83 protein-coding genes, 2 tRNA genes and 2 pseudogenes (1 of these 87 running past the window's edge) are annotated in these 94,731 nt (G+C 71.6%); 43 read left to right on the top strand and 44 right to left on the bottom strand.

The window, feature by feature from the left end:
- Positions 1-418: 418 nt before the first annotated feature.
- The 4 genes from FPV26_RS12595 to FPV26_RS02420 form a co-directional block, all read right to left on the bottom strand.
- Positions 419-568 carry a hypothetical protein gene (locus tag FPV26_RS12595; RefSeq protein ID WP_181952537.1) on the bottom strand — a complete coding sequence of 50 codons (150 nt, stop codon included), beginning with the start codon at positions 566-568 and terminating at the stop codon, positions 419-421.
- Between the two features lie 26 nt (positions 569-594).
- Complete coding sequence (locus FPV26_RS02430) at positions 595-873, bottom strand: hypothetical protein (RefSeq protein ID WP_147652120.1); 279 nt, start codon at positions 871-873, stop codon at positions 595-597.
- A gap of 137 nt (positions 874-1,010) precedes the next feature.
- The gene (locus FPV26_RS02425; protein ID WP_147652119.1) at positions 1,011-2,591 is read right to left on the bottom strand and encodes an ORC-CDC6 family AAA ATPase; all 1,581 of its coding nucleotides are present in this window, start codon (positions 2,589-2,591) and stop codon (positions 1,011-1,013) included.
- A 61-nt stretch (positions 2,592-2,652) separates the two neighbouring features.
- Complete coding sequence (locus tag FPV26_RS02420; RefSeq protein ID WP_147652118.1) at positions 2,653-6,135, bottom strand: methylmalonyl-CoA mutase family protein; 3,483 nt, start codon at positions 6,133-6,135, stop codon at positions 2,653-2,655.
- Positions 6,136-6,372: 237 nt separating this feature from the next.
- On the opposite strand from FPV26_RS02420, the gene FPV26_RS02415 reads away from it, so the two are divergent.
- From FPV26_RS02415 to FPV26_RS02380, 8 genes are all read left to right on the top strand, one after another.
- Positions 6,373-7,476: a Glu/Leu/Phe/Val dehydrogenase dimerization domain-containing protein gene (locus FPV26_RS02415; RefSeq protein ID WP_147652117.1), complete on the top strand. Its 1,104-nt coding sequence runs from the start codon at positions 6,373-6,375 to the stop codon at positions 7,474-7,476.
- A 160-nt stretch (positions 7,477-7,636) separates the two neighbouring features.
- Positions 7,637-8,794: an isovaleryl-CoA dehydrogenase gene (locus tag FPV26_RS02410; RefSeq protein WP_147652116.1), complete on the top strand. Its 1,158-nt coding sequence runs from the start codon at positions 7,637-7,639 to the stop codon at positions 8,792-8,794.
- A 291-nt stretch (positions 8,795-9,085) separates the two neighbouring features.
- A complete protein-coding gene (locus FPV26_RS02405; RefSeq protein ID WP_147652115.1) occupies positions 9,086-10,261 on the top strand; it encodes a thiolase family protein in 1,176 nt (391 codons plus the stop codon).
- A 134-nt stretch (positions 10,262-10,395) separates the two neighbouring features.
- A complete protein-coding gene (locus tag FPV26_RS02400; RefSeq protein ID WP_147652114.1) occupies positions 10,396-10,737 on the top strand; it encodes a hypothetical protein in 342 nt (113 codons plus the stop codon).
- 214 nt (positions 10,738-10,951) lie between these two features.
- Entirely contained in the window at positions 10,952-11,227 is a 276-nt protein-coding gene (locus tag FPV26_RS02395) for a hypothetical protein (protein WP_147652113.1), read from the top strand.
- Between the two features lie 149 nt (positions 11,228-11,376).
- Positions 11,377-12,984 (top strand): carboxyl transferase domain-containing protein, encoded by a 1,608-nt coding sequence (locus FPV26_RS02390; protein WP_147652112.1) that lies wholly within the window; start codon positions 11,377-11,379, stop codon positions 12,982-12,984.
- 109 nt (positions 12,985-13,093) lie between these two features.
- Positions 13,094-13,579: a bactofilin family protein gene (locus FPV26_RS02385; protein ID WP_147652111.1), complete on the top strand. Its 486-nt coding sequence runs from the start codon at positions 13,094-13,096 to the stop codon at positions 13,577-13,579.
- Positions 13,576-13,932, top strand: a complete 357-nt coding sequence (locus FPV26_RS02380; protein WP_147652110.1) for a hypothetical protein — start codon at positions 13,576-13,578, stop codon at positions 13,930-13,932. The genes FPV26_RS02385 and FPV26_RS02380 overlap by 4 nt, the downstream gene beginning before the upstream one ends.
- A 3-nt stretch (positions 13,933-13,935) precedes the next feature.
- Here FPV26_RS02380 and FPV26_RS02375 read toward each other — a convergent pair whose 3' ends face one another.
- The 3 genes from FPV26_RS02375 to FPV26_RS02365 are packed head-to-tail and all read right to left on the bottom strand — an operon-like array spanning position 13,936 to position 16,297.
- On the bottom strand, positions 13,936-14,172 hold the full coding sequence (locus tag FPV26_RS02375) for a DUF6587 family protein (RefSeq protein WP_147652109.1): 237 nt from the start codon (positions 14,170-14,172) through the stop codon (positions 13,936-13,938).
- Entirely contained in the window at positions 14,172-16,043 is a 1,872-nt protein-coding gene (gene feoB / locus FPV26_RS02370) for a ferrous iron transport protein B (RefSeq protein ID WP_147652108.1), read from the bottom strand. The genes FPV26_RS02375 and feoB overlap by 1 nt, the downstream gene beginning before the upstream one ends.
- The gene (locus FPV26_RS02365) at positions 16,040-16,297 is read right to left on the bottom strand and encodes a FeoA family protein (protein ID WP_147652107.1); all 258 of its coding nucleotides are present in this window, start codon (positions 16,295-16,297) and stop codon (positions 16,040-16,042) included. Before FPV26_RS02365 ends, feoB begins: the two co-directional genes overlap by 4 nt.
- 149 nt (positions 16,298-16,446) lie before the next feature.
- Between FPV26_RS02365 and FPV26_RS02360 the strand changes: the two genes are divergently transcribed.
- The 7 genes from FPV26_RS02360 (at position 16,447) to efpL (ending at position 24,646) form a co-directional block, all read left to right on the top strand.
- Positions 16,447-17,229 carry an enoyl-CoA hydratase-related protein gene (locus tag FPV26_RS02360; protein ID WP_147652106.1) on the top strand — a complete coding sequence of 261 codons (783 nt, stop codon included), beginning with the start codon at positions 16,447-16,449 and terminating at the stop codon, positions 17,227-17,229.
- Positions 17,230-17,246: 17 nt separating this feature from the next.
- Positions 17,247-17,630 (top strand): GxxExxY protein, encoded by a 384-nt coding sequence (locus FPV26_RS02355; RefSeq protein WP_147652105.1) that lies wholly within the window; start codon positions 17,247-17,249, stop codon positions 17,628-17,630.
- 45 nt (positions 17,631-17,675) lie between these two features.
- Positions 17,676-19,670: an acetyl/propionyl/methylcrotonyl-CoA carboxylase subunit alpha gene (locus tag FPV26_RS02350; RefSeq protein ID WP_147652104.1), complete on the top strand. Its 1,995-nt coding sequence runs from the start codon at positions 17,676-17,678 to the stop codon at positions 19,668-19,670.
- Between the two features lies 1 nt (position 19,671).
- On the top strand, positions 19,672-20,571 hold the full coding sequence (locus FPV26_RS02345) for a hydroxymethylglutaryl-CoA lyase (RefSeq protein ID WP_220429063.1): 900 nt from the start codon (positions 19,672-19,674) through the stop codon (positions 20,569-20,571).
- A complete protein-coding gene (locus FPV26_RS02340; protein WP_147652103.1) occupies positions 20,568-23,117 on the top strand; it encodes a sensor domain-containing protein in 2,550 nt (849 codons plus the stop codon). Before FPV26_RS02345 ends, FPV26_RS02340 begins: the two co-directional genes overlap by 4 nt.
- A gap of 82 nt (positions 23,118-23,199) precedes the next feature.
- Complete coding sequence (locus tag FPV26_RS02335; RefSeq protein WP_147652101.1) at positions 23,200-23,970, top strand: SDR family NAD(P)-dependent oxidoreductase; 771 nt, start codon at positions 23,200-23,202, stop codon at positions 23,968-23,970.
- A 109-nt stretch (positions 23,971-24,079) separates the two neighbouring features.
- Positions 24,080-24,646 carry an elongation factor P-like protein EfpL gene (gene efpL / locus FPV26_RS02330; protein ID WP_147652099.1) on the top strand — a complete coding sequence of 189 codons (567 nt, stop codon included), beginning with the start codon at positions 24,080-24,082 and terminating at the stop codon, positions 24,644-24,646.
- On the opposite strand, the gene FPV26_RS02325 is transcribed toward efpL, so the two are convergent.
- Positions 24,606-25,202, bottom strand: a complete 597-nt coding sequence (locus tag FPV26_RS02325; RefSeq protein WP_147652097.1) for an NUDIX hydrolase — start codon at positions 25,200-25,202, stop codon at positions 24,606-24,608. The two genes, efpL and FPV26_RS02325, sit on opposite strands and share 41 nt — an antisense overlap.
- 192 nt (positions 25,203-25,394) lie before the next feature.
- On the opposite strand from FPV26_RS02325, the gene FPV26_RS02320 reads away from it, so the two are divergent.
- The 5 genes from FPV26_RS02320 (at position 25,395) to mtnC (ending at position 30,368) form a co-directional block, all read left to right on the top strand.
- On the top strand, positions 25,395-26,879 hold the full coding sequence (locus FPV26_RS02320) for an amino acid permease (protein WP_147652095.1): 1,485 nt from the start codon (positions 25,395-25,397) through the stop codon (positions 26,877-26,879).
- A 112-nt stretch (positions 26,880-26,991) separates the two neighbouring features.
- Entirely contained in the window at positions 26,992-28,413 is a 1,422-nt protein-coding gene (locus FPV26_RS02315; protein WP_147652093.1) for an amino acid permease, read from the top strand.
- Positions 28,414-28,477: 64 nt separating this feature from the next.
- On the top strand, positions 28,478-29,113 hold the full coding sequence (locus tag FPV26_RS02310) for a methylthioribulose 1-phosphate dehydratase (RefSeq protein ID WP_147652090.1): 636 nt from the start codon (positions 28,478-28,480) through the stop codon (positions 29,111-29,113).
- A complete protein-coding gene (locus FPV26_RS02305) occupies positions 29,110-29,670 on the top strand; it encodes a 1,2-dihydroxy-3-keto-5-methylthiopentene dioxygenase (protein WP_147652088.1) in 561 nt (186 codons plus the stop codon). Before FPV26_RS02310 ends, FPV26_RS02305 begins: the two co-directional genes overlap by 4 nt.
- Positions 29,667-30,368 carry an acireductone synthase gene (gene mtnC / locus FPV26_RS02300; protein ID WP_147652086.1) on the top strand — a complete coding sequence of 234 codons (702 nt, stop codon included), beginning with the start codon at positions 29,667-29,669 and terminating at the stop codon, positions 30,366-30,368. Before FPV26_RS02305 ends, mtnC begins: the two co-directional genes overlap by 4 nt.
- Positions 30,369-30,396: 28 nt before the next feature.
- Here mtnC and FPV26_RS02295 read toward each other — a convergent pair whose 3' ends face one another.
- A complete protein-coding gene (locus FPV26_RS02295; RefSeq protein WP_147652084.1) occupies positions 30,397-32,028 on the bottom strand; it encodes a calcineurin-like phosphoesterase C-terminal domain-containing protein in 1,632 nt (543 codons plus the stop codon).
- 100 nt (positions 32,029-32,128) lie between these two features.
- On the opposite strand from FPV26_RS02295, the gene FPV26_RS02290 reads away from it, so the two are divergent.
- Positions 32,129-33,952, top strand: coding sequence for a sensor domain-containing diguanylate cyclase (locus FPV26_RS02290; RefSeq protein ID WP_181952536.1), 1,824 nt, complete (start codon positions 32,129-32,131; stop codon positions 33,950-33,952).
- Positions 33,953-34,449: 497 nt separating this feature from the next.
- Here FPV26_RS02290 and hisIE read toward each other — a convergent pair whose 3' ends face one another.
- The 12 genes and pseudogenes from hisIE to hisS form a co-directional block, all read right to left on the bottom strand.
- Positions 34,450-35,097, bottom strand: coding sequence for a bifunctional phosphoribosyl-AMP cyclohydrolase/phosphoribosyl-ATP diphosphatase HisIE (gene hisIE, locus FPV26_RS02285; RefSeq protein WP_147652125.1), 648 nt, complete (start codon positions 35,095-35,097; stop codon positions 34,450-34,452).
- 5 nt (positions 35,098-35,102) lie between these two features.
- A complete protein-coding gene (gene hisF / locus FPV26_RS02280) occupies positions 35,103-35,873 on the bottom strand; it encodes an imidazole glycerol phosphate synthase subunit HisF (RefSeq protein ID WP_147652079.1) in 771 nt (256 codons plus the stop codon).
- Positions 35,867-36,610 (bottom strand): 1-(5-phosphoribosyl)-5-[(5-phosphoribosylamino)methylideneamino]imidazole-4-carboxamide isomerase, encoded by a 744-nt coding sequence (hisA, locus tag FPV26_RS02275; protein WP_147652077.1) that lies wholly within the window; start codon positions 36,608-36,610, stop codon positions 35,867-35,869. The genes hisF and hisA overlap by 7 nt, the downstream gene beginning before the upstream one ends.
- On the bottom strand, positions 36,607-37,209 hold the full coding sequence (gene hisH, locus FPV26_RS02270; RefSeq protein WP_147652075.1) for an imidazole glycerol phosphate synthase subunit HisH: 603 nt from the start codon (positions 37,207-37,209) through the stop codon (positions 36,607-36,609). The genes hisA and hisH overlap by 4 nt, the downstream gene beginning before the upstream one ends.
- Positions 37,206-37,511, bottom strand: a pseudogene (locus FPV26_RS12950) (bifunctional histidinol-phosphatase/imidazoleglycerol-phosphate dehydratase); the annotation flags it as partial. The pseudogene FPV26_RS12950 and the gene hisH, both read right to left, overlap by 4 nt.
- 156 nt (positions 37,512-37,667) lie before the next feature.
- Positions 37,668-38,444: pseudogene (hisB, locus tag FPV26_RS12945) on the bottom strand (histidinol-phosphatase); the annotation flags it as partial.
- On the bottom strand, positions 38,441-39,526 hold the full coding sequence (gene hisC, locus FPV26_RS02260) for a histidinol-phosphate transaminase (protein ID WP_147652071.1): 1,086 nt from the start codon (positions 39,524-39,526) through the stop codon (positions 38,441-38,443). The pseudogene hisB and the gene hisC, both read right to left, overlap by 4 nt.
- Entirely contained in the window at positions 39,523-40,821 is a 1,299-nt protein-coding gene (hisD, locus tag FPV26_RS02255; protein ID WP_147652070.1) for a histidinol dehydrogenase, read from the bottom strand. The genes hisC and hisD overlap by 4 nt, the downstream gene beginning before the upstream one ends.
- Complete coding sequence (gene hisG, locus FPV26_RS02250) at positions 40,818-41,732, bottom strand: ATP phosphoribosyltransferase (protein WP_147652069.1); 915 nt, start codon at positions 41,730-41,732, stop codon at positions 40,818-40,820. The genes hisD and hisG overlap by 4 nt, the downstream gene beginning before the upstream one ends.
- Positions 41,733-41,743: 11 nt before the next feature.
- The gene (locus tag FPV26_RS02245) at positions 41,744-42,064 is read right to left on the bottom strand and encodes a YerC/YecD family TrpR-related protein (RefSeq protein WP_147652068.1); all 321 of its coding nucleotides are present in this window, start codon (positions 42,062-42,064) and stop codon (positions 41,744-41,746) included.
- A 167-nt stretch (positions 42,065-42,231) separates the two neighbouring features.
- The gene (locus FPV26_RS02240; RefSeq protein ID WP_147652067.1) at positions 42,232-44,130 is read right to left on the bottom strand and encodes an HAL/PAL/TAL family ammonia-lyase; all 1,899 of its coding nucleotides are present in this window, start codon (positions 44,128-44,130) and stop codon (positions 42,232-42,234) included.
- Entirely contained in the window at positions 44,127-45,527 is a 1,401-nt protein-coding gene (gene hisS / locus FPV26_RS02235) for a histidine--tRNA ligase (protein ID WP_147652065.1), read from the bottom strand. Before hisS ends, FPV26_RS02240 begins: the two co-directional genes overlap by 4 nt.
- A 124-nt stretch (positions 45,528-45,651) precedes the next feature.
- Between hisS and FPV26_RS02230 the strand changes: the two genes are divergently transcribed.
- The 4 genes from FPV26_RS02230 (at position 45,652) to FPV26_RS02215 (ending at position 49,496) form a co-directional block, all read left to right on the top strand.
- Positions 45,652-45,728, top strand: a tRNA-Pro gene (locus tag FPV26_RS02230).
- Between the two features lie 315 nt (positions 45,729-46,043).
- Positions 46,044-46,826 carry a hypothetical protein gene (locus FPV26_RS02225; protein WP_147652063.1) on the top strand — a complete coding sequence of 261 codons (783 nt, stop codon included), beginning with the start codon at positions 46,044-46,046 and terminating at the stop codon, positions 46,824-46,826.
- A complete protein-coding gene (locus tag FPV26_RS02220; protein WP_147652061.1) occupies positions 46,810-48,039 on the top strand; it encodes a HEAT repeat domain-containing protein in 1,230 nt (409 codons plus the stop codon). Before FPV26_RS02225 ends, FPV26_RS02220 begins: the two co-directional genes overlap by 17 nt.
- On the top strand, positions 48,039-49,496 hold the full coding sequence (locus FPV26_RS02215) for a glycosyltransferase family 2 protein (protein WP_147652059.1): 1,458 nt from the start codon (positions 48,039-48,041) through the stop codon (positions 49,494-49,496). The genes FPV26_RS02220 and FPV26_RS02215 overlap by 1 nt, the downstream gene beginning before the upstream one ends.
- Before the next feature lie 22 nt (positions 49,497-49,518).
- Here the strand turns inward: FPV26_RS02215 and argH are convergent, their stop codons facing one another.
- The 7 genes from argH to FPV26_RS02180 form a co-directional block, all read right to left on the bottom strand.
- Positions 49,519-50,808 carry an argininosuccinate lyase gene (gene argH, locus FPV26_RS02210; protein ID WP_147652057.1) on the bottom strand — a complete coding sequence of 430 codons (1,290 nt, stop codon included), beginning with the start codon at positions 50,806-50,808 and terminating at the stop codon, positions 49,519-49,521.
- A 124-nt stretch (positions 50,809-50,932) separates the two neighbouring features.
- Positions 50,933-51,907: an N-acetyl-gamma-glutamyl-phosphate reductase gene (argC, locus tag FPV26_RS02205; protein ID WP_147652055.1), complete on the bottom strand. Its 975-nt coding sequence runs from the start codon at positions 51,905-51,907 to the stop codon at positions 50,933-50,935.
- On the bottom strand, positions 51,904-53,226 hold the full coding sequence (locus FPV26_RS02200; RefSeq protein WP_147652053.1) for an acetylglutamate kinase: 1,323 nt from the start codon (positions 53,224-53,226) through the stop codon (positions 51,904-51,906). The genes argC and FPV26_RS02200 overlap by 4 nt, the downstream gene beginning before the upstream one ends.
- Before the next feature lie 142 nt (positions 53,227-53,368).
- Positions 53,369-54,451, bottom strand: coding sequence for an acetylornithine deacetylase (locus FPV26_RS02195; protein ID WP_147652051.1), 1,083 nt, complete (start codon positions 54,449-54,451; stop codon positions 53,369-53,371).
- 1 nt (position 54,452) lies between these two features.
- Complete coding sequence (locus FPV26_RS02190; protein ID WP_147652049.1) at positions 54,453-55,664, bottom strand: argininosuccinate synthase; 1,212 nt, start codon at positions 55,662-55,664, stop codon at positions 54,453-54,455.
- 32 nt (positions 55,665-55,696) lie between these two features.
- Positions 55,697-56,701: an N-acetylornithine carbamoyltransferase gene (locus FPV26_RS02185; RefSeq protein WP_147652047.1), complete on the bottom strand. Its 1,005-nt coding sequence runs from the start codon at positions 56,699-56,701 to the stop codon at positions 55,697-55,699.
- A 246-nt stretch (positions 56,702-56,947) separates the two neighbouring features.
- Positions 56,948-57,427, bottom strand: coding sequence for a hypothetical protein (locus tag FPV26_RS02180; protein WP_147652045.1), 480 nt, complete (start codon positions 57,425-57,427; stop codon positions 56,948-56,950).
- Positions 57,428-57,517: 90 nt separating this feature from the next.
- On the opposite strand from FPV26_RS02180, the gene cysS reads away from it, so the two are divergent.
- The 3 genes from cysS to FPV26_RS02165 are packed head-to-tail and all read left to right on the top strand — an operon-like array spanning position 57,518 to position 60,625.
- Positions 57,518-58,885 (top strand): cysteine--tRNA ligase, encoded by a 1,368-nt coding sequence (gene cysS / locus FPV26_RS02175; protein WP_147652043.1) that lies wholly within the window; start codon positions 57,518-57,520, stop codon positions 58,883-58,885.
- 37 nt (positions 58,886-58,922) lie between these two features.
- Complete coding sequence (locus tag FPV26_RS02170) at positions 58,923-59,378, top strand: SufE family protein (protein ID WP_147652041.1); 456 nt, start codon at positions 58,923-58,925, stop codon at positions 59,376-59,378.
- Positions 59,375-60,625, top strand: coding sequence for an MFS transporter (locus FPV26_RS02165; protein WP_147652039.1), 1,251 nt, complete (start codon positions 59,375-59,377; stop codon positions 60,623-60,625). The genes FPV26_RS02170 and FPV26_RS02165 overlap by 4 nt, the downstream gene beginning before the upstream one ends.
- A 66-nt stretch (positions 60,626-60,691) precedes the next feature.
- On the opposite strand, the gene dksA is transcribed toward FPV26_RS02165, so the two are convergent.
- Complete coding sequence (dksA, locus tag FPV26_RS02160; protein ID WP_246109181.1) at positions 60,692-61,612, bottom strand: RNA polymerase-binding protein DksA; 921 nt, start codon at positions 61,610-61,612, stop codon at positions 60,692-60,694.
- A 99-nt stretch (positions 61,613-61,711) separates the two neighbouring features.
- On the opposite strand from dksA, the gene yidD reads away from it, so the two are divergent.
- The 3 genes from yidD to FPV26_RS02145 are packed head-to-tail and all read left to right on the top strand — an operon-like array spanning position 61,712 to position 64,130.
- Positions 61,712-61,948: a membrane protein insertion efficiency factor YidD gene (yidD, locus tag FPV26_RS02155; RefSeq protein ID WP_220429062.1), complete on the top strand. Its 237-nt coding sequence runs from the start codon at positions 61,712-61,714 to the stop codon at positions 61,946-61,948.
- A complete protein-coding gene (locus FPV26_RS02150; protein WP_147652033.1) occupies positions 61,945-63,294 on the top strand; it encodes a dihydroorotase in 1,350 nt (449 codons plus the stop codon). Before yidD ends, FPV26_RS02150 begins: the two co-directional genes overlap by 4 nt.
- Positions 63,291-64,130, top strand: a complete 840-nt coding sequence (locus FPV26_RS02145; RefSeq protein ID WP_147652031.1) for a M23 family metallopeptidase — start codon at positions 63,291-63,293, stop codon at positions 64,128-64,130. Before FPV26_RS02150 ends, FPV26_RS02145 begins: the two co-directional genes overlap by 4 nt.
- Before the next feature lie 201 nt (positions 64,131-64,331).
- On the opposite strand, the gene folE2 is transcribed toward FPV26_RS02145, so the two are convergent.
- The 7 genes from folE2 to efp all read right to left on the bottom strand — a co-directional run bounded on the left by folE2 (position 64,332) and on the right by efp (position 69,648).
- A complete protein-coding gene (gene folE2 / locus FPV26_RS02140) occupies positions 64,332-65,252 on the bottom strand; it encodes a GTP cyclohydrolase FolE2 (RefSeq protein WP_246109180.1) in 921 nt (306 codons plus the stop codon).
- Between the two features lie 97 nt (positions 65,253-65,349).
- On the bottom strand, positions 65,350-66,066 hold the full coding sequence (locus FPV26_RS02135) for a squalene/phytoene synthase family protein (RefSeq protein WP_147652027.1): 717 nt from the start codon (positions 66,064-66,066) through the stop codon (positions 65,350-65,352).
- On the bottom strand, positions 66,063-66,761 hold the full coding sequence (locus FPV26_RS02130) for a phosphoglycolate phosphatase (RefSeq protein WP_147652025.1): 699 nt from the start codon (positions 66,759-66,761) through the stop codon (positions 66,063-66,065). Before FPV26_RS02130 ends, FPV26_RS02135 begins: the two co-directional genes overlap by 4 nt.
- Positions 66,758-67,471, bottom strand: coding sequence for a bifunctional 2-polyprenyl-6-hydroxyphenol methylase/3-demethylubiquinol 3-O-methyltransferase UbiG (gene ubiG / locus FPV26_RS02125; protein ID WP_147652023.1), 714 nt, complete (start codon positions 67,469-67,471; stop codon positions 66,758-66,760). The genes FPV26_RS02130 and ubiG overlap by 4 nt, the downstream gene beginning before the upstream one ends.
- Positions 67,468-68,802, bottom strand: a complete 1,335-nt coding sequence (locus FPV26_RS02120) for a TRZ/ATZ family hydrolase (protein WP_147652021.1) — start codon at positions 68,800-68,802, stop codon at positions 67,468-67,470. Before FPV26_RS02120 ends, ubiG begins: the two co-directional genes overlap by 4 nt.
- On the bottom strand, positions 68,802-69,041 hold the full coding sequence (locus tag FPV26_RS02115; protein ID WP_147652019.1) for a hypothetical protein: 240 nt from the start codon (positions 69,039-69,041) through the stop codon (positions 68,802-68,804). The genes FPV26_RS02120 and FPV26_RS02115 overlap by 1 nt, the downstream gene beginning before the upstream one ends.
- 40 nt (positions 69,042-69,081) lie before the next feature.
- Positions 69,082-69,648, bottom strand: a complete 567-nt coding sequence (gene efp / locus FPV26_RS02110) for an elongation factor P (RefSeq protein WP_147652017.1) — start codon at positions 69,646-69,648, stop codon at positions 69,082-69,084.
- A 95-nt stretch (positions 69,649-69,743) separates the two neighbouring features.
- Between efp and epmB the strand changes: the two genes are divergently transcribed.
- The gene (gene epmB / locus FPV26_RS02105) at positions 69,744-70,748 is read left to right on the top strand and encodes an EF-P beta-lysylation protein EpmB (RefSeq protein WP_147652015.1); all 1,005 of its coding nucleotides are present in this window, start codon (positions 69,744-69,746) and stop codon (positions 70,746-70,748) included.
- A gap of 61 nt (positions 70,749-70,809) precedes the next feature.
- On the top strand, positions 70,810-72,888 hold the full coding sequence (locus FPV26_RS02100) for a GGDEF/EAL domain-containing response regulator (RefSeq protein ID WP_147652013.1): 2,079 nt from the start codon (positions 70,810-70,812) through the stop codon (positions 72,886-72,888).
- A gap of 107 nt (positions 72,889-72,995) precedes the next feature.
- Here the strand turns inward: FPV26_RS02100 and htpX are convergent, their stop codons facing one another.
- Positions 72,996-73,898 (bottom strand): protease HtpX, encoded by a 903-nt coding sequence (gene htpX / locus FPV26_RS02095; protein ID WP_147652011.1) that lies wholly within the window; start codon positions 73,896-73,898, stop codon positions 72,996-72,998.
- 75 nt (positions 73,899-73,973) lie between these two features.
- Here htpX and gluQRS point away from each other — a divergent pair, with 75 nt between their 5' ends.
- From gluQRS to phbB (FPV26_RS02075), 4 genes are all read left to right on the top strand, one after another.
- The gene (gene gluQRS / locus FPV26_RS02090) at positions 73,974-74,888 is read left to right on the top strand and encodes a tRNA glutamyl-Q(34) synthetase GluQRS (RefSeq protein ID WP_147652009.1); all 915 of its coding nucleotides are present in this window, start codon (positions 73,974-73,976) and stop codon (positions 74,886-74,888) included.
- A gap of 34 nt (positions 74,889-74,922) precedes the next feature.
- The gene (gene phbB, locus FPV26_RS02085; protein ID WP_147652007.1) at positions 74,923-75,663 is read left to right on the top strand and encodes an acetoacetyl-CoA reductase; all 741 of its coding nucleotides are present in this window, start codon (positions 74,923-74,925) and stop codon (positions 75,661-75,663) included.
- Positions 75,664-75,798: 135 nt separating this feature from the next.
- Positions 75,799-76,320, top strand: coding sequence for a polyhydroxyalkanoate synthesis repressor PhaR (gene phaR / locus FPV26_RS02080; protein WP_147652005.1), 522 nt, complete (start codon positions 75,799-75,801; stop codon positions 76,318-76,320).
- Positions 76,321-76,434: 114 nt separating this feature from the next.
- Positions 76,435-77,175, top strand: a complete 741-nt coding sequence (phbB, locus tag FPV26_RS02075) for an acetoacetyl-CoA reductase (RefSeq protein WP_147652003.1) — start codon at positions 76,435-76,437, stop codon at positions 77,173-77,175.
- A 17-nt stretch (positions 77,176-77,192) separates the two neighbouring features.
- Here the strand turns inward: phbB (FPV26_RS02075) and FPV26_RS02070 are convergent, their stop codons facing one another.
- Both FPV26_RS02070 and FPV26_RS02065 read right to left on the bottom strand, forming a co-directional pair.
- The gene (locus tag FPV26_RS02070) at positions 77,193-78,104 is read right to left on the bottom strand and encodes a M48 family metallopeptidase (RefSeq protein WP_147652001.1); all 912 of its coding nucleotides are present in this window, start codon (positions 78,102-78,104) and stop codon (positions 77,193-77,195) included.
- Between the two features lie 25 nt (positions 78,105-78,129).
- Positions 78,130-79,956 carry a formylglycine-generating enzyme family protein gene (locus tag FPV26_RS02065; RefSeq protein WP_147651999.1) on the bottom strand — a complete coding sequence of 609 codons (1,827 nt, stop codon included), beginning with the start codon at positions 79,954-79,956 and terminating at the stop codon, positions 78,130-78,132.
- 150 nt (positions 79,957-80,106) lie between these two features.
- Between FPV26_RS02065 and rnd the strand changes: the two genes are divergently transcribed.
- The 5 genes from rnd to FPV26_RS02040 all read left to right on the top strand — a co-directional run bounded on the left by rnd (position 80,107) and on the right by FPV26_RS02040 (position 86,030).
- Positions 80,107-81,192 carry a ribonuclease D gene (gene rnd, locus FPV26_RS02060; RefSeq protein ID WP_147651997.1) on the top strand — a complete coding sequence of 362 codons (1,086 nt, stop codon included), beginning with the start codon at positions 80,107-80,109 and terminating at the stop codon, positions 81,190-81,192.
- A 39-nt stretch (positions 81,193-81,231) separates the two neighbouring features.
- Positions 81,232-81,307 (top strand) — tRNA-Ala (locus tag FPV26_RS02055).
- A gap of 123 nt (positions 81,308-81,430) precedes the next feature.
- The gene (gene hemN / locus FPV26_RS02050; protein WP_147651995.1) at positions 81,431-82,831 is read left to right on the top strand and encodes an oxygen-independent coproporphyrinogen III oxidase; all 1,401 of its coding nucleotides are present in this window, start codon (positions 81,431-81,433) and stop codon (positions 82,829-82,831) included.
- Between the two features lie 19 nt (positions 82,832-82,850).
- Positions 82,851-83,603 carry a helix-turn-helix domain-containing protein gene (locus FPV26_RS02045; protein ID WP_246109179.1) on the top strand — a complete coding sequence of 251 codons (753 nt, stop codon included), beginning with the start codon at positions 82,851-82,853 and terminating at the stop codon, positions 83,601-83,603.
- Between the two features lie 99 nt (positions 83,604-83,702).
- Positions 83,703-86,030, top strand: coding sequence for a nitric-oxide reductase large subunit (locus tag FPV26_RS02040; RefSeq protein WP_147651991.1), 2,328 nt, complete (start codon positions 83,703-83,705; stop codon positions 86,028-86,030).
- Between the two features lie 49 nt (positions 86,031-86,079).
- On the opposite strand, the gene FPV26_RS02035 is transcribed toward FPV26_RS02040, so the two are convergent.
- From FPV26_RS02035 to FPV26_RS02015, 5 genes are all read right to left on the bottom strand, one after another.
- Positions 86,080-88,722 carry an EAL domain-containing protein gene (locus tag FPV26_RS02035; protein ID WP_147651989.1) on the bottom strand — a complete coding sequence of 881 codons (2,643 nt, stop codon included), beginning with the start codon at positions 88,720-88,722 and terminating at the stop codon, positions 86,080-86,082.
- Positions 88,719-89,183: a response regulator gene (locus FPV26_RS02030; protein WP_147651986.1), complete on the bottom strand. Its 465-nt coding sequence runs from the start codon at positions 89,181-89,183 to the stop codon at positions 88,719-88,721. The genes FPV26_RS02035 and FPV26_RS02030 overlap by 4 nt, the downstream gene beginning before the upstream one ends.
- A gap of 10 nt (positions 89,184-89,193) precedes the next feature.
- The gene (locus tag FPV26_RS02025; RefSeq protein WP_181952535.1) at positions 89,194-90,843 is read right to left on the bottom strand and encodes a sensor histidine kinase; all 1,650 of its coding nucleotides are present in this window, start codon (positions 90,841-90,843) and stop codon (positions 89,194-89,196) included.
- 157 nt (positions 90,844-91,000) lie between these two features.
- Positions 91,001-91,639 (bottom strand): response regulator transcription factor, encoded by a 639-nt coding sequence (locus FPV26_RS02020; RefSeq protein WP_147651982.1) that lies wholly within the window; start codon positions 91,637-91,639, stop codon positions 91,001-91,003.
- The gene (locus FPV26_RS02015) at positions 91,636-94,113 is read right to left on the bottom strand and encodes a PAS domain S-box protein (RefSeq protein WP_181952534.1); all 2,478 of its coding nucleotides are present in this window, start codon (positions 94,111-94,113) and stop codon (positions 91,636-91,638) included. Before FPV26_RS02015 ends, FPV26_RS02020 begins: the two co-directional genes overlap by 4 nt.
- 130 nt (positions 94,114-94,243) lie before the next feature.
- Between FPV26_RS02015 and FPV26_RS02010 the strand changes: the two genes are divergently transcribed.
- Positions 94,244-94,731: the 5' end (the start) of an NnrS family protein gene (locus FPV26_RS02010; protein ID WP_147651978.1), read on the top strand. 745 nt of this gene lie beyond the right edge of the window; the window shows 488 of its 1,233 coding nt (coding positions 1-488); it begins with the start codon at positions 94,244-94,246; its stop codon lies beyond the right edge, outside the window.

Raw genomic sequence — 94,731 nt, 5'->3', positions numbered from 1 at the left:
GGCCGCAATCCGCTCCGCCCACTGCTCCCGCTTGCCCTGCATCGTCATCGTCGCCCTCCCGGCTGGAAAGCGCATGACCCTGCAACAGACCAGGGACTGAGGGTAGGTGGGGGCAGCGGACGCTTACGGTCCGGTCCCCGAGCTGTTCGGAGAAACCTTCCACTACAACCCCGCCGTACAAGCCTGGGTGTTGCACGTCTGGCTCTGGCGAGGCAACCCCGATGGTCTGTTCGCGGACTGGAACCCGACCGTCAGCTGCGACTGAAACGCATCCGAGGGCTGCAGACCATTCCGATACGGCCGATGCGCCAGCCGAATCACGGCGCATCGGCCCCACCAGGCGTGGCGCGGCCACGCCGCCGGACAGGCCCCAGGCTCGATGCCCCAGCGCAGGTTCTCCCGGGCTGCCGGGAACCCTTCAGGCAAGGCGAAGCAGCAACGCGCTGCACTGACCGGCGGTGCCGGGGCCGACGATGGCGTCCATGGCGCCGAGCACGCCGCCGCGCGCGGAGATGATCTCGAACGCCTTGTACACGGCCTTCTCCACCAGATCGGTGAGACGGTCCACGATGAAGCTGTCCCTTTTCTCCCGCGTCAATCGCGCCTGAGATTGCGCGCAGCAGCGGCCGCGGCCTGCAGGACGCGGATGTACGCCGCACGAGTGCGCGGTGCCTGGCGTACAGCGGTCTCCAGACCCTCGACATACGCCGCCACCAATGCGGACGCGTTGTACTGTTCGCCCAGCTCGCCCATGGTCTTGGACACCGCCTCGCGCAGGTGCCAGTCCACATTCACGCCCTTCTCGGCTTCGTTGGCGAGGTCGACCACGCGCAGCAGATGCGGCGTCACGATACCGACGACGGTGGCTTTCATCCGTTTAATCCTGCTTCCGAGAGGCCAATAGGCTAGCGCGGATGCGAGGCGGCGGGTCGAAGACCCGCCCTACTCGGTCGTTGCAAGAAGAGCCCCGGGTGCGCTTCGCTTACCCGGGCTACGCTGGCTATTTCCGCTCACTGCAAGATGGATTCGTCGAGAATGATCCGACGAATACTACGCTTGTCATCGAAGGGAACAACCGCTTCCGCAGGCGTATCATCCCCTGTTACTTCCGCCATTCCCATATCCGGCTGCTTGGCAGTTCCCAGAAGGTCAACGTACGTTCCGTAGTCGACGGAGTAAATGTTGTACCGAACGCCTGGATTGTCCTTGTCTGCATATCCGCGCTGCATGTGGTGCAGAACGCGCGCGTCAAAAAGTCGCTGAATCACAGGATGCCTTTCAAGATCGCGCGGCAGCATGAACGACCTCGAACGGCGCGCACCAATCACCTCATGGACAATCCGAGAAAGGACCTCCTGCAATTGGTCATCTAGATGCTGCGATTTGTCCTGTTCGAACCACTGCTGCGCCGCCTCTAGCACAGCTCGCTTGTCGATACTCTCGCGACCGCGTCGGTGAGCGTTGAAGTAGGCCTTCGTGAAAATGTTGATCAGATCGCGAATCACACCCTCCGACGCACGAGCCAACTCCGCAAACACGCCCCGCTCTGTGAAGACCCTCGATGCGAACTGCTTCGCGTCGCTCACTCTATGCGTGTCTCGCATGTAGCCTTCCGGCAACTCGGAACTCAAGTGCCTAAGCAACATGTCAGCGTAGATGTGCGCCAGATGTTCCGGGTTGCGATCGTAAACGTAGTAGTCGTCCAAATCGGGCGCCGTAGCAATATCGGCGCCGAGTTCGAACCCTAGGACGCCGTTATCGCTTGCAGCGGTAAATCGGCATCGATACTCAAGCGCCGAAATCTTCACGGTCACCCTGTCCAAGGGCAGAAGTCCGCGCTTTATGAACTCTGACAAGTACGGCTGGATATCAAGTGGAAGGGACGACCACTCATCAATTAAGAGGAATAGCTCGGAGTCGGCCAGTTCGAGAACTGCCTGCAGGGTGCGATTGAGGTCGGGGAAGATAATTTTGTCCTCCTGCTGGACCACACCCTTTGTCGCCGCGCTAGCAGCACTCCCCTCCTTGTAGCCCGCGTTGACTCCAAATGTTCCGCTCACTGCGTCGAGTGAGGCCGTCATGCTCGAAGCAATCGACGCTGAATTTTCGCTATTGACGCTATGTTGCTCGCTGTACTCCTGCTCCACGTACTTCTTGACGGGCTCAGCGATGACTTCCCCGAGCGCTGCCAAGGCCTCAAGCGCCTGATCGGCCCTAGCACTTGGAGCCTCAGCGATGTGCTCCAAAAGCGCATCTGACGTCATCAGAAGAATGTCTTTGAACAACGCCAGACAGCGACGCCCCATCGGCAGTTCCGCGTCGGAAAACTGGCTAGAACTGCCGAGCGTGCGGCAGTCGATATAGACCACGGTCCTCCGGGCATCTTCCGCCAAAGTGCTTTCCAGCACTTTCATCACGTGGGTCTTGCCAGTACCACGTCGACCGTAGAAGACCTGGTGGTTACGGTTGTCGAGCTGTGGCAGCAAGCCAACATCCACATACGTTTCGATGAGCTTGTTTAGATCGTCTTGCCGCTCGGAACGCTGGTTAATGCGTGACACTGCACGCATCAGCTGGGGATCGCCAAGCACTGCCGCCTCCTGTCATTACCGCTGGTATTCAGAACCTGGGCGCGGGGTCGCCTCAGCGCGTTTACATATTCCGCCTGTACTCCCCACCCACCTCATACAACGCATGGCTGATCTGCCCCAGCGAATGCGTCTTCACCGCCTCCATCAGCGCCTCGAACACATTGCGGCGGTCGCGGGCGGTTTTCTGGAGGAAGGTTAACCCCTCCCCGGCCCTCCCCTGCGCGCAGGGGAGGGAGAGGGGGTTGCGGAGCTGCTGGAAGGCACGGACGTTGGCGATCTGCTGGCGCTTCTCGGCGTCGGTGGAGCGGATCAGCTCGATCTCGGTGGTGATGTCGCCGGCGTGCTCCTTCGGCAGGAAGGTGTTGACGCCGATGATGGGCAGGGAGCCGTCGTGCTTCTTCTGCTCGTAGTACAGGCTCTCTTCCTGGATCTTGCCGCGCTGGTACATGGTGTCCATGGCGCCGAGCACGCCGCCGCGCTCGGAGATGGCTTCGAACTCCCTGTACACGGCCTCCTCCACCAGGTCGGTGAGGCGATCCACGATGAAGCTGCCCTGCCAGGGGTTCTCGCAGAAGTTCAGCCCCAGCTCCTTGTTGATGATCATCTGGATGGCCACCGCGCGGCGCACCGATTCCTCGGTGGGGGTGGTGATGGCCTCGTCGTAGGCGTTGGTGTGCAGGCTGTTGCAGTTGTCGAACAGCGCGTAGAGAGCCTGCAGCGTGGTGCGGATGTCGTTGAACTGGATCTCCTGCGCGTGCAGGGAGCGGCCGGAGGTCTGGATGTGGTACTTGAGCATCTGGCTGCGCTCGTTGGCGCCGTAGCGCTCGCGCATGGCGCGCGCCCAGATGCGGCGGGCGACACGGCCGATCACCGTGTACTCCGGGTCCATGCCGTTGCTGAAGAAGAACGACAGGTTGGGCGCGAAGTCGTCGATCTTCATCCCGCGCGCCAGGTAGTACTCGACGATGGTGAAGCCGTTGCTCAGGGTGAAGGCGAGCTGGCTGATCGGGTTCGCGCCGGCCTCGGCGATGTGGTAGCCGGAGATCGAGACCGAGTAGAAGTTGCGGACCTTGCGGTCAATGAAGGACTGCTGGATGTCGCCCATCATCCGCAGCGCGAACTCGGTGCTGAAGATGCAGGTGTTCTGCGCCTGGTCCTCCTTGAGGATGTCGGCCTGCACCGTGCCGCGCACCACCTTCAGGGTCTCGGCCTTGATCTTCTCGTACACCTCCGGCTCGACCAGCTGGTCGCCGGTGACGCCGAGCAGGGCCAGGCCCAGGCCGTCGTTGCCTTCCGGCAGCATGCCGCTGTACTGCGGGCGCTGCCGGCCCTCGAACAGGCGCTCGATCGCGGCGTGCGCGGCCTCCCAGCGGGCGCCGTCGGCGCGCAGGTACTTCTCCACCTGCTGGTCCACGGCGGTGTTCATGAACATCGCCAGGATGATCGGCGCCGGGCCGTTGATGGTCATCGAGACCGAGGTGGTGGGCGCGCACAGGTCGAAGCCGGAGTACAGCTTCTTCATGTCGTCCAGCGTGGCGATGGACACGCCGGAGTTGCCGATCTTGCCGTAGATGTCCGGGCGCTCGGCCGGATCCTCGCCGTAGAGGGTGACGCTGTCGAAGGCGGTGGACAGGCGCGCGGCCGGCTGGCCCAGGCTGAGGTAGTGGAAGCGGCGGTTGGTGCGCTCGGGCGTGCCCTCGCCGGCGAACATGCGGATCGGGTCCTCGCCGGTGCGGCGGTACGGGTACACGCCGCCGGTGTACGGGTAGTGGCCCGGCAGGTTCTCCTTCTGCAGGAAGGTCAGCAGCTCGCCCCAGCTCCGGCAGGTCGGCGCGGCGATCTTGGGGATCTTCTGGTGGCTGAGCGATTCGCGGTAGTTCTCGACGCGGATGGTCTTGTCGCGGACCTGGTATTCGTTGAACTCGTCGGTGATGGACTTCAGCCGCTGCGGCCATTCGCGCAGCAGGCGCAGGGCTTCGGCGTCGAGGGACTGGAGCGCGTCGTTGTAGCGCTGGCGCAGGGTGAGCAGGGTGCGGTCGGCGGCCTCGGTGAGGTCGCCCGCGTCGTAGAGTTCGAGCGCCCTGGGCAGCCTGGCGTCACCCAGCGCCTGCAGCGCCTGCCAGTACGACTGCGCGCGCGCGGCGATCTCGGCCTGGGTCTCGATGCGGCGGTTGATCGCCCTGCCCTGCTCGGCGATCTCGGCCAGGTAGCGGATCCGGTTGCCCGGGATCAGCACCGTCGCGCGCGGCTCCTTCAGCGAGGTGTCGAGCTGCGGGGCGAAGTCGCAATGCGGCGTGGCCACGCCCAGCTTCTCGCGCAGCAGGCGGCACAGGTTCACGAACATCCAGCTGATGCCGGGATCGTTGAACTGGCTGGCGATGGTGGGATAGACCGGGATCTCCTCGTCCTTGAGCTGGAACGCGGTGCGGTTGCGCTTCCACTGCTTGCGCACGTCGCGCAGGGCGTCCTCGGCGCCGCGCCGGTCGTACTTGTTCAGCACTACCAGCTCGGCGTAGTCGAGCATGTCGATCTTCTCGAGCTGGCTCGGCGCGCCGAAGTCCGAGGTCATCACGTACATCGGGAAGTCCACCAGGTCCACGATCTCGGAGTCGGACTGGCCGATGCCGGCGGTCTCCACGATCACCAGGTCGCAGCCCAGCGACTTCAGGAACGCGATGCAGTCCTTGAGCACCGCGTTGGTGGCCAGGTGCTGGCGGCGGGTAGCCATCGAGCGCATGAACACGCGCCTGGAGCGCAGCGAGTTCATGCGGATGCGGTCGCCGAGCAGCGCGCCGCCGGTGCGGCGGCGGGTCGGATCCACGGAGATCACGGCGATGCGCATCTCCGGGAAGCAGGACAGGAAGCGGTTGAGCAGCTCGTCGGTCACCGAGGACTTGCCGGCGCCGCCGGTGCCGGTGATGCCGACCACCGGAGTCTTGCCCCCGGCGAGCTGCCACTGCTTGCGCAGGTGGGCCAGCTCGGACTCGGCGAGGGCGCCGTCCTCGATCGCCGAGAGCACCCGGCCGACGGCGATCTCGTCGTCGAGCGCAGGGGGCGCGGCGGCGATGGCGCCCGCCGGCCGCGTGGCGCGCGCGGCCTCGGCGCGGCGGACCACGTCCTCGATCATCGCCACCAGCCCCATGTGCATGCCGTCGTTGGGATGGTAGATGCGCTCCACGCCGTAGGCCTGCAGCTCGCGGATCTCCTCCGGCGTGATCGTGCCGCCGCCGCCGCCGAACACGCGGATGTGGGACGCGCCGCGCTCGCGCAGCATGTCCACCATGTACTTGAAGTACTCCATGTGCCCTCCCTGGTAGGACGACACCGCGATGGCGTCGGCGTCCTCCTGCAGCGCGGCGCGCACCACGTCCTCCACCGAGCGGTTGTGGCCGAGGTGGATCACCTCCGCGCCCTGGGCCTGGATCAGCCGGCGCATGATGTTGATCGCCGCGTCATGGCCGTCGAACAGGCTGGCGGCGGTGACGAAGCGCAGCGGGCTGGCCTCGGGCTGCGGTGCGGGGAACTGGGCGGCGGGGGTGCTCATGGGCGCGGACATTCGGGCGATGCGGGCCAACACGGGATTGTACGGAACCGGCCAGCGGCTCCGCCCCGGGGCTCCAACCCCTCCCGCCGGCCCGCTGCATTCGATTGCATTAAACTAATGCGCCTGCGGCGCCGGCTCCCACTGTTCTCCGCGCCGCAGTTTCCCAGCCATTCAACGACTTACATCACCTTGTTGGCGTCGTTTGCGATGCGCAAACCGGCCCGACCGGAGCTTCCGATGATTTTCGAAACCCTCGACACCTACGGCCACGAGCAGGTCGTGTACTGCCACAACAAGGACGCGGGCCTGAAGGCCATCATCGCGATCCACAACACTGTGCTCGGCCCCGCCCTCGGCGGCACCCGCATGTGGCCGTACAAGACCGAGCAGGAGGCCCTCGACGACGTGCTGCGCCTGTCGCGCGGCATGACCTACAAGAACGCGGTCGCGGGCCTGAACATCGGCGGCGGCAAGGCGGTCATCATCGGCGACCCGGCCAGGGACAAGTCCGAGGCCCTGTTCCGCGCCTTCGGCAAGTGCGTGGACTCCCTCGGCGGCCGTTACATCACCGCCGAGGACGTGGGCATCGACGTCAACGACATGGAGTACGTGTACCGCGAGACCGAGTACGTGACCGGCGTGCACCAGGTCCACGGCGGCTCCGGAGACCCCTCCCCGTTCACCGCCTACGGCACCCTGCAGGGCCTGATGGCCGCGCTGAACAGGAAGTTCGGCAACGAGGAGGTCGGCAAGTACGCCTACGCCGTGCAGGGCCTGGGCCATGTCGGCATGGAGTTCGTGAAGCTGCTCAAGGAGCGCGGCGCCAAGATCTTCGTCACCGACATCAACAAGGCGCTGGTGGACAAGGCCGTGGCCGAGTACGGCGCCGAGGCCGTGGGCGTGGACGAGATCTACGACGTGCCGGCCGACGTGTACTCGCCGTGCGCGCTCGGCGGCACGGTCAACGAGAAGACCCTGCCCCGGCTCAAGGCCAAGGTCATCTGCGGCGCCGCCAACAACCAGCTCGCCAACAACGCGATCGGCGAGGAGGTGGAGAAGCGTGGCATCCTGTACGCGCCGGACTACGCGGTGAACGCGGGCGGCGTGATGAACGTGTCGCTCGAGATCGACGGCTACAACCGCGAGCGCGCGATGCGCATGATGCGCACCATCTACCACAATGTCGGCCGCATCTTCGAGATCGCCGAGCGCGACCGGATCCCGACCTACCTCGCCGCCGACCGCATGGCCGAGGAGCGGATCAACGCGATCGGCAAGCTCAAGCTGCCGATGGGCCGCACCGCTCCGCGCTTCCTGGGCCGGATGCGCGGCGGCCACTGATTCATCAGGCGATGCCCGATGAATCCCCAAAGTTCCGCGCAGCGGAACTTTGGGCCGCGGGTCATGGCTTCCGCATCCCCCGCCGCTTCGCGGCGCCCCCCTTGACTCGGGGGGGGGCTCCCCCGGGCATATCACGGTCACCTGCAAGAGGAACATCCACATGCGTCCGTTCCCGCTCGGCGAGGAGATTGACGCCCTGCGCGATGCCGTGCGCCGCTTCGCCGAGGCCGAAATCGCGCCGCGCGCGGGGCAGATAGACCACGACAACGCCTTCCCGCAGGATCTGTGGCCCAAGCTCGGCGAGATGGGCCTGCTCGGCATGACCGTGCCGGGCGAGTACGGCGGCAGCGACATGGGCTACCTCGCGCACCTGGTGGCGATGGAGGAGATCTCCCGTGCCTCGGGTTCGGTGGGCCTGAGCTACGGTGCGCACTCCAACCTGTGCGTGAGCAACCTGTACGCCAACGGCACCGAGGCGCAGCGGCAGAAGTACCTGCCCAGGCTGTGCAGCGGCGAGTGGAAGGGCGCGCTGGCGATGAGCGAGCCCGGCGCCGGCTCCGATGTGGTCGGCTCGATGAGCTGCCGCGCCGAGAAGCGCGGCGGCGTGTGGGTGGCCAACGGCAACAAGATGTGGATCACCAACGGCCCCGAGGCCGACGTGCTGATCGTCTACATGCGCACCGCGGGCAAGGAGGCCGGCAGCCGCTGCATCACCGCCTTCATCGTCGAGCGCGGCATGAAGGGCTTTTCCACCGCGCAGAAGCTGGACAAGCTCGGCATGCGCGGCTCCAACACCTGCGAACTGGTGTTCGAGGATTGCGAGATCCCCGAGGAGAACGTGCTCGGCGAGGTCAACCAGGGCGTGAAGGTGCTGATGCGCGGCCTGAACACCGAGCGCCTGGTGCTCACCGGCGGCCCGCTGGGGCTGATGCAGGCGGCGATGGACGTGGTCCTGCCGTACGTGCGCGAGCGGCGCCAGTTCGACGCGCCGATCGGCACGTTCGGGATCATGCAGGCCAAGATCGCCGACATGTACACCGCGCTGCAGTCCAGCCGCGCGTTCGCCTACCAGGTGGCACGCGACTACGACGCCGGCCACGCCTCGCGGGTGGACGCCGCCGCCTGCCTGCTGCACGCCTCCGAGGCTGCCGTGCAGGTGGCGCTGGAGGCGATCCAGGCGCTGGGCGGCAACGGCTACATCAACGAATACCCGACCGGACGCATCCTGCGCGACGCCAAGCTGTACGCGATCGGCGCCGGCACCAACGAGATCCGGCGCATGCTGATCGGGCGCGAGTTGTTCGAGGGCCGCGCCTGAGCCACGAGGGCGGCCCTGCCCGGCCACAAGGGTGCCTGCGGGCTGGTTGCCGCCCCGGCGAACGCCGGGCCGGGGCCCGCGTCCGAACCGGCGTGCCGGCGCTGTTCGAGCCGCGCGGCTTCCGCCCGGCGGTGAGGCCCGAGCGCGGCCGCGCTCGGTACGTCCTGCCCCGCCGCGGCTGACCGCGCAACGGCGCGTGCTCATGCCGCACCGCAGCATTCCGTCCCGATCCGCGCCATAATCCGGTTGTTCCGGCCGCCGCGCCGGCCCCTTCCGCCTCTGGAGCCCAGCATGTCCGACATCGTCATCGTCGGCGCCAAGCGCACCGCGATCGGTTCTTTCCTTGGCCAGTTCACCGGCGTCCCCACCCCCACCCTCGGCGCAGCGGCGATCCGCGGCGCGCTGCAGCAGGCCGGCCTGGCACCCGACCAGGTGGACGAGGTCATCATGGGCTGCGTGCTCCCCGCCGGCCTGGGCCAGGCGCCCGCTCGCCAGGCCGCGATCGCCGCCGGGATCCCCACCTCGGCCGGCTGCACCACCCTCAACAAGGTCTGCGGTTCGGGCATGAAGGCGGTGATGGTCGGCCATGACGCGATCAAGGCCGGCTCGGCCTCGGTCGTCATCGCCGGCGGCATGGAGTCCATGACCAACGCCCCGCACCTGCTCAACAACGCGCGCACCGGCATCCGCTACGGCAGCGCCGAGATGCTCGACCACATGGCCTGGGACGGCCTGACCAACCCCTACGACAAGCAGGCCATGGGCGTGTTCGGCGAGATGTGCGTGGAGAAGCTGGGCTTCACCCGCGAGGAGCTGGATGCGTTCGCGGCCGAGTCGGTGCGCCGCGCCGTCGCCGCGCAGCAGAGCGGCGCGTTCAAGGCCGAGATCGTTCCGGTCACGGTCGCCGGCCGCAAGGGCGAGGTCGTCGTGGACACCGACGAGGAGCCCGCGCGCTGCGACCTGGCCAAGATCCCAGGCCTGCGCCCGGCGTTCAAGAAGGACGGCACCATCACCGCCGCGTCCTCGTCCAAGATCTCCGACGGCGCCGCCGCGCTGGTGCTGATGTCCGCCGAGGAAGCCGGCCGCCGCGGCCTGGCGCCGCTGGCGCGCATCGTCGCCCACGCCACCCACTCGCAGGCCCCGGAGTGGTTCACCACCGCCCCCGTCACGGCGATCGCCAATGTGCTGAAGAAGGCCGGCTGGCAGGCGGGCGACGTGGACCTGTTCGAGGTCAACGAGGCCTTCGCCTGCGTGGCGATGGCTCCGATCAAGGAGCTCGGCATCCCGCACGCGAAGATCAACGTCAACGGCGGCGCCTGCGCCCTCGGCCATCCGATCGGCGCCAGCGGCGCCCGCCTGCTGGTCACGCTGCTGCACGCCCTGCGCGCCCGCGGCGGCAAGCGGGGCGTGGCCTCGCTGTGCATCGGCGGCGGCGAGGCCACGGCGGTCGCGATCGAACTGGCCTGACCCCTGTGACGGCGTTTTAACGCAGCCGGGGGAACAATCCGGCCACCCGTCTTGACACGCGACAACGGCTTGTCATGATGGTACGGACGCGCGCGCTGCGCGTTGCCAAACTCAACGACGAGGAAACGACGACCATGTCCCTGAACAAGGCTCTGCTCGCCCTGGCCCTGGGCTTCGCCCTGGCCGCGTGCACCAACCAGCAGCAGGCTGCCGACTCGGCCGCCGAGGCTGCCGAGGCCGCCGGCGAAGCCCAGCAGGCTGCCGACGCCGCGGGTGAGGCCACCGCCGACGCCGCCCAGGCCGCTGCCGACACCGCCGCCGCTGCTGCCGACGCCGCCGCCACCGCGGCCGACGCCGCTGCCGCCGCCGGCGACGCCGGTACCGCCGACGCCGCCGCCGATGCCGCCGAGCAGGCCGCCGACGCGGCCGAGCAGGCGCAGCAGGCCGCCGAAGAGGCCGCCCCGGCCAAGAACTGATTCGGTTAAGGGCCCCTTCACCCTGCTGAATTAGTTGTTACAATGAAAAAGCCGCCGGTTCGTTTGGCGGCTTTTTCATGTAGTCCGCAGTACCCCTGGTAGTGAACTGCAGTAGTCAGTGAACGAATGACGCCGGCCCCAAAAGCCGGACTGCCGCGAGCACTGGCGTTGCCTGACTTTCCGCGTTTTTTCAGACAACTCCTCAGGAGAGAACATGAACACGAAGCTTTACGTCCTCCTCGCCGCCGGCGTCCTTGCTCTGGCGGCCTGCAAGAAGGAAGAAGCCGCCGCTCCGGCCGAAGAGGCCGCTCCGGCCGCCGAGGCTGCTCCGGCCGAGGCTGCTCCGGCCGAGGCTGCTCCGGCCGAGGCCGCTCCGGCCGAGGCTGCTCCGGCCGAGGCCGCCCCGGCTGAGGGCGCTGCTCCTGCCGAAGGCGAGGCCGCTCCGGCCGAGGAAGCCGCTGCTCCGGCCGAAGAGCAGCCGCAGCAGTAATTCCAGCCTTTCCAGGCTGTCCGGAAAGACCCGCTTCGGCGGGTCTTTCCTTTTCCGGCTCCCCGTTTCGAGGCTCCCCGCTCACGCGCGGCGCTCCGGGCGCCGCGACGCAGCGGTTATCCTGTCGCATTCATCCCGTCGCGCCTGCCATGCCCGTCCTGTCCACGCACATCGACCCGCGTTCCGCCGAATTCCTGGACAACGCCGCCTACCACCGCGGCCTGGTCGAGGAGCTGGATGTCCGCCTGGCGCGCGCGGCGGAAGGCGGCGGGGCCAAGGCGCGGGCCAGGCACACCGAGCGCGGCAAGCTGCTGGTGCGCGACCGCATCGCCGCCCTGCTCGACCCGGGCTCGCCGTTCCTGGAGCTCTCGCCGCTGGCCGCCGAGGGCATGTACGACGGCGCCGCGCCCGGCGCCGGCATCGTCACCGGCATCGGCCGCGTGCACGGCCAGGAGGTGGTGGTCGTGGCCAACGACGCCACGGTCAAGGGCGGCACCTATTTCCCGATGACGGTGAAGAAGCACCTGCGCGCGCAGGAGATTGCGCGCGAGAACCGCCTGCCGTGCGTGTACCTGGTGGATTCCGGCGGCGCGTTCCTGCCGCTGCAGGACGAGGTGTTCCCGGACAAGGAGCACTTCGGCCGCATCTTCTACAACCAGGCGCGGCTGAGCGCGGAGAACATCCCGCAGATCGCGGTGGTGATGGGCAGTTGCACCGCCGGCGGTGCCTACGTGCCGGCGATGTGCGACGAGAGCGTCATCGTCAAGGAACAGGGCACGATCTTCCTCGGCGGCCCGCCGCTGGTGAAGGCGGCCACCGGCGAGGTGGTGGACGCCGAGGCGCTGGGCGGCGCCGAGGTCCACACCACGGTGTCCGGCGTGGCCGACCACTTCGCCGAGGACGACCGCCACGCGCTGCAGATCGCCCGCGACATCGTCGCCCACCTCAACCGGCGCAAGGCCCTGCCGGTGGCGGTGCAGCCGCCGCGCGAGCCGCTCTACCCCGCCAGCGAGCTGTACGGGATCGTGCCGCAGGACACCCGCCGTCCGTTCGACATCCGCGAGGTGATCGCGCGGATCGTGGACGGCAGCGAGTTCCAGGAGTTCAAGGCGCGCTACGGCAAGACCCTGGTCACCGGCTTTGCCCACATCCACGGCTACCCGGTCGGGATCGTGGCCAACAACGGCATCCTGTTCTCGGAGAGCGCGCTCAAGGGCGCGCACTTCATCGAGCTGTGCAACCAGCGCGACGTGCCGCTGGTGTTCCTGCAGAACATCACCGGCTTCATGGTCGGCAGGAAGTACGAGAACGCCGGCATCGCCAAGGACGGGGCGAAGATGGTGACCGCGGTGGCGTGCTCGCACGTGCCCAAGTTCACCGTGGTGATCGGCGGCAGCTTCGGTGCCGGCAATTACGCGATGTGCGGCCGCGCCTACGGCGCGCGCTTCCTGTGGATGTGGCCGAACGCGCGCATCAGCGTGATGGGCGGCGAGCAGGCGGCGAGCGTGCTGGCCACGGTCAAGCGCGACGGCATCGAGGCCGCCGGCGGCCACTGGAGCGCGGAGGAGGAGGAAGCCTTCAAGGCCCCGATCCGCGAGCAGTACGAGACCCAGGGCAGCCCCTGGTACGCCACCGCCCGGCTGTGGGACGACGGCATCATCGACCCGGCCGACACCCGGCGCGTGCTGGGGCTGGGATTGTCGGCGGCGCTGAACGCCCCGATCGAGCGCGGGCGCTTCGGCGTGTTCCGGATGTGACCGGCGGCACGGATGAACGGGGCCTGGCTGTCCGCCGGCTGAAGGGGACTGTCGAGGCGGCGTGAAGCGGTGCTAGCCTCGGAGGCCCCCCGTTCGCCGGAGCCCGCCCATGGCCATCTGGAAAGATCAGACCCCTGCCGCCAAGCCCGCCAGCCCCGAACCGGCCCGCTTCGACGCCCCGCCGATCCAGGAGATCGCCACCCCGCCCGCCGCCCCCGCGTCGAGCCGCGCGGCCGAGCCGCAGGGCAAGGAATCGCTGATCGCCGCCGACCTCACCATCGAGGGCAAGATCGAAGGCGCGGGCCACGTGCGCATCGCCGGCAAGTTCAAGGGCGACATCAGTGTGCAGGGCAACCTCACCATCGAGCAGGGCGCCAAGGTCACCGGCGGCGTGCGCGCGCAGAAGATCATCATCGCCGGCGAACTCGAGGGCAACGTCGAGTCGGCGCAGCAGGTGGAGCTGCAGCAGAGCGGCACGCTGACCGGCGACCTCAAGGCCGGCACCGTCAGCATCGCCCCGGGTTCGCGCATGCGCGGTACGGTCGAGTTCGGCTGGGACGGCAAGTCCAAGGCGGAGGCCGGCGGCGGCACATGAGCGCCGCGCGCCCGGGCACCGCGGGCGCCACCCGCACCTGCCCGCACTGCAAGGCCACCATCCTGGAAAGCGCGGCGGTCTGTCCGGCGTGCCGTGGCCACCTGCGCTATGAAGCCCCGGCCGAGACTGCGGCGGCGAAGTTCTCGCCGCTCCAGGTCGAGGGCACGATCCAGGCGCCCGAGGAGCACGCCTTCGAGTACACGATGGTGGTCGCGATCCGCAACGAACGCGGCGAGGAGATCGGCCGCCACGTGGTCGGGGTGGGCGCGCTGTTCCCCGGCGAATCGCGCAGCTTCAGCGTGACCGTCGAGGCGAAGCCGGTGCCGGCCGGCAAGCGCCGCACGCGGCACTGACCCTCAGCCGCACTTGTTGCAGCCGCCGCAGGTGCCCTCGCCCGCAAGCTTCGGCGCCGGCGCGATCCGGCGCCCGAGCGCGCGCAGCCACGGCGCGCGCCGCTCGCGCACCAGCGGCGCGGCGCAGGCCAGGCGCAAGGCGCGCACCGCGTTCGGGAACTGGCGCCGGACGACGTAGAGGGCACTGGCTGCGACCGCCAGCCCGATCACGACGTACTGCAGGAGCAGCAGTCCGTCCATCAGCCGCCTCCCAGCGCCACGGCGAGCTGGTAGGTGAGCAGGGACATCAGGTAGGCCAGGCCGAACAGGTAGCCGGCGGCGATGCCCACCTGCTTCCACGAGCCGGTCTCGCGCTTGATCGTGGCCAGGGTGGAGATGCACTGCGGTGCGTAGATGAACCACACCAGCAGCGCCAGCGCGGTGGCCAGCGACCAGTCGGCGGCGATCACCGGCGCCAGCGCCTGCGCCGCGGCCTCGTCGTCGGGCGCCGAGAGCGCGTACACCGTGGCCAGCGACGCCACCGCGACTTCACGCGCGGCCATGCCCGGGATCAGCGCGATGCAGATCTGCCAGTTGAAGCCCAGCGGCGCGAACACCACCGCCAGCGCCCGGCCGATGCGGCCGGCGAAACTGTAGTCGATCGCCGGCCCGACCGCGTCCGGCGGCGGCGCCGGGAACGAGAGCAGGAACCACAGCAGGATCGTCAGCGCGAGGATGATCCCGCCCACGCGCTTGAGGAAGATCATCGCCCGCTCCCACAGCCCGATCGCCAGGTCGCGCGGATGCGGCAGGCGGTAGGACGGCAGCTCCAGCAGCAGCGCGTGCTCGCCCTTGTCGCGGCGCCAACGCTTCATCACCCAGGCCACCGCCAGCGCGCTGAGGATGCCGGCCGTGTACAGCGCGAACAGCACCAGCCCCTGCAGGTTGAACCAGCCCACCGGTTGCGCGGGAATGAACGCGCCGATCAGCAGCGCGTACACCGGCAGCCGCGCCGAGCAGGTCATCAGCGGCGCGACCAGGATCGTGGCCAGGCGGTCGCGCGGATCCTGGATCGAGCGCGTGGCCATGATCCCGGGCACGGCGCAGGCGAAGCTCGACAGCAGCGGGATGAACGAACGCCCGGACAGGCCGGCGCGGAACATCAGCCGGTCGAGCAGGAACGCCGCGCGCGGCAGGTAGCCGGACTCCTCCAGCGCGAGGATGAAGGCGAACAGGATCAGGATCTGCGGCAGGAACACCACCACGCTGCCGACGCCGGCGATGATGCCGTCGGCGATCAGGCTGGCCAGCGGCCCTTCCGGCAGCGCGCCACGCGCGGCCTCGGCGAGGGCGGCGGCGCCGGCGTCGATCAGGTCCATCAGCGGCGTGGCCCAGGCGTACACGGCCTGGAAGATCAGGAACATCACCACCGCCAGGATCGCCAGGCCGAACACCGGGTGCAGCAGCACGCGGTCGAGCGCGTCGTCCACCTCGGCGGTGCGCCGCGGCATGCGCACGGCCAGCGCCAGCAGGCGCCGGGTCTCGGCATGCAGCGTGTCCACGTCGAGCGCGCCGTCGCCGCCGGAAAAGTGCCGGCGCGGTTCGTGCGGGCGTTCCACGACCCGCTCCAGCATCGCCACCAGCTCGCGCGCGCCGTGCTTGCGCACCGCCACCGTCGGCACCACCGGCACCCCGAGCTCGCGCTCCAGGGCGGGCAGGTCGATCTCGATCCCGCGCCGCCGCGCCGTATCCATCATGTTCACCGCCACCACCATCGGCTTGCCCAGCTCGCGCACTTCCAGCGCGAAGCGCAGGTGCAGGCGCAGGTTGGTGGCGTCCACCACGCACACGATCACGTCCGGCACCGGCTCGCCCGGATAGAAGCCGCGGCACAGGTCGCGGGTGATGGCCTCGTCCAGGCTGGCGGCGTGCAGGCTGTAGGCGCCCGGCAGGTCGAGCACGGCGTAGCTGCGGCCGGAGGGCGCGACCAGGCGCCCTTCCTTGCGCTCGACGGTGACGCCGGCGTAATTGGCGACCTTCTGCCGGCTGCCGGTGAGCTGGTTGAACAGCGCGGTCTTGCCGCAGTTGGGGTTGCCGACCAGGGCGATGCGCGGCAGCGCGGCGGTGCTCATGCGGCGGCCTCCGCGGTCGCCACCGGCCGGATCCGCACCCGCTCGGCCTCCGCGCGGCGCAGCGCGAAGCGGGTGTAGCCGACCTGCACCAGCAGCGGCTCGGCGCCGAACGGGCCGGCCGCCATCACCTCCACCGCCTCTCCGGCGACGAAGCCGAGTTCGCGCAGGCGCCGGGCGATGCCGTCGTTGGGCGCGCGTTCCTCGACGCCCTCGACGATCGCGCTGGTGCGTCGCGGCAGTTCGGTCAGCCTCACGGGCGGAAATCCAAATGGGAACGATTCTCGATTCTAGCAGGGCCGGGCCCCGGCGACCGCTGCCGCCCGTCCCCGCCGGCGCCGTCGCGGACGCCGTCCGTCTCCCCCGCCCCGCTATCATTCCGCGACTTTCCCCTCGGATTTCCGCGATGACCGCACCGCTGCTGCTGGAACGCGAGGGCGCGGTGGCGCGCCTGCGCCTGAACCGGCCGGAACTGCACAACGCCTTCGACGCCGCGCTGATCGCGGCGCTGACCGAGGCGCTCGAGGCGCTCGCCGCCGACCCCGCGGTGCGGGTGGTGGTCCTGGAAGGCGCCGGGCCCTCGTTCTCCGCCGGCGCGGATCTCCACTGGATGCGCGGCATGGCCGCCGCCGGCGAGGCCGAGAACCGCGCCGACGCGCTCGCCCTGGCCCGGCTGATGCGGACCCTGGACGAGCTGCCCAAGCCCACCATCGCCCGCGTGCACGGCGCGGCCTTCGGCGGCGGCGTGGGCCTGGTGGCGTGCTGCGACATCGCCATCGGCGCGCAGGAGGCCAGGTTCGGCCTGACCGAGAGCCGCCTGGGCCTGCTGCCGGCGGTGATCTCCCCCTACGTGATCGCCGCGATCGGCCCGCGCCAGGCGCGACGCTGGTTCGCCACCGCCGAAACCTTCGACGCCGCCGAGGCCTGCCGCATCGGCCTGCTCCACGCCGTGGTCAACGCCACCGCGCTCGACTCGGCGGTGCAGCGCCAGGTGGAGCTGCTGCTCAAGGCCGGCCCGCTCGCCGCTGCCGGCGCCAAGGCACTGGTGCGCCGCGTCGCCGCCGGGACCGACCGCGACCGCCTCGACGCCGACAACGCCGCCCTGATCGCCCGGCTGCGCGTCTCCCCCGAAGGCCAGGAAGGCATCGGTGCCTTCCTCGACAAGCGCAAGCCGCACTGGACCGCGTAAGGCATCTTCAGCCACGGATGAACACGGATAAGGCAAGACTGCTTCATCAAGATCTGACGGAACAGGTCATCGGCGCGTTCTACGCTGTCTACAACGAACTGGGAGCGGGGTTCCTGGAAAATGTCTATGAAAACGCCATGGCCATCGCAATTTCCCAATGCGGGCTGGCCGTCGAGCGGCAAAGCCCGATTCGAGTCCATTTCCGCGGCGCAGTGGTCGGCGAATATCGGGCCGACCTGCTCATTGAAAAAGCGCTGGTCGTCGAGGTGAAGGCCGCGGCCACGCTGAATCAGGCACACATGGCGCAATTGCTGAATTACTTGAAAGCCACTGGCAAGAGCGTCGGATTGCTGCTCAATTTCGGCCCACGCCCGCAATTCAAGCGCCTCATCTTCGGATAGCCTGATCCGTGCCCATCCGTGCAAATCCGTGGCCATAAAACAGACATGTTCGACAAGATCCTGATCGCCAACCGCGGCGAGATCGCCTGCCGCGTGATCCGCACCTGCCGCCGGCTCGGCATCCGCACCGTCGCGGTGTATTCGGAGGCCGACGCCGACGCGCAGCACGTGCGCCAGGCCGACGAGGCGTACTGCATCGGCGGCCCGCGGCCGCAGGAGTCGTACCTGCGCGGCGAGGCGATCATCGAGGTCGCCAGGCAGACCGGGGCGCGGGCCATCCATCCCGGCTACGGGTTCCTGAGCGAGAACGCCGATTTCGCCGACGCGGTCGAGGCCGCGGGCCTGGTGTTCATCGGGCCGAAGGCGGCCTCGATGCGCAAGATGGGCAGCAAGGCCGGGGCCAAGGAGCTGATGCAGGCCGCCGGGGTGCCGGTGGTGCCGGGCTACAACGGCACCGATCAGTCGCCGGAGACGCTGGCGCGGGAGGCGGCGCGGATCGGCTTCCCGCTGATGATCAAGGCCGCGCACGGCGGTGGCGGCAAGGGCATGCGCGTGGTGCGCGTGCTGGACGAATTCATGGCCAGCCTGGAGAGCTGCCAGCGCGAGGCCGCGGGCGCGTTCGGCCGCGACCGGGTGCTGCTGGAGCGCTACATCGGCCAGCCGCGCCACATCGAGTTCCAGGTGTTCGGCGACGTCCACGGCAACGTCATCCACCTCAACGAGCGCGAGTGCTCGGCGCAGCGCCGCTACCAGAAGGTCATCGAGGAATCGCCCTCGCCGTTCCTGACCCCGGAGCTGCGCGCGGCGATGGGCGAGGCCGCGGTCAAGGCCGCGCAGGCGATCGGTTACGTCAACGCCGGCACGGTCGAGTTCATCGTCGCCCCGGACGGCGCGTTCTACTTCATGGAGATCAACACCCGCCTGCAGGTCGAGCATCCGGTCACCGAACTGGTGAGCGGGCTGGACCTGGTCGAATGGCAGCTGCGCGTCGCCGCCGGCGAGCCGCTGCCGCTGCGGCAGGAGCAGGTGCGGCAGCAGGGCCACGCGATCGAGGTGCGGGTCTATGCCGAGGATCCGGACGCCGGCTTCCTGCCTGGCTCGGGCCGGCTCGAGCGCCTGCGCCTGCCGGCGCCGTCGGCGCACGTGCGGGTGGACTCGGGCGTGGTCGAGGGCGACACGGTCACGATCTTCTACGACCCGATGATCGCCAAGCTCATCGTGCACGACGCCGACCGCCCGCGCGCGCTGGCGCGCCTGCGCGAGGCGCTGGCCGAGTGCGAGATCGGCGGGCCGAAGTCGAACGTCGAGTTCCTGGAACGCCTGGTCCGGCATCCGGCGGTGGTCGGGGCCAGCATCGACACCGGCTACCTGGACCGCCACCTCGACGAGTTCATGCCCGCCGCGGAGGTGGATCCGGACCTGCTGCTCGCCGCCGCGGTCGCGCAGCTGCTGGCCCAGGAGCGCGCCGCGCGCGAACGCGCGGCCGGCTCGGGCGACCCGCACTCGCCCTGGGCGCTGGCCGACGGCTGGCGGCTGGGCCATGCCGGCAAGCGCGAGCTGGCGTTCGTGCACCGCGGCGCGCCGCTGGCGCTGGTGGCGCACGGCAGCGGCGGCGACTACCGGATCGAGCACGCCGGGCACGACGTCGTGGTGAACGGGGCCCGGATCGAGGGCGACGCGCTGAGCCTGCGCCTGGACGGCCGCGGGCGCCGCTTCCGGGTGGACAGCGACCCGCACCGGGTCATGATCCACGACGGCGAACGCCGGCTGCGGCTGGAGCCCGTGGAGGTGTATCGTCGGCAGTCCGGGGGGAGCGCAGGGGGCGAAGACCGCATCCGCGCGCCGATGCCCGGCCGCGTCGTCCTGGTCCGGGCCCGTCCCGGCGACCCGGTCCGCGCCGGCGACGAAGTGCTCGTGATCGAGGCGATGAAGATGGAGTTGAGCCTGAAGGCCCCGCGCGACGGCAGCATCGCCGAGGTGCGCGCCGCGCCCGGCGACTTCGTCGAGGCCGACGCGGTGCTGGTGACGCTGGAGGCATGACATGGGCCTGCCCGCCAGCGTGCGCATCGTCGAGGTCGGCCCGCGCGACGGGCTGCAGAACGAGCGGGCGTTCGTCCCCACCGCGGCCAAGATCGAGCTGATCGAACGCCTCGCCGCCACCGGCCTGACCTGCATCGAGGCCACCAGCTTCGTCAGCCCGAAATGGGTGCCGCAACTGGCGGACGCGGCCGAGGTGTACGCCGGGATCACGAAACGGCCCGGGGTGCGCTACCCGGTGCTGGTCCCGAACGAACAGGGCTACGAACGCGCCCGCGCGGTCGGCGCGCAGGACGTGGCGGTGTTCACCGCCGCCTCCGAGGCCTTCAACCGCAGGAACATCAACGCCTCGATCGACGAGTCCATCGAGCGCTTCCGCCCCGTGCTCGAGCGCGCCCGCGCCGATGGCGTGCGCGTGCGCGGCTACGTCTCGACCGTGCTCGGCTGCCCCTACCAGGGCGCGGTGCCGCTCGCGGACGTGGTGCGCGTGGCCCGGCGCCTGCACGAGCTCGGCTGCGAAGAGATCTCGCTCGGCGACACCATCGGCGTGGGCACCCCCGGCAAGGCGCGGGCGATGCTGCGCGCGGTGGCCGCCGAGGTGCCGATGCCGGCGCTCGCCGTGCACTTCCATGACACCTACGGCCAGGCGCTGGCCAACCTCCTGGCCTGCCTGGAGGAAGGCGTGGGCGTGGTGGACGCCGCGGTCTCCGGCACCGGCGGCTGCCCCTACGCGCGCGGCGCCAGCGGCAACGTCGCCACCGAGGACGTGGTGTACATGCTGCACGGCCTGGGCATCGCCACCGGCGTGGATCTGGAACGGCTGGCCGAGACCGGCCGCTGGCTCGCCTCCCTGCTCGGACGGGACACCGGAAGCAAGGTCGCAAGGGCGATGGCCGTGGCGTGAACTCCCGCCTGCCACCGCCGGAATCCGACGCCGCCGCGACCCTCGCGGCGCTGCGCGAGGCGTGCGAGGCCCCCGACCTCCCCGATCATCTGCGCGTCCTGCTGCGCCAGGCCCATGACGCGCTGCAGGCCGAGGCCGTCGCGGCCCAGGCCGCGCGCAACCGCTGGCGCGCGCTGTTCGACGCCGTGCCCGATCCGGTCAGCATCATCAGCTGGGAAGGGATCGTGCTCGACCTGAACAAGGCCGGCGTGGCGGCCTACCAGCGCCCGCGCGAGCACATCGTCGGCCAGCCGATCCACGTGCTCAACCCCGACCTGCCGCGCGACCACATGCTGCCGGTGTGGGAAGTGCTCGGTCGCGGCGAAACCTACGTGGTGGACGTGACCAACATGCGTGCCGACGGCACCCGCTTCCCGGTGCAGGTGCACTCGGCCGCGTTCGACGACGAGGGCGAGCGCCGGATCGTGGCCGTGGCCCGCAACATGAGCGGCCACCGCGAGGCCGAGCTGCGCTACCGCGAGCTGATGGAGACGATGGACAACGGCATCGTCATCCGCGATGCCGACGGCCGCATCGTGTACGGCAACCCCGCGATCCTGCGCATGCTCAGCCTGGCGCCCGGCCAGCGCCTGGAGGAGGAACTGAACCGCGAGCGCTGGCTGATCGTGGACGAGCGCGGCCAGGAACTGGAGTACGAGGACGTGCCGGCGCGGCGCGCGCTGCGCACCGGCCGGATCGTCGAGAGCACGGTGCTCGGCTTCTACGACCGCCTGCTGCGGCGCCTGATCTGGTTCAGCGTCACCGCCGTGCCGCAGTTCGGCCCCGGCGGGGGGCGTCCGCAGCAAGTGCTGTCGCTGTTCTCCGACGTGACCGCGCTCAAGCGCGACAGCGCGCTGTTCGAGCGGGTGCAGGCGCTGGCCCACATCGGCGGCTGGGAATGGGACTCCGGCCGCGACAGCCTGCACCTCACCGCCGAGACGCAGCGCATCCTCGGCCGAACGCCGGAAACGCTCGAAGGCCTGCTGGAATCGCTGCGCGAAAAGGACCGCCGCCAGTTGCTGGAAGCCGTGCGCCAGTGTCGTGACGCCGGCGAGGGCTTCGACCGGGAGCTGCAGGGCACGCGGCCCGACGGGCACGCCTTCTGGGTACGGATGATCGGCGAGGTCGAGCCCGGCGACCCCACCGGCGCGCGCCTGGCAGGCACCCTGCAGGACATCACCGAGCGCAAGCAGGCGGAGGAAACCCTGCGCGTGCAGGCGCGCAGCGATCCGCTCACCGGGCTGCTCAACCGCGACGCGGTCCTGGCCGAACTGGAAACGCGCCTGTCCGACCCGGCGCAGTCCCGGCTGGCGGTGCTGTACGTGGACCTGGACCGCTTCAAGATCGTCAACGACGTGCTCGGCCACGCCGCCGGCGACCAGGTGCTGGCGCGGGCAGCGGCGCGGATCCAGCATGCGGTGGGCACCGAAGGCTTGATCGCCCGCTTCGGCGGCGACGAGTTCCTGGTGGTGTGCGACACCGACGACGAGCACCAGCCCGAGCGCCTGGCCGCGGCGATCCTGGACGTGTTCCGCGACGCGTTCCGCATGGAAGGCGAGGAGTTCAGCATCACCGCCAGCATCGGCATCGCCCGTGCGCCGGTCCACGGCGACCGGCCGCACGTGCTGATCCAGAACGCCGACCTGGCCATGTACGACAGCAAGCGGCGGCTCCGCAACAGCTGGCAGGGCTTCTCCGGCGCGCTGGCCGAACAGCAGTTGCAGCGCCTGCAGATGGAAACGCACCTGCGCCGCGCGATCGAGAACGACGAACTGCGCCTGGTGTACCAGCCGCAAGTGGACCTGGTCAGCGGCCGCATCGTCGGCGCCGAGGCGCTGATCCGCTGGCGCAACCCGGTGCTGGGCGAGATGCGGCCGGACCGTTTCATCAGTCATGCCGAGGTCACCGGCGACATCGTCCGCATCGGCAACTGGGTGCTGCACCAGGCCTGCCGGCAACTGCGCCGCTGGCGCGACGCCGGCATTGCCGTCGGCCGGATCTCGGTCAACGTCTCCTACCGCCAGTTCCTGGCCGAAAACCTGGCCGAGCGGGTGGCGGCGGCGCTGGACGCGGCCGGCATCCCCGGCGAGGCGCTGGAGCTCGAGTTCACCGAACGTGTCCTGATCGAGGACGCGCCGGACACGCTCGACACCCTCGACGCCTTGCGCGCGCTCGGCGTGACCCTGAGCATCGACGACTTCGGCGAAGGCTACAGCGCACTGAACTACCTGCGCCGGCTGCCGATCCAGGGCATGAAGCTGAGCCAGCAGTTCCTGCACGGCGTGCCGCACAACGCCTCGGACGTGGCGATCTGCCAGGCGGTGGCCGGCATCGCCCAGAGCCTCGGGCTGCACCTGGTCGCCGAGGGCATCGAGAGCGACGCCCAGCGCCAGTTCCTGTTGCGCATGGGGGTCACGACCGGCCAGGGCTTCCTCTACGCGCCGGGCCTGGCGCCGGACGAACTGGCCCTGCGCCTGGCCACGCCGCTGCGCATCCGGCATGCCTGACGCGCCCTGGGGCAGGGCCGCCGGGCGCGGCGCCCCGCTGGCGTAAAATGGCGTGCTTTGGCAGCTTCACGGGGATTCGCGCATGCAACTCGACAACGTCCGCGCCGTCGTCACCGGCGGCGTCTCCGGCCTTGGCCTGGCCGTGGCCCGGCATCTGGCCGCCCACGGCGGCAAGGTCGCGCTGCTTGACGTCAACGACGACAAGGGCGCGGCTGCGGTCGCCGAGCTGGGCCAGGACAAGGCCCGCTACTTCCGCACCGACGTCACTTCCGAGGACGGCGTGACCGCCAGCCTGGCCGCGGCGCGCGAGTTCCTGGGCGGGCTCAACACGGTGGTGAACTGCGCCGGCATCCTCGGCGCCGGGCGCGTGCTCGGCAAGGAAGGGCCGATGCCGCTGTCGCAGTTCCAGACCACGGTGATGGTCAACCTGGTCGGCAGCTTCAACGTCGCCAAGGCCGCTGCCGCGCTGATGCAGCACAACGCGCCGGGCGAGGACGGCGAGCGCGGGGTGATCGTCAACACCGCCTCGGTGGCCGCCTACGAGGGCCAGATCGGCCAGGCCGCGTATTCGGCCAGCAAGGGCGGCGTGGTCGGCATGACCCTGCCGATGGCGCGCGAGCTGGCGCGTTTCGGGATCCGGGTGATGACGGTGGCACCGGGCGTGTTCTGGACGCCGATGGTGGACGGCATGCCCGAGAGCGTGCAGCAGTCGCTGGCAGCCTCGATCCCGTTCCCCTCGCGCCTGGGCCGGCCGGAGGAGTTCGCCGACCTGGTCGCCTACATCCTGCAGAACCGCTACCTCAACGGCGAGACGATCCGCCTGGACGGCGCGACCCGGCTGGCGCCGAAGTGAGTGCAGGACACCCCATCCCGGACGGCGCATGGGCGTGCGCTGGCCCGGGATCCCATGGCACCCCCCTGAACAAATGGGTTCCGGCTTGCGCCGGAACGACGGACAGGCAATGAAGGCTTCCGAAGTCAAGAAAGGCCACGTGGTCGAACACAACGGCACCGTGTACCAGGTGCGCGACATCGAGCGCAGCGCGCCGCAGGGGCGCGGCGGCAACGTCACCTTCCGCTTCACCCTGTACAGCGTGCCCGGCGGCAGCAAGTACGACCTGTCGCTGCGCGCCGAGGACGACCTGAAGGAAGTCGAGCTGACCCGGCGCCCGGCCACCTTCTCCTACCGCGACGGCGACGCCTTCGTGTTCCTCGACGACGAGGACTACACCCCTTACCACCTCGGTCCGGAGATGGTCGGCGACGCCGCGGGCTACATCGTGGACAACCTCGGCGGCTGCTACGTGCAGCTCATTGACGACCAGCCGGTGGCGCTGCAGTTGCCGCAGACGGTGGCGCTGGAGGTGGTGGACACCCCGCCCGAGCTCAAGGGCGGCACCGCGACCAAGCGGCCCAAGCCCGCGCGTCTGGCCACCGGGATCGAGCTGCTGGTGCCCGAGTACATCGCCAACGGCGACCGGGTGCTGGTCAGCACGACGACCGGAGAGTACATGGGGCGCGCGGACTGACCCGCGCCGCCCACTTGCGCGCCATCCGCCGCACCGAGGGATCGGCGTCCGCGTCCTCCGCCAGTGCCGCGATCCCGCGCCAGGCCAGGTCGTGCGATTCGTCGCCGACCACGTAGTCCTCGCCGCCGTGCGCGCGCACCACGTAGCGCACGTCGTAATGCCAGTGCGCAGGCACCTCGCCGCGTGCCGGGATCCAGTGCCGGTCGAGGTCGAAGATCGCCTCGTCCTCCAGCGCCAGCCCACGCAGACCCGACTCCTCCGCCGCCTCGCGCAGCGCCACCCGGGGCAGGTCCGGGTCGCCGTCGGCATGGCCGCCGAGCTGCAGCCAGCGGTCGAGCTTGCGGTGGTGGGTCATCAGCAGCCGCCGGCCGTCGCCGCTGACCAGCCAGGCCGAGGCGGTGAAGTGGCCCTGCCGCCGTTCGCGCCGGAACGGATCCTCGGGATCGTCCAGCAACGCCAGGAACGCGCCGACCACGGTCTCCTCCGGCCAGCGGCGGGCGTAGTCGAACAGGGCCCGGCGGAGCGCCGCGTCGGTGGCTGCGGTGCGCGGGGACATGGGCGGAACGGGCCTTGACAGGAAAGGGGGCGCAATTATGCGGCCGCAGCGGCCGCGCCCACGCCCCGGGAGGCGCGCGATGCGCCCTTGCTGCTGCTTTCCCGCGTGGGTTAAGGTGGCCCGCCCCCACGGGCCATACGCTCCAGCCGCCGTCCGCACGGACGGCGGTCCCATCAATTCCAGGGGAATCGGATGTTCAACGACCTGTTCATCACCAAGCCGGTGGAGCCCGCGCCGCACGTGGACGCCGGCGAACCGGTGGAAGGCTCGCTCCAGGGAGAAGCGGGCCTCAAGCGCGTCCTCACCGCCCGCCATCTGGTCCTGCTCGGCATCGGCGCGATCATCGGCGCCGGCATCTTCGTGATGACCGGGCAGGCCGCGGCCAACCACGCCGGCCCGGCGATCATGCTCAGCTTCGTGCTCGCCGGCGTCGCCTGCGCGTTCGCAGGCCTGTGCTACGCCGAGTTCGCCTCGATGATCCCGGTCTCGGGCAGCGCCTACAGCTACACCTACGCCACGCTCGGCGAGGCGGTGGCCTGGTTCGTGGGCTGGAGCCTGGTGCTCGAGTACCTGTTCGCGGCCTCCGCCGTGTCGGTGGGCTGGTCGGCCTACACCATCAGCCTGATGGAGTCGGTCGCGCAGATGCTCGGCAGCGACTGGAAGTTCCCGACCCTGTTCGCCTCCGCGCCGGTGGCCTATGCCAACGGCGAATTCACCCCGACCGGGTCGCTGTTCAACCTGCCCGCGGTGCTGATCGTCTCGGCCGTGGGCTACCTGTGCTACATCGGCATCCGCCAGTCGGCGACCGCCAATGCGATCATCGTCGCGATCAAGGTCACGGTGATCCTGGCCCTGATCGGCCTGGGGTCGCAGTACGTCAACCCCGACAACTGGACCCCGTTCATCCCGGCCAACGAAGGCGGCGACCGCTTCGGCTGGCCCGGCGTGCTGCGCGCGGCCTCGATCGTGTTCTTCGCCTACATCGGTTTCGACGCGGTCTCGACCGCGGCGCAGGAAGCCAAGAACCCGCAGCGCGACATGCCGATCGGCATCCTCGGCTCGCTGGTGGTGTGCACCATCCTCTACATCATCGTGGCCGCGGTGCTGACCGGCCTGGTGCCGTACACCCAGCTCGGCACCGCCAAGCCGGTGGCCACCGCGCTGGAGGCGTACCCGGCGCTGGGCTGGCTCAAGTTCGCGGTCGAGATCGGCGCCGTCGCGGGTCTGACCTCGGTGATCCTGGTGATGCTGATGGGCCAGCCGCGCATCTTCTTCGCCATGGCGCACGACGGCCTGCTGCCGAAGTTCTTCGGCGCGGTCCACCCGAAGCACCAGACCCCGCACAAGGCCACCATCGTGGTCGCGATCGTGGCCGCGATCCTGGCCGCGTTCTTCCCGCTCGGCGTGCTCGGCGACCTGGTCTCGATGGGCACCCTGCTCGCGTTCGCCACCGTGTGCATCGGCGTGTGGGTGCTGCGCCACACGCGCCCGGACCTGCCGCGCGCGTTCCGGGTGCCGATGGCGCCGGTGATCTGCACCCTCGGCGCGCTGTCCTGCCTGGCCCTGGTGGGTTTCATGGGCTGGTACAACTGGCTGCTGCTGGCGGCGTGGACCGTGATCGGGTTCGTGATCTACTTCCTGTACGGCTACCGCCACAGCAAGCTGCGCCAGGGCTGAGCCGCCCGCAACCTCACGGAGGGCCGACGAACGATTCGCCGGCCCTCCTTGCTTCCCGCTCCCCGACGCCCGCCCCGACGGCACCGCGCACTCCGGACGCCAGGATCCGACCATGCTGCAGCACCTGCTCGCGACCAAACACCCGCACGCCAGCCACGCCGACGCCGAGGCACTGCAACTGCACCGGACGCTCGGCCCCTGGGCCCTGACCGCGCTCGGCATCGGCGCGGTGATCGGCGGCGGCATCTTCGTCATCACCGGCCAGGCCGCCGCCGACCATGCCGGCCCGGCGATCATGCTCTCGTTCGTGCTGGCGGCGATCTGCTGCGCGTTCTGCGCCCTCGCCTACGCCGAGTTCGCCTCGATGGTGCCGGTGTCCGGCAGCGCCTACACCTACACCTACGCCACCCTCGGCGAGCTCGCCGCCTGGTTCATCGGCTGGATGCTGGTGCTCGAATACGGCGTCTCCGCCTCGGCGGTGGCAGTGAGCTGGACCGGCTATTTCCTCAGCCTGCTCGACCATTTCGGCATCCACCTGCCGGCGGCGCTGAGCTCGGCGCCGCTGGATTCGCAGCTGCGGCCGACCGGCGCGATCGCCAACCTGCCGGCCGCGGCGCTGGTGTTCGCCCTGACCTGGGTCTGCTACATCGGCATCCGCAAGTCCTCGGCGATGAACATCGCCATGGTGGTGCTCAAGACCGGGCTGATCCTGCTGGTGATCTTCGCCGGCTGGAAGTACGTGGATCCGGGCAACTGGGAACCGTTCATCCCCGCCAACGAGGGCCCCGGCAAGTACGGCTGGGACGGCGTGCTGCGCGGCGCGGCGATGGTGTTCTTCGCCTACATCGGCTTCGAGGCGGTGTCGGTGGCGGCGCAGGAGTCGCGCCGGCCGCAGCGCGACCTGCCGATCGGCATGCTGCTCTCGCTGGCGATCTGCACCGTGCTGTACATCGCGATGGCGGCGGTGATGACCGGCCTGGTGCCGTACACGCAGCTCGGCACCGACGAACCGGTGGTGACCGCGGTCGCGGCGCACCCGGAACTGGGCTGGCTGCGGATCGTGGTCGAGATCGGCGCGATGATCGGCCTGGCCTCGGTGGTGCTGGTGATGATCATCGGCCAGCCGCGGATCTTCATGATCATGGCCCGCGACGGCCTGCTGCCGCCGGTGTTCACGAAGATCCATCCCGAGTACCGCACCCCCCACATCAACACCGTGATCACCGGCATCGGCATCGCCCTGCTGGCGGCGCTGTTCCCGCTCGACGTGCTGGGCGAGCTGACCTCGATGGGCACGCTGATCGCGTTCGCCGCGGTGTGCGTGGGCGTGCTGATCCTGCGCCGCACCCAGCCGGACCTGCCGCGGCCGTTCCGGATCCCGGCGGCGTGGTTCGTGTGCGGCGCGGGCGTGCTGAGCTGCCTGGTCCTGCTGTCGGCGATGACGCTGCACAACTGGATGCTGATGGCGGTGTGGACCGCGGGCGGCTTCCTGATCTATTTCCTGTACGGATACCGGCATAGCCGCCAGCGATAGCCGGGGGCGGCCGGCGCGCGGTCCGGGGACGCGGGCGCTTCCCCGGATTCGCTAGACTTGCGGGATGAGCGACGCCCTGCCCTACGACGACCAGCAGCTGCGCCACGCCGCCGGCGAGCTGATCATGAACGTGCGCGAGCTGGCCGAACGCGGCTGGACGCCGGCCACCAGCAGCAACTTCTCGCGCCGGCTCGACGCGCGCCACGTGGCCATCACCGTCTCCGGACGCGACAAGGGCCGGCTGACCGAGGCCGACATCATGGTGGTGGACCTGGACGGCAACCCCGTCGGCAGCAGCCACCGTCCTTCGGCCGAGACCCTGCTGCACACGCGCCTGTACGCGCGCTTCCCGCAGGTGGGCTGCGTGCTGCACACCCACTCGCTGGTGCAGACGGTGGCCTCGCGCCTGTTCTCCGGCGCCGGGCACGTGCACCTGGAGGGCTACGAGCTGCTCAAGGCCTTCGCCGGGCAGACCACGCACGAGGCCGAACTGGACCTGCCGGTGCTGCCCAACTCGCAGGACATGCATACCCTGGCCGCGCAGGTGGACGCCCTGCTCGACGCGCAGCCGATGTGGGGCTACCTGATCGACGGCCACGGCCTGTACGCCTGGGGCCGTGACATCGCCGAGGCCCGCCGCCACCTGGAGGCATTCGAGTTCCTGCTCGCCTGCGAGCTGGAGCTGAGGAAACTGAGATGAGCCGCCTGAGGATCTTCGCCGACGACCACCCCGACGCGCCGCTGCTGGCCACCCGTGACCGCGCCGAGATCGCGCGCGAACTGCAGCGGATCGGCGTCGCCTTCGAGCAGTGGCAGGCCGTGCAACCGGTCAGGCCGGGCGACCCGCCGGAGGCGATCATGGCCGCGTACCGCGCCGACATAGACCGCCTGGTGGCCGAGCGCGGCTTCCGCACCGTGGACGTGGTCAGCATCGCGCCGGACAACCCCAACCGCGAGGAGCTGCGGAAGAAGTTCCTGGACGAGCACTTCCACAAGGAGGACGAGGTCCGCTTCTTCGTCGCCGGCTCCGGCCTGTTCACCCTGCACGTGGACGACCGCGTGTACGAGGTGCTGTGCGAGGCCGGCGACCTGATCGCGGTCCCGGACCGGATGACGCACTGGTTCGACATGGGCCCCGAGCCGAGCTTCGTCGCGATCCGCTTCTTCACCGAGCCGGACGGCTGGGTCGGGCACTTCACCGGCACCGACATCGCCGGGCGCTTCCCGCGTTACGAGCGGGGGCAGGCGGCCGAATGACTCCTCCCACCATCCTCACCGACATCGAGGGCACCACCAGCAGCATCTCCTTCGTCAAGGACGTGCTGTTCCCCTACGCGCGGCGCGCGCTGCCGGCGTTCGTGCACGCGCACGGGCGCGAACCGGAAGTGCGGCGCTGGCTGGACGCGGTGGCGGCCGAACTGGGCGGGGCCTGCGACGACAGGCTGGTCGTCGAGACCCTGCAGGGCTGGATGGACCAGGACCGCAAGCACACCGCGCTCAAGGCCCTGCAGGGGCTGCTGTGGCGTGCCGGCTACGAGCACGGCGACTACCGCGCGCATGTCTATCCGGACGCGGTGGCGGGACTGCGTCGCTGGCACGCGGGGGGCCATCGCCTGGCGGTGTATTCCTCCGGTTCGGTCGAGGCGCAGAAGCTGTTCTTCGGCCACAGCGAGGCCGGCGACCTGACCGGGCTGTTCTCGGGCTGGTTCGACACCGCCATCGGCCACAAGCGCGAGGCCGAGAGCTACGCGCGCATCGCCGACGCGCTGGACCTGGCGCCGGCCGAGGTGCTGTTCCTGTCCGACGTGGTCGAGGAGCTCGACGCCGCGCGCGAGGCCGGCATGCGCACGGTGCTGGTGGACCGCCTGGCCGACTATCCGGCGCCGCGCGAGGGCGCGGCGCGCAACGGCCATCCGCGCGTGACTTCCTTCGACGCGGTGGACGCGCTGCTGTGAGCGCACCCCGCGGCCGGCGCGCGGCCGTTCAGGGCGTCGCCACGTCCAGCCGGTAGCTCGTCGCGGCGCGCTGCTCGCCCTGCCAGTCGTCGAAGGCGCGCACCTCGATGCGGTGCTCGCCCGGGGCCAGGTCGGTCGGCAAGGGGCCGCGCCACAGGTGCGGCGAGGGCGTGGCTTCGGGGATCCGGTCGTAGCCGCGCAGGGCCGCGGCCTGGTCGTCGCGCAGGTTCTCGGCCAGCACGCGCGGATCGGGCTGCAGCACCCGGCGCATCGGCTGCCACGGGCCATCGTCCACGCGGTACTCGACGCGGGTGCGCTCGTGGCCCATGAACACGTTGGCGTACACGGCAAAGCCCGGCCAGGCGCCGTGGCGCAGCACCTTCGGCGCGTGCAGGGCGATCGCCGGCGTGGTGGGCGCGAGCGCCCCGCCCTGCGCCGGGCGCCAGGCGAGCGCGTAGGCGCCGCCGGGGCGCACGGTCAGCACCGCGTAGCCGTTCGGGGTGCCATCGCTCATGGTCGCGTCGGGAATGCCGCGCGCGTCCTTCACCCCGGACCAGAACGCCCCGCACGCGGCGCCGACGTTGTACTCGTGCAGCGGCGCCGCGCCCTGCCAGCCGCTGGCGGCATCGTGGAACACGTGCTGCTGGGTGTGGCGGTGCGCGCTCAGCACCAGCACGTGCGGGAAATCGCGCAGCAGGGCGAACAGGCGCGCGCGGTCGGTGTCGCGGAAGCCGTCCCGTCCCGGTTCCTCGAACAGCGGCACGTGCATCGCCAGCACCAGCAGCCGGTCCTTCGGCACCGTCGGCAGGTAGGCCTCGAGGAAGGCGAACTGCGCCTGGCGCAATCCGCCGATGTACTCGGGGCGCTGGCCCGGCAGGTAGATCACGTCGTCGAGCACGACGAACACGGCTTCCCGCTCCTCCCAGGCGAAGGTGTCGGGGCCGAAGCTGTTGCGGAAGGTGCGCAGCGAGTCCTCGTCGCCGGCCGCGTCGAAGTCGAGGTCGTGGTTGCCGGGCGCGTGCAGCCAGGGCACGCCGAGCGCGGCGGTGGCAGCGGTGACCAGCGGATAGAGCGAGAGGTCGTCGTGGACGATGTCGCCCAGGCTCAGGCCGAGGTCGGCGGCCGGCACGTGCGGGTGGGCGTCCTGCGCGGCATCGTCCAGCACCGCCTGCACGATGTCGCCCCGGTAGTGGGCCACGTCCTGCGCGGTCTTCGGCTGCGGGTCGCCGAACACGAGCACGCGCAGTGCCTCGGCACGGCGACGCGGCGCGGGCGTCTGCGGCCACAGGGCGAAGTCGTGGCAGGCCGCCGGTGCGGCGGGGATCCCGCCGTACCTCAGCGCGGGACCGGGCTCGGGCTGGAGGTGGCGCCAGAACCGCGGCAGGCCGTCCACGCCCGCGGGCACGGCGTACCCGGCGGGCTTGACCACGAACACGGTGCGGCCGGATTCCACCGGCAGGGCGTAGCGGCCTTCCGCATCGGTGCGGACCACGCGCAGGCCGTCGGACACCGCCACGTCCGGCAGGCCGGGCTCGTCGGGATCGGCGTGGCCGTCGCGGTCGGCGTCCAGGAACACGCGGCCGGCGTTGCAGGGCATGGCGGCCACGGGCGGGACCACGGCGGCCAGCGCCGTGCAGAGCAGCAGGAGGGTCCGGAGCATGGCCCATTATCGCCAGCGTTCCCGTAGCACGGAGGCCCCGGATGCGGCTTGGCCCGCTGCCGGCGGGGCGTTATCGTGCGCAGAAGGGAGGGGGGACAGGATGCACCGAAGGGAACACTGGCTGCTGGTGCTGCTGCTGGGGTGGTCGTTGCTGGCCCCGGTGCTCGCTGCGGCCCGCACGCCGGCCGTGCTCGGGCCGGAGACGGCCTCGCTCGACCTCGCGCCGCACGTCCGCTACCTGCAGGAGGCGGAGCCGCGCGGCGAGCCGGCGCGGATGTTCGAGCGGGCGCAGGCCGGGGAATTCCGGCCACTGCCGCCCGGCGGACCGGTGTTCGGCTTCCAGCGCGACACGTTCTGGTTCCATGCCACCCTGCTGAACCGCAACCCGGACGAGCCGCGCTGGCTGCTGGTGCAGAAGTACCCGCTCAGCGACTACGTGGACGTGTACCTGCGCCATCCCGACGGGCGCATCGAGCACCAGGCCTCGGGCGACCGGCTGCCGTTCGACTCGCGCGCGATCCGCTACCGCACCCCCAATTTCGAGGTGCGCCTGCCGCCGGGCCAGCCGGTGGAGCTGCTGGTGCGGGTGCGCAGCGAAAGCTCGATGCAGGTGCCGCTGGCGCTGTACACGCCGATGGCCTTCGCCGAACTGGCGCGCGACGCGCAGCTCGGCATCGGCATCTACTACGGGATCCTGATCGCGCTGCTGGTGTACAACCTGGTGCTGTGGCTGTGGCTGCGCGACTGGAGCTACTTCTGGTACCTGTTCCACGTCGGCGGCTTCGGGCTGGTGTTGTTCTGCCTGAACGGCCTGGCCTTCGAGTACCTGTGGCCGAACTCGCCGCTGATGCAGGAGTGGTGCGTGCCGGTCTCGATCTGCATCGCGCTGGCGGCGATGCAGCAGTTCGCCCGCCACTTCCTCGACCTGGAGCACCGCTGGCCGGCCGCGAACCGGCTGTCGGTGGCGTTCCTGGTGTTCTTCGCGGTCATGGGCGTGGCCTCGTTCGCCCTGCCCTACCGCATCTCCACGCCGATCGTCTCCGCGGCGGTGTTCCCGAACGTGCTCTTCATCGTGATCCAGTCGGTGGTGATGCTCCGGCGCGGGTTCGAGCCGGCACGGCTGTTCCTGCTGGCCTGGGCGGTGTTCCTGGCCGGCACCGCGGTGTTCGCCGCGCTCGCGTTCGGGCTGCTGCCGAAGAACTTCTTCACCGAGTACGGGGTGCAGATGGGCTCCGCGCTGGAGATGCTGCTGCTCTCGGTCGCGCTCGGCTACCGCTACGCGAGCCTGCGCACCGAGAACATCCGCATCGTGCAGGAGACCAACGAGAAGCTCGACCGCACGGTGATCGAGCGGACCCGGCAGCTGCGCACGGCGATGGCGCAGCTCGGCGAGGCCAACGTGCAGCTGCGCGAGTACAGCCGCCGCGACCCGCTCACCGGCGTGTACAACCGGCGCCATTTCCACGAGGCCTTCGAGCAGACGCTGCGCGAGGTGGCCGGGCGCAACGGTTGCCTGGCGCTGCTGCTGGCCGACCTGGACCATTTCAAGCAGATCAACGACACCTACGGGCACCTGGCCGGCGACGATTGCCTGCGCGCGGCCGCCCGCAGCCTGCAGGAGGCGCTGGCGGCGCGCGAGGCGATGGTGGCGCGCTTCGGCGGGGAGGAGTTCGTGGCGGTGTTCCCGTGCGCGGATGCGCAGGAGGCGCTGCAGGTCGCCGAGTCGGTGCGGATGCACATCCACCAGTCGCCGGTGCGCAGCGGCAAGCACACGATCCGGATGAGCATCAGCATCGGGGTGCACACGGTGACGCCGGGGCGGGAGATGACGCCGGAGGAGCTGATCAAGGTCGCCGACGAGGCGCTGTACCGGGCCAAGGGCGACGGCCGCAACTGCGTGCGGCATTCGATGAGCGTGGCTTGAGCGGCAACCCGGTCCGTCTGATCGGCGTCGCGGGCTGCCTGAAGACTGATTCCCTATCCCGATGCCGCATGGCGCCTTGGGCGAAGTTTTGTCGCTTCGGGCGGAGGCGCCGGTATGCCCGGGGTGGGGTTCGCCGCGTGGGCTCCGCATCCGGCTCCGACACGCGGCCGCGCGCCATCCATGGCGCGCTCGAACCCCACCCCAGGCACACCGACGCCTCGGGGATCTGTGTGCCAAAGCTTCGTGCCCCATCTCGGCGCAATTGCGCTGTTGCCGTTGCTCTCCCGGCAAGCGCCGAGACCTCACCCGAGGGTTCGGTGTGTGTGGGGGGGGTCGCGTCAAGCCGGCCATGGATGGCCGGCGCGCGAGTCAGGGCAGGAAGCCCTGACCGAGCGGAGAGCGACACCCCCCGCGCACCGAATCCGGGCCAACCAATCGTCCGCTCAACGCTATCAGAAGCACGAACCCCGACCGCGCCCGGCAGCGAATCCGTTGACTCAACCCTCGCGCTGCGCTCGGCCGCGGCGCTCGGCCAGCACCCGCAGCGCCTCCGCGAGCGACAGCCCGCGCGCGCGCAGCAGTACCAGCAGGTGGAACAGCAGGTCGGCGGCTTCGCCGAGCAAGGCCTCGTCGCGCTCGGCCAGCGCCGCCAACGCCACCTCCACGCCCTCCTCGCCCACCTTCTGCGCGATCCGGCGCGTGCCGCCCTCGAACAGGACCGTGGTGTAACTGCCCGGCGGCCGTTCGCGCTCGCGCTCGGCCACCAACGCATCCAACTCGGCCAGCACATCCCCGGGCGCATCGGCGAAGCAACTGGTGCGGCCGAGGTGGCAGGTAGGGCCCTGCGGCAGCGCCTGCACCAGCAGCGCATCGCCGTCGCAATCGGCCTCGACCCGGACCAGGGCGAGGAAGTTGCCGGAAGTCTCGCCCTTGACCCACAACCGCTGCCGGCTGCGGCTGTGGAAGGTGACCCGGCCGGTGTGCAGCGTCGCCTCCAGCGCCTCGCGCGACATCCAGCCCAGCATCAGCACCCGGCGCGTGGCCGCGTCCTGCACGATCGCCGGCAGCAGGCCCTCGCCCTTCTGCCAGTCCAGGGTGTCCGCGGAGAAGTCCGCACGGGAATCCGCGGGTTTTGGCGAGGAAATCCCGTTCACGTCCGCACCTCGATGCCTTCCGCCGCGAGTACCTGCTTGAGCGCGGGAATCTCCACCGTGCCGGCATGGAACACGCTCGCGGCCAGCGCGCCGTCCACGTCGGCCACGCGGAACGCGGCCACGAAATCGGCGATCGTGCCGGCGCCGCCGGACGCGACCAGCGGCACCTCGCACACCGCGCGCACGGCCTGCAGCTGCGCGATGTCGTAGCCGCGCCGCACCCCGTCGCTGTCCATGCAGTTGAGCACGATCTCGCCGGCGCCCCGCGCCTGCGCCTGCCGCACCCACTCGAGCGTGCGCAGGCCGGGCGCGCGCATCCGGTCCGGATCCCCGGTGTGGCTGCGCACCCGCCATTCGCCGTCGGCATCGCGCAGCGAGTCCACGCCCACCACCACGCACTGCACCCCGAAGGCCTCGGCCAGCTCGGCGATCAGCGCGGGACGCTCGAGCGCGGGGGTGTTGACCGAGATCTTGTCGGCCCCGGCCAGCAGCACGTCGCGCGCGGTGGCCACGTCGCGGATGCCGCCGGCGACGCAGAACGGGATGTCGAGCGTGCGCGCCACGCGCTCGACCCAGCGCACGTCCACGCTGCGTCCCTGCGGACTGGCGCCGATGTCGTAGAACACCAGCTCGTCGGCGCCGGCGTCGCGGTAGCGCAGCGCCAGCTCGACGATGTCGCCCATGTCCACGTGGTCGCGGAAGCGCACGCCCTTGACCACGCGTCCGTCGCGCACGTCCAGGCAGGGGATGATGCGGCGGCTCAGCATGTGGCCCCTGGCAGGATCTCGGTCAGCCGCACCTGGCCTTCGAGCAGGGCGCGGCCGAGGACCACGCCCGTGCAGCCGGCCTCGCGCACCGCCGCCACGTCGGTGGCCTCGCGCACGCCGCCGCTGGCCTGCACTGCCACCGTCGGAAGCTGCGCCGCCAGTTCGCGGTACAGGTCGAGGTTCGGGCCCGCACCCATGCCGTCGCGGGCGATGTCCGTGCACAGCAGGTGGCGCAGGCCGGCTGCGGCGTAGTAGCGCGCCAGGTCGAACAGCGTCCATGGCGTGGTTTCGGTCCAGCCATGCACCGGCAGGCGCCAGATCCCGGCCGGATCCTGGCGCGCGTCGAGCGCGATGGTGATGCGCTCGGGGCCGAAGCGGCGCAGCCACGCCGCCACGCGTTCCGGTTCGCGCACCGCGAGCGAACCGGCCACCACCCGCGCTGCGCCGGCATCGAGCAGCGCCTGCACGTCCTCCTCCGCGCGCACGCCGCCACCGGTCTGCACCTGCAGGCCGGTCTGGCGGACGATCTCGGCGAGCAGCGGGCGCAGCGTGTAGCCACCCTCGCGCGCCGCATCCAGATCCACCAGGTGCAGCCAGCGTGCGCCCTGTTGCACGTGCTGCGCGGCGAGCGCGAGCGGGTCGGCGTCGTAGCGCGTCTCGCGCGCGTAGTCGCCCTGGCGCAGGCGCACGACCCTTCCCTCGCGCACATCTATCGCGGGATACACCGTGAAGTTCATGCCGCCTCCAAGGCCAGGAAATTGCGCAGCAGGCGCGCGCCGACGTCGGAGGAGCGCTCGGGGTGGAACTGCGCGCCGCACAGGCGGCCGCGCCGCACCATGGCGGCGAACGCCGTGCCGTGCTCGCTTGCGGCGAGGCAGTCCCCGGTCACCGGCACCGCATACCCGTGCACGAAGTACGCATGCGCGTCGGCCGGAATGCCGTCGAGCAGGGGATCGACGCGCAGCGGCCGCAGCCGGTTCCAGCCCATGTGCGGCACGCGCAGGCCGGGCTGAGGCGCCAGTCGCCGTACCTTGCCCGGCAGCAGGCCGAGGCATTCCACCTCGCCCTCCTCCGAGCGCTCGAACAGCAACTGCATCCCGAGGCAGATGCCCAGCAGCGGCACCTCGAGCGCGCGCAGCGCCACGTCCAGGCCGCGCTCGCGCAGCAGCCGCATCGCCTGCGGGGCGGCGCCGACGCCGGGCAGGATCACCCGCGCAGGCAGGCCGAGTTCGTCGGCGTCGCGGACGATGCGCGGCACGACGCCAAGTCGCTCCAGCGCGTAGCGCACCGAGCCGAGGTTCGCGCCGCCGGCATCAATCAGCGCAACCGTGCTCACAGCACCCCCTTGGTGCTCGGCAGCGCATCGCCCTCGCGCCGCAGCGCCTGGCGCAGCGCGCGCGCCACCACCTTGAAGCAGGCCTCGACCTGGTGGTGGTCGTTGTCGCCGCGCACCGTCAGGTGCAGGGTGAAGCCGGCCGCGTCGCACAGCGAACGGAAGAAGTGCGGCACCAGCTCGGTCGGCAGGTCGCCCACGCGCTCGCGCCGGAACGCGCCCTCGAACTGGAAGTGGGCGCGGCCGGAGACATCCAGCGCGGCCGAAGCCAGCGCCTCGTCCATCGGCAGGGTGAAGCCGTAGCGAAACTCCGATGCAATCGGAGTTTCATCGGCACAGGGATGTGCCGACCGCGGATCGAGCGGACTTTCGCTCGATCCGTCGGGAGCCGGCTCAGGCTGGGCCTGAGCCGGCGATGTCTGGGCGATTCCAGGATGGAATCGTCCGGACCAACCGAAGCGTTGTATGCCACGCTTGTCGCCGAGCGCCTCCCGCAACGCCTGGCCGAGCACGATCGCGGTGTCCTCCACGGTGTGATGCTCGTCCACGTGCAGGTCGCCCTCGGTCTGCACGGTCAGGGCGAAACCGCCGTGCTTGCCGAGCTGTTCGAGCATGTGGTCGAGGAATCCAAGCCCGGTGCGCACGCGCGGTTCGGCCTCGCGGTCGAGGTCCACGTCCACCGCGATCGTGGTTTCGCGCGTGCGCCGCTCGACGCGGGCGATGCGCGGCGCATCGGCGAGCAGGTGCGCGATCGTGGCCCAGTCGTCGCCGTCGCCGAACCGGGGCGTGCGCAGCTTGAACCCGCGCACGCCGAGGTTGCGGGCGAACTCGAGGTCGGTCTCGCGGTCGCCGATCACCGCCGAACGCGACCAGTCCACGCTGCGGTCGCGCAGCAGGTGCAGGGCCATGCCGATGCCCGGCTTGCGGTTGGGGCTGTTCTCCTCCGGCAGGCTCGGGTCTATCAGCACCTCGCGGAACACGATGCCCTGGCTCTCCAGCAACTGCATCAGCAGCGCCTGCGGCCCCTCGAAGGCCTCGCGCGGGAATGCGGGGGTGCCCAGCCCGTCCTGGTTGGTCACCATCACGAACTGGTAGCCGGCGTCGCGCAGCCGCAGCAACGCGGGGATGCAGCCGGGCACGAAGCGCAGCTTGCGGAAGTCGTCCACCTGGAAGTCGGCCGGCTCTTCGATCAGGGTGCCGTCGCGGTCCACGAACAGGATCGGCGCGCGCCCGCTCATGCCGCCACCTCCCTGGGAGCGCCGAGCACGGCCAGCACGCGGTCGTTCTCCGCCGGCGCGCCGATGGTGATGCGCAGCGCATCGTCCAACCGCGGCAGCGCGCGCATGTCGCGCACCACGATGCCGGCCGCGAGCAGGCGGGCGAAGGCGGTGTCGGCATCGGCGAAGCGCACCAGCAGGAAGTTGCCCGCCGACGGGTACACGCGCCGCACGCCGGGACACGCGGCCAGGCCGCGTGCGACCCGTTCGCGCTCGCGGCGCGTTTCCTCCACGCGCAGGCGGGTGCGTGCCAGCGTCGCGGGCGCCACGGCGGCCAGCGCCGCCGCAGCCGAGGGTTCCGGCACCGGATACGGCGCCTGGCAGCGGCGCAGCGCCCCGATCGCCACCGGATCGGCGATCACGCAGCCGATCCGCGCCGCGGCCAGCGCGTGCGCCTTCGACAGCGTGCGCAGCACCACCAGGTTGTCGTGCGCGTCGAGCAGGGTCGTGGCTGAGGGCGCATCGCCGTACTCGGCATAGGCCTCGTCCACCACCACCAGCGCGCGGCCGGACAGGCGCCGCGCGAGCGCGCCGATCGCCGCGGGAGCGAGCGCCTCGCCGGTGGGATTGCCGGGCGAGCACAGGAACACCAAGGTGGCGCCTTCCGCCAACGCGGCCTCGCCCAGCGCCTCCAGCGGCGTGCGCCAGCCGTCCTCGCCCTCACGCATCGGCACCTCGACCACGCGCGCGCCATGCAGGCGCGCACAGACCGCGTACATGCCGAACACCGGCGGCGCGATCGCCACCGCACCCTGCCCCGGCGCGCAGAACGCGCGCACCAGCAGGTCAATGCCTTCGTCGCTGCCGCGACCGATCAGCAGTCGTGCGGGATCCACGCCGTACAGCGCCGCCAGCGCCTCGCGCAGCGGCTCCGGCTGCGGCGCCGGATAGCGGCGCAGCAGGCCCGCCGTGTCGGCCGGGTTCGCCCACGAGGATTCGTTGGCGTTGAGCCAGATCTCGCCCCGCAGCGCCACGCTGCGCGCGGACGAATAACCGGCGAAGCCGCGCAGGTCCTCGCGCAACAGGGCCGTCGCGGTGCTCATGTCGGCCGCTCCAGTCGCAGCTCGACCGCGCGCGCGTGCGCGTGCAGGCCCTCGGCCCGGGCCAGCGTCACCGCGCACGGACCGGCGTTGGCGATGCCTTCGGCCGTGGCCCGCTGCACGGTGATCGCCTTCTGGAAGCTGACCACGGACAGGCCGCTGAACGCGCGCGCTGCCCCGCCCGTGGGCAGCACGTGGTTGCTGCCGCTGCAGTAGTCGCCGAGCGCTTCCGGCGTGTAATCGCCGAGGAACACGCTGCCGGCAGACTCGACCCAGGGCAACCACAGATCCGGTTGCCGCAACGCCAGGATCAGGTGCTCGGGGGCATAGGCGTTGCTGATCGCGAATGCCTCCTCGAGCGCATCCACCAGGATCAGCCGCGAAGCGGCCAGGGCCTGGCGCGCGATTGCCGCACGCGGCAGGCGCGCGAGCTGCCGCTCGATCTCGTCCGCGACCGCCTCCAGCAGCGCCGGCGTGTCGGTGATCAGCAGCACCTGCGAATCGGGGCCGTGTTCGGCCTGCGACAGCAGGTCGGCGGCGAGGAAGGCCGGATCGGCGCCGGCATCGGCGATCACCAGCACTTCGGACGGTCCCGCGGGCATGTCGATGGCAGGTCCGCCCAGGCGCTGCGCGGCCTGGCGCTTGGCTTCGTCCACGTAGGCGTTGCCGGGGCCGAACAGCTTGTCGCAGCGCGGCACGCTCGCCGTGCCCAGCGCCATCGCTGCGATGGCCTGCGCGCCGCCCAGCTTGAACACGCGCACGCCACGCGCCAGCCGCGCGGCGACGAGCACGGCGGGATCGGCCGTGCCGTCGGCGCGCGGCGGCGTGCACAGCACGATCTCGCGACAACCGGCCAGGCGCGCGGGCACGGTCAGCATCAGCGCGGTGGACGGCAAGGGCGCGCTGCCGGCGGGCACGTACAGTCCGACCCGCGCGATCGGGCGCAGGATCCGTTCGCAGCTCAGGCCGGGGGCGGTTTCGACCCGGTACGGCTGCAGGATGCCGGCACGGTGGAAATGCTCGATCCGCGCCTCGGCCTCCAGGATCGCGTCGCGCACCTCGGACGGAACCGCAGCCGCGGCCGCCTCGAATTCCTCTTCCCGGACTTCGAAATCGGTGAGCCGCACGCCGTCGAAACGGGCGGTGTACTCGACCAGCGCGTCGTCGCCGCGCGCGGCGACCGCGGCGAAGATCTCCGCCACCGCCTCGCGCACCTGGGCCGACACGGCGTGCACGGGACGCTCGAGCAGCGCGGCGCGGGCCGCGGGGTCGAGTTCGCGCCAAGCCACCGGCCTCATGCGAGCAACCTCTCGACCGGCAGCACCATCAGGCCGCGCGCGCCGGCGCGCTTGAGCTCTTCGAGCCGCTGCCAGCTCACGTCGCCGTGGCACAGCGCCTGCAGCGCCAGGCAGTCGCCGCCGTCCACCTGCCACACCGTCGGCGGCTCGGCATCGGGCAGCAGTTGCAGCAGCACCGGCACGCGCTCGCGCGCGGCCTGGAACATCAGCAGGCGGCTGTGGCGGATCTTCAGCATCCCGTCCAGGCGCCGCAACAGCATTTCGGCGAGCTCGGCGCGCGGGCCGGTGAACGGCGCCACCGGGCCGGCCAGCACCGCCTCGCTCTCGAGCACCGTCTGCACCGGCTTGAGGTGGTTGGCGGCGAGCGTCGCGCCGCTGGAGACCAGGTCGCAGACCAGGTCGGCCTGGCCCAGGCGCGGGGCGATCTCGACCGACCCGGCCAGGACCACGATCTGCGCCTGCACGCCGGTCTCGGCCAGCCAGCGCTGCAGCAGCGCCGGGTAGCTGGTGGCGATGCGCTTGCCCTGGAGCTGTTCCGGCCCGCGCCATTCCCAGTCCTCGGGCACGGCCAACGCCAGCCGGCAACCGCCGAAGCCGAGCGCGCGCAGCTCGCGGCTGGCGGGTGGACGACCGGCGGCCTCGCGCTCGCCGGCCTGTTCCAGCAGCACGTTGCGGCCGACGATGCCGAGGTCGCACACGCCGTCGGCGATCAGGCCGGGAATGTCGTCGTCGCGCACCAGGAGCAGGTCCACCGGCGCGCTTTCGCCGTAGCAGAACAGGCGGTCGCGGCTTTCGCGCCAGCCCAGGCCGCAGGAGGACAGCAGCGCGCGCGCGGGTTCGCTGAGGCGTCCGCTCTTCTGGATGGCGATGCGCAGACGGTCGCGCGCCGCCGCGGGGGCGGGAGGGGTCATGGCGGGGAACCTCAATGCGACTCGGCCAGGCCGAGCTTGCGCGCTGCGCGCACGTAGCCGCCGGCGCCGCGTTCGAGCGAACGGGCGACACGGCCGATGGTGGTGACGCTGACCAGGGTGCGGTCGTGGATCTCGCGGTACGGCACGCCCTGCAGGAGCAGCGGCACCACCTTCCAGCGGTCGCTCATCGCCTCCAGCTCGGCCGGGGTGCACAGGTCCTCCAGGAAGGCGCGGACCTCGGCCGGGTCGGTGAGCGTGGCGAGCGCGTAGGCGAGCGCGTCGAGGTTGGCCTCGGCGTCGTAGCTGGGGAGGGGCTGGGGGCGTTGTTTCATCGCATTAATGTAATAGCGCGTTAGCACAATAATGCGTGATCGAAGCCGGGTCAACCCCTCCTGACGGTTTCGTTCATGCCCGGCCCCGGCACGGGCGCTGCCCTGCCCCGGCCTGCCCCGTCCCCGGCCGCCCACGGGCCGGGGGGCGGCACGGCCGGGCCCACGGTTCAGCCGAGGGCGGCGCGCGCGGCGGCCAGCAGCCGCCCCTCCTCCACCAGCCGCACCGCGGTGGCCACCTCGACATCCAGCGCGCGGTCGGCGCCCAGGAACGGGATCGCCTCGCGCAGGGCCGCGTGCGCCGCGGCCACCGCCCGGCCGGGGCGGAACTCCGGTGCCTGCGCCAGCTCGGCGCGCAGGCCCTCGACCTCGGCCAGGAACGCGCCGCGCTCCGGCGCGCCCGGGAGCGGGCCGCCCTGCACCCTGGCCGCGAAGCTCTCGGCATCGGTGCGCCGGGCCAGGGCGCGGGCGGCGTTGATCATGTCCCGGCGCAGGTCCAGCGCCTGCCCCGCGGTGTACAGCTCGAGCGCCAGCACCTTGCCCAGGTCGGCCACCATCGCCAGCACGTGGCGGGCCTCGTTCGCGCCCATCGAGACGTGGTCCTCGGCATTGGCGCTGGTGGGGATCGAATACACCGAGGCCGGCATCGCCCGGCTGGCCAGGTCGTTGACCAGCGCCGCGGCGGTGTACTGCACGATCATGTGCCCGGATTCGGTGCCGTCCTCGTTGCCGATCAGGAACGCCGGCAGGCCGTCGTTGGTGGCCGGATCCACCAGCTTGTTCAGGCGCCGCTCCGAGATCGAGGCGAGCACCGGGATCGCGGCCTTGACGTGACTCATCGCCAGCGCCAGCGGCATGCCGTGGAAGTGGCCGGCGGAGATCACCTGCTGCTCCACGTGCTCGGCCTGCGCGTCCGGGAACACCAACGGGTTGTCGGTGACCGCGTTGAGCTCGATCTCCAACACGCGCGCCGCATGCGCGACGGCGTCGCGCACCGCGCCGTGCACCTGCGGCACGCAGCGCAGCGAGTAGCTGTCCTGCGGCTGGTGCTTCTTGCCGCCGCGGAACGGGCGGAAGCGGGTGTAGAACTTCTCGCGGCCGTGGCGCTGGCTGAGCGGCACCCAGTCCCAGCCGATGTCGAAGGTCAGCCGGCGCGCCTCGTCGGTGTCCCACGAGGCGGGCAGCCACGGCCGGAACCGCGGCACCAGGTGGTACGGGATGTCGGCCAGCGTGGAATCCGCGAGCAGCGCACGCAGGCGTTCGGCGACGTGCACCTGCCCCGGATGCGGGCGCAATGCGTGCACCTCCGGCGCGAACGCGCCGAGACGGCCGGCGAAGGCGTCCACGGTCATCGCCGCGGCCAGGTCGGCGGTGTCGAGCAGCTCCTCCATCCGTGCCAGCGCCAGCACGCCGCAGGCCAGCATCTGCGCGGTGCCGTTGTTGAGCGCCAGCCCTTCCTTGTACGACAGGGTCAGCGGCGCGAGCCCGGCGCGGCGCAGGGCCTCGGCGCCGGGCAGGCGTTCGCCGCGGAAGAAGGCCTCGCCGCCGCCGAGCAGCACGATCGCCAGGTGCGACAGCGGCGCCAGGTCGCCCGAGGCGCCGACCGAGCCGAGCTGCGGCACCACCGGCACCACCCCGGCGTTGAGCATCGCCGCCAGCGCCTGCAGCGTTTCCACCCGCACGCCGGAATGGCCGCGCAGCAGGGTGTTGATGCGGATGCACAGCATCGCCCGCACCACCTCGGCCGCGAACGGCTCGCCCACGCACACCGCGTGGGTCACGATCAGGTTGTGCTGCAGCTCGGCATGCAGCGAGCGGCCCGACGGCGCCGCGCCCGGCAGTTCGTCGCGCAGCGGATGCGCGCCGAGCAGCTTGTCGGCATTGCTGCCGAAGCCGGTGGAGACGCCGTAGATCGGCTCCTCGCGCCGCACCTGCTCGGCCAGGAACGCGGCCGCGCGCGCCACGCCCTGCAGCGCGCGTTCGTCGAGCGCCACCTGCGCGCCGCGCGCGACCTCCAGCACCTGGGCGCGGGTCAGCGAGCGCCCGTCCAGCCGCACCGCCCCGCTCATCGCGCGATCTCCGCCTGCGCGCGCAGCTGCTCGCGTTCCACCTGCAGGGTCGGCGCCAGCTCCTCCAGCGGCACCTCGAACTGCTCGCCACGGCGCAGGTCCTTCACCGCCACCGCGCCGCGCGCGGCCTCGTCCTCGCCGCGCATGACCACGAAACGGATCCCGGCGCGGTCGGCGTACTGCAACTGCCGGGCGAGCTTGCGCGGTTCGAGCTGGGTCTCCACGTTGAGGCCGGCGGCGCGCAGGCGCTGCGAGATCTCCAGCGCCTCCTCCAGCCTGGCGTCGTCGAGCAGCGCCACCAGCACGTCCACCGTGCTCTCCGCCGCCTGCACCAGGCCCGCCTCGCGCAGCTGCCAGAACAGCCGGGTCAGGCCGATCGAGATGCCCACGCCGGGCAGCTTCGATCTGGTGTAGTGGCTGGCCAGATTGTCGTAGCGCCCGCCGGAGCAGATCGAGCCGATCTCCGGGTGCGCGTCGAGCCGGGTCTCGTACACCACGCCGGTGTAGTAATCCAGGCCGCGCGCGATCGAGAGGTTGAGCGCGTAGCGCGACTCGGGCACGCCGAGCGCGCGCAGCTGCTGCAGGATCGCGCGCAGTTCGGCGCGCCCCTCCTCGAACAGCGGCGTGCCCGCGCCGAGCGCATCGAGCCGGGCCAGCGCGTCCGCGTGGCCCTGCGAGCGGATGCGCGAGAAGCCGAGCACGTGCTCGACCACCTCCGGCGCGAGTGCGAAGCCCTCCCCTTCGAGCGTGGCCCGCACCGCGTCCTCGCCGCGCTTGTCGAGCTTGTCCAGCTCGCGCAGCACCGCCGCCTGGCGCTCGCCGTCGGCGATGCCCAGCCCCTCGAAGAAGCCGCGCAGCAGCTTGCGGTGGTTGAGCTGGATGGTGAACTCGCCGATCGCCAGGCGCTCGAACACGGCGTTGATCACCGCGGGAATCTCGGCGTCGAAGCGCGGCGAGAGCGTGTCCTTGCCGATCACGTCGATGTCGCACTGGTAGAACTCGCGGAAGCGGCCGCGCTGGGCGCGCTCGCCGCGGTACACGCGCTGCATCTGGTAGCGGCGGAACGGGAACGCCAGCTCGTGCTCGTGCTCGGCCACGTAGCGCGCCAGCGGCACGGTCAGGTCGAAGCGCAGCGCCAGCTCCGGCAGCCCCTCCCCGCCCCTGCCGTCGGACGACTTGCCCAGCGCGCCGGTGGACTGGACGAAATAGACCTGGCGCTCGGTCTCGCCGCCGGACTTGGTCAGCAGTACCTCGGACAGCTCCATCACCGGCGTCTCCACCGGCAGGAAGCCGAAGCTTTCGAAGGTCTGGCGGATCGCGTCGAGCATGCGCTGGAAGGCGATCTGCTCGCGTGGCAGCAGCTCGAGGACGCCGGGCGGGGTGCGGGGCTTGATCAAGGCGGTCATTCCGGTGCGGAAGAAACCGGCGAAGTTTACCGGGGCGGGGCCCTGCCCCGGTTCCGGGGACAGGGGGAGTGTTGCCCATCGCGGCTCGGCTTCCTTACAATGGGCGGCCCAACGTCGGGGTGTAGCTCAGCCTGGTAGAGCGCTACGTTCGGGACGTAGAAGTCGCAGGTTCAAATCCTGTCTCCCCGACCAACTCCTGCACCAAGCGCCGCCCCCGCCCCGCGGGGGCGGCGTCGTTTCGTCCCCACGCATCGCACTGTCGCGCCCCTCCGGGCGCTGGCATGATCGGCGCAGGAGGGCTGTCGGCGCCTGCCGGTCCGGTGGTCGTCGCGTCGCCCGTGGTCCCGCACTGCGCCCGGCGCAGGCGCTTTCGCCGCCACCGTCCAGAGCACGATGCCGAAGCCTTCCCCGATCACTGGCGCTGCCGCATTCCCCTGGTGCGCCCCGCCCGCCATGGGCGCAGTCCGCTTCCCCCCGTCCCGCCCGTCCCGCCCGTCCCGCCCGTCCGTGCCCGCAGGCGCCCGTGCCTGGCTGCTGGCGGCGTCGGCCGCTGCCGCCCTGCCGGCGACGGCCGGTGGTGATGCGGCGACGGCGCGCCACGCCCTCACGGCCGCGCTGGAGACCAGCGACGTGCGCATCGGCGCGCGCGACGCCACCTGGCGCGCGCAGTGGTTGCAATGGGACCTGCGCGGCGCGCACGGCGGCCTGTTCGCCGTGGTCGAACGCCGCACGCGCGAGCAGGCACACGGGGAGCTGGCCACGGCCGGCGGCCACTGGCTGGGCGAACGCTGGATCCTTTCCGGCCAGCTCGAATCCGGCTCGGGCGCGGCCTTCGTGCCGCGTCGGGCGGGCGAAGCCCATGCCGGCTACCGCCTCGGCCCGGCCCACACGGTCCGGCTCGGCTACCGCCATGCCGACTACCCGGGGTCGGCCCTGCGGCTGTGGTCGTTCTCCAGCCTGCATTACCGCGGCGACGACGAGTGGGAAATCGGCTACCGGCACGGCTCGACCAGCACGGCCGGACGCGAGCGGATCGCGTTCGGCCTCGTCCGCGGCCAATGGGCCTGCGGTGCCCGGTGGTCCTGCGGCCTGCGCCTGGCCGGCGGCGAGAACGTGTTCGGCGCCGACGAACCCGGCTTCGACACCGGCACCGGCTGGCAGGCCGGCGGCTTCCTCGCCTACCGCCTCGCCGGCGGCCACAGCCTCAGGCTCGATCTGGGCACCGGCCGCGGCACCCGGTTCCGGCAGGATTCCCTCACCCTTTCCTATCGCCATGCCTTCGCTCGATAGCCATGCGCTGATCCTCGCCGCCGCGGTGACGGCTGCGGCCTGGCTGGCGTTGACGCTGTGGATCGTCGGCAACCGCCTGCTCCACGACGCGCGCAACCGCGGCCTGGGCTGGGCGGCGCAGGCGCTGCGCGATCCGCAGCTCGCAGCCCAGCCGCTGGCCGAGCGCATGGCGGCCGTCCACCGCATCCTCAAACGTCTGCCGCTGCGCTCGCTGGAAACGCTGGTGATGGACACCTCCCTGCCGGGCTGGGCGCGGGACGCCTGCTCGGTGCAGGTCGAACGGCTGCGCGATCCGGCACGGCTGCTGGCCACCGCCCGCTCCGGACCGGAGCGGGGCCGCAAGTGGGATTACATCTCGGCGCTGTTCGTGCTCGCCCGCGAGCGGCATCCGGACAGCCATGCCCTGCTGGCGCGCGCACTGGCCGCGGAGGATCCGGAGATCCGCAACGCCGCCATCACCCTGCTCGGCGAGATCGGCGACCGGCAGGCGGCGGAAGTGCTGATCGCAGGGCTGCACACCGCCGGCAGCCTGCGCACGCGCATCGCCAGCCAGCTCGACCGCTTCCACTTCCCGATCGGCGAACTGCTGCGCCCGCTGGCCGCTTCGGCCGATCCCGCGGTGCGCGCCTGGGGCGCGCTGCTGCTGTGGCGCTACGCCGGCCTGCCGGGCATGGACGCGCACCTGGCCGCGCTCGCCCGCGACCCGGATCCGGGCGTGCGCAAGGCCGCGGTGCAGTCGCTGGCCGAGGTCGCCACGCCGCTGGCCGCCGCCACCGCACGCGGGCTGCTGCGCGACACGGCGCCCTTCGTCCGCGCGCATGCGGCACGCACGCTGGCGCGCACCGATCCCGAGGGCGCGGCCGCCGACATCGCGCCGCTGCTGGCCGATCCGGACTGGTGGGTGCGCCAGGCGGCGAAGGAATCTCTCTCGCGCCTGGGCCTGCGCGCCATGCCGCAGGTCCTGGCGCAGCTCGATTCGCCCGACCGCTTCGCCCGCAACGGCGCCGCCGACGTGCTGCAGGAGATCGGCGCGATCGCGCTGCTGGTCGAGCGCGCGCGCCGGCAGGGCCCCGAAGGCGCCGAGGCCTCGGCCCTGCTGCGCCGGATCATGCAGGCCGGCGAACGCGACATGGTCGGCGCCGGCGCGCCGCTGCACCCGAGCTGGCAACCTTCCCGCGCCGCCGCCGCGGCCGGCCCACAGGAGCGGACGTGATGGACGCGACAGGCTGGTTCGCCGGCTCGCTGGTCTTCTGGTTCTGGCTGTGCCTGGCCTACTTCGTCGCGAGCATGGCCTTCGGCTTCTTCGCCATGATCGTGGCCTGGGTGGAGAACGGCAGGCGCGAGCGCGAAAGCCGGATCGAGGACTTCACCACCCTGCGCGAGTCCCGCTTCACGCTGCCGGTGAGCATCGTCTCGCCGGTGCTCAATGAGGAGGCGATGGTGGTGCCGGCCACGCGCTCGCTGCTGGCCCAGCACTATCCGGAGTTCGAGGTCATCGTGGTGGACGACGGCTCCACCGACGCGACCCTGGCGCGGCTGCAGGCCGAGTTCGACCTCGAGCGCGTGGACGCCGCCTACCGGCGCGTGCTGCCCTCGGCCGAGATCCGCGCCATCTACCGCAGCCGCAAGGATCCGCGCCTGACCGTGGTCAGCAAGGCCAACGCCGGCAACAAGGCCGACCCGGTCAACTGCGGCATCAACCTCGCCCGCTATCCCTACGTGTGCTGCGTGGACGGTGACACGATCTACATCGCCAGCGCGCTGCTGCGGGCGATGTCGCACGTGACCAAGGATCCGGCCAGGACCGTGGGCGCCACCAGCTTCTTCGGCGTGGGCAGCGAACCGGAGCGCCACGCCATCCTGCGCCGTGGCTGGCGCACGCTCGACGACAGCCTGCTGTGCACCTACCAGCACCTGGACCTGATGCGCACGTTCCTGGCCTACCGCCTGGCCTTCAGCCGCATGGAATGCATGCTGTGCAATCCCGGCGCGTTCGCGATCTGGCGCCGCGACGTGGTGGTGGAGCTGGGCGGCTTCTCCGGCGAGTTCACCTGCGAGGACATCGAGATGACCTTCCGGGTGCACGAGCACAGCCTGCGCAACCGGCTCGACTACCGCATCCTCTCGCTGCCGCACATGGTCGCCGAGACCGAGGGCCCGAGCACGGTGAAGGCCCTGATCCGCCAGCGCGCGCGCTGGCAGCGGGTGCTGCTGGAATGTGTCTGGCACTACCGCTTCATGCTGCTGCGGCCGAAGTACCGCAGCGTGGGCCTGCTCGGCCTGCCCTACCTGTGGCTGTTCGAGGCGCTGGCGCCGCTGGTGCAGCTCGCCGCCATCCTCACCCTCGTGGCCGCGATCTGGCTCGGCCTGCTCGCCTGGCCGGCCTACCTGGCCCTGCTCGCGGCGATGCTGTTCGTCACCGTGCTGCCCACCACCGCCGCGATCGGCATGCAGGACCACGCCTACCGCGACTACCACCGCGGCGACCTGGTCCGCATGCTGCTGCTCGCCCCCCTGGATTTCCTGCTCTACCGCCCGCTGATCATGCTCGCCGGCCTGCGCGGCTACCTGGACTTCCTGCGCGGGCGCAAGGGCTGGGACAAGTTCGAGCGCAACCGGCGCGCGCGGGCGTCTGCTGGCGGAACGCTGGCCGACGCGCCAGGTTCGTGAGCCCGGGCCGGCCCGCGCCGCCTCAGCCGAGCGATTCCAGCCGCGCGCGCAGCGCCGCAAGGCGCAGGTCGGCGGCGGCGCCGGGCGAGACGCGCGCGGCCAGGCTGGCGACGGGGTCGCCTGCGGCCCAGCGCGCGGGGTCGGCGGCCTGGCGGTAGGCGTCGCGGAATGGCACGCCCTGGCGGGCGAGGTCCACGGCCAGGTCGGTGGCGTACAGGGACGGATCCAGCGCGGCGCGCATCGCCTGCGGCTTCCATTCCAGGTTGCGCAGCAGGTCGGGCAGCAGTTCCAGCGCACCCAGGCCGCGGTGGAAGGCGTGCACGATCGCGCCCTTGGTGTACTGCAGGTCGCGGTGGTAGCCCGAGGGCAGCGACAGCAGCTGTTCGAGCTCGGTGCGCGCGGCGGCCACGCTGGCGTAGCTGGCGCGCATCAGTTCGATCACGTCCGGGTTGCGCTTGTTGGGCATGATCGAGCTGCCGGTGGTGTATTCCGGCGGCAGCACGACGAAGCCGAATTCGGCGCTGGTGAACAGGCTCAGATCCCAGGCCAGGCGGCGCAGGTCGAGCACGGCCGAGGCCAGGGCCTCGACCGCGGCCAGTTCGTACTTGCCGCGCGAGAGCTGGGCGTAGGTGGCCGCCACCTGCATGCGTCCGAAACCGAGCGCGCGCGTGGTGTGTTCGCGGTCCAGCGGCAGGTTGACGCCGTAGCCGGCGGCGCTGCCGAGCGGGTTGGCGTCCACCCAGCGCAGGGTGTCGGCCGCGCGCTGGGCGTCGTCGAGGAAGCCCTCCGCCCACGCCGCCCACCACATGCCCAGCGAGGACACCACCGCGCGCTGCAGGTGGGTGTAGCCCGGCAGCGGCACGTCGGCCTCCGCTTTGGCGCGCTCGAGCGCCACCTGCGCGGCCTCGCGGCAGAGTGCGCGCAGCGCCGCCAGCCGCTCCTTCAGCCACAGGCGGGTGGCGACCAGCACCTGGTCGTTGCGGCTGCGGCCGGTGTGGATCCGGCGGCCGGCGTCGCCCAGGCGTTCGGTCAGGCGCGCCTCGATCGCCGAATGCCCGTCCTCGTGGCGCGCGTCGAGCACGAACGCGCCGCTGCGGAAATCCGCGGCCAGCGCATCGAGCTCGCGTTCGATCGCGGCCAGTTCGTCCGCACCCAGGATCCCGATCCGCTGCAGGCCCTGCGCGTGCGCGCGGCTGGCCTGGATGTCGTGCAGGAAGAACTCGCGGTCGAGCACCACGTCCTCGCCGGCGAGGAAGCGCTGGATCCGCGCATCCACCTTCACGCCGGGTTTTTGCCAGAGCAGGTCGGACATGGGGTCACCTCGAAGGAAAGCTTTCTGCCACGGATCGTCACGGATGGACACGGATGGAACAACGACGCAAGGAATCGCTGCCTTGTCGCTTCATGATGTCAAGCATCTGCCGCTGTCTCCGTGTTCATCCGTGTTGATCCGTGGCCTGAACCGTCACCGGAATCCCGGCGAACTCGTCCAGGCCGAAGGCGAGGTTGAGGTTCTGCAGGGCCTGCGTCGCCGCGCCCTTGAGCAGGTTGTCCTCGGTGGCCACCACCACCAGGCGGCGGCCGTCCTCGGACAGGGCGAAGCCGCCCAGTTCGACGTGGTGGCGGCCGGCGATCCGGCTCACCCACGGCGCCTCGTCCAGCACCCGCACCAGCGGCTCGCCGGCGTAGCGCGCGCGGTAGCGGGCGATGGCCTCCTCGCGCGCGAACGCATGCGACAGGTGCAGGTTGGCGGTGATGGTCAGGCCGCGGAAATGCGGCGCCACGTGCGGCAGGAACTCGACCGGATGGCCGAGCTGCCGGCTGACCTCGCGCTCGTGCACGTGGCCGGTGAGCGCGTACGGCATCAGGTTGTCGCGCAGCTTGTCCGGGTCGTTCTTGTCCGAGGGCGTGGTGCCGGCGCCGGAATATCCGGACACGCCGAAGCACTGCACCGGCCCCGCGAGCGCATCGAGCATCGGCGCCACGGCGAGCTGCATCGCGGTGGCGTAGCAGCCGGGGTTGCTGATCCGGCGCTGGCCGGCGTAGCGCGCGCGGGTGAGCTCGGGCAGGCCGTAGTACCAGCCCGGGTCGAAGCGGTAGTCGGCGGACAGGTCCACGACCACCGTCGCCGGCGCCTGCGCCTCGAGTGCGGCCACGTAGGGCGCGGCCTTGCCGTTCGGCAGCGCCAGCACCACCGCGTCGGCGCCGGCCGCGGCCGCCTGCTCCGGCCCGTAGGCCACGTAGTGCAGGCCGCCGGCGTAGCCCGCCTCGTGCGCGCGCAGCGCCTGCCCTTCGCGCTCGCGCGAGGACACGAACGCCAGTTCGAAGCGCGGGTGCGCCGCCAGCAGCCGGATCAGCTCCGTGCCGACGTGGCCGCGCGCGCCCACCAGGCCGACCGCGATCCGGTTCATGCCGGCACCTCCTCCAGCGTCGGCGGCCGCAGCGCGCAATGCTCGACGCTGCGCCGGATCTCGTCGAAGTCGCGCAGGCCGTACCAGAACACCTTCCAGCGCTCCTGCCGGAGCGAGCCGTCGGCCTCGGACTCGTAGAAGGCGTTGACCGGGTTGCCATGCCGCGAGCGCCAGAACAGACGCGGGGTCTGTTCGCGCATCACCTGCCACACCGCGCGGCCCAGGCCCTCGCCCTGCGCCTCCTCCAGCACCGCGAACTTGTCGAGGTAGGGGGTGCCCTCCTCCTCGGTCAGGATCACCGCGGCGCGGTAGTTCTCGCTGACGTAGGCGCGCAGCAGGCGCGTGCGTTCGAAATAGTCGGGCAGCAGGCGCCGGCCGAAGGCCGACTCCACCAGCCCACGCAGCCGCGGCAGGTCGAGAGCGTCCCAGGAGCCGGCGCACAGCACGCGCTCGCCGCGCCGCACCAGGGTGCCGGAGCCGCGATGGGTGAACAGCTCCTTGGCCAGCTCGTCGGGGCGGGTGATCGAGACCGAGGACGACGGCGGCAGCGCCATCAGCAGGTCATGGATCTGCTCGATCTTGACCCGCATGCCGGAGTGCAGCCACGGCTGCGCCAGCAGCTCCTCGTACTCGGTGCTGAGGTTGATCGAATCGATGATCCGGCCCTCGCCGTCGAGCAGGCCGCCGGTGCCGGTGAGGAACACGATCTTGTACGGCTGCAGGGTCTTGATCAGCTCGTTCGCCGCCCAGTCGGCGTTGACGTTGACGATCTGGCCGGAGGCGGTCTCGCCGAGCGAGGCGATCACCGGGATCGAACCGGCCCGGATCGCGGCGTGGATGCCGGTCAGGTCCACCTTCGCCACCCGTCCCACCAGCCCGTAGCGCTGCGGATCGAGCAGCGCGCACTCGAACACGCCGGACTGGATCGAGGTCGCGCGCACGCCCTCCTCCTGCAGGGCCTCGACCAGGCGCAGGTTCTCCTGCCGCATCACCCGGCGCACCACCGCCAGCACCGCGGCGTCGGTCCAGCGCAGGTTGTCCACGGTGCGCTTCTCGATCCCGGCCGCGCGCATCTCCTCGTCGAGCTGCGGGCCGGCGCCGTGGACCACGATCGGGGTGAGGCCGACCTGCTGCAGGAACGCGAGCGACGACACCAGCGCGTCGAGCTCGTCGCGCAGCACCGCGCCGCCGACCTTGACCACGGCGAAGCGCGCCGCGTCGAGCTGCGAGAAACGCTTGAGGTAGAGCTGGATCTCCTTGGCGCTGGCCATGTTGGACAGCAGCCGGACGATCGTCGAGTGCAGTTCACGGTGGGTCATGGGCAGAGTGGACGCGGATTGACGCGGACAAACGCGGATGAGACGAAATCGGTTCGGTTTCCTGGGCAGCGCAGCTCCACGGCAGGGTGCCTGTTCTTTTTCCTCGATCCGCGCCCATCCGCGTGGATCCGCGTCAAAAGACTCATTGCAGGATCCTCCGCATGGTCTCGGCGTAGGTCGCGAGTTGTTCCAGCGCCACCCACTCATCCGCGGTGTGGGCCTGGGCGATCTCGCCAGGCCCGTACACCAGCGCGGTCATGCCGGCCTGCGAGAACAACGAAGCCTCGGTCCAGAAGTCCACCGCCTCGCCGACCGGCAGGCCGAGCGCGTCGGCCAGGTCGCGCGCGGCCAGGCGCCGCTCCTCGGCGGTGGCGACATCGCCCGCCGGCAGCGGCGGGCCGCGGAAGGTCTCCTCGTAGCGCGCCAGCGCGCCCGGCTCGGCGCAGGCGCCGAACTGCGCGTGCAGGGCGTCCATGTCGTGCGAGGGCAGCGGCCGGAAACCGAAGCGCACCTCGGCCGACGGCGCGATCACGTTGGCCTTGATCCCGCCCTCGATCCGGCCGATGTTGAAGCGCAGGCCGGTCAGGCCGCCGAAACGCGCCTGCGATTCGGATTCGACCAGCGCCAGCGCGCGCGCACCCCAGCGCAGCGCATGGTGCAGCGCGTTCGCCTCCAGCGCGTCGGCGCCGGAGGCGTGGCCGGCGCGGCCCTGGAAGCGCAGCAGCACCGAGCTGATGCCGCGGTGCGCGAGCACCGCGCGGTTGCCGGTGGGCTCGGCCACGATCGCCTCGTGGAAGCCGTGCGCCTGGCCCAGGAACGCGGCGATGCAGCGCGGGTCGTTGGCCTCCTCGTCGCTGCTGAACAGGAACGCGGCGTCGCCCGTGGTGCGCGCGGCGGCGGCGAGCAGCCCGGCCGCCGCGCCCTTGATGTCGCACGCGCCCAGGCCGATCGCGCGGTCGCCCTCGACCCGCAGCCGCAGCGGATCGCCGGTCCACGCCGGCGAGTCCGGCACCGTGTCCAGGTGCACGTTGAACACCCGCCGCGGCGTGCCGCGCACCGCCAGCAGCGAGACCGCGCCGTCGCCGTGGTCGGTGACGGTGCAGGAAAAACCCGGCAGCTGCGCGCGCAGGTAGTCGAAGATCCCGCCGGCGCCGATCCGGCGCGGCGGGTTGCGGGTGTCGAACGACACCAGGGCCTCGAGGTGGCGCAGGACGTCGTCGAGCACGTCAGCCGCTCCCGTCCTTCGCGTCCGCGTTCACCTGCGCCCACAGCGTGCTGCTCATGCCGAACAGCTTGATGAAGCCTTCCGCCTCCTCCACGCCCCAGTCCGCCGACTGGGCGTAGGTCGCGCCCTTGGCGTTGAGGATGTGCGGCGAGCGCACCGCCACCGCGTCCACGCGCCCGCCGCGGGTTTCGAGCACCACCTCGCCGTTGACCATGCGCTGCGACGCGGCCAGGAATGCCTCCAGGTCGGTCTTGAGCGGATCGTGGAAGAAGCCCTCGTACACCAGCTCGACCCACTTGCGCGCGACCTCGGGCTTGAACCGGTTCTGCTGCTTGCTCAGCACCGCCTCCTCCAGCGCGCGGTGAGCGACCAGCAGCGCGGCCAGGCCCGGCGCCTCGAACACGATCCGGCCCTTCAGGCCGATGGTGGTGTCGCCGGTGTACAGGCCGCGGCCGACGCCGTACTGGGCGAACATGGTGTTGAGCTGGGCCAGCAGCTGCGGCCCCGGCATCTCGCGGCCGTCGAGCGCCACCGCCTCGCCGTGGACGAAGCGCAGCGTCGTGCGCAGCGGCTCGGCCGGCCAGGCCTCGCGCGGCGCGCACCAGCCGCGCGCGCCCTCGCCCGGCGCCTCCCAGCGGTCGATCTCGCCGCCGGACAGGGTCACCCCGAGCAGGTTCTCGTTGATCGTGTAGGCCTTCTGCTTCGCGCGCACGCCGAAGCCGCGCTCCTCCAGGTAGCGCTGCTCGTAGGCGCGGACCTCGGTGTGCTCCTTCTGGATCTCGCGGATCGGAGCCACGATGCGCCACGGGCCGGAGGCCTTCACCGCCAGGTCGAAGCGCACCTGGTCGTTGCCCATGCCGGTGCAGCCGTGCGCGATCGCGTCGGTGCCGAGCGCGCGGGCGCGCGCCAGCGTCGCGTCCACGATCAGGTAGCGGTCGGAGACCAGCAGCGGGTACTGGCCCTGGTAGCCCTCGCCCGCCCACACGAACGGCTTGACGAAGCCCTCCCACAGCGCCGGGCCGCCGTCCACGGTGACGTGCGAGGCCACGCCCAGCTCGGCCGCGCGCTGCTCGATGTAGGCGCGCTCGGCCGCGTCCACGCCGCCGGTGTCGGCGAACACGGTGTGCACGTTCCAGCCGCGCTCCTTCAGGTACGGGACGCAGAAGCTGGTGTCGAGGCCGCCGGAGAAGGCGAGGACGATGTCGTTGCTCATGGGGGCTTGTCTCAGCGGAATGTGGGGAGGGGTCACTGCCGCACCAGTGCGGCCATGATCGCCTTCTGCACGTGCAGGCGGTTCTCGGCCTCCTCGATGGCGATGCAGTTCGGCGAATCCATCACCGCGTCGGTGGCCTTGACGTTGCGGCGCAGCGGCAGGCAGTGCGAGAACACGCCGTCGCGGGTCAGCGCCATCTTGGCCTCGTCCACGATGAAGTGGCGGAAGCGGTCGCGCAGCGGCTTCTCCTCCTCCCAGCGTCCGAAGTACGGCAGCGCGCCCCAGCTCTTGGCGTACACCACGTCGGCGTCGCGGTAGGCGCCCTCGATGTCGTGGCTGACGGTGAGCGAACCGCCGCTTTCGGCGACGTTCTGCGCGGCCCAGTCCATGTAGCGTTCGTCGAGCACGTACTCGGGCGTCGGGCACAGCAGGGTCACGTCCATGCCCATGCGCGTGGCGATGGTGAGCGCGGAGTTGGCGACCGCCGTGTTGAGCGGCTTCGGGTGGTAGGTCCAGGTCAGCACGTACTTCCTGCCGCGCAGGTCCGCCGTGCCGAAGCGCTCCTGCAGCGCCAGCACGTGCGCCAGCTCCTGGCAGGGATGGGTGATCGTCTCCATGTTGATCACCGGCACCGGCGAGTAGCGCGCGAACGCGCGCAGCACCTTGTCCTCGCGATCCTCGGCCCAGTCGCGGAACTTCGGGAACGCGCGCACGCCGATCAGGTCCACGTAGCGGCCGAGCACGCGCGCGACCTCGGCGATGTGCTCCTCGGCCTCGCCGTCCATCACCGTGCCCACGTCAAACTCGATCGGCCAGGCGTCCTTGCCCGGCTGCAGCACGATGGCGTGCCCGCCGAGCTGGAACGCGCCCAGCTCGAAGCTGGTGCGGGTGCGCATGGAGGGGTTGAAGAACACCAGCGCGATCGAGCGCCCCTTGAGCTGGTCGCCGAGCGGGCGGCGCTTGAACTCGGCCGCCTGCGCCAGCAGCGCGTCGAGTTCGTCGCGGGACCAATCCTGGGTGTTGAGGAAGTGCTTCATGGCGGCGAGGAGTCGGGGAAGTCGGGGAAGAGGCGGCCGGAAACGAAAAAGCCCAGCGCGGAGGCTGGGCTCGGTTCCGTCACGGGACGATGACGACGGACGGCTACCCAGCCGGGTGGCGGGGCTCCGGTCGGCGCGCGCGCGAGGTCATCCCTGCCGCCATGCGGGCGGAGGTCAGGATCTCGGCGTCGGCGCGGAAGGGCATCATGGGGCGCGCATCCTCGCACGCGGGGCGGCCGCGCGCAATCACCGCTCCTCCATCGGCGGCACGTACGGCGTCACGGAAATCCGGATCCGCAGGTGGTTGCCGGGGTCGTAGGGCAGCCGCGAGCGGTACTTCATGCCCCGATAGACGTAGTCCACGTCGTAGGCGATGGGGCGGCGGAACTCGCGTTCCACCGGAACCATCCTGCAGTTCTCGGATGCCTGCCGCTGCGCCTCGCGGCGGGTCAGCGCGTCCCGCACGCTGTTGGCCAGGCGCGACATCGGCCGCTCGTCCCTGGCGTCATCCTCAGGGCAGCGGGGCTCCATGCGGGTGGCGCGCAGCACCTGGTACACCGGCTTCACCCGCAGCACCTGGGCCACCTCCCAGCGCACGTTCTCGGGCTGGATCACCGTGGTACCGGTCGTCGCCCGCGGCTCCTGGGCACGGGCGGCGGCGCCCCACAGGCACAGGCCCGCCCCCAGGACGAGGAGGCAGGCGGGGGTCGGCAGACGAGGCGACATGCGCACAAGTGTATGCGCCCGCCCCCGGCGCCGGGCTGAACCCCTGCTGTCATGGCCGCTAGAATGGCCGGCTCCACCGGTGGTCCCTCCATGAGCCTGCGCCTCTACAACAGCCTGACGCGCCGGGTCGAGCCGTTCACGCCGCTCGATCCCCGCTGCCCCACCATGTACGTGTGCGGGCCGACGGTCTACAACTACGTGCACATCGGCAACGCGCGCGGCCCGGTGGTATTCGGCGTGCTCGCCGACGTGCTGCGCCGCCGCTTCGGGGGACTGCGCTACGCGCGCAACATCACCGACGTGGATGACAAGATCAACGCCGCGGCGCTGGAGCTCGGCGTGCCGATCGAGGTGATCACCGCCCGCTACGCCGCCGCCTACCGCGAGGACATGGCCGCGCTCGGCGTCGCCCCGCCCGACCTCGAACCCACTGCAACCGGGCACATCGTCCAGATCATCGCCATGATCGAGCGCCTGATCGCCTCCGGCCACGCCTACGCGGCCGAGGGCCACGTGCTGTTCTCGGTGGCGAGCTTCCCGGAGTACGGCAAGCTCTCGCGCCGCGACCCGGAAGAGATGCTGGCCGGCGCACGGGTGGAAGTGGCGCCGTACAAGCGCGACCCGGGCGACTTCGTGCTGTGGAAGCCCTCCACGCCCGAGCTGCCGGGCTGGGACTCGCCCTGGGGCCGCGGCCGCCCTGGCTGGCACATCGAATGCTCGGCGATGGCCGCCACCCACCTCGGCGAGACCATCGACATCCATGCCGGCGGCGTGGACCTGCAGTTCCCGCACCACGAGAACGAGATCGCGCAGAGCGAATGCGCGCACGGCGGCAAGCCGTTCGCGCGCTGGTGGCTGCACAACGGCATGCTCACCTTCGGCGGCGCGAAGATGGCCAAGTCGGTCGGCAACATCCGCCGCGTGCACGACCTGGTCCGCGAGCACCCGCCCGAGGCGCTGCGCTACGCGCTGCTGTCGGCACACTACCGGCAGCCGCTGGACTGGTCGGACGCGCTGATCGAGCAGAGCGTGCGCACGCTCGACCGCCTGTACGGCACCCTGCGCGACCTGGCCGACGTGGCCGCCAGCCCGGTCATCCCGCAGAGCGTGGAGGACGCGCTCGACGACGACCTCAACACCCCGCTGGCCCTGGCCGAACTGGCGCGCATCGCCGCCGACGCGCGCAAGACCGCCGATCCCGCCGAACGCGCGCGTCTGAAGGGTGAACTGCTCGGCGCGGGGCTGGCGCTCGGGCTGCTGCAGCAGGATCCGGCGCAGTGGTTCGCCCGCGGCGCCACCGACACGGACGAGGCCCGCATCCAGGCCCTGATCGAGGAGCGTGCGGCGGCGAAGCAGGCGCGCGATTTCGCCCGTGCCGACGCGATCCGCGACCGGCTCGCGGCCGAGGGCATCGTGCTGGAGGACACCCCGCAAGGCGTGCGCTGGAAGCGGGCGTAAAATCCGCTCCGCGCACCCTGCTCCCTGCCCCTCCGCAATGAACGCCGTCGCCGCCCCCGCCACGCCCTTCCCGCTCGAGCCCACCGCGGCCGAGGCGCAGCGGGCGATCGCCGATGAATTCGCGTTCTTCGACGACTGGTCGGAGCGCTACCAGTACCTGATCGACCTCGGGCGCAAGCTGCCGCCCTTCCCCGAGGCGTGGAAGACCGAGGAACACCGCCTGCACGGCTGCCAGTCCCTGGTCTGGATCGTGCCTTCGGGCGACGCGCGCCGGCTCGACTTCGCCGCGGTCAGCGATTCGGCGATCGTCTCCGGCCTGATCTACCTCGCCCTGCGCGTCTATTCGGGCCGCCCGGCGGCGGAGATCCTGGCCACCGAGCCCGACTACATCCACGCCATCGGCCTGTCCAGGCACCTCTCGCCGACCCGCAGCAACGGCCTGGCCGCGCTGCTCGGCTTCATCCGCGACACGGCGCGGGCCGCGGCCGCGTGAGCGGGGCCGCCACGTCCACCAGCCCGTTCGCTGCGCCCGGTTTCCGCGGGCTGATGGCGTACCGGCTGCTCACGATCCTGTCCTACCAGATCGTCGCGGTCACGGTCGGCTGGCACGTGTACGAGCTGACCCGCGACCCGTGGGCGCTGGGCCTGATCGGCCTGGCCGAGGTGCTGCCCTACTTCTGCGTGGCGCCGTTCGCCGGCTACCTGGTGGACCACCTGCCGCGGCGCAAGCTCGGCGCGGTGGCCTGCGCGGGCCTGGCTGCGACCGCAGGCGTGCTCACGGCGATCGCGGCCGGCGGGATCCCGGTGCATGCCGGCGGGATCGCACAGGCCTGGCCGATCTACGCCGCGATCGTGCTCACCGGCGCGGTGCGCGCATTCCTGGGCCCGGTGTACAACGCGCTGTTCGCGCGGGTGCTGAGCCGGGCCCTGTTCACGCGCGGGGCGAGCATCGGCAGCGTGGTGTTCCAGCTCGGGCTGGTGCTCGGGCCGGCGCTCGGCGGCCTGATCGTGGGCTGGGCCGGCAAGACCGCGGCCTACGCCGTCTCGCTCCTGCTCGCGCTCGGTGCCAGCGTGGCGATCGCGCGCCTGCACGTGACCGAGCCGCCGCTGCTGCTGCAGCGGGCGCCGGTGTTCGCCAGCATCCGCGAAGGCCTGCGCTTCGTGTTCGGGCACCAGATCCTGCTCGCGGCGCTGGCGCTGGACATGTTCGCGGTGCTGTTCGGCGGCGCGGTGGCGCTGCTGCCGGCGTTCATCAAGGAAATCCTGCACTACGGCCCGGAGGGGCTGGGCATCCTGCGCGCGGCGCCGGCGCTGGGCGCGGTGGTGGTCGGGTTGTGGCTGGCCCGGCACCCACCGGAACGCAACGCCGGCCGGATCCTGCTGTTCGCGGTGGCCGGTTTCGGCCTGTGCATCATCGGCTTCGGCCTGTCCACCCATTTCTGGCTGTCGGCGCTGCTGCTGCTCGGCTCGGGGCTGTGCGACGGGGTGTCGGTGGTGCTGCGCTCGACCATCCTGCAGCTGGCCACACCGGACGAGATGCGCGGGCGGGTGTCGGCGATCAACGGCATCTTCATCGGTTCGTCGAACGAGCTGGGCGCGTTCTACGCCGGGACGATGGCGCGGCTGCTGGGCCTGGTGCCGGCGGTGGTGTTCGGCGGCTGCATGACCCTGGGCGTGGTCGCCACCACCGCCAGGCTGGCGCCGCGGCTGCGGCGGCTGGACCTGCGCGAGCTGCACTGAGCCCGCCGGAAACGAAAGGCCCCGCGCGCTGGCGGGGCCTTCGTGGCTGCGGCAATGCGCGGGCCTTCAGTCGCCCATCTGCTTCTGCAGGTGCTCCCAGCGCTCCTGCGCGTCAATGGTGCGCTCGGCGGTCAGGCGCGCCTCCAGGCGCTCCAGGCCGATTTCCTCGCCGGTGTCCACGCAGTAGCCGTAGTCGCCGTTCTCCAGCCGCTTGAGCGTGCTGTCGATCTTGGCGATCAGCTTGCGGTAGCGGTCGCGGGTGCGCAGCTCGAGCGAGTTCTCCGTCTCGCGGGTGGCGCGCTCGGCCTCGTCGCCGACGTCGCGCACCTCCTCCTTGAGGTTCTCGATGGTCTGCTTGGATTCCTCGACCAGTTCGGCGCGCCACTGCAACAGCCGCTGGCGGAAGTACTCCTGCTGCAGCGGGTTCATGTACTCCTCGTCCGGCGAGGGCTTGTAGCCGGGCGGGAGGATCGGGCGGCCGGTGGCATCGTCCACCTGGTACGGCACCACCTTCACCTTGGCCTTGGGCGCGGGCGCGGCGGGCTTGGCGGTCACGGCGACGGCAACCTTGCCGGCCGGGCGCTTCGGGGCAGGGGCCGGCGCGGGGACAGGCGCGGGCGCCGCCTTCCGGGGCTCGGCCGGGGCCGGGGTGGCGGCGGGTTCGGGCTGCACCGCGCCGGTGCGGGTGGCCGGGCGGGCCGCCGGCTTCTTCACCGCGGTCGGCTTGGCCGGAGCCTTCTTCGCAGCCGGGACGGGCTTGGCGGCCGGCGCCTTCGCCGGGGACGCCTTGGCTGCCGGCTTGGCGGCGGGCTTCTTCGCGGCGACGGGCTTGGCGGCCGCCTTCTTCGCGACCGGCTTCTTCGCGGGCGCCTTGGCCGGCGCCTTCTTGCTGGCCGCAGGCTTCTTCGCGGCGGTCTTGCTGGCGGCGGGCTTGCTGCTCTTCTTCGCGGCCTTGGCGGCCTTCTTCGCTGGTTTTTTCGCTGCCACGGGCAGGACTTCCTTTCGTTCCCTTGAGACGGGAAAGCGCGCTGTTATACCCTGCCCCGCCAGCAGCGGCAACCTCGCAGGCCGCATTTCCGGAGACGCTTGATCGACCGCCTGCTCATCGCGGGGCTGCGCGCGTACAAGCGCTGGCTGAGCCCGCTGCTCGGGCCGCGCTGCCGGTTCGTGCCCACCTGTTCGGAATACGCGATGACCGCGATCGCGCGCTTCGGCGCGCTGCGCGGGAGCTGGCTGGCGCTGCGCCGGATCAGCCGTTGCCATCCCCTCCACCCCGGCGGCCACGACCCCGTGCCGCCCCTGCCCCCCGGATCCCGCCGATGACCACTTCGACCCTGATCGTGAATGCGCGCCTGGTCAACGAAGACCGCGAGTTCGACGGCGACCTGCGCATCGAGGGCCGGCGCATCGCCCGGATCGGCAGTGGCCTGGCCGCGCGCCCGGGCGAGACGGTGGTGGACGCCGCCGGCCGCCGCCTGCTGCCGGGGATGATCGACGACCAGGTGCACTTCCGCGAACCGGGGCTGGAGTACAAGGCCGACATCGCCACCGAGTCGGCGGCGGCGGTGGCCGGCGGGCTGACCAGCTTCATGGACATGCCCAACACCAACCCGCCCACGCTCGACGCCGCCGCGCTCGAGGACAAGTACCGGCGCGCGGCCGGGCGGGCGTGGGGCAACTACGGCTTCTACCTCGGCGCCAGCAACGACAACCTCGAGGCGATCCGCGCGCTCGACCCGCGCAGCGCGCCGGGGATCAAGGTGTTCATGGGCGCTTCCACCGGCAACATGCTGGTGGACGACCCGGCGGTGCTGGACGGGATCTTCCGCGAGGCACCCACGCCGATCATCACCCACTGCGAGGACACACCGATGATCGAGGCCGAGCTCGCCCGCCACAAGGCGCGCTACGGCGACGACATCCCGGCCCACTGCCACCCCGACATCCGCTCGCGCCAGGCCTGCCTGAAGTCCACCGAGCTGGCGATCTCGCTCGCGCGCCGGCACGGCACGCGCCTGCACGTGCTGCACATCAGCACCGCGGACGAGCTGGCGCTGTTCGAGCACGGCCCGCTGGTGCGCGCGGACGGCTCGCGCAAGCGGATCACCGCCGAGACCTGCATCCACTTCCTGCGCTTCGACCGCGCCGACTACGCCGCGCTCGGGCACCTGATCAAGTGCAACCCGGCGATCAAGGACGCCGCCGACCGCGAGGCGCTGATCGCCGCGCTGGCCGACGACACCCTCGACGTGCTCGCCACCGACCACGCGCCGCATACGCTGGAGGAGAAGTCCCGCCCGTACACCGGCGCGCCGAGCGGGTTGCCGCTGGTGCAGTACGCGCTGGTCGCGGCGCTGGAACTGGTGCACGAGGGCCGCCTGACCACCGCGCAGGTGGTGCGCAAGTTCGCGCACGCGCCGGCGCAGCTGTTCGACTTGGCCGAGCGCGGGTTCCTGCGCGAGGGCTACTTCGCCGACCTGGTGCTGGTGGACGACACCCCGTTCACGGTGCGGCGCGAGGACGTGCTGAGCAAGTGCGGCTGGTCGCCGTTCGAGGGCCGCACCTTCCACTCGCGGATCGCCGCGACCTGGGTCAACGGCACGCTGGCGTGGGACGGCACGCGCCTGGTCGGCACGCCGCAAGGAGAGCGGCTGAGGTTCGCGCGATGAAGCGCCTGGCCGCCCTCGCCGCACCGTTCCTGCTGTCCGCGGCGGCCGCGGCCGCCGCCTCCGACCGCGCCAGCGAGGTGCCCGAATCGGTGCCGCAGGGCGCGCTGGTGGTCGCGCGCACCGAACCGGGCAACACGGTGACGCTGGGCGAGCGGCCGCTGCGGGTGAGCGACGACGGCCGCTTCGTGTTCGGCGTCGGCCGCGACCAGACCGGGCCGTTGCGCTTGACCGTGCACTGGTTCGACGGCGCCACCGAGACCGTGAACATCGCCGTCGCGCCGCGCGAATGGCCGCTGGAACGGGTGGACGGCGTGCCGCCGGAAACGGTGGAGCCGCCGCCGGAGATCGCCGCGCGGATCGCGCGCGAGCAGACGCTGGTCGCGGCCGCGCGCACCCTGGACGACCCGCGCACCGATTTCGCCCATGGCTTCACATGGCCGGTCGAAGGCCGGATCAGCGGCCGCTTCGGCCACCAGCGCGTGTACAACGGGGTCCCGAAATCGCCGCATTCCGGCCTGGACATCGCCGCGCCGGAAGGCACGCCGGTGAAGGCGCCCGCGGCCGGCATCGTCACCTTCGCCGCGCCCGACCTCTACCTCACCGGCGGCACCGTGCTGCTCGACCACGGCCACGGCGTGAGCAGCAACTTCCTGCACCTCTCGCGCATCGACGTGCACGTGGGCCAGCGGGTCGAACAGGGCCAGGTGATCGGCGCGGTCGGCGCCACCGGCCGCGCCAGCGGCCCGCACCTGCACTGGGGCATGAACTGGTTCGAGGTGCGGGTGGATCCCCTGCGGCTGGTCACGCCGCCGCAGGATGATGTCGCGGGGGATTGACGGGGAGAGCTTCTGCCACGGATTTGCACGGATGAACACGGATGAAGCTTCTCAGGGAGCCTTTGGGCAACCGTGTTTTCGTCATCCCGGAGAAAGCCGGGACGACGACTTGTCCTAACCTCGCTTTACGCTTGATCCGTGTTGATCCGTGCAAATCCGTGGCAAAAAGGCTTTCTTCAGCCCGCCAGCGACACCCCAACCTCAGCCGTTGCGGCCCGAGACGCGGGCGACGGCGTCGTGGGGGTGCAGGCTCTCGAAGTGGGCGACGGTGACGTCCCAGGCGGCCACGCGCAGGTCGGCGGCGAGGGCGGCGGCGACGCGGCGGGCGGCGTCCTCGCAGAACATCAGGTTGGCGGCGTTGAGCTCGGCGAAGGCCTGCTCGTCCTCGCGCTTGACCGCGGTCTGCACCGGCGTGCCGAGCGCGGCCTCGACCGCGTCCACCAGCGGCAGCAGCGGCAGCTCGTCGAAGGCCGGGCGCAGTTCGACGCGCACCGCGGCGCGGCTGCGCTGCGCGTGCGGGGTCGCGGCCAGGCCGCGTTCGGAGGCGAGCCATTCGCTGACCACGCCCGCCGACAGCGGCCGCGCGACGGCGAAGTCCTGGGCGAAACGTTCGGCGTTGAGCTGGCGCGAGAGCGCCGCCGAGGCCGGACAGGTGCTGGAGTACTCGACCGCGAACGCGAGCCAGAGGCGGAAGTGGCCCTCGACCAGCTCCGCGGAAATCTCCACGGGGTAACGCTTCCAGCCGGCGTGGCCGCTCTCGAGCGCGGGCCGCAGCAGCAGGTGTTCGTAGCGCACGCAAAGGCGCGCCGAGGACGACAGCCCCTGCTGCGACTCGACGAACCCCTGCAGCACCCGGCGCAAGCCCGGCGGGGTGACCGCCTCGGCCGCGAACGCCTGCTGCAGCTGCAGGTACAGGCGCGACATGTGGATGCCGCGCGCGCCGGCGTCGCGCAGATCCACCGCGGCGTCCACCGAGGCCGCCACCTGCACCGGCCGGCCCTCGGCGTCGGCGATCCGCACCGGCAGCGCGATCCGCTCCATGCCCACCCAGTCGAGCGGGCGCGCGAGCGCGGCCGCGTCGTGGGCGACGTCGGGCAGCGGCGGCGTCGGGCGTGAACTCACAGCGGGGATCCGGGGAGGAAGCGGACAGGCATTGTACCGGCCCCGCCCCGTCCGCCCGCGCAACGCTGCGTCCGCGGCGCGGGCAGGCAACCGATGCTCAGCCGCGCGCGGCGCGCCACACCGGCAGCAGCAGGCGCCAGGCCGACACGGGCGCGCCCGGCGGCCGGCCCGCAGCGAGCAGGCACAGGCGCTCGCGCACCAGCGCGGCATGCACGCGCCCGGGGCGGCTGCCCTCGTGCGGCGGCGGCCAGCGCTGCAACAGCTCGCCGGCCCAGTCGCGGACCGCGTGGCCGGTGCCGGCCCGGGCCAGGGCCTGCAGCGGCACCGCGGCTTCGCCGGCGCACAGCAGGCGCTCGCCGAGCAGGCCCATCACCACGCTCGCGGCCGGCGCCGGGGTGGCGCTCTCGAACAGGGCCCCGGCCACGCCGGCCACCCCTTCGGCGAAGGGTTCGAGCACGGTCGCGGCCTCGTGCGTGTCGGCCGCGCGTTCACGGCTGGCCATCAGCGCCGGCAGACAGGCCGCGAGCAGCGGCCACGGGGCCGGCAGCGGCTGCAGCGCGCGCCCGAGCGGGTGCCGCCGGCGGCCCTCGGCCCAACCGTGCAGTTCCTCGGCCCACCAGCCGAGCTTGGCCTCGCCCGGACGCGGATCGCTGCCGCCCCAGGCGGCGTCGGTCAGTTCCTGGCGCAGCGCGAACCAGGCCAGCGCCCGCTCGCGCTGGTCCACGGGCACGAAGGCCTCGGCCACGCGCCATTCCGGCCAGCGCGCGCGCCACTTGTCCAGGAACGTGCCGAGCGCGACCTCGCCTTCGCTCATTCCGGCGCTCCGCCTTGCGCCTGCGGCCAGGCCGCGGCGGCGCTCAGGGCCTCAGGCGCTTCGATCATCACGTCGCCCCGCCAGGAGGCGGGATCCTCGCCGTCGGGGCGGTAGCCCCACAGCGCGACCACCGAGGGCATGCCGGCCGCGCGCGCGGCGACGATGTCGCGTTCGTCGTCGCCGACGTACACGCACGCCTGCGGCGCCACGCCGAGCGCACGCGCGGCGTGCAGCAGCGGCTCCGGATCGGGCTTGCGCACCGGCAGGGTGTCGCCGCCGACCAAGACCGCACAGCGCGCGTCCCAGCCGAGCAGCGGCAGCAACTGCCGCGCCAGGTATTCGGGCTTGTTGGTGACGATGCCCCAGCGCGCGCCGTCGGCCTCGAGCGCGCCGAGCATGGCCTCGACACCGTCGAAGGGCGCACCGTGCCGGGCCAGTTCGCGCTCGTACGCGGCCAGGAACGCCGGCACCATCGCCTCGCGCTCGCTCGCCTCCAGGTGCGGGAAGCCGGCCGCGAGCATCGCCCGCGCGCCCTTGGACACGTGCGGGCGCAGCGCGGCCAGCGCCATCGGCGGCAGCCCGCGCTCCGCGCGCAGCACGTTGACCGTGGCCAGCATGTCCGGCGCCGAGTCGAGCAGCGTGCCGTCGAGGTCGAACAGCGCCAGGCGCGGGAAACGTCGGGGCGGCACGCTCATTCCGGCTTGCGCGCGCAGGCGAGGTAGTTCACGTCGGTGCGCGGGGTCAGGCGCGCGCCGTTGCGCCAGGGCTCGTACATCAGACCGGTGACGTCCTCCAGCTCCAGCCCGCATTCGCGCAGCCACGCGGCGAGCTCGGACGGCTTGATGAAGTCGCGGTAGCGGTGGGTGCCCCTGGGCAGCACCCGGGCGATGTATTCGGCGCCGACGATCGCCAGCGCGAACGCGGCCGGGGTGCGGTTGAGGGTGGAGACGAACAGGCGCCCGCCGGGGCGCAGCAGAGTGGCGCAGGCGGCCAGCACCGAGCCCGGGTCGGGCACGTGTTCGAGCATCTCCATGCAGGTGACGAGGTCGAACGCGCCGGGCATCCCGGCCGCCAGTGTCTCGGCGCCGGCGTGCCGGTATTCGACCTTCACCCCCGACTCCAGGCCGTGCAGGCGGGCGATCCTGAGCAGGTCCGGGGCGAGGTCGATCGCCGTGACCTGCGCGCCCTCGCGCGCCAGCGCCTCGCTCAGCAGCCCGCCGCCGCAGCCGACGTCGAGCGCACGCGCGCCACGCAGGGGCGCGCGCTGGGCCACGTAGGCCAGGCGCACCGGATTGAGCGCGTGCAGCGCCTTCTGCGGCCCTTCCGGATCCCACCAGCGGTGGGCCAGCTCGTTGAACTTGTCGAGCTCGGCCTGGCTGAAGTTGTCCTCGCGCGGGGTGCTCATTCACCGGTCCTGGCCGCGAGCACGCGGTCGCGCCACTGGCGCGCGTTGGCGACGATGGCGGCCACGTCCATGTCCACCAGCGCCCGGTCGCGCAGGCGGCGGCGGCCGGCGATCCAGACGTCGCGCACCTGGTGGCGGCCGGTGGCGTACACGAGCTGCGAGATCACATGGTGCAGCGGCTGGGTCTCGAGTTCGCCGAACTCGACCAGCACCAGGTCGGCCTGCTTGCCCGGCTCGATCGAGCCGACCAGGTCCTCGAAGCCGAGCGCGCGCGCGCCGCCGAGGGTGGCCGCGTGCAGCACGCTGGCCGCGTCCAGCGCCGAGGCGTCGCCGGCCACGGCCTTGGCCAGCAGCGCGGCGGTGCGCAGCTCGCCGAACATGTCGAGGTCGTTGTTGCTGGCCGCGCCGTCGGTGCCGATGGCGAGGTTGACGCCGGCGCGCCGCAGCGCCGCCGCCGGGCAGAAGCCGGAGGCGAGCTTGAGGTTGGACTCCGGGCAGTGCACCACGCTCACCCCGCGCTCGGCGCACAGCGCGATCTCGGCCTCGGTGAGCTGGGTCATGTGCACCGCGATCAGGCGGTCGTTGACCAGGCCGAGCCGGTCCAGCCGCGCCAGCGGGCGCTGGCCGAGGGTGCGCTGCGACTCCTCCACCTCGTGCGCGGTCTCGTGCACGTGGCAGTGCACCGGCACGTCGAGCTGGTCGGCGAGCATGCGGATGCGCTCGAAGTTCGCGTCCGACACCGTGTACGGCGCATGCGGGCCGAAGCAGGTGGCCACCAGCGGGTCGTCGCGCCACTGGTCGTGCACCTCGCAGGCGCGGTCGAAGTATTCGTCGGCCGACCTGGCCCAGGCGGTGGGGAAGTCAATGATCGGCAGGGCCACGCGCGCGCGGAAGCCGTGGCGCTTGTACACCGCGGCCTGCACGTCGGGGAAGAAGTAGTTCTCGTTGCAGCAGGTGGTGCCGCCGCGCAGCATCTCGGCGATCGCCAGGGTCACGCCGTCGGCGACGAACTCCGGCCCGATCAGCGCGCCCTCGATCGGCCAGATGTGGTCCTGCAGCCACTGCATCAGCGGCAGGTCGTCGGCGACCCCGCGCAGCAGGGTCATCGGGTTGTGGGTGTGGGCATTGACCAGGCCCGGGATCAGCGCGCCGTCGGGGCGCGCCACCGTCTCCGCCGCGGCGAAGCGCGCACGCGCCTGCGCCACCGGCAGCACCGCGAGGATGCGCCCGTCGCGCACCGCAACCGCATGGTCCTCGAGCACCGCGCCATGCGGCACCACCGGCACCACATGGCCGGCCTCGATCAGCAGGTCGCAGGGCTCGCGCTGCATCACCAGACGCCGGCGCCGAGCGCGTAGGTCAGGCCGAACGCGCCGGCGCCGAACAGCAGCCAGGACAGCAGCATCAGCCGCAGCGCCTCGCCGTAGCCGAGCGCGCGCACCGCCGGGAACAGCCGCGGCAGGGTGCTGTTCCACAGCCACAGCACCGCGCCGGCGGCGAGCAGCACGCCGAACAGCCAGATGACGAGGTAGCTGAGGGTGGACTCCATGTACAGGGTCTCCGTTTCCATCCTGCGCGACGGAGCCGGCGGCGTGCCGGCCCCGGTTCCGTCACTTCACGCGGCTGACGTACTCGCCCGAGCGGGTGTCCACGCGGATCACCTCGTCCTGCTGCACGAACAGCGGCACGCGCACCACCGCGCCGGTCTCGAGCTTGGCCGGCTTGCCGCCGCCGCCCGAGGTGTCGCCGCGCACGCCCGGGTCGGTCTCCACGATCCTGAGCTCGACGAAGTTCGGCGGCTGCACCGCGATCGGGGTGCCGTTCCAGAGCGTGACCACGCAGGTCTCCTCGCCCTTCAGCCACTTCTCCGCGCCGCCCATGCCGGCCCTGTCGGCCTGCACCTGCTCGAAAGTCTCGGGATTCATGAAGTGCCAGTATTCGCCGTCGGCGTACAGGTACTGCATGTCGGTGTCCACCACGTCGGCGACCTCGACCGAGTCGGTGGCCTTCATGGTCATCTCGACCACGCGCCCGGACTTGATGTTGCGGTACTTCACGCGGGTGAAGGCCTGGCCCTTGCCCGGCTTGACGTACTCGGTCTCGGTGATCACGCACGGCTCGTTGTTGACCAGGATCTTCTGCCCGGTCTTCACGTCGTTCATGCCAAGGGTGGCCATGGAATGCTCCTGCTGGGCCGCCCCGCGGGGCGGCTAGAATGGTGGGCTTGGGTTCTCCGGCTGCGCCGGAGCGCCCGGAAGGAATCAGACCCGGCATGATACCCGCTGCGCCCTCGCCCCTGCAGCCGCCGCGCTGGCAACAGCTGTGGCGCGAAGCCGTGCGCGACCCGCGCGAGCTGCTGCGCCTGCTCGGCCTGCCGGACCTGGCCGCGCGGGTCGGCGCCGAGGCCGCGGCGCAGTTCCCGCTGCGGGTGCCGCGCGGCTTCGTGGCGCGCATGCGCCCCGGCGACCCGGCCGACCCGCTGCTGCGCCAGGTGCTGCCGCTGGACGAGGAACTGCGGCCCATGCCGGGCTTCGTCGCCGATGCGGTCGGCGATGCCGCCGCGCGCGCGGCGCCGGGCGTGATCCGCAAGTACCGCGGCCGCGCCCTGCTGATCGCGACCGGCTCCTGCGCGGTGCACTGCCGCTACTGCTTCCGCCGCCACTTCCCCTATGCCGAGGAAACGGCCGCGGCCGACCACTGGCGGGCCGCGGTGGACTGCATCGCGGGCGACGCTTCCATCGACGAGGTGATCCTCTCCGGCGGCGACCCGTGGTCGCTGGCGACCTCCAAGCTGGCCGAGCTCACCGCCGCGCTGGCGCGCATCCCGCACCTGCGCCGCCTGCGCGTGCACACCCGGCTGCCGGTCGTGCTGCCCGAGCGGGTGGACGATGCGCTGCTGGACTGGCTCGCCGCCCTGCCCTGGCCGGTCACGGTGGTGCTGCACGCCAACCACGCCAACGAGTTCGACGCCCCGGTGGACGCTGCGCTCGCGCGCCTGCGCGCGGCCGGCGCCGTGCTGCTCAACCAGGCGGTGCTGCTGCGCGGGGTCAACGACAGCGTCGAGGCGCTGGCCGCACTGAGCGAGCGCGCGTTCGCGGCCGGCGTGCTGCCCTACTACCTGCACCAGCTCGACCGGGTGCAGGGCGCGGCCCATTTCGAAGTCCCCGACGCGCGCGCGCGCGAGCTGCACGCGGCACTGGCCGCACGCCTGTCCGGCTACCTGGTGCCGAAGCTGGTCCGCGAGGTGCCCGGCGACCCTGGCAAGCGCCCGCTGTGACCAAGGCCCACATGGACGTTGACTGCCCGTTCGTGCCATAAACAGCCCCCGGAGGAGCCGAATGCCGCCGAACAAAGACAACGTGCTGCGGCTGCTGATCGTGGACGACAGCGTCGAGGCCGCCGAGGGCGTGGTCAGCGCCCTGCGCAACGCCGGCGTGGCGGTGCGCCCGTCGCGGCCGGAGAACGAGGAGGAACTGGCCGAGATCATCGCCGGCCAGCCGCTGGACCTCGTCATCGCCGCGCGCGACGCGACCCGCCCGCCGCTCGCGGCCGTGACCCGCGCCATCCGCGCCAGCGGCAAGGACCTGCCGCTGCTGCTGGCGGTGGACAGCGTGGACGACCGGGTGATCCTGGAGATGCTCGAGCACGGCGCGCGCAGCGTGGTCCTGCGCGGCCGCGCCGAACACGTGCAGGCGATGGTCAAGACCGAGTGGGCCGACCTGGTGGCCCGTCGCGCCCAGCGCGCGCTGGAGGCCCGCCTGCGCGAGACCGAGCGCCGCTGCGACGCGCTGATCGAGTCCTCGCGCGACCCGATCGCCTACGTGCACGAGGGCATGCACATCCGCGCCAACCAGGCCTACCTGGAGATGTTCGGCTACGAGTCGTTCGAGGACATCGAGGGCATGTCCCTGCTCGACCTGGTCGCGCCGAACCACGTCGCCGGCTTCAAGGCCCTGCTCAAGGACCTGAGCAAGGGCGAACCGCCGCCACCGCGCTACGAGCTGGAGGCGCGCGACATCGAGGGCAACACCTTCCCCGCGGTGATGGAGTTCACCCCCGCCAATTACGAAGGCGAACCCTGCCTGCAGATCGTGTTCCGCCGCGCCGAGCTCGACGCCGAGCTGGCGCGGGAACTCGAGGAGCTGCGCCAGCGCGACCAGGTCACCGGCCTGCTCAACCGCCCCACCTTCCTGCGCGCGCTCGAGGACGCGGTGGCCGGCAGCGCGCAGCGCGACGAGCACCACGGCCTGCTGCTGGTCGAGCCGGACCACTACCAGACGCTGCTGCAGGAGATCGGCCTGGACGCGGCCGACGACCTGGTGCGCGCGCTGGCCGAGCGCCTGCGTACCGTGGTGGACGGGGACGACCTGCTGGCCCGCTTCGCCGAGCACCAGTTCGCGGTGCTGGCGCGCAACAGCGACCACGCCCAGACCGCGGCCCTGGCCGAGAAGGTCCGGGCCGCCTTCGCCGACCACGTGCTCGAGGTCGGCACACGCTCGCTCAACGCCACCGTGAGCATCGGCGGCGTGCAGATCGGCGAGAAGATCGCCTCGGTCAGCCAGGTGCTGGCCAAGGCCAGCGGCGGCGTGCAGTCCTCCATCGGCGTGGGCGGCAACCGCTTCGAGATCTTCGACCCCGGCGCGGTGGACCGGGCCGAGGAGGAGCGCCTGCAGGCCTGGGTCAAGCGCATGCAGACCGCGCTCGACCAGAACGGCTTCCTGCTCCACTACCAGCCCATCATCAGCCTGCAGGGCGAACCGGGCGAATTCTACGAGGGCTACCTGCGTCTGCAGGGCAGTGCCGGCGAGATCGTCGCCCCGGTGTCGTTCCTGCCGATCGCCGAGGACCGCGGCCTGATGTGGGAGATCGACCGCTGGGTGGTGGGGCGCGCGATCGCGGTGATCGGCGAGCGCGCCCGCGCCGGCCGCCAGACCACGCTGATGGTCAAGATCACCCCGGCCTCGCTGCAGGACGAGACCCTGGTGCAGTTCATCGGCGAGCAGCTCGCCGCGCACAGGGTGCCGGGCGAGCGGCTGATCCTGGAGCTGCCGGAATCGAAGGTATTCACCCACCTGCGCGCCGCGCAGCAGTTCCGCGAGGCGGTCGGCAAGCTCGGGGTGCGGATGTCGCTGGAACGCTTCGGCGCCGGCCTGAACTCGTTCCAGCTGCTGAGCCACTTCGAACCGGCGATGGTCAAGATCGACCGCGATTTCATGCAGGATCTGACCACCAACCAGGAACACCAGAAACGCCTGCGCGAGATCGCGCAGAAGGCGGCCGAGAGCGGCAGGAAGACCATCGCCGAGTTCGTCCAGGACGCCAACAGCATGACCTTCCTGTTCGGCTGCGGCGTGGACTACGTGCAGGGCCACTTCCTGGCTCCGGCGGGACCGGAAATGATCTACGAGTTCGAATAGCCGCCGCGCAGGCGTGCACTGCACACGAAGAAGCCCGCCTCGCGGCGGGCTTCTTCATTTCTGCCGCAGGGCGCGGGACGCGCTCCGCGAATCGGGGCCTCAGGGCCTCAGGCCACCAGACCCTGGCGCACGGCGTGCTCGTCGGGTGCGGCCGCGCGCAGGCGGGCGATGCGCTCCTCCAGCGGCGGATGGCTCATGAACAGCCGGGCCAGGCCGGCGCCCACGCCGCCGCTGATGCCGAACGCGGCGATCTGCTTGGGCAGGGTGCTGTGGCCGTAGGTCTGGGCCAGGCGCTCGAGCGCGGCGATCATCTTCTCGCGCCCGGCCAGGCGCGCGCCGCCGGCGTCGGCGCGGAACTCGCGGTGGCGCGAGAACCACATGGCGATCATGCTCGCGAACAGGCCGAAGACCAGCTCCAGCACCAGCACCACGAGGAAATAGGCCGGGCCGACGCCGCCCTCGCGGTTGCCGCTGATGAACCCGTCCACCACCCGGCCGACGATGCGCGCCAGGACGATCACGAAGGTGTTGAGCACGCCCTGCAGCAGGGCCATGGTCACCATGTCGCCGTTGGCGATGTGGGCGACCTCGTGGCCGAGCACGGCCTCGGCCTCGTCGCGGTTCATCGCCCGCAGCAGGCCGGTGGAGACCGCGACCAGGGCATGGTTGCGGTTGGCACCGGTGGCGAAGGCGTTGATCTCGGGCGCGTCGTAGACCGCGACCTCGGGCATGCCGATGCCGGCGGCCTCGGCCTGGCGGCGCACGGTCTCCAGCAGCCAGCGCTCGGCCTCGTTGCGCGGGGTTTCGATCACCTGCGCGCCGGTGAAGCGCTTGGCCACCCACTTCGACATCAGCAGCGAGACGAACGCGCCGCCGAAGCCGAACAGCGCGGCCATCACCAGCAGACCGCCGAACCGGCTGGCATCCACGCCCAGCACGGACATGACGATGCTGACCAGCGCCAGCACGGCGAGGTTGGTGGCCAGGAACAGGACGATTCGCTTGAGCATGGATAGTCGGGGATTGCGCGCGGGTGCGCGGGTACGGTGCGTTAGTGTGGCGTGGCGCGGTTAAATTCAAGTGCAATGACGCCCCCCCCACCCCCCGCACCGCCGCGCCGCGGCCGCTTCGCCCCCTCGCCGACCGGGCCGCTGCACTTCGGCTCGCTGCTGGCGGCGCTGGGCAGCTGGCTGCTGGCACGGCATGCCGGCGGCGAATGGCTGGTGCGGATCGAGGACCTCGACCCGCCGCGCGAGGTGCCCGGCGCGGCCGAGGCGCAGCTGCGCACCCTGGCCGCGTTCGGACTGGTCTCCGACGGGCCGGTGGTCCGGCAGAGCGAGCGCGGCGCGCTGTACCAGGCCGCGCTCGAGCGCCTGCTGGCCGGCGGCGCGGCGTTCGAGTGCCATTGCAGCCGCAGCGCGCTGGCCGCCGACGGCGGCATCCACCATCGCTGCCGCGCCGGCGGCCGGCGGGACACGCCCGCGGTGCGCCTGCGGGTGCCGCCGGGCAGCACGGTCGCGTTCGAGGACGCGATCCAGGGACGCTGCGCGCAGGACGTGCATGCCGAGGTCGGCGATTTCGTCCTGCGCCGGGCCGACGGCTACTGGGCCTACCAGCTCGCGGTGGTGGTGGACGACGCCGCGCAGGGCATCACCGCCGTGGTGCGCGGCGCCGATCTGCTCGACTCGACCCCGCGCCAGATCCTGCTGCAGCGCGCGCTGGGCCTGCCGACGCCGGCCTACGCCCACCTGCCGCTGGTGCTGGGCGCGGACGGCCGCAAGCTCTCCAAGTCGCTGGCCGCGCTGCCGGTGGACGGCGACGACCCGCTGCCGGCGCTGCGCGCGGCCTGGCAGGCGCTGGGGCAGCCGCCGGCGGCGTTGCGCGGGGCCGGCTCGGTGCCCGCGGCGCTGGCCGCCGCGCAGGCCGCGTTCCGCCCGGAGCGAATCGCGCCCGGCCCCGTGCCGGCCCCTGTCATCGTTCCCGCCCACGCTCTAGAGTGAACCCGATTCGACAGGAAACCAGGGAGGACGCGCAATGACGGCACGTGTGGCACTGGTCACGGGCGGCACCGGCGGCATCGGCACCGCGATCTGCCGCAAGCTGGCGGCGATGGGCCACAAGGTGGCCACCAACTACCGCAACGAGGAGAAGGCCCGCGCCTGGCAGGCGCAGATGCGCGCGGAGGGCGTGGAGGTGGTGCTGGCGCGCGGCGACGTGTCCTCGCCGGAGGATGCCGAGGCGATGGTGCGCGAGGTCGAGCGCCAGCTCGGCCCGGTGGAGATCCTGGTCAACAACGCCGGCATCACCCGCGACACCACCTTCCACAGGATGACGGCGCTGCAGTGGCAGGAGGTGATCAACACCAACCTCAACTCCTGCTTCAACGTCACCCGCCCGGTGATCGAGGGCATGCGCGAGCGCAAGTGGGGCCGGATCGTGCAGATCAGCTCGATCAACGGCCAGAAGGGCCAGTACGGCCAGGCCAACTACGCCGCCTCCAAGGCCGGCATGCACGGCTTCACCATCTCGCTGGCGCAGGAGAACGCGAAGTTCGGGATCACGGTCAACACCGTCTCCCCCGGCTACACCGCCACCGACATGGTGATGGCGGTGCCCGAGCCGGTGCGCGAGAAGATCGTGGCCCAGATCCCGGTCGGCCGGCTCGGCCTGCCCGAGGAGATCGCCTACGCGGTGGCCTTCTTCATCCCCGACGAGGCGGCCTGGATCACCGGCGCCAACCTGAGTGTGAACGGCGGCCAGTACATGGGCTGGTGAGGGCGCCGGGCGGCGCGACCCCGGTCACGGTTCCGACCCGCCGGCGCCGTGACCTGCGGGCCTTGACACCGGACCGGTTGCAGGGCCCGCACCGCATGCCGCATGCTCGGCTTCCCGCTGCATCGGTCTTCCCGCATGTCCGCGCCCCGCGTCATCAAGAAGTATCCGAACCGCCGGCTCTACGACACCGAGATCTCCAGCTACATCACGATCGAGGACGTGCGCCAGCTGATCGTGGACGGCGAGGAGTTCGAGGTGCGCGACGCCAAGACCGGCGAGGACCTCACCCGCCAGGTGCTGCTGCAGATCATCGCCGAGCACGAACAGGCCGGCGAACCGGTGCTGTCCACCCAGCTGCTGAGCCAGATCATCCGCTTCTACGGCGACTCGCTGCAGGGCTTCATGGGCACCTACCTGGAGCGCTCGATGCAGATGTTCCTGGAGCAGCAGCAGCAGTTCCGCCAGCAGATGGGCGGCCTGCTCGGGCAGGCGCCGTGGACCCTGCTCAACCAGCTCACCGAGCGCAACCTGGAGCTGTGGAAGGAGTTCCAGCAGAACCTGGTGAGCGGGCTCGGCCCGCGCCCGGCCGCCCGGCCGCGGGACAAGGAACAGGACAAGCACGCCGCCGAGAAGGACACCGCCAAGCCGCGCGCCTGAGCCGCGCCGGCGCGGATTGACGCCCCGCCCCGGGGCCCGCCAGAATCCATTGTGCAGCGCACCATGGCGCTGCCCCGCCACGCCGCAGCCGCGGCCCAGCCAGACCCTATGCCCATGCAGACTCGAGTGGCCGTCGTCACCGGCGGCATCGGTGGACTCGGCAGTGCGATCTGCCAGACCCTCGCCCGCGCCGGCCGGCGCGTGATCGCCGCGGACCTGCCAGGCGACGGCAGCCGGGTGGAAGCGTTCCTGCGCGAAACCGCGGACACCGGCATCGTGTTCGAGCCCCTGGACGTGACCGACTTCGACGCCTGCGCCGCACTGGTGCGCAAGGTGGAGGCCGAGCACGGCGCGCTCGACATCCTGGTCAACGCCGCCGGCATCACCCGCGACGGCACCCTGCGCAAGATGGAACGGAGCCAGTGGGACGCGGTGCTGTCGGTCAACCTCGACGGCGTGTTCAACATGTGCCGCAACGTGGTGGACGGCATGACCGCGCGCGGCTTCGGCCGGATCGTCAACATCAGCTCGGTCAACGGCCAGACCGGCCAGTTCGGCCAGACCAACTACGCCGCGGCCAAGGCCGGCATGCACGGCTTCACCATGGCCCTGGCGCGCGAGGTGGCGCGCAAGGGCGTGACCGTCAACTCGGTCTCGCCGGGCTACTGCGAGACGGCGATGGTGATGGCGGTGCCGGAGGAGATCCGGGCGAAGATCGTGGAGTCGGTGCCGGTGGGACGGCTGGGCAAGCCGAGCGAGATCGCGCGCACGGTCGAGTTCCTCACCCACGACGAAGCCGGCTTCATCACCGGCGCGAACATCCCGGTCAACGGCGGGCTGTTCATGAGCTTCTGAGGAGCCGCGGGCCGGCCTCAACGGGCCGCCCCGCCCGCCTCCTCGCAGAAGCGTTCGCGAAACGCCATCGCCTTGGGCATCAGCGCCCGCAGGCGCTCGATCCGCGTGCCCGGATCGGGGTGGGTGCTGGCGAACTCCGGCGGCGCACTGCCGCCCCTCGCCCGGGCCATGCGCTGCCACAGCGGCACCGCCTCGCGCGGGTCGTAGCACGCCGCGGCGGCCAGCATCAGGCCGACGTGGTCGGCCTGGGTCTCGTGCTCGCGCGCGTAGGGCAGCAGCACGCCGTAGCCCATCGCCGCCATCACCATGCGCTGCTGGTTCACGTCCATGCCGCCGAGCGCGGCGCCGAGCTGCACGATCTGGCCGACCTTCTGCTGGGTCAGCCGCTGCGCACCGTGGCGCAGCAGGGCGTGGGCGATCTCGTGGCCGAGCACCACCGCCATCGCGTCGGCGTTCTGCGCCACCGGCACCAGGCCGGTGTACACCGCCATCTTGCCGCCGGGCAGGCAGAACGCATTCACCTGGTCCGAGCGGATCACATTGACGTCCCACTCGAAGCCGCGGGCGATGTGCTGCGGCGGCAGGCCGTGCTCGGCGGCGAGCGCGGCCTCGACCTCGTCGGCCTTGGCGATCAGGCGCGCGGCGATCTCGCGCACCTGGCGCGCGATCGGCGCCTCGGGGTCGAGCACCGGCTCCCGGGCCAGGATCTGCCGGTAGGCCTGCAGGCCCAGGGCTTCCTCCTGCGCCGGCGTCAGGCTGCGGTCGATCAGCACCTTGTCGCCGGTGTACGGATCCACGGTCCGGTTCGAGACCCAGTAGTAGGCGGCATAGCCGGCGAACAGCAGCAGCACCCACCAGCGCACGCCGCCCCCGCCGAATCCGCGCCGCCGCGGCGCCTGGCCGCGTCTTCCGAACGGATCCACCCTCATCGCCGTCTCCTCGTCCGCACCGCGGTCAGAGTTCGCGCACCACGCGGAACCCGACCCGGGCATTGGTCGTGTCGGCATCGGCGCCCAGGCGCCACGACGCGCGCACCTGTTCCGGCGCGCTGGCCCAGGAACCGCCGCGGATCACCCGCGTGCGGCAGCCGGGGTTGTACCAGGCATGGCCATCGGCGGGCGCACGGCGGTAGCTGTCGTGCCAGCAGTCGGCCACCCACTCGCTGAGGTTGCCGGCCAGGTCGTGCAGGCCGTAGGCATTCGGCGGGAAGCTGCCCGCCGGCGCGGGCCCCCACCAGCCGTCGCCGTAGCCGCGGAACGCATTGCGCCAGCGGCGGCCGCGCGGCGAGACGTCCTTTTCCCCGGTGAGGTTGCCGGCGCTCCTCGGCGGCACGCCGTCGGGCCACGGGTAGACATGCTGCGTGCCCGCGCGCAGGGCGTATTCGAACTCGGCCTCGCTCGGCAGGCGGTAGCGCTGGCCGCTCTGCGCCGACAGCCACTCGGCAAAGGCCTCGGCGTCCCTGACGCTCACGTGCAGCACCGGATCGTCGTCGGCCGCGGGCCGGCCGTCGTAACCGTGCCGCCAGTCCATCCCGCTGCGCTTGACCATGGTGCCGCTGCGCTCGTCGTACACGGTCGAATGGCCGCGGCGCACGGCGCGGCTGCGATGGCCGGTGGCCTCGACGAAGCGCCGGAACTCGGCCACGGTGATCTCGGTGGCGGACATCGCGAAACCGCGGTCGAAACGCACGTAATGCGCGGGGCGTTCGGCGTCCGCGGCATTGTCGTCGCCCTCCACCGCGCCCATGCGGAAGCCGCCGTGCGGCACCACCACCATCCGCGGTCCGCGGCCGCCGCCCTGCAGCGCGTCGGTGAAACGCTGGCCGGGGCGGAACAGGCCGTAATGCTCGGCCAGGTCAATGCGTTCGCGCAGTTCGGCCGCCGCCGGATCGCCGGGGCGGGCGATGCGCAGGATCTCGTCGAGCCGGCGCCGCGCCTCGGGGATGCCGCCCTCCTGCAGCAGCGCGCGCAGGCCCTGGTCGTGCAGCGCCGCGATGCGCGCGCGGCGCATCTGTTCGACCCGCTCGCGCGCCGCGTCCACGGTGGGCATGGCGGGGCGCACCTCGGCGGCATGTGCCAGCCAGCGCTCGGCGGTGTCGAAATCGCCGCGCTCGGCGGACAGCTCCGCACGGCGGATCATCGCGCTCTCCACCGCCGCGATGCCCTGCCGGGCACGGACATCGTCCGGATGCAGGCGCAGCGCCTCGCGGAACTGGGCCAGCGCGCCGCCGCCACGCTCGCCCAGGCGCCCGGCGCGCAATTCCGCCTCGCCGCGGCGGTTGCGGGCCTGGGCCGCGTCCACCCGTTGCAGGCGGTCGAGGAACGCGCGCACCTCGGCATCGTCCGGCGCGACCGCCTGCGCCACGCCGGCGATCTCGTGCGCGCGGCGCAGCGCCCCGGGGTCGTCTTCCAGCGCGTCGAGCGCGGCCTGGCCCTGGACGAGCAGCGCGGCCCGGGCACGGTCGAAGGCCGCGCTGATGCGCGTATCGTCCGGCCGCAGCGCGCGCAGCGCCAGCAGCAACGGCAACGCGTCACGCTCGCCGGCGTACAGGCGTCCCTCCCGCAGCGCGGCCTCCGCCTCGGCCAGCGCCTGGCCGGCCTGGGCCGGCGCGATCTGCACCGCAGGCGCCTCCCAGACCGGGGTGGGCACCGGCGCGTCATCGCGGATCGTCACCGTCGGCGCACGCCGCCCCGCATCGGGGGCAGGCGCCTGCGTCCCGCGCTCGCAGGCCGCGAGCAGCAGGCACAGGCACAGGCCGGCCACGATCGGAAGCGCGCGCAATCGTCCCCCACGCTCGACGCCCGGAAGCGGGACGCCCGACGTTAGGCCATCGGCCGTGTCCGCGGCAACCTGGGCGCGGATCGCACGCCGCGAACCGGGAATGTTCCGCGACCTGCTAGGCTCGCGCTCCGGCACTTCCCCTTCCGCACCGTGAGCCACTGGATTTCCGACCCCGACGACCTGCGCCGCCGCCTTGCCTCGCCCCCCGACCGCGTCGGCCTGGACACCGAGTTCATCCGCGAACGCACCTACTGGCCGCAGCTGGCGCTGGTGCAACTGGCGATCGGCGACGACATCCTGCTGGTGGATCCGCTGGTGCCGGGCATGGGCGAGGCGCTGGCGCCGCTGCTGCGCAACCGCGGCGTGCTCAAGGTCATGCACAGCGCGAGCGAGGACCTGATCGCGCTGCAGCGCGGCTGCGGGGTGTTGCCCGAACCGCTGTTCGACACCCAGATCGCGGCCGCGCTGGCCGGGATCGGCGCCGGCATGGGCTACCAGCGGCTGGTGCAGGAGCTCACCGGCACGGCGCTGGCCAAGGGCGAGACCCGCTCGGACTGGCTGCGCCGCCCGCTCTCGCCGGCCCAGCTCGCCTACGCCGCCGACGACGTGCGCCACCTGCACGCGCTGCACGACGCGCTCGCCGCGCGCCTGCGCGCGCTCGGCCGCGAGGCCTGGGCCGCCGAGGACAGCGCGCGCCTGCTCGCCACCGCCGCCAGCGACGAGGGCGAGCGCTGGCCGCACCTGTCGCTGCGCGCGGCGCAGTACCTCACGCCCGACGCGCAGCGCCGCCTGCTGCGCCTGCTGCGCTGGCGCGAGGCCTACGCCCGTGCCAGCGACCGGCCGCGCAACTGGATCCTGGACAACGAGCTGGCCGCCGCGCTGGCGCGCAATCCGCCGCCCGACCGCGCGGCGCTGCAGCGCCTGCTCGAGGCCACGCCCAAGGCCCCGCGCCAGCTCGCCGACGCGATCTGGCAGGCCCTCGCCACGCCCCTGCCGGACGAAGACCAGGCCCCGCGCGCCGCGGCCGGCGACGAACGCGACAAGGCCGCCCTGCGCCGGCTGCAGGACGCGGTGGCCGCGCGCAGCGCCGAACTCGGCCTGCCCGACGGCGTGCTCGCTTCGCGGCGCTGGCTGGAGGCCCTGCTCGACGGCCACGACTGGCCCGGCGCCCTCTCCGGCTGGCGCCGCGCCGAACTGGAACCGCGCCTGGCCCCGCTCCTGGAACGCCCGGGCTAGCGCACGCGCCGCGGCCCCGTTACACTTTGCAGCCTTCGTGGGGCGGTAGCTCAGCTGGGAGAGCGTCGCGTTCGCAATGCGAAGGTCGGGAGTTCGATCCTCCTCCGCTCCACCAACCAACTCGCGCAGGGCCGGGGCCGCAAAGCCCCGGCCCTTTTGCTTGCCGGCCCGGCCCCGCCTCCGGCCGGTTTGACCTGAGTCAAGACGCCCCGGGACGCCGCCGCCTAGGCTGCGCGGCATGCTGACCGACACCCTCGCCTTCGACGCCGACCTGGTGCGCCGCTACGACCGGCCGGGGCCGCGCTACACCTCCTACCCCGCCGCGCCGCAGTTCCATTCCGGCTTCGGCGAGGCCGAGCTGCGCGCGGCCGCCACCGCCAGCAACGGCGACCCGATCCCGCGCCGGCTGTCGCTGTACGTGCACGTGCCGTTCTGCACCAGCCCGTGCTTCTACTGCGGCTGCAACCGGGTGATCACCCGCGACAAGGCGCGCGCGGAGAGCTACCTGGCGCGGCTGTACCGCGAGATCGCGCTGATGGCGCAGCTGTTCGACCGTGACCGCGAGGTGATCCAGCTGCACTTCGGCGGCGGCACGCCGAACTTCCTGTCCACCGAGCAGCTGCGCGAGGTGGTGGACACGCTGCGCCGGCATTTCCATTTCTCGGAGTCGCGCGAGCGCGACATCTCGATCGAGCTCGATCCGCGCTTCGTCAGCCCGGAGGAGATCGCCGAGCTGGCGCGGATCGGCTTCAACCGCGCCAGCCTCGGGGTGCAGGATTTCGACCCCGAGGTGCAGCAGGCGGTCAACCGCATCCAGGGGGTGGAGGAGACGCGCGCGGTGGTGGAGGCGTGCCGCGCCAACGGCTTCCGCTCGGTCAACATAGACCTGATCTACGGCCTGCCGCGGCAGACGCTGGAGGGCTTCGCGCGGACGCTGGCGCAGGTGCTGGCGATGCGCCCGGACCGGCTGGCGGTGTACGGCTACGCGCACCTGCCGCACCTGTTCAAGCCGCAGCGGCAAATCGTCGAGAGCGAGCTGCCCGGCGCCGAGCTGCGGCTGCAGCTGCTGCAGCTGGCGATCCGGACCCTGACCGCGGCCGGCTACGTGTACATCGGCATGGACCACTTCGCCCTGCCCGACGACGACCTGGCCGAGGCGCAGCGGCGCGGCGGCCTGCACCGCAACTTCATGGGCTACACCACCCACGCCGACAGCGACCTGATCGGCCTGGGGGTGAGCGCGATCAGCCACATCGGCGACAGCTACAGCCAGAATCCGCGCGACCTGGCGAGCTGGCAGGAGGCGCTGGACGAGGGCCGGCTGCCGGTGTTCCGCGGCATGCAGCTGAGCGAGGACGACCAGCTGCGCGCCGACCTGATCCAGCGCCTGATGTGCCAGGGGGAGATCCCGGTGGCGGCGCTGGAGCGGCGCTACGGGATCGTGTTCCGCGAGTACTTCGCCGACGCGCTGCACAAGCTGCGGCCGCTGGCGGAGGACGGTCTGGTGCGGATCGAGCCGGGGCGCATCACCGCCACCTCGCGCGGGCGCCTGCTGTTGCGTAACATCGCGATGTGCTTCGACCGCTACCTCGACCAGCCCGCGCAGGTCGCCGCGCCCCGCTTCTCGCGCGCGATCTGACCCCGGCGTGGAGATGGCCGTGAACCAGGTCGCGTTCCCGCGCACCGACGCCCACACGCTCGCCGACGACGGCGACGCGCTGCATTTCTGCTCGACCTGCGCGTTCTCGCAGGTGTGCCTGGCCGAAGGCATGGACAAGGCCGCGCTGACGGACCTGCACGTGCTGGTCGAGCACGTCGGGCCGTTCCACGCCGGCGAGCACCTGTTCCGCGAGGGCGACCCGTTCGAGGCCATCGCCGCGGTGCGCGCGGGCACGGTCAAGACCTACGTGATAGACCGCGAGGGGCGCGAGCACGTGCTCGGCTTCCACCTGCCCGGCGAGATCATCGGCCTGAACGCGATTGACAGCGAGCACTACCCGTGCAATGCGGTCGCGCTCGACACGGTGATGCTGTGCCGGTTCTCGTTCCCCAAGATCGCGGTGCTGGCCACCCGCCTGCCCGGCCTGCAGCGGCAGCTGTTCCGGCTGCTCAGCCGCGACATCGGCCGCGCCGCGCTGCTGGCCGGGGACTGGTCCGCGGACCAGCGCATGGCCGCGTTCCTGGTCGGGCTCTCGCGCCGGCTGGCCGCGCGCGGGTTCTCGCCCAGCCGCTTCCAGCTGACGATGGCGCGCACCGACATCGCCAACTACCTGCGCCTGGCGCCGGAGACGGTGAGCCGGGTGCTGCGCCGGTTCCAGCAGGACGGCCTGCTCAGGGTGGACCGGCGCGAGGTCGAGCTGCTCGACCGCGAGGCGATCGCGGCGCTGGCGGCGCCGGTGCTGCGCGAGTGATCCCCTCCCCGCCGCGTTGACGCGGCGTGAACTTGACGTGGGTCATGGTGCCCCCGCCCCGGGCCGGGGAGGATGCCGCATCCCAAAGGGAGAGGTGACATGAGCGATACCAGGAAGCTGTGGCTGGGGCTGGCCACGCTGCTCGTCGTCTCGTTCGGCGTGCTGCTGTGGGCGGGCGGGGAAATCTTCCGCGCCGCACCGCCGGTGCCGGAACGGGTGGTGAGCGAGAACGGCCAGACGCTGTACACCCGCGCCGACATCGAGCGCGGACGGCAGGTGTGGCAGTCCATCGGCGGCATGCAGCTCGGTTCGATCTGGGGCCACGGCGGCTACGTGGCGCCGGACTGGAGCGCGGACTGGCTGCACCGCGAGGCGATGGACATCCTCGACCAGTGGGCGCGCGCCGACGGCGGCATGGCCAGCTACGCCGACCTGCCGGCGGAGGACCAGGCCGCGCTGCGCGGGCGCCTGCAGACGATGATGCGCCGCAACACCTACGACCCGGCGACCGGCACGATCACGCTGGACGAGGATCGGGCACGGGCGATCTCGAACGTGGCCGCGCACTACGTGAGCCTGTTCGGCAACGACCCGGCCACCGCGGCGCTGCGTGAGGCCTACGCGATGAAGGAGAACACGGTGCCCGACGCCGAGCGGCGGCGGGCGCTGACCGCGTTCTTCTGGTGGACGGCATGGGCCGCGACCACCGAGCGTACCGGCGCGATCGGCGAGGTATCCGGCCCCGATCCGCAGGGCGTGCCCGGCCAGCGCGTGACCTACACCAACAACTGGCCGAGCGAGCCGCTGGTGGGCAACGCCCCGCCGCCGGCGCTGTGGGTGTGGTCGGCCTTCAGCGTGCTGTTCCTGCTCGCCGGCATCGGCCTGCTCGGCTGGCACCACGCGCGCACCCACGCCCGCGGCGAGGAGCCGCACACCCCGCCCGCGAACGATCCGCTGGCGGCGCTGCGGGTGACGCCGTCCATGCGCGCCACCGCGAAGTACTTCTGGGTGGTGCTGGCGCTGTTCCTGGTGCAGATCCTGCTCGGCGCGGTGACCGCGCACTACCAGGTGGAAGGCCAGCAGGCCTACGGCTATGCGCTGTCGGAAGTGCTGCCCTACTCCATCACCCGCACCTGGCACACCCAGCTCGCGGTGCTGTGGATCGCGGTGGCCTGGCTCGGCACCGGGCTGTACATCGCGCCGGCGCTGTCGGGGCATGAGCCCAGGTTCCAGCGCCTGGGCGTGAACTTCCTGTTCGTGTGCCTGCTGGTGATCGTGGTCGGGTCGTTCGCCGGGCAATGGCTGGCGGTGATGCAGAAGCTGGACCTGGACAAGAACTTCTGGTTCGGCCACCAGGGCTGGGAATACGCGGACATGGGCCGGTTCTGGCAGTGGTTCCTGTTCATCGGCCTGCTGCTGTGGCTGACCCTGGTCGGCCGCGCGCTGTGGCCGGTGCTGCGCGGCCCGGCCTCCGACACCCGGGCGATCGTGGGCCTGCTGTTCCTGTCCACGGTGTGCATCGGCCTGTTCTTCGCCTCGGCGCTGATGTGGGGCGAGCACACCCACATCTCCGAGGTCGAGTACTGGCGCTGGTGGCTGGTGCACCTGTGGGTGGAGGGCTTCTTCGAGGTGTTCGCCACCGCGGTGATGGCGCTGATCTTCAGCCGGCTGGGCCTGGTCAAGACCTCGACCGCGGCCACCGCGGTGCTGTTCGCCACCATCGTGTTCATGGCCGGCGGCGTGCTCGGCACCCTGCACCACCTGTACTTCGTCGGCACGCCGACCGCGGTGGTGGCGCTGGGCGCGAGCTTCAGCGCGCTGGAGGTGGTGCCGCTGGCCTACATCGGCTTCGAGGCCTACCACACCTGGAAGCTGGGCCAGGCCACGCCGTGGATGGCCCGGTACAAGTGGCCGATCCTGTTCTTCATCGCGGTCTCGTTCTGGAACCTGGTGGGCGCGGGGCTGTTCGGCTTCCTGATCAACCCGCCGCTGTCGCTGTACTTCATGCAGGGCCTGAACCTGACCCCGCTGCACGGCCACACCGCGCTGTTCGGCGTGTACGGCATGCTCGGCATCGCCCTGGTGCTGTTCTGCCTGCGCGGGCTGCGCGGGCAGATGCACTGGGACACGCGCGCGCTGAAGGTGTCGTTCTGGAGCCTGAACATCGGTCTGGCGCTGATGGCGGTGCTGACCCTGCTGCCGCTGGGCACGCTCCAGCTGCTCTCGGCGATCGAGCACGGCTACTGGTACGCGCGCTCGGCCGAGTTCATGCAGCGTCCGATCGTGGACATGCTGGTGTGGCTGCGGGTGCCGGGCGACACCGTGTTCAGCATCGGCGCGATCGCCCTGGCCTGGTTCGTGTTCCGGCTGTGGGTGGCGCCGCGGCAGGCGGCGGTGGCCGGCGGCGCGGGCGAGACCGAGCGCTGAGCCCGGCGGGTGAGGATGCGCGGGGCGGCTGCGGCCGCCCCGCGGCATGTCAGGAGGACGGCGCGGCCGGATTGCGCGGCGAGTCCTCCGCCCACAGGGGCGCGTAGTCCGGCGTGTCGGCGAGCAGGGCGCGGAACGCGGCCGCGTCCATCGGCCGCGCGAACAGGTAACCCTGGCCGAAGTCGCAGCGCTGGCGGCTCAGGTGCTGCGCCTGTTCGGCGGTTTCGATGCCCTCGGCCACCACCTTCAACCCGAGCTGGTGCGCCATCGCGATCACCGCGCGCACGATCGCCGCGTCCTCCGCCTGGGCCAGCATGCCGGCGACGAACGAGCGGTCCACCTTGAGCCGGTCTATCGGAAAGCGCTTGAGATAGCTCAGGCTCGAATAGCCGGTGCCGAAGTCGTCGAGGGAGATGTGCACGCCGAGGGTCTTGAGCTCGGCCATGGTGCGGATGAAGGCCTCGGCGCCGTCCATCACCAGGTTCTCGGTGAGCTCGAGTTCGAGCCGTGCCGGGGCGAGCCCGCTGCGGTGCAGCGCGGCGTCCGCGCGTCGCGGCAACTGGCCGCGGCGCAACTCCAGCGGCGAGACGTTGACCGCCACGAACAGGTCGCCGCGCCCGGCCGCCGCCCACGCGGCGGCCTCCTCGCACGCATGTTCCAGCACCCACAGGTCTATCGGCTCGATGACGCCGGAATCCTCGGCGACGCGGATGAACTTGTCCGGCGTGAGCAGGCCGCGCCGCGGGTGCCGCCAGCGCAGCAGCGCTTCGGCACCGACGATGCGCCCGTCGCGCAACGAGACCTGCGGCTGGTAATGCAGCTCGAACTCACCGCGCTCCAGCGCCTGGCGCAGCTCGCGCTCGAGCGCGACCCGTTCGGACACCACCGCGTGCAGTTCCGGGGTGAAGAAGTGGATCGTGTTGCGGCCCTGTTCCTTGGCCGTGTACATCGCGGTCTCGGCGTTCTTGACCAGCCGCTCGGCCTCGGCGCCGTCGTCGGGGTACACCGCCACGCCGATGCTGGCGCCGAGGTAGACGTCCTGCCCGGCCACCTCGAAGGCCGAAGTCAGCGCCAGGATCGCGCGCCGCGCGACGCGGATGGCTTCCGGCACCGCGACCGGCGCCGCGACGGCGATCGCGAACTCGTCGCCGCCGAGACGGGCCACGGTGTCGCCCTCACCCACGCAATCCTGCAGGCGCCGCGCCACCTGGCGCAGCAGTTCGTCGCCGGCGGCGTGCCCGAGCGAATCGTTGATCTTGCGGAACTGGCCCAGGTCCGCGAACAGCACCGCCGCCTGGCCATGGTGGCGGCTGGCGTTGAGCAGCGCCTGGCTCACGCGGTCGCGGAACAGCGTCCGGTTCGGCAGCCCGGTGAGTTCGTCGAACTGGGAGATGTACGCAAGCCGGTCCTCGGCGGTCTGGCGCTCGAGCGCCGACTCCACGGTGTTGGCCACCGCCTGCATGAAGCTCACGCTGCCGGCGTCGAACGCGCCAGGATCGCCGGCATAGGCGCCGAGCACGCCATGCAGGCCGCCGACGCCGGCGATGGGCACCTCGAGCGCGCTGGCCACGGCGCGGTCGTGCAGCGCGGCCACGTCGGCGAAGCGGAAGTCGCGGGTGACGTCGTCCACCAGCACCGGCTGCAGCGTGTCCATCACGGCCCGGGTCAGGGTGCCCGGGGCCTCGGCCTCGGCCGCGCGGCGGCCAAGGCCCTCCCCCTCCAGCCCCCGTTCGGCGCGCAGGTACAACGCACGGCCATCGGGCGCGACCTGGAGCAGGCGCGCGCGCTCGGCCGGAACCCCGCGGCAAACGGTGTCCAGCGCATAGTCGAACAGGGCATGCAGGCCCATGCCGGCGAGGGCGCGCCGGCCGAAGTCGGCCACCAGGGCCTGGCGCGTGGCGTGGCGCCGGACCTGGATCTCGCGCTGCCGCCGCTCGCTGACATCGCGCATCTGCCACTGCATCAACCGCGAGCCGTTGACCGGGTAGGCGCTGCCCGCGCATTCGATCGGCAGGATGCCGGCAGTGCTGCGCATGGTCAGGTTCTCGCCGTCGAGATGGCCGGCATGGCGCAGGCGATGGCACGCATCCACCCACTCCGCGTCCATCCCTTCCGCAGCGAGCTCCGTCACCGGCGCTCCGATCAGTTCCTGCTTGTCCTCACCGATCATGCGGCACATGCTCGGATTGATGTCGAGCACGCCCAGCGTGTCCGCATCCAGCACCAGCACGCCGTCGCGCGCGGCCTCGAACAGGCGCCGGTAGTTGCGTTCTGAGATCATCAGTTCGTGCTGCGCGCGCTGCAGCGCCTCGCGCTCACGCGCCTCCTCGATCGCGCGCATCACCGCCGGCGCCAGACGCGCCATGCGGTCCTTGAGCACGTAGTCGCAGGCGCCGACGCGGATCAGCTCCACCGCGGCCTCGTCGGGCAGCGAGCCGCTGACCACCAGCACCGGCAGCTCGGGGCGGCGGCTGCGGATCAGCTCGATCGCCTGCCGGCCGTCGAAGCCCGGCAGCCGGTAATCGCAGATCACCGCGTCGGGGACGAACGCATCCAGCGCTTCGAGCAGCGCCTCGCGGGTGGCGACGCCGGCCACCTCGAAGCCGTCGCCGGCGCGCATCAGCGTGCGGCGCATCGCCTCGACGTCGTCGGGATTGTCGTCCAGGATCAGGACGCGCAGCTGGTGGTTCATGACGGCTCCTTCGCCCCGGGCACCGGCGGGCGGTTGACGAGCAGCCAGTAGAAGCCGAGCCCGGAGATCACCTTGGCGAACTCCTCGAACCCGACCGGCTTGGAGACGAAGCCGTTGACTCCGAGCTCGTAGCTGCGGATCACGTCCTGCTCCTGGGTGGAGGAGGTCATCATCACCACCGGGGTCAGCCGGGTGCGCGGATCGGCGCGGACCGCGCGCAGCACCTCGGCGCCGTCCAGTTTCGGCAGTTTCAGGTCGAGCAGGATCAGGCGCGGCGTGCGCGTGGCGTCGCGGTCGTGGAACCGGCCTTCGGCGAACAGGAACTGCAGCGCCTCCACGCCGTCGCGGGCCCAGTAGATGCGGTTGGCCAGGTGGCTGCGGCGCAGGGCGCGCTGGGTGACCTCCGCGTCGTCCGCGTTGTCCTCGACCAGCAGGATGTCGATTTCGTCGTTGGTGCCCATGGCATGGACCTCACTGGGTGCCGCCGCCGAGCGGCAGCGAAAAGCCGAACGAGGCGCCGGCGCCCACATTGCCCTCGGCCCAGACCCGGCCGCCGTGGCGCTCGACAATCCGGCGCACGATCGCAAGCCCCACGCCCGTGCCCTCGAACTCGGCGTCCGGATGCAAGCGCTCGAACATGCGGAACAGCTTGTGCGCGAACGCCGGGTCGAAGCCGACGCCGTTGTCGGTGACCGTGATCCGCGCCTCCCCGTCGGCGACCGTGCCGGCGACCTCGATCCGCGGCCGTTCGCGGGACGCCGAGAACTTGACCGCATTGGACAGCAGGTTGAACAGGACCTGGCGGATCATCGCCTTGTCGCCGTGCAGGCGAGGCAGCGGTCCGACCACGATCTCGCAGCGCTCCCGGTCCACCGCCAGGTCCTCGAGCACCGTTTCCACCAGCGGCGCCGGGTCGAAGGGCGCGTGGACCATCTCGCAGGTGCCGGCGCGCGAGAACGCCAGCATGTCGTCGATCAATTGCCCCATGCGCTGGGCGTTGCGGCGGATCACGCCGACCAGGCGCTGGCCTTCGGCGTCGAGTCGGTCGGCATAGTCCTCGACCAGGAACTGGGAGAAGTTGTCTATCGAGCGCAGCGGCGCGCGCAGGTCGTGCGAAACCGAGTAGCTGAAGCTTTCCAGGTTCTGCACCGCGGCCTCGAGCTGGGCGGTGCGCTCGTGCACGCGCGCCTCGAGCGCGGCGTTGAGCGCGTTCAGGCGGCGCGCGGCCCGGCGGCGCTGGATGTCGGCGTATTCCAGCGCGCGCGAATAGCGGTAGAGCACGAAAGTGAACACGCCGATGCTGGCGACCACCGCCATGGCGTCGCCGAACCCGCGGTCGTAGTACCCCATCCATTCGCCGAGCTGCTGCAGCCAGCCGATCAGGATCGGCACCAGGAGCGAGACCGGCAGCAGGCGCCGGGCCAGCCGCCCGCCTTCGCCGCGCGCGGTCAGCAGCCGCACGCAGGCACCGTCCCGGCTCGCGCCGAGCAGCACCAGCGCAGCGGCCATCGCCGCGAACGCGAACGGCAATGGCACCACCGGGTAGGCCGTGGCCACGGTCCGGAACCCCTGCGTGTAGGTGTAGCCGTAGCCGTAGCCGAGCGAGGAGAGCAGGCCGAGCCCGAACACCCCCGTGGCCAACAGGTTGCCGATCCGCCGTCGCCAACGGCGCCGCGCCGGCAGCAGCCACAGCGCCAGCCCCAGCGCCAGCAGCATCGCGCCCGAGAGCAGCGGCGAGCCGTCCTGCGGGCTGCGGCCGGGCCACGACACCAGCGACACCAACCATGCGTCGAGCCTGCCCGGCACCAGCCCGAGCGTCTGCGCGAAATCGAGCGCGGCAACGGCGACCAGCAGGCTCGCGGCCGGCGTGGCCAGCACCCGCAGCCGTCCGCTGCCGGCGCACAGCAGGCTTGTCCCGAGCACGGCGACGCCGAGCGCGGTGGCCGGCCGCATCAGATAGAAGCCGGATCCGCTCGCGGTGAGCGCCGGCACCGCGGCGAACCAGCCCACGAAGGCGAGCGCGGAGACCGAGAGCAGCAGCAGGCCCGCGAGCCCGGCATAGGTCGGCCACCCGCCGATCACGAAGTGGGATACGCCGCTCAGGGGCCGGGTGACGTCCATGCCGGCAACCTCGGCTCGCGTGCCGTCGGCGTCTGTCAGGGAAGCTTGAAGCCTACGACCAGTTGCTTGACCCGGATCAAACATGGCCGCATTCATCGGTGCGGCTCATGACGAGCCTGGATCGAAGCGGACGCAGCCGGGGGGAACCGCGACGGGTTCAGCGCGGCGGCCCCGTCGGCGCCAGGCCGTGCTCGATCGCGAACCGCACCAGCCCGGCCAGGCTCTCGATGCCGAGCTTGGCGAGCAGGCGGCTGCGGTAGGTTTCCACGCTCTTCACCGACAGCGACAGCAGCGTGGCGATCTCGGGATTGGAGCGCCCGGCGGCGAGCAGTTGCAGCACCTGCCGTTCGCGCGGGCTGAGCCGGTCGAGCGGGCTCTCGCCGTGCTTCTCCTCGATCCTCCATTCCAGGCCACGCCCGAGGTAGCGGCGCCCCGCGAACACCGTCCGCACCGCCGCCACCACCTCGCCCGCCACCGACTCCTTGAGCACGTAGCCGTCGGCGCCGGCCTGCAGCGCGCGGAACACATGCTCGGAGCTGCCGTGCATGGACAACATCAGCACGCGCGTGCCGGGCAACGCGGCGCGGATCCGGCGGCAGGCCTCGATGCCGTCCAGGCCGGGCATGTTGAAGTCCATCACCACCACGTCCGGCCGCAGGCGTTCGGCCTCGGCGACCGCGGTGGGACCGTCGCCGGCGGTGCCGACCACGCGCAGATCCGATTGGGCCTCGAACAGGAGCCGCAAGCCCTCGCACACGATCGGGTGGTCGTCGGCGATCAGCAGCTGCACGGTCATGCCGGCGCATTCCATTCCACGACCACGCGGGTGCCACGGCCGGGCGCACTGTCCACGTGCAGGCGCGCGCCCAGCGCCTCGGCGCGTTCGCGCATCAAGACCAGGCCGAGGTGAGATCCCTCGCCGGGGTGCAGCGCAGCGGGGTCGAAGCCGATGCCGTCGTCGGCGACCTCCAGCCGCAGGGCGGCATGGTCGCCCCGCAGGCGGACACGCGCCGACGTGGCCTGTGCGTGCTTGGCCGCATTGATGAGCGCCTCCTGGGCGATCCGGAACAGCGTCGCCTCGACCGCGGGGCCGGGGCGCGCATCGTCGCCTTCGACCTGGATCACGAGCCCGGTGCGGCGGCCGAGCTGTTCGCCGTACCAGCGCAGCGCGGTCAGCAGGCCGTAATCATCGAGCACGACCGGCCGCAGTTCTGTGATCAGGTCGCGGACTGCGGCGATCGTGGCCTCCAGCAGCGAACGCGCATCATGCAGCCGTTTCGCCGCGCGGTCCGCGCGGCCCGCCGCATCGGCCTCGATCAGGCCCAGGGCCAGGCTCAGCGCGGTCAGGTTCTGGCCGATCCGGTCGTGCAGCTCGGCGGCCAGCCGGCGCTGCTCGTCGTCGCGCAGGGCCACCAGCCGCCGCGCGAGCGCCTGCGCCTGTTGGCGTGCCTCGCGCAGTTGCTGCTCGGAACGGCGCAGCGCGGTGATGTCCACATGCACGCCGAGCACGCGCTGCGGCCGGCCCTCGGCGTCGAGCAGCACCGCGCCGCGGGCCAGGATCCAGCGCCAGCCGCCGTCGCAGTGGCGCATGCGGAACTCGCTCTGGAAATCGGCCACCGGCCGCGCCAGCAGTTCCTGCATCCGGGCTTCGGCCCCGGCCAGGTCGTCCGGATGCACGCGCGAGCGCCACTCCTCCACACTGTCGCCGATCTCGTCGTCGCGATAGCCGAGTTGACGCTTCCAGGTGGGCGAGTAATAGACCCGGCCGCTGGCCAGGTCCCAGTCCCACAGGCCGATGTCGGCGCCCTCCACCGCCAGCCGCCAACGCAGCTCGCTGGCGCGGCGCTCGGCTTCGGCCTGGCGTTGCGGACGCAGGTCGCGCAGCACCGCCACGAACAGCCGCTCGCCGCCGGCGCTGAACTCGTTGATGGCGAGGTCGAGCGGCACCGCTTCGCCGTCGCGGCGCAGGCCGTGGACCTCGCGGCCGATGCCGATGATGCGGCGCTCGCCGGTGCGCAGGTAGCGTTCCACGTAGCCGTCGTGCTCGTCCCGGTACGGCGGCGGCATGAGCATGCTGACGTTCCGGCCGGACACTTCCCCGGCGTGGTAGCCGAACAGGCGTTCGGCGGCCGGGTTGAACAGCCGGATGCGGCGTTCGGTGTCCATCACCACGATCGCGTCCGCCACCGCGTCCACGATGCCGCGCAGCAGGTTGGTCTGGGTGGCCAGTTCGTCTTCGAGCCGCGCACGTGCCTCGAGCATGCAGTTGAAGGCCTCGGCCGCCTGCTGCAGTTCCTGCGGGCCGCCCGGGCGCAACGGCACCGGGCCGCCGCCGGCACCCATCGCCTGCGCCGCGGCCACCAGCATGCCGCGCGCCGCGCCCATCGAGCGCCGCATGCGCCAGAACCACGCCAGCACCAGCAGCGCGAGCAGGGCGAGCACCCCGCCCAGTTCGAGCGCATGCCGGCGCACCGGCGCCATCAGCGCACGCTCGGGCAAGCCGGCGTACACCTGCCAGCCGGCCCGCGGCACCGGCGCCACCGCGTACACGCGCTCGATGCCGTCCAGCCCGGTCGCGGAAAACACGCCTTCACCGAGCGCGCGCCCGCGCACGACCGCATCCACGCCTTGCACCTTGTGCCCGACGCTGCCGGGCAACGGCGGTACGCGCGCCAGCAGCCGGGCGTCGGCGCTGACGAGCGTGATGACCGCGCCCTCCGGCCGGGGCCCGTCGGGCAGCGACGCGCCGAGCCATTCGAGATCCAGCAGCAGGAGCAGTCGCCGGCCGCCCGCGTCCGGGAACGTGCGTGCCAACGCGAGCACCCAGCGGCCGCTGGCCGGGTCGCGCGCGGGCTCCGACACCGCCAGGCCGTGGCCGGCCCCGGCGTCGGCGAACCGCAGCGCCGGCAACGCTGCAGCCGGGCGTGCCGAACACAGCCAGCGCCCGGCCGCATCGGTCACCGCCACATCCAGCGCGGCGGTGGACAGCAGGCCCGGCAACTCCCGCAGCAACGGGTCGCACTGCCCGGGCGCGGCCGTGGCGATGCCGGGCCGCCGCCCGAGGCTGCGCAGCATGCTGTCGGTATCCGCCAGCCGGGCGTCGTACTGCGCCGCTGCTTGCCGGGCCAGGTTCAGGCTCGCCGCGCCCGCCACCGCCGTCAGCTCCTGGATCCCGCGCCAGGCCTGCCATGCGATCACCGCCGACAGCGGCAACACCAGTGCCGCCGCGCGCAGCAACCACAGGGCATGCATCGCCAGCCGCAGGGCCATGGGACACCTCCGGGCGAGGGTAACACCGGGGCGTGAGGATCCGGCCCTGGGCGTGGTGGCGGCCCGCAGCGGGCGCGTGCCTTGATCCCGGTCAAGGCCGCCGCGCCGGCGTCTGCGCACACTGCCGCCCATGCACGCCGCTCCCCTCCCCGCCCCCGCCCTCGCGCCGTCCCCCCGCCTGCTCGCCGCAGCCCCGCACCGGCTGCTGTTCTTCGTCGGCGCCGGCAACGTGCTGCTGGCGATGCTGTGGTGGGCGGCGTGGCTGGCGTCGGCACGCTGGGCGCTGCCCCTGCCGCAACCGGCGCTGCCCGCCGGCTGGCTGCATGCGTTCGTGATGCAGTACCAGATGCTGGCGAGCTTCGTGTTCGGCTTCCTGCTCACGGTGTTCCCGCGCTGGATGGGGCTGCCGGAGATCCCGCGCCGGCGTTACGTGCCGGTGGGCATGGGCCTGTTCGGCGGCCAGATCGCGCTGCTGCTCGGTGCGCTCGGGCTGGAGGCGGGGCTGACCGTCGGCGTGCTGATGACCCTCGGCGGCTGGATCGCCGGCCTGGTCACGCTCGGGCCGCTGCTGTGGCGCGAACCGGGCAACACCTGGCATGCGCGCTCGTGTTTCCTGGC

The sequence above is a fragment of the Vulcaniibacterium gelatinicum genome (assembly GCF_008033445.1).
Classification (GTDB): domain Bacteria; phylum Pseudomonadota; class Gammaproteobacteria; order Xanthomonadales; family Xanthomonadaceae; genus Vulcaniibacterium_B; species Vulcaniibacterium_B gelatinicum.
The sequence above is the reverse complement of the archived record's forward strand: the minus strand, read 5'-3'. Positions and strand labels throughout refer to the sequence as shown.

Bases quoted from the DNA above. Each gene is read 5' to 3' on its own strand.
- FPV26_RS02070 (WP_147652001.1), bottom strand. From the start codon at position 78,104: ATGAGGGTGGATCCGTTCGGAAGACGCGGCCAGGCGCCGCGGCGGCGC.
- FPV26_RS02030 (WP_147651986.1), bottom strand. From the start codon at position 89,183: ATGGGCACCAACGACGAAATCGACATCCTGCTGGTCGAGGACAACGCG.
- FPV26_RS02320 (WP_147652095.1), top strand. From the start codon at position 25,395: ATGTTCAACGACCTGTTCATCACCAAGCCGGTGGAGCCCGCGCCGCAC.
- epmB (WP_147652015.1), top strand. From the start codon at position 69,744: ATGATACCCGCTGCGCCCTCGCCCCTGCAGCCGCCGCGCTGGCAACAG.
- FPV26_RS02135 (WP_147652027.1), bottom strand. From the start codon at position 66,066: ATGAGCGAAGGCGAGGTCGCGCTCGGCACGTTCCTGGACAAGTGGCGC.
- htpX (WP_147652011.1), bottom strand. From the start codon at position 73,898: ATGCTCAAGCGAATCGTCCTGTTCCTGGCCACCAACCTCGCCGTGCTG.
- phbB (WP_147652003.1), top strand. From the start codon at position 76,435: ATGCAGACTCGAGTGGCCGTCGTCACCGGCGGCATCGGTGGACTCGGC.
- FPV26_RS02035 (WP_147651989.1), bottom strand. From the start codon at position 88,722: ATGAACCACCAGCTGCGCGTCCTGATCCTGGACGACAATCCCGACGAC.
- FPV26_RS02215 (WP_147652059.1), top strand. From the start codon at position 48,039: ATGGACGCGACAGGCTGGTTCGCCGGCTCGCTGGTCTTCTGGTTCTGG.
- FPV26_RS02200 (WP_147652053.1), bottom strand. From the start codon at position 53,226: ATGACCCACCGTGAACTGCACTCGACGATCGTCCGGCTGCTGTCCAAC.
- FPV26_RS02130 (WP_147652025.1), bottom strand. From the start codon at position 66,761: ATGAGCGTGCCGCCCCGACGTTTCCCGCGCCTGGCGCTGTTCGACCTC.
- FPV26_RS02325 (WP_147652097.1), bottom strand. From the start codon at position 25,202: ATGTCCCCGCGCACCGCAGCCACCGACGCGGCGCTCCGCCGGGCCCTG.
- argC (WP_147652055.1), bottom strand. From the start codon at position 51,907: ATGAACCGGATCGCGGTCGGCCTGGTGGGCGCGCGCGGCCACGTCGGC.
- FPV26_RS02385 (WP_147652111.1), top strand. From the start codon at position 13,094: ATGGCCATCTGGAAAGATCAGACCCCTGCCGCCAAGCCCGCCAGCCCC.
- FPV26_RS02430 (WP_147652120.1), bottom strand. From the start codon at position 873: ATGAAAGCCACCGTCGTCGGTATCGTGACGCCGCATCTGCTGCGCGTG.
- efpL (WP_147652099.1), top strand. From the start codon at position 24,080: ATGAAGGCTTCCGAAGTCAAGAAAGGCCACGTGGTCGAACACAACGGC.
- FPV26_RS02315 (WP_147652093.1), top strand. From the start codon at position 26,992: ATGCTGCAGCACCTGCTCGCGACCAAACACCCGCACGCCAGCCACGCC.
- FPV26_RS02170 (WP_147652041.1), top strand. From the start codon at position 58,923: ATGAACGCCGTCGCCGCCCCCGCCACGCCCTTCCCGCTCGAGCCCACC.
- FPV26_RS02415 (WP_147652117.1), top strand. From the start codon at position 6,373: ATGATTTTCGAAACCCTCGACACCTACGGCCACGAGCAGGTCGTGTAC.
- FPV26_RS02290 (WP_181952536.1), top strand. From the start codon at position 32,129: ATGCACCGAAGGGAACACTGGCTGCTGGTGCTGCTGCTGGGGTGGTCG.
- feoB (WP_147652108.1), bottom strand. From the start codon at position 16,043: ATGAGCACCGCCGCGCTGCCGCGCATCGCCCTGGTCGGCAACCCCAAC.
- FPV26_RS02190 (WP_147652049.1), bottom strand. From the start codon at position 55,664: ATGAGCAACGACATCGTCCTCGCCTTCTCCGGCGGCCTCGACACCAGC.
- FPV26_RS02295 (WP_147652084.1), bottom strand. From the start codon at position 32,028: ATGCTCCGGACCCTCCTGCTGCTCTGCACGGCGCTGGCCGCCGTGGTC.
- FPV26_RS02220 (WP_147652061.1), top strand. From the start codon at position 46,810: ATGCCTTCGCTCGATAGCCATGCGCTGATCCTCGCCGCCGCGGTGACG.
- FPV26_RS02150 (WP_147652033.1), top strand. From the start codon at position 61,945: ATGACCACTTCGACCCTGATCGTGAATGCGCGCCTGGTCAACGAAGAC.
- FPV26_RS02350 (WP_147652104.1), top strand. From the start codon at position 17,676: ATGTTCGACAAGATCCTGATCGCCAACCGCGGCGAGATCGCCTGCCGC.
- hisD (WP_147652070.1), bottom strand. From the start codon at position 40,821: ATGAGGCCGGTGGCTTGGCGCGAACTCGACCCCGCGGCCCGCGCCGCG.
- FPV26_RS02405 (WP_147652115.1), top strand. From the start codon at position 9,086: ATGTCCGACATCGTCATCGTCGGCGCCAAGCGCACCGCGATCGGTTCT.
- FPV26_RS02015 (WP_181952534.1), bottom strand. From the start codon at position 94,113: ATGGCCCTGCGGCTGGCGATGCATGCCCTGTGGTTGCTGCGCGCGGCG.
- argH (WP_147652057.1), bottom strand. From the start codon at position 50,808: ATGTCCGACCTGCTCTGGCAAAAACCCGGCGTGAAGGTGGATGCGCGG.
- FPV26_RS02100 (WP_147652013.1), top strand. From the start codon at position 70,810: ATGCCGCCGAACAAAGACAACGTGCTGCGGCTGCTGATCGTGGACGAC.
- FPV26_RS02180 (WP_147652045.1), bottom strand. From the start codon at position 57,427: ATGTCGCCTCGTCTGCCGACCCCCGCCTGCCTCCTCGTCCTGGGGGCG.
- gluQRS (WP_147652009.1), top strand. From the start codon at position 73,974: ATGACGCCCCCCCCACCCCCCGCACCGCCGCGCCGCGGCCGCTTCGCC.
- FPV26_RS02390 (WP_147652112.1), top strand. From the start codon at position 11,377: ATGCCCGTCCTGTCCACGCACATCGACCCGCGTTCCGCCGAATTCCTG.
- hisC (WP_147652071.1), bottom strand. From the start codon at position 39,526: ATGAGCACCGCGACGGCCCTGTTGCGCGAGGACCTGCGCGGCTTCGCC.
- FPV26_RS02245 (WP_147652068.1), bottom strand. From the start codon at position 42,064: ATGAAACAACGCCCCCAGCCCCTCCCCAGCTACGACGCCGAGGCCAAC.
- FPV26_RS02310 (WP_147652090.1), top strand. From the start codon at position 28,478: ATGAGCGACGCCCTGCCCTACGACGACCAGCAGCTGCGCCACGCCGCC.
- FPV26_RS02335 (WP_147652101.1), top strand. From the start codon at position 23,200: ATGCAACTCGACAACGTCCGCGCCGTCGTCACCGGCGGCGTCTCCGGC.
- FPV26_RS02120 (WP_147652021.1), bottom strand. From the start codon at position 68,802: ATGCAGCGCGAGCCCTGCGACCTGCTGATCGAGGCCGGCCATGTGGTG.
- hisA (WP_147652077.1), bottom strand. From the start codon at position 36,610: ATGAACTTCACGGTGTATCCCGCGATAGATGTGCGCGAGGGAAGGGTC.
- FPV26_RS02025 (WP_181952535.1), bottom strand. From the start codon at position 90,843: ATGGACGTCACCCGGCCCCTGAGCGGCGTATCCCACTTCGTGATCGGC.
- ubiG (WP_147652023.1), bottom strand. From the start codon at position 67,471: ATGAGCACCCCGCGCGAGGACAACTTCAGCCAGGCCGAGCTCGACAAG.
- phaR (WP_147652005.1), top strand. From the start codon at position 75,799: ATGTCCGCGCCCCGCGTCATCAAGAAGTATCCGAACCGCCGGCTCTAC.
- hisG (WP_147652069.1), bottom strand. From the start codon at position 41,732: ATGACCCCTCCCGCCCCCGCGGCGGCGCGCGACCGTCTGCGCATCGCC.
- FPV26_RS02145 (WP_147652031.1), top strand. From the start codon at position 63,291: ATGAAGCGCCTGGCCGCCCTCGCCGCACCGTTCCTGCTGTCCGCGGCG.
- FPV26_RS02420 (WP_147652118.1), bottom strand. From the start codon at position 6,135: ATGAGCACCCCCGCCGCCCAGTTCCCCGCACCGCAGCCCGAGGCCAGC.
- mtnC (WP_147652086.1), top strand. From the start codon at position 29,667: ATGACTCCTCCCACCATCCTCACCGACATCGAGGGCACCACCAGCAGC.
- FPV26_RS02395 (WP_147652113.1), top strand. From the start codon at position 10,952: ATGAACACGAAGCTTTACGTCCTCCTCGCCGCCGGCGTCCTTGCTCTG.
- efp (WP_147652017.1), bottom strand. From the start codon at position 69,648: ATGGCCACCCTTGGCATGAACGACGTGAAGACCGGGCAGAAGATCCTG.
- hisF (WP_147652079.1), bottom strand. From the start codon at position 35,873: ATGCTGAGCCGCCGCATCATCCCCTGCCTGGACGTGCGCGACGGACGC.
- FPV26_RS02040 (WP_147651991.1), top strand. From the start codon at position 83,703: ATGAGCGATACCAGGAAGCTGTGGCTGGGGCTGGCCACGCTGCTCGTC.
- FPV26_RS02115 (WP_147652019.1), bottom strand. From the start codon at position 69,041: ATGGAAACGGAGACCCTGTACATGGAGTCCACCCTCAGCTACCTCGTC.
- FPV26_RS02360 (WP_147652106.1), top strand. From the start codon at position 16,447: ATGACCGCACCGCTGCTGCTGGAACGCGAGGGCGCGGTGGCGCGCCTG.
- FPV26_RS02345 (WP_220429063.1), top strand. From the start codon at position 19,672: ATGGGCCTGCCCGCCAGCGTGCGCATCGTCGAGGTCGGCCCGCGCGAC.
- FPV26_RS02240 (WP_147652067.1), bottom strand. From the start codon at position 44,130: ATGAGCGGGGCGGTGCGGCTGGACGGGCGCTCGCTGACCCGCGCCCAG.
- FPV26_RS02185 (WP_147652047.1), bottom strand. From the start codon at position 56,701: ATGAAGCACTTCCTCAACACCCAGGATTGGTCCCGCGACGAACTCGAC.
- FPV26_RS02020 (WP_147651982.1), bottom strand. From the start codon at position 91,639: ATGACCGTGCAGCTGCTGATCGCCGACGACCACCCGATCGTGTGCGAG.
- FPV26_RS02355 (WP_147652105.1), top strand. From the start codon at position 17,247: ATGAACACGGATAAGGCAAGACTGCTTCATCAAGATCTGACGGAACAG.
- FPV26_RS02410 (WP_147652116.1), top strand. From the start codon at position 7,637: ATGCGTCCGTTCCCGCTCGGCGAGGAGATTGACGCCCTGCGCGATGCC.
- FPV26_RS02375 (WP_147652109.1), bottom strand. From the start codon at position 14,172: ATGGACGGACTGCTGCTCCTGCAGTACGTCGTGATCGGGCTGGCGGTC.
- FPV26_RS02305 (WP_147652088.1), top strand. From the start codon at position 29,110: ATGAGCCGCCTGAGGATCTTCGCCGACGACCACCCCGACGCGCCGCTG.
- FPV26_RS02380 (WP_147652110.1), top strand. From the start codon at position 13,576: ATGAGCGCCGCGCGCCCGGGCACCGCGGGCGCCACCCGCACCTGCCCG.
- phbB (WP_147652007.1), top strand. From the start codon at position 74,923: ATGACGGCACGTGTGGCACTGGTCACGGGCGGCACCGGCGGCATCGGC.
- FPV26_RS02400 (WP_147652114.1), top strand. From the start codon at position 10,396: ATGTCCCTGAACAAGGCTCTGCTCGCCCTGGCCCTGGGCTTCGCCCTG.
- hemN (WP_147651995.1), top strand. From the start codon at position 81,431: ATGCTGACCGACACCCTCGCCTTCGACGCCGACCTGGTGCGCCGCTAC.
- cysS (WP_147652043.1), top strand. From the start codon at position 57,518: ATGAGCCTGCGCCTCTACAACAGCCTGACGCGCCGGGTCGAGCCGTTC.